Annotated in this window: 107 protein-coding genes, 1 tRNA gene, 1 rRNA gene and 2 pseudogenes (1 of these 111 only partly in view); 34 read left to right on the top strand and 77 right to left on the bottom strand. The window is 73.8% G+C overall.

Annotated features, from left to right (window positions below):
* Both HDG68_RS03485 and HDG68_RS03480 read right to left on the bottom strand, forming a co-directional pair.
* Positions 1–21 carry the beginning of a class I SAM-dependent methyltransferase gene (locus tag HDG68_RS03485; protein ID WP_172149353.1) on the bottom strand. The gene continues 960 nt to the left of window position 1, outside the view, so only the first 21 of its 981 coding nucleotides appear in the window; its start codon is at positions 19–21; its stop codon lies beyond the left edge, outside the window.
* A gap of 11 nt (positions 22–32) precedes the next feature.
* Positions 33–1175 carry a site-2 protease family protein gene (locus HDG68_RS03480; protein ID WP_172149351.1) on the bottom strand — a complete coding sequence of 381 codons (1143 nt, stop codon included), beginning with the start codon at positions 1173–1175 and terminating at the stop codon, positions 33–35.
* Positions 1176–1309: 134 nt separating this feature from the next.
* Here HDG68_RS03480 and HDG68_RS03475 point away from each other — a divergent pair, with 134 nt between their 5' ends.
* Positions 1310–2200, top strand: coding sequence for a RecB family exonuclease (locus HDG68_RS03475; RefSeq protein WP_172149349.1), 891 nt, complete (start codon positions 1310–1312; stop codon positions 2198–2200).
* Positions 2201–2216: 16 nt separating this feature from the next.
* Here HDG68_RS03475 and HDG68_RS03470 read toward each other — a convergent pair whose 3' ends face one another.
* Positions 2217–2906, bottom strand: a complete 690-nt coding sequence (locus tag HDG68_RS03470; protein WP_343037410.1) for an HAD family hydrolase — start codon at positions 2904–2906, stop codon at positions 2217–2219.
* Between the two features lie 89 nt (positions 2907–2995).
* Between HDG68_RS03470 and HDG68_RS03465 the strand changes: the two genes are divergently transcribed.
* Positions 2996–3877: a PAC2 family protein gene (locus HDG68_RS03465; RefSeq protein ID WP_172149347.1), complete on the top strand. Its 882-nt coding sequence runs from the start codon at positions 2996–2998 to the stop codon at positions 3875–3877.
* 11 nt (positions 3878–3888) lie between these two features.
* Here HDG68_RS03465 and mshC read toward each other — a convergent pair whose 3' ends face one another.
* Entirely contained in the window at positions 3889–5178 is a 1290-nt protein-coding gene (gene mshC / locus HDG68_RS03460; protein WP_172149345.1) for a cysteine--1-D-myo-inosityl 2-amino-2-deoxy-alpha-D-glucopyranoside ligase, read from the bottom strand.
* Between the two features lie 34 nt (positions 5179–5212).
* Positions 5213–6085: an undecaprenyl-diphosphatase UppP gene (uppP, locus tag HDG68_RS03455; RefSeq protein ID WP_172149343.1), complete on the bottom strand. Its 873-nt coding sequence runs from the start codon at positions 6083–6085 to the stop codon at positions 5213–5215.
* Between the two features lie 79 nt (positions 6086–6164).
* Here uppP and HDG68_RS03450 point away from each other — a divergent pair, with 79 nt between their 5' ends.
* A complete protein-coding gene (locus HDG68_RS03450; RefSeq protein ID WP_172149341.1) occupies positions 6165–7136 on the top strand; it encodes an aldo/keto reductase in 972 nt (323 codons plus the stop codon).
* Positions 7137–7145: 9 nt separating this feature from the next.
* Here the strand turns inward: HDG68_RS03450 and HDG68_RS03445 are convergent, their stop codons facing one another.
* Entirely contained in the window at positions 7146–7409 is a 264-nt protein-coding gene (locus HDG68_RS03445) for a primosomal protein (protein WP_172149329.1), read from the bottom strand.
* 73 nt (positions 7410–7482) lie between these two features.
* On the opposite strand from HDG68_RS03445, the gene HDG68_RS03440 reads away from it, so the two are divergent.
* Together HDG68_RS03440 and HDG68_RS03435 are read left to right on the top strand one after the other, a co-directional pair.
* Positions 7483–7695, top strand: coding sequence for a DUF5703 family protein (locus HDG68_RS03440; protein WP_172149327.1), 213 nt, complete (start codon positions 7483–7485; stop codon positions 7693–7695).
* Positions 7692–8468 (top strand): fructosamine kinase family protein, encoded by a 777-nt coding sequence (locus HDG68_RS03435; protein WP_172149325.1) that lies wholly within the window; start codon positions 7692–7694, stop codon positions 8466–8468. The genes HDG68_RS03440 and HDG68_RS03435 overlap by 4 nt, the downstream gene beginning before the upstream one ends.
* An 18-nt stretch (positions 8469–8486) precedes the next feature.
* Here the strand turns inward: HDG68_RS03435 and HDG68_RS03430 are convergent, their stop codons facing one another.
* From HDG68_RS03430 to HDG68_RS03380, 11 genes are all read right to left on the bottom strand, one after another.
* On the bottom strand, positions 8487–9827 hold the full coding sequence (locus tag HDG68_RS03430; RefSeq protein ID WP_172149323.1) for a M20/M25/M40 family metallo-hydrolase: 1341 nt from the start codon (positions 9825–9827) through the stop codon (positions 8487–8489).
* Positions 9824–11923 (bottom strand): M3 family metallopeptidase, encoded by a 2100-nt coding sequence (locus tag HDG68_RS03425; protein ID WP_172149321.1) that lies wholly within the window; start codon positions 11921–11923, stop codon positions 9824–9826. Before HDG68_RS03425 ends, HDG68_RS03430 begins: the two co-directional genes overlap by 4 nt.
* A gap of 27 nt (positions 11924–11950) precedes the next feature.
* Positions 11951–13552, bottom strand: coding sequence for an ABC-F family ATP-binding cassette domain-containing protein (locus HDG68_RS03420; RefSeq protein ID WP_172149319.1), 1602 nt, complete (start codon positions 13550–13552; stop codon positions 11951–11953).
* Between the two features lie 227 nt (positions 13553–13779).
* Positions 13780–14721, bottom strand: a complete 942-nt coding sequence (locus HDG68_RS03415; protein ID WP_172149317.1) for an SDR family oxidoreductase — start codon at positions 14719–14721, stop codon at positions 13780–13782.
* Positions 14718–15638, bottom strand: coding sequence for a bile acid:sodium symporter family protein (locus tag HDG68_RS03410; protein ID WP_172149315.1), 921 nt, complete (start codon positions 15636–15638; stop codon positions 14718–14720). The genes HDG68_RS03415 and HDG68_RS03410 overlap by 4 nt, the downstream gene beginning before the upstream one ends.
* Entirely contained in the window at positions 15635–17005 is a 1371-nt protein-coding gene (locus HDG68_RS03405; protein WP_172149313.1) for a flavin-containing monooxygenase, read from the bottom strand. The genes HDG68_RS03410 and HDG68_RS03405 overlap by 4 nt, the downstream gene beginning before the upstream one ends.
* A gap of 92 nt (positions 17006–17097) precedes the next feature.
* Complete coding sequence (locus HDG68_RS03400) at positions 17098–17700, bottom strand: GNAT family N-acetyltransferase (protein ID WP_172149311.1); 603 nt, start codon at positions 17698–17700, stop codon at positions 17098–17100.
* Between the two features lie 32 nt (positions 17701–17732).
* On the bottom strand, positions 17733–18953 hold the full coding sequence (locus HDG68_RS03395) for an AI-2E family transporter (protein WP_172149309.1): 1221 nt from the start codon (positions 18951–18953) through the stop codon (positions 17733–17735).
* A 48-nt stretch (positions 18954–19001) separates the two neighbouring features.
* Positions 19002–19772 carry an SDR family oxidoreductase gene (locus HDG68_RS03390; RefSeq protein ID WP_172149307.1) on the bottom strand — a complete coding sequence of 257 codons (771 nt, stop codon included), beginning with the start codon at positions 19770–19772 and terminating at the stop codon, positions 19002–19004.
* On the bottom strand, positions 19769–20614 hold the full coding sequence (locus HDG68_RS03385) for a serine aminopeptidase domain-containing protein (protein WP_172149305.1): 846 nt from the start codon (positions 20612–20614) through the stop codon (positions 19769–19771). The genes HDG68_RS03390 and HDG68_RS03385 overlap by 4 nt, the downstream gene beginning before the upstream one ends.
* 44 nt (positions 20615–20658) lie before the next feature.
* The gene (locus tag HDG68_RS03380; protein WP_172149303.1) at positions 20659–21360 is read right to left on the bottom strand and encodes a nuclear hormone receptor family protein; all 702 of its coding nucleotides are present in this window, start codon (positions 21358–21360) and stop codon (positions 20659–20661) included.
* Between the two features lie 653 nt (positions 21361–22013).
* Between HDG68_RS03380 and HDG68_RS16675 the strand changes: the two are divergent.
* A pseudogene (locus tag HDG68_RS16675) lies at positions 22014–22166 on the top strand (DUF433 domain-containing protein); the annotation flags it as partial.
* Between the two features lie 1742 nt (positions 22167–23908).
* Here the strand turns inward: HDG68_RS16675 and HDG68_RS03370 are convergent.
* Positions 23909–23993 (bottom strand) — tRNA-Leu (locus HDG68_RS03370).
* Positions 23994–24128: 135 nt separating this feature from the next.
* On the opposite strand from HDG68_RS03370, the gene HDG68_RS03365 reads away from it, so the two are divergent.
* The 4 genes from HDG68_RS03365 to HDG68_RS03350 all read left to right on the top strand — a co-directional run bounded on the left by HDG68_RS03365 (position 24129) and on the right by HDG68_RS03350 (position 28450).
* Positions 24129–25982, top strand: a complete 1854-nt coding sequence (locus HDG68_RS03365; RefSeq protein ID WP_172149301.1) for a glycoside hydrolase family 15 protein — start codon at positions 24129–24131, stop codon at positions 25980–25982.
* 10 nt (positions 25983–25992) lie between these two features.
* A complete protein-coding gene (locus tag HDG68_RS03360) occupies positions 25993–27042 on the top strand; it encodes an alcohol dehydrogenase catalytic domain-containing protein (protein WP_172149299.1) in 1050 nt (349 codons plus the stop codon).
* Positions 27043–27052: 10 nt separating this feature from the next.
* Positions 27053–27550 (top strand): pyrophosphohydrolase domain-containing protein, encoded by a 498-nt coding sequence (locus HDG68_RS03355; protein WP_172149297.1) that lies wholly within the window; start codon positions 27053–27055, stop codon positions 27548–27550.
* A 63-nt stretch (positions 27551–27613) separates the two neighbouring features.
* Positions 27614–28450, top strand: a complete 837-nt coding sequence (locus HDG68_RS03350; protein ID WP_172149295.1) for a metal-dependent hydrolase — start codon at positions 27614–27616, stop codon at positions 28448–28450.
* Between the two features lie 4 nt (positions 28451–28454).
* Here the strand turns inward: HDG68_RS03350 and HDG68_RS03345 are convergent, their stop codons facing one another.
* Positions 28455–29276, bottom strand: coding sequence for an MBL fold metallo-hydrolase (locus HDG68_RS03345; RefSeq protein ID WP_172149293.1), 822 nt, complete (start codon positions 29274–29276; stop codon positions 28455–28457).
* A gap of 207 nt (positions 29277–29483) precedes the next feature.
* Here HDG68_RS03345 and HDG68_RS03340 point away from each other — a divergent pair, with 207 nt between their 5' ends.
* A complete protein-coding gene (locus HDG68_RS03340; RefSeq protein WP_172150291.1) occupies positions 29484–30335 on the top strand; it encodes a serine protein kinase RIO in 852 nt (283 codons plus the stop codon).
* 108 nt (positions 30336–30443) lie between these two features.
* On the opposite strand, the gene thpD is transcribed toward HDG68_RS03340, so the two are convergent.
* The 5 genes from thpD to HDG68_RS03315 all read right to left on the bottom strand — a co-directional run bounded on the left by thpD (position 30444) and on the right by HDG68_RS03315 (position 38515).
* Positions 30444–31343 carry an ectoine hydroxylase gene (thpD, locus tag HDG68_RS03335; RefSeq protein ID WP_172149291.1) on the bottom strand — a complete coding sequence of 300 codons (900 nt, stop codon included), beginning with the start codon at positions 31341–31343 and terminating at the stop codon, positions 30444–30446.
* Between the two features lie 153 nt (positions 31344–31496).
* Positions 31497–32228: a hypothetical protein gene (locus HDG68_RS03330; RefSeq protein ID WP_172149289.1), complete on the bottom strand. Its 732-nt coding sequence runs from the start codon at positions 32226–32228 to the stop codon at positions 31497–31499.
* Positions 32229–32287: 59 nt separating this feature from the next.
* Positions 32288–35917 carry an error-prone DNA polymerase gene (locus tag HDG68_RS03325; protein ID WP_172149287.1) on the bottom strand — a complete coding sequence of 1210 codons (3630 nt, stop codon included), beginning with the start codon at positions 35915–35917 and terminating at the stop codon, positions 32288–32290.
* Positions 35910–37637 (bottom strand): Y-family DNA polymerase, encoded by a 1728-nt coding sequence (locus HDG68_RS03320; protein ID WP_172149285.1) that lies wholly within the window; start codon positions 37635–37637, stop codon positions 35910–35912. Before HDG68_RS03320 ends, HDG68_RS03325 begins: the two co-directional genes overlap by 8 nt.
* Entirely contained in the window at positions 37634–38515 is an 882-nt protein-coding gene (locus HDG68_RS03315; RefSeq protein ID WP_343037408.1) for a hypothetical protein, read from the bottom strand. The genes HDG68_RS03320 and HDG68_RS03315 overlap by 4 nt, the downstream gene beginning before the upstream one ends.
* A 202-nt stretch (positions 38516–38717) precedes the next feature.
* On the opposite strand from HDG68_RS03315, the gene HDG68_RS03310 reads away from it, so the two are divergent.
* From HDG68_RS03310 to HDG68_RS03295, 4 genes are read left to right on the top strand one after another with little or no spacing between them, the layout of a single operon-like run.
* Positions 38718–39845: a zinc-binding dehydrogenase gene (locus HDG68_RS03310; protein WP_172149283.1), complete on the top strand. Its 1128-nt coding sequence runs from the start codon at positions 38718–38720 to the stop codon at positions 39843–39845.
* On the top strand, positions 39842–40603 hold the full coding sequence (gene fabG / locus HDG68_RS03305; protein WP_172149281.1) for a 3-oxoacyl-ACP reductase FabG: 762 nt from the start codon (positions 39842–39844) through the stop codon (positions 40601–40603). Before HDG68_RS03310 ends, fabG (HDG68_RS03305) begins: the two co-directional genes overlap by 4 nt.
* On the top strand, positions 40600–41064 hold the full coding sequence (locus HDG68_RS03300) for a MaoC family dehydratase (RefSeq protein ID WP_172149280.1): 465 nt from the start codon (positions 40600–40602) through the stop codon (positions 41062–41064). Before fabG (HDG68_RS03305) ends, HDG68_RS03300 begins: the two co-directional genes overlap by 4 nt.
* Positions 41065–41091: 27 nt before the next feature.
* Complete coding sequence (locus tag HDG68_RS03295) at positions 41092–41526, top strand: pyridoxamine 5'-phosphate oxidase family protein (protein ID WP_172149279.1); 435 nt, start codon at positions 41092–41094, stop codon at positions 41524–41526.
* A gap of 30 nt (positions 41527–41556) precedes the next feature.
* On the opposite strand, the gene HDG68_RS03290 is transcribed toward HDG68_RS03295, so the two are convergent.
* Both HDG68_RS03290 and HDG68_RS03285 read right to left on the bottom strand, forming a co-directional pair.
* Positions 41557–42780 carry an acetyl-CoA C-acetyltransferase gene (locus HDG68_RS03290; RefSeq protein WP_172149278.1) on the bottom strand — a complete coding sequence of 408 codons (1224 nt, stop codon included), beginning with the start codon at positions 42778–42780 and terminating at the stop codon, positions 41557–41559.
* A 16-nt stretch (positions 42781–42796) separates the two neighbouring features.
* The gene (locus HDG68_RS03285) at positions 42797–44011 is read right to left on the bottom strand and encodes an acyl-CoA dehydrogenase family protein (protein WP_172149277.1); all 1215 of its coding nucleotides are present in this window, start codon (positions 44009–44011) and stop codon (positions 42797–42799) included.
* Positions 44012–44104: 93 nt separating this feature from the next.
* Between HDG68_RS03285 and HDG68_RS03280 the strand changes: the two genes are divergently transcribed.
* Together HDG68_RS03280 and HDG68_RS03275 are read left to right on the top strand one after the other, a co-directional pair.
* Complete coding sequence (locus HDG68_RS03280; protein ID WP_172149276.1) at positions 44105–44746, top strand: QsdR family transcriptional regulator; 642 nt, start codon at positions 44105–44107, stop codon at positions 44744–44746.
* A 20-nt stretch (positions 44747–44766) separates the two neighbouring features.
* Positions 44767–45180 carry an acyl-CoA thioesterase gene (locus tag HDG68_RS03275; RefSeq protein WP_172149275.1) on the top strand — a complete coding sequence of 138 codons (414 nt, stop codon included), beginning with the start codon at positions 44767–44769 and terminating at the stop codon, positions 45178–45180.
* Positions 45181–45183: 3 nt separating this feature from the next.
* Here the strand turns inward: HDG68_RS03275 and HDG68_RS03270 are convergent, their stop codons facing one another.
* A complete protein-coding gene (locus tag HDG68_RS03270) occupies positions 45184–46155 on the bottom strand; it encodes a squalene cyclase (RefSeq protein WP_343037407.1) in 972 nt (323 codons plus the stop codon).
* A gap of 162 nt (positions 46156–46317) precedes the next feature.
* On the opposite strand from HDG68_RS03270, the gene HDG68_RS03265 reads away from it, so the two are divergent.
* Complete coding sequence (locus HDG68_RS03265; protein WP_172149274.1) at positions 46318–47379, top strand: phosphotransferase family protein; 1062 nt, start codon at positions 46318–46320, stop codon at positions 47377–47379.
* Position 47380: 1 nt separating this feature from the next.
* Positions 47381–48583 carry an acyl-CoA dehydrogenase family protein gene (locus HDG68_RS03260; protein ID WP_172149272.1) on the top strand — a complete coding sequence of 401 codons (1203 nt, stop codon included), beginning with the start codon at positions 47381–47383 and terminating at the stop codon, positions 48581–48583.
* Between the two features lie 344 nt (positions 48584–48927).
* On the opposite strand, the gene HDG68_RS03255 is transcribed toward HDG68_RS03260, so the two are convergent.
* From HDG68_RS03255 to HDG68_RS03215, 9 genes are all read right to left on the bottom strand, one after another.
* Positions 48928–50208, bottom strand: coding sequence for an ABC transporter substrate-binding protein (locus HDG68_RS03255; RefSeq protein ID WP_172149270.1), 1281 nt, complete (start codon positions 50206–50208; stop codon positions 48928–48930).
* A gap of 5 nt (positions 50209–50213) precedes the next feature.
* Positions 50214–51281: a branched-chain amino acid ABC transporter permease gene (locus HDG68_RS03250; protein ID WP_172149268.1), complete on the bottom strand. Its 1068-nt coding sequence runs from the start codon at positions 51279–51281 to the stop codon at positions 50214–50216.
* Entirely contained in the window at positions 51278–52156 is an 879-nt protein-coding gene (locus tag HDG68_RS03245) for a branched-chain amino acid ABC transporter permease (protein ID WP_172149266.1), read from the bottom strand. Before HDG68_RS03245 ends, HDG68_RS03250 begins: the two co-directional genes overlap by 4 nt.
* A complete protein-coding gene (locus HDG68_RS03240; RefSeq protein ID WP_172149264.1) occupies positions 52156–52938 on the bottom strand; it encodes an ABC transporter ATP-binding protein in 783 nt (260 codons plus the stop codon). The genes HDG68_RS03245 and HDG68_RS03240 overlap by 1 nt, the downstream gene beginning before the upstream one ends.
* Complete coding sequence (locus tag HDG68_RS03235; RefSeq protein ID WP_172149262.1) at positions 52935–53660, bottom strand: ABC transporter ATP-binding protein; 726 nt, start codon at positions 53658–53660, stop codon at positions 52935–52937. Before HDG68_RS03235 ends, HDG68_RS03240 begins: the two co-directional genes overlap by 4 nt.
* A gap of 120 nt (positions 53661–53780) precedes the next feature.
* Positions 53781–54518, bottom strand: coding sequence for an SDR family NAD(P)-dependent oxidoreductase (locus HDG68_RS03230; protein WP_172149260.1), 738 nt, complete (start codon positions 54516–54518; stop codon positions 53781–53783).
* Positions 54515–55516, bottom strand: a complete 1002-nt coding sequence (locus tag HDG68_RS03225) for an NADPH:quinone oxidoreductase family protein (protein WP_246253550.1) — start codon at positions 55514–55516, stop codon at positions 54515–54517. The genes HDG68_RS03230 and HDG68_RS03225 overlap by 4 nt, the downstream gene beginning before the upstream one ends.
* Entirely contained in the window at positions 55513–56097 is a 585-nt protein-coding gene (locus HDG68_RS03220) for a TetR/AcrR family transcriptional regulator (protein ID WP_172149258.1), read from the bottom strand. Before HDG68_RS03220 ends, HDG68_RS03225 begins: the two co-directional genes overlap by 4 nt.
* Before the next feature lie 11 nt (positions 56098–56108).
* Positions 56109–56846 carry a glucose 1-dehydrogenase gene (locus HDG68_RS03215; RefSeq protein ID WP_172149256.1) on the bottom strand — a complete coding sequence of 246 codons (738 nt, stop codon included), beginning with the start codon at positions 56844–56846 and terminating at the stop codon, positions 56109–56111.
* Between the two features lie 184 nt (positions 56847–57030).
* Here HDG68_RS03215 and HDG68_RS03210 point away from each other — a divergent pair, with 184 nt between their 5' ends.
* Together HDG68_RS03210 and HDG68_RS03205 are read left to right on the top strand one after the other, a co-directional pair.
* Positions 57031–57561, top strand: a complete 531-nt coding sequence (locus HDG68_RS03210) for a YbhB/YbcL family Raf kinase inhibitor-like protein (RefSeq protein WP_172149254.1) — start codon at positions 57031–57033, stop codon at positions 57559–57561.
* Positions 57558–58133 (top strand): YbaK/EbsC family protein, encoded by a 576-nt coding sequence (locus HDG68_RS03205; RefSeq protein WP_172149252.1) that lies wholly within the window; start codon positions 57558–57560, stop codon positions 58131–58133. Before HDG68_RS03210 ends, HDG68_RS03205 begins: the two co-directional genes overlap by 4 nt.
* A gap of 36 nt (positions 58134–58169) precedes the next feature.
* Here the strand turns inward: HDG68_RS03205 and HDG68_RS03200 are convergent, their stop codons facing one another.
* Together HDG68_RS03200 and HDG68_RS03195 are read right to left on the bottom strand one after the other, a co-directional pair.
* Positions 58170–59105 carry a siderophore-interacting protein gene (locus HDG68_RS03200; protein WP_172150285.1) on the bottom strand — a complete coding sequence of 312 codons (936 nt, stop codon included), beginning with the start codon at positions 59103–59105 and terminating at the stop codon, positions 58170–58172.
* 160 nt (positions 59106–59265) lie between these two features.
* A complete protein-coding gene (locus HDG68_RS03195) occupies positions 59266–59883 on the bottom strand; it encodes a MerR family transcriptional regulator (protein WP_172149250.1) in 618 nt (205 codons plus the stop codon).
* A gap of 75 nt (positions 59884–59958) precedes the next feature.
* Here HDG68_RS03195 and HDG68_RS03190 point away from each other — a divergent pair, with 75 nt between their 5' ends.
* Positions 59959–60441, top strand: a complete 483-nt coding sequence (locus HDG68_RS03190) for a DUF4188 domain-containing protein (protein ID WP_172149248.1) — start codon at positions 59959–59961, stop codon at positions 60439–60441.
* Positions 60442–60489: 48 nt separating this feature from the next.
* Here HDG68_RS03190 and HDG68_RS03185 read toward each other — a convergent pair whose 3' ends face one another.
* From HDG68_RS03185 to HDG68_RS03150, 8 genes are all read right to left on the bottom strand, one after another.
* A complete protein-coding gene (locus HDG68_RS03185; protein WP_172149246.1) occupies positions 60490–61332 on the bottom strand; it encodes an RNA methyltransferase in 843 nt (280 codons plus the stop codon).
* Positions 61333–61373: 41 nt separating this feature from the next.
* Positions 61374–62588, bottom strand: coding sequence for an alpha/beta hydrolase fold domain-containing protein (locus HDG68_RS17520; RefSeq protein WP_172149244.1), 1215 nt, complete (start codon positions 62586–62588; stop codon positions 61374–61376).
* Positions 62589–62631: 43 nt separating this feature from the next.
* Complete coding sequence (locus HDG68_RS03175; protein WP_172149242.1) at positions 62632–65676, bottom strand: hypothetical protein; 3045 nt, start codon at positions 65674–65676, stop codon at positions 62632–62634.
* A gap of 97 nt (positions 65677–65773) precedes the next feature.
* The gene (locus HDG68_RS03170) at positions 65774–67768 is read right to left on the bottom strand and encodes an ABC transporter ATP-binding protein (RefSeq protein WP_172149240.1); all 1995 of its coding nucleotides are present in this window, start codon (positions 67766–67768) and stop codon (positions 65774–65776) included.
* A complete protein-coding gene (locus HDG68_RS03165; RefSeq protein ID WP_172149238.1) occupies positions 67765–69516 on the bottom strand; it encodes an ABC transporter ATP-binding protein in 1752 nt (583 codons plus the stop codon). Before HDG68_RS03165 ends, HDG68_RS03170 begins: the two co-directional genes overlap by 4 nt.
* A 91-nt stretch (positions 69517–69607) precedes the next feature.
* Positions 69608–70792 (bottom strand): SPFH domain-containing protein, encoded by a 1185-nt coding sequence (locus HDG68_RS03160; RefSeq protein WP_172149236.1) that lies wholly within the window; start codon positions 70790–70792, stop codon positions 69608–69610.
* Positions 70793–70833: 41 nt separating this feature from the next.
* Positions 70834–71343, bottom strand: coding sequence for an NfeD family protein (locus HDG68_RS03155; protein ID WP_425483721.1), 510 nt, complete (start codon positions 71341–71343; stop codon positions 70834–70836).
* Positions 71344–71403: 60 nt separating this feature from the next.
* Positions 71404–72210 (bottom strand): ABC transporter ATP-binding protein, encoded by an 807-nt coding sequence (locus HDG68_RS03150; protein ID WP_172149232.1) that lies wholly within the window; start codon positions 72208–72210, stop codon positions 71404–71406.
* Between the two features lie 99 nt (positions 72211–72309).
* Between HDG68_RS03150 and HDG68_RS03145 the strand changes: the two genes are divergently transcribed.
* On the top strand, positions 72310–73074 hold the full coding sequence (locus tag HDG68_RS03145; RefSeq protein ID WP_172149230.1) for a hypothetical protein: 765 nt from the start codon (positions 72310–72312) through the stop codon (positions 73072–73074).
* Between the two features lie 39 nt (positions 73075–73113).
* Here HDG68_RS03145 and HDG68_RS03140 read toward each other — a convergent pair whose 3' ends face one another.
* From HDG68_RS03140 to glgA, 5 genes are all read right to left on the bottom strand, one after another.
* Entirely contained in the window at positions 73114–74385 is a 1272-nt protein-coding gene (locus HDG68_RS03140) for a fibronectin type III domain-containing protein (RefSeq protein ID WP_216647990.1), read from the bottom strand.
* A gap of 95 nt (positions 74386–74480) precedes the next feature.
* Positions 74481–75065 (bottom strand): TSUP family transporter, encoded by a 585-nt coding sequence (locus HDG68_RS03135; RefSeq protein ID WP_172149228.1) that lies wholly within the window; start codon positions 75063–75065, stop codon positions 74481–74483.
* A 1-nt stretch (position 75066) separates the two neighbouring features.
* Positions 75067–75822 carry an SDR family NAD(P)-dependent oxidoreductase gene (locus HDG68_RS03130; RefSeq protein ID WP_172149226.1) on the bottom strand — a complete coding sequence of 252 codons (756 nt, stop codon included), beginning with the start codon at positions 75820–75822 and terminating at the stop codon, positions 75067–75069.
* Positions 75823–75892: 70 nt separating this feature from the next.
* Positions 75893–76504, bottom strand: a complete 612-nt coding sequence (locus HDG68_RS03125) for a hypothetical protein (protein WP_172149224.1) — start codon at positions 76502–76504, stop codon at positions 75893–75895.
* The gene (glgA, locus tag HDG68_RS03120; RefSeq protein ID WP_343037406.1) at positions 76501–77724 is read right to left on the bottom strand and encodes a glycogen synthase; all 1224 of its coding nucleotides are present in this window, start codon (positions 77722–77724) and stop codon (positions 76501–76503) included. Before glgA ends, HDG68_RS03125 begins: the two co-directional genes overlap by 4 nt.
* Positions 77725–77792: 68 nt before the next feature.
* Here glgA and glgC point away from each other — a divergent pair, with 68 nt between their 5' ends.
* Together glgC and serB are read left to right on the top strand one after the other, a co-directional pair.
* Positions 77793–79037 carry a glucose-1-phosphate adenylyltransferase gene (glgC, locus tag HDG68_RS03115; RefSeq protein ID WP_172149221.1) on the top strand — a complete coding sequence of 415 codons (1245 nt, stop codon included), beginning with the start codon at positions 77793–77795 and terminating at the stop codon, positions 79035–79037.
* Between the two features lie 16 nt (positions 79038–79053).
* Positions 79054–79731 (top strand): phosphoserine phosphatase SerB, encoded by a 678-nt coding sequence (gene serB, locus HDG68_RS03110; RefSeq protein WP_172150281.1) that lies wholly within the window; start codon positions 79054–79056, stop codon positions 79729–79731.
* A gap of 28 nt (positions 79732–79759) precedes the next feature.
* Here the strand turns inward: serB and HDG68_RS03105 are convergent, their stop codons facing one another.
* The 3 genes from HDG68_RS03105 to fabG (HDG68_RS03095) are packed head-to-tail and all read right to left on the bottom strand — an operon-like array spanning position 79760 to position 81880.
* Positions 79760–80317 (bottom strand): SixA phosphatase family protein, encoded by a 558-nt coding sequence (locus HDG68_RS03105; RefSeq protein ID WP_172149220.1) that lies wholly within the window; start codon positions 80315–80317, stop codon positions 79760–79762.
* Between the two features lie 10 nt (positions 80318–80327).
* Entirely contained in the window at positions 80328–81095 is a 768-nt protein-coding gene (gene fabI / locus HDG68_RS03100) for an enoyl-ACP reductase FabI (protein WP_172149219.1), read from the bottom strand.
* Between the two features lie 59 nt (positions 81096–81154).
* A complete protein-coding gene (gene fabG / locus HDG68_RS03095; RefSeq protein WP_172149218.1) occupies positions 81155–81880 on the bottom strand; it encodes a 3-oxoacyl-ACP reductase FabG in 726 nt (241 codons plus the stop codon).
* Between the two features lie 194 nt (positions 81881–82074).
* Between fabG (HDG68_RS03095) and HDG68_RS03090 the strand changes: the two genes are divergently transcribed.
* From HDG68_RS03090 to HDG68_RS03080, 3 genes are read left to right on the top strand one after another with little or no spacing between them, the layout of a single operon-like run.
* Positions 82075–82476 carry a DUF3099 domain-containing protein gene (locus HDG68_RS03090; RefSeq protein ID WP_172149217.1) on the top strand — a complete coding sequence of 134 codons (402 nt, stop codon included), beginning with the start codon at positions 82075–82077 and terminating at the stop codon, positions 82474–82476.
* Positions 82476–82715 (top strand): hypothetical protein, encoded by a 240-nt coding sequence (locus tag HDG68_RS03085; protein WP_172149216.1) that lies wholly within the window; start codon positions 82476–82478, stop codon positions 82713–82715. Before HDG68_RS03090 ends, HDG68_RS03085 begins: the two co-directional genes overlap by 1 nt.
* Positions 82712–83608, top strand: coding sequence for an SURF1 family cytochrome oxidase biogenesis protein (locus HDG68_RS03080; protein WP_343037405.1), 897 nt, complete (start codon positions 82712–82714; stop codon positions 83606–83608). Before HDG68_RS03085 ends, HDG68_RS03080 begins: the two co-directional genes overlap by 4 nt.
* A gap of 71 nt (positions 83609–83679) precedes the next feature.
* Here HDG68_RS03080 and HDG68_RS03075 read toward each other — a convergent pair whose 3' ends face one another.
* Positions 83680–85278 (bottom strand): ABC-F family ATP-binding cassette domain-containing protein, encoded by a 1599-nt coding sequence (locus HDG68_RS03075; RefSeq protein ID WP_172149215.1) that lies wholly within the window; start codon positions 85276–85278, stop codon positions 83680–83682.
* A 130-nt stretch (positions 85279–85408) separates the two neighbouring features.
* Between HDG68_RS03075 and HDG68_RS03070 the strand changes: the two genes are divergently transcribed.
* The 3 genes and pseudogenes from HDG68_RS03070 (at position 85409) to HDG68_RS16900 (ending at position 87917) form a co-directional block, all read left to right on the top strand.
* A complete protein-coding gene (locus tag HDG68_RS03070) occupies positions 85409–86905 on the top strand; it encodes a DUF2809 domain-containing protein (RefSeq protein ID WP_172149214.1) in 1497 nt (498 codons plus the stop codon).
* 17 nt (positions 86906–86922) lie between these two features.
* Positions 86923–87345 (top strand): annotated as a pseudogene (locus HDG68_RS16905) (universal stress protein); the annotation flags it as partial.
* Between the two features lie 191 nt (positions 87346–87536).
* Positions 87537–87917: a universal stress protein gene (locus tag HDG68_RS16900; protein WP_246253549.1), complete on the top strand. Its 381-nt coding sequence runs from the start codon at positions 87537–87539 to the stop codon at positions 87915–87917.
* Positions 87918–87930: 13 nt separating this feature from the next.
* Here HDG68_RS16900 and HDG68_RS03060 read toward each other — a convergent pair whose 3' ends face one another.
* The 9 genes from HDG68_RS03060 to HDG68_RS03020 all read right to left on the bottom strand — a co-directional run bounded on the left by HDG68_RS03060 (position 87931) and on the right by HDG68_RS03020 (position 95427).
* Entirely contained in the window at positions 87931–88290 is a 360-nt protein-coding gene (locus HDG68_RS03060) for a metal-sulfur cluster assembly factor (protein ID WP_172149212.1), read from the bottom strand.
* Positions 88283–88774 (bottom strand): Fe-S cluster assembly sulfur transfer protein SufU, encoded by a 492-nt coding sequence (gene sufU, locus HDG68_RS03055; RefSeq protein WP_172149211.1) that lies wholly within the window; start codon positions 88772–88774, stop codon positions 88283–88285. The genes HDG68_RS03060 and sufU overlap by 8 nt, the downstream gene beginning before the upstream one ends.
* Positions 88775–88784: 10 nt before the next feature.
* Entirely contained in the window at positions 88785–90080 is a 1296-nt protein-coding gene (locus tag HDG68_RS03050) for a cysteine desulfurase (protein ID WP_172149210.1), read from the bottom strand.
* A gap of 11 nt (positions 90081–90091) precedes the next feature.
* The gene (sufC, locus tag HDG68_RS03045) at positions 90092–90856 is read right to left on the bottom strand and encodes a Fe-S cluster assembly ATPase SufC (RefSeq protein ID WP_172149209.1); all 765 of its coding nucleotides are present in this window, start codon (positions 90854–90856) and stop codon (positions 90092–90094) included.
* Between the two features lie 37 nt (positions 90857–90893).
* Positions 90894–91241, bottom strand: coding sequence for a Rieske 2Fe-2S domain-containing protein (locus tag HDG68_RS03040; RefSeq protein WP_172149208.1), 348 nt, complete (start codon positions 91239–91241; stop codon positions 90894–90896).
* Positions 91242–91245: 4 nt separating this feature from the next.
* Positions 91246–92451 carry a Fe-S cluster assembly protein SufD gene (sufD, locus tag HDG68_RS03035; protein WP_172149207.1) on the bottom strand — a complete coding sequence of 402 codons (1206 nt, stop codon included), beginning with the start codon at positions 92449–92451 and terminating at the stop codon, positions 91246–91248.
* Between the two features lies 1 nt (position 92452).
* Complete coding sequence (gene sufB, locus HDG68_RS03030) at positions 92453–93901, bottom strand: Fe-S cluster assembly protein SufB (protein WP_172149206.1); 1449 nt, start codon at positions 93899–93901, stop codon at positions 92453–92455.
* On the bottom strand, positions 93898–94614 hold the full coding sequence (locus HDG68_RS03025; protein ID WP_172149205.1) for a helix-turn-helix transcriptional regulator: 717 nt from the start codon (positions 94612–94614) through the stop codon (positions 93898–93900). The genes sufB and HDG68_RS03025 overlap by 4 nt, the downstream gene beginning before the upstream one ends.
* A 189-nt stretch (positions 94615–94803) precedes the next feature.
* On the bottom strand, positions 94804–95427 hold the full coding sequence (locus HDG68_RS03020) for an HdeD family acid-resistance protein (RefSeq protein ID WP_172149204.1): 624 nt from the start codon (positions 95425–95427) through the stop codon (positions 94804–94806).
* Positions 95428–95489: 62 nt separating this feature from the next.
* Here HDG68_RS03020 and HDG68_RS03015 point away from each other — a divergent pair, with 62 nt between their 5' ends.
* The 3 genes from HDG68_RS03015 (at position 95490) to HDG68_RS03005 (ending at position 98278) form a co-directional block, all read left to right on the top strand.
* Positions 95490–96452 carry an ATP-binding cassette domain-containing protein gene (locus tag HDG68_RS03015; protein WP_172149202.1) on the top strand — a complete coding sequence of 321 codons (963 nt, stop codon included), beginning with the start codon at positions 95490–95492 and terminating at the stop codon, positions 96450–96452.
* Positions 96449–97216: an ABC transporter permease gene (locus tag HDG68_RS03010; protein WP_425483720.1), complete on the top strand. Its 768-nt coding sequence runs from the start codon at positions 96449–96451 to the stop codon at positions 97214–97216. The genes HDG68_RS03015 and HDG68_RS03010 overlap by 4 nt, the downstream gene beginning before the upstream one ends.
* Positions 97217–97330: 114 nt before the next feature.
* Positions 97331–98278 carry a COX15/CtaA family protein gene (locus tag HDG68_RS03005; protein ID WP_172149200.1) on the top strand — a complete coding sequence of 316 codons (948 nt, stop codon included), beginning with the start codon at positions 97331–97333 and terminating at the stop codon, positions 98276–98278.
* A gap of 34 nt (positions 98279–98312) precedes the next feature.
* Here the strand turns inward: HDG68_RS03005 and HDG68_RS03000 are convergent, their stop codons facing one another.
* The 13 genes from HDG68_RS03000 to rrf all read right to left on the bottom strand — a co-directional run bounded on the left by HDG68_RS03000 (position 98313) and on the right by rrf (position 111847).
* Positions 98313–98972 (bottom strand): NUDIX domain-containing protein, encoded by a 660-nt coding sequence (locus tag HDG68_RS03000; protein WP_172149198.1) that lies wholly within the window; start codon positions 98970–98972, stop codon positions 98313–98315.
* Positions 98969–100654, bottom strand: a complete 1686-nt coding sequence (gene pyrG, locus HDG68_RS02995) for a CTP synthase (protein WP_343037404.1) — start codon at positions 100652–100654, stop codon at positions 98969–98971. The genes HDG68_RS03000 and pyrG overlap by 4 nt, the downstream gene beginning before the upstream one ends.
* 104 nt (positions 100655–100758) lie before the next feature.
* On the bottom strand, positions 100759–102462 hold the full coding sequence (gene murJ, locus HDG68_RS02990; RefSeq protein ID WP_172149196.1) for a lipid II flippase MurJ: 1704 nt from the start codon (positions 102460–102462) through the stop codon (positions 100759–100761).
* A complete protein-coding gene (locus HDG68_RS02985; RefSeq protein WP_172149194.1) occupies positions 102459–103337 on the bottom strand; it encodes a hypothetical protein in 879 nt (292 codons plus the stop codon). The genes murJ and HDG68_RS02985 overlap by 4 nt, the downstream gene beginning before the upstream one ends.
* On the bottom strand, positions 103337–104401 hold the full coding sequence (locus tag HDG68_RS02980) for a copper transporter (protein ID WP_172149192.1): 1065 nt from the start codon (positions 104399–104401) through the stop codon (positions 103337–103339). Before HDG68_RS02980 ends, HDG68_RS02985 begins: the two co-directional genes overlap by 1 nt.
* 47 nt (positions 104402–104448) lie before the next feature.
* Positions 104449–105642, bottom strand: a complete 1194-nt coding sequence (steA, locus tag HDG68_RS02975; RefSeq protein WP_172149190.1) for a putative cytokinetic ring protein SteA — start codon at positions 105640–105642, stop codon at positions 104449–104451.
* 5 nt (positions 105643–105647) lie between these two features.
* Positions 105648–107354 carry a DNA repair protein RecN gene (gene recN, locus HDG68_RS02970; RefSeq protein WP_172150273.1) on the bottom strand — a complete coding sequence of 569 codons (1707 nt, stop codon included), beginning with the start codon at positions 107352–107354 and terminating at the stop codon, positions 105648–105650.
* A 2-nt stretch (positions 107355–107356) separates the two neighbouring features.
* Positions 107357–108313, bottom strand: coding sequence for an NAD kinase (locus HDG68_RS02965; RefSeq protein ID WP_172149188.1), 957 nt, complete (start codon positions 108311–108313; stop codon positions 107357–107359).
* The gene (locus tag HDG68_RS02960; protein ID WP_172149186.1) at positions 108310–109233 is read right to left on the bottom strand and encodes a TlyA family RNA methyltransferase; all 924 of its coding nucleotides are present in this window, start codon (positions 109231–109233) and stop codon (positions 108310–108312) included. Before HDG68_RS02960 ends, HDG68_RS02965 begins: the two co-directional genes overlap by 4 nt.
* Positions 109233–109439 (bottom strand): hypothetical protein, encoded by a 207-nt coding sequence (locus tag HDG68_RS02955; RefSeq protein ID WP_172149184.1) that lies wholly within the window; start codon positions 109437–109439, stop codon positions 109233–109235. Before HDG68_RS02955 ends, HDG68_RS02960 begins: the two co-directional genes overlap by 1 nt.
* Before the next feature lie 84 nt (positions 109440–109523).
* Positions 109524–110534, bottom strand: coding sequence for an HAD-IIA family hydrolase (locus HDG68_RS02950; protein WP_172149182.1), 1011 nt, complete (start codon positions 110532–110534; stop codon positions 109524–109526).
* Positions 110531–111301, bottom strand: a complete 771-nt coding sequence (locus tag HDG68_RS02945; protein WP_343037403.1) for a tetratricopeptide repeat protein — start codon at positions 111299–111301, stop codon at positions 110531–110533. The genes HDG68_RS02950 and HDG68_RS02945 overlap by 4 nt, the downstream gene beginning before the upstream one ends.
* 429 nt (positions 111302–111730) lie before the next feature.
* Positions 111731–111847: ribosomal RNA gene (rrf, locus tag HDG68_RS02940) — 5S ribosomal RNA — on the bottom strand.
* Positions 111848–112074 lie beyond the last annotated feature (227 nt).

Here is a 112074-nt window from a genome sequence, read left to right as displayed (position 1 = left end):
CGTGGCGGAGGAGGAAGTCACGACGGACGAGTCTACCGGCGCCGCCCGGAGGTCCCCGAGGGCCGCACCGCCGCGGCCACGCGGGCGACGTCGAGCACGCCGGTCACGCGCCCGTCGCTGAGCACGGGCACCACTCGCGCGCCGCCGGACGCGCCGGCCAGGTGCTCCAGCAGCTCGGGGCCGGACTCGTCGGCACGGACCGCGGACCCCGGCGGGAACGGCACCAGCGCGGCCTCGACCGGGGTCGCGGCGGCCTGCTCGGCCGGGATCCGCGCCACCGCGGCGGGATCCACCCAGCCCAGCGGGTCGCCGTCGGGACCGACCACGACGACGGCGACCTCACCGTGGCCGCGCGCCGCGCGTCCGGCGTCGGCCGCGGGGCTGCCCGCCGGGACGACGACGGCGGTGATCGCCAGGGAACGGACGTCGAGGCGGGACAACGACTCGCGCCGCCGTCCGGCCCGGATCGCCTCGGAGGCTCCTGACCAGAGGAAGGCTCCGATGAGGGCGGCCCACATGACCACGATCAGGTCTGGCTGCCGGCCCTGGGTCAGCGGCCACAGCAGCGCACCGGCGACCACTGCGGCGCCGACCGCGCGGCCGACCCACCCGGCGGCGACGGTGCCCGTGGTCCGCGAGCCGGTGGCGGCCCAGACGACCGACTCCAGCACCTGGCCGCCGTCGAGCGGGAGCCCGGGCAGCAAGTTGAAGGCACCGACGAACGCGTTGGAGAACGCGCCGGCGTAGAGCAGCAGGGCCGGGACGGAGGCCACCGTCTGGGCCTGGAACGCGATCCAGAACGCCGCGGCGAGCGCCAGGTTGGTCAGCGGGCCGACCACGGCGACCAGGGCGCTGTCCAGGGGTCGGCGGACGGCACCGGAGTAGGCGGTGTGCCCGCCCCACAGCGTCAGGGCGAGCTCGTCGACGCGGTGCCCGCGCGAGCGGGCCACGAGGGCGTGCGCGACCTCGTGGCAGAACACCGAGGCGAACAGCAGCAGCACGAACGCGAACGACACCACCACGACGCCCACCAGGTCCATCTGCGGGGCGAAGGCCCTCACGGTCGGCGCGAACAGCACGGTCAGGACGACGGCGGCGAGGAACCATGAGGGGGTCACCAGCACGGGCGCCCCGGCGACGCGTCCGATGGTCCAGCCGGAGGAGCGTTGGGTCACGCGCCCAGGCTATCCCGCGCCGCCACGCCGCCCATGCTGTCCCTCGACGCCCCGGGGTCACCGGGTGCGCGCCGGGTGGGCCGGGACCGGCGGGCCGTGGCGTCCGTGTCGGCGCCGGTGCGTAGGGTGGCGCCATGACGACGACGGCGGACCTGACCACGGGCTCTCCCGACCCCGCGGGGCCGGCCGTCCCCCGCCGCCCGGCGCTGTCGCCGTCGCGCGCGAACGACTTCCTGCAGTGCCCGCTGCTGTTCCGCTTCCGCACGGTGGACCGGCTGCCGGAGCCGCCGTCGTCGGCCGCCGCCCGCGGCACGCTGGTGCACGCGGTGCTGGAGCGGCTCTACGACGCCCCGCTCGGCGAGCGCACCCCGGAGGCCGCCCGCGCCCTGCTGCCGGGCGAGTGGGACCGCCTGGTGGAGGTGGAGCCGCGGTACGCCGAGCTGTTCGCCACCGGCGGCGACGCCGAGGGCACGGCGGTGGCGGACTGGCTCGACGGCGCGGGCAGGCTGCTGGGCACCTACTTCTCGCTGGAGGACCCGAACCGCCTGCAGCCGGAGGCGCGCGAGCTGCGCGTGGAGAGCCAGCTCGACGACGGCCCGCTGCTGCGCGGCATCGTCGACCGGCTCGACGTGGCCCCCGACGGCGCGGTGCGGGTCGTGGACTACAAGACGGGGCGGTCGCCGCGGCCCGGGTTCGAGGCCTCCGCGCTGTTCCAGATGCGCTTCTACGGGCTCGTGGTGTGGCGCGAGCGCGGCGTGCTGCCCGCGATGCTGCAGCTCGTGTACCTGGGTGACGGGCAGGTGCTGCGGGCCGCGCCGCGGGAGCGCGAGCTCGAGGTCACCGAGACCAAGGTGCGGGGCATCTGGGACGCCGTGGAGACGGCGGCGCGGCGTGGTGAGTTCGTCCCGAAGCGTTCGAAGCTGTGCGGGTGGTGCGCACACCAGGCGGTGTGCCCGGAATTCGGGGGCACCCCGCCGACGGTGTCCGCGGAGGACCTGCGCGTCCGGCTGGGCGTGCAGGTCTGAGTCCGCCTCGTGCGGTTCAGGCCACCGGGTCGAGCACCTCGCCGGCGGCGATGCGCCGCAGCGCGTCCAGGTCGACGTGCTCGAGGGAGCCCGCGCGGCTGAGGCCGTCGCGCGGCGGGACCGGCAGCACGGCCTCGACCCCGAGGGTGCGCGCCCCGGCGGCCAGCGCCGAGGAGATCCCGGCCGGCGAGTCCTCGATCGCGACGCAGTCCGCGATCTCGACGTCCAGGCGCTCGGCGGCCACGAGGTAGGGCTCCGGGTCCGGCTTGCCCCGGGTGACCTGGTCCCCGGTGACGAGCGTCGCGAAGGCGCCGGGGGCGTGCGCCACGACGGCGTCGGCCAGCACGGAGTAGCTCATCGTGACCAGCGCGCAGGGCACGCCGGCGTCGCCGAGCTCGCCCAGCAGCTCGCGGGCCCCCGGCCGCCAGGGCACCGACTCGGCCACCTGGGCGCGCACCGTGCCCAGCAGCCGCTCCACGATCTCGGGCACGGGCAGGTCCACCCCGGCGTCCTGCAGGATCTTCGCGGACACGGTCAGCGGGTTGCCCACGAGCTGCAGCGCCTGCTCGTGGGACCAGCTGCCCCCGTGGGCGGCGACGAGCTCGTGCTCGGCGCGGATCCAGTACGGCTCGGTGTCGACGAGGGTGCCGTCCATGTCCCACAGGACGGCGGCGGGCAGCGCGGAGGAGGGGCTCGGGTGGGGCACCGGACCATCGTAGGCAGCCGCCGCGGGCGACGACGGGTCGCGGCGCGGGCAGCCCGAGCGGTGCGGGCGGTCCTGTATAGGGTTGCCAGATGAGCACCGAGCAGCCGGTCGGCCGTCACGCCGCACGTCAGACCGTCATGATCGCTGCGTTCGAGGGCTGGAACGACGCCGGCAGCGCGGCGACGGACGCCCTGGAGCACCTGACCGAGGTGTGGGACGCCTCACTGCTGCGCGAGATGGACCCCGAGGACTACCACGACTTTCAGGTCAACCGGCCGATGATCGGCGCCGGACCGGAGGGCCGGCGTCTCATCGCCTGGCCCACGACGACGATCTCCGTCGCCGACCTGCCGGACCGGCGCGTCGTCCTGGTGCACGGCATCGAGCCCTCGTTCCGCTGGAAGGCGTTCTGCCGCGAGCTGCTCGACGTCGCCGAGGAGCTCGACGTGCGCACCGTGGTCACCCTGGGCGCGCTGCTCGCCGACGTGCCCCACACGCGCCCCATCCCGATGTCGGCGACGACCGAGAGCGAGGGCCTGCAGGCCGTGCTCGACGTCGAGCCCAGCACCTACGAGGGCCCGACGGGCATCGTCGGGGTGCTCCAGCACGAGGCGGCGGCCCGGGACTTCCAGTCGGTGTCCCTGTGGGCCGCCGTGCCGCACTACGTCGCGAACCCGCCGTCGCCCAAGGCGACGCTGGCGATCCTGACCCGGATCGAGGAGCTGGTGGCGGCCGCGATCCCTCTGCGCGACCTGCCGGAGGACGCCGAGGCCTGGCAGCAGGGCGTCGACGAGCTGGCGGGCGAGGACGCGGAGATCTCCGAGTACGTCGCCCAGCTCGAGGAGGCAAAGGACACCGCGGAGCTGCCGGAGGCCTCCGGCGAGGCCATCGCCCGCGAGTTCGAACGATTCCTGCGCCGCCGCGACCTCGGCCCCGGCCGCGGAGGTCCCGGCAGTCCCGAGAAGGGCTGACGGCCCGGGGGTCAGAGCCGGACGCCGAGCAGCGCGTCGACGGTGCGCGCGACGACACCGGGTGCACCCTCGACGTCGCCGGAGGTGTCCCGTCCGGGTGCCAGCGCCGTGCGTGCCCACGCGTCCACGGCGTCCAGGGCGCGCGGCGCGTCGAGGTCCTCGGCGAGCGCCGCCCGCACGGTGGCGAGCATCGCCGTCGCGTCCGGGCCGCCGTCGCCGGACACGGCCCGGCGCCACCGCTCGAGCCGGTCGACGCCCGCGGCGAGCACCGCGTCGGTCCACTCCCACTCGCTGCGGTAGTGGTGGGCGAGGACCCCGAGGCGCACGGCCATCGGGTCGACGCCGTCTCGGCGCAGCGCGGAGACGAGCACGAGGTTGCCGCGCGACTTGCTCATCTTGTGCCCCTCGAGCCCGACGAGCCCGGCGTGCGCGTGCACCCGCGGTGCGGACCCGGGCCCGTCGAGCATCCGCCCGTGGGAGACGGACATCTCGTGGTGCGGGAACGCCAGGTCCGCCCCGCCGCCCTGGACGTCGAACGACGCACCGATGCCGTCGCGGGCGATGACGGAGCACTCCACGTGCCAGCCGGGACGGCCGCTGCCGAGGGTGCCGCCGTCCCAGGTGGGCTCGCCGGGGCGCTCGCGGCGCCAGAGCAGCGGGTCCAGCGGGTTCTTCTTGCCGTCGCGGTCCGGGTCGCCGCCACGCTCGGCGAAGAGCTCGGCCATCGTGGCGCCGTCGTACCCGGACACCGTGCCGAAGGCGGGGTCCGCGCTCAGGTCGGCGTACACGTCGCCCAGGTCGGGGTCGACCCCGCCGGCGCCCGGCTCGACGGGCACGCGGTACGCGGTGCCGTCGGCGAGCATCCGCTCGACGGCCGCGACGATCGGCGCCATGTGCTCCACGACCCCGGTCCACGGCTGCGGCGGCACGACGGCGAGCGCGGTCATGTCCTCGCGGAAGAGGGCCACCTGGTCGCGGGCGAGGTCGCGCCAGTCGACGCCGGTGGCGTCGGCGCGCTCGAGCAGCGGGTCGTCGATGTCGGTGACGTTCGAGCAGTGCTCGACGCTCTTGCCGGCGTCGGTCCAGGCGCGGTGCAGCAGGTCGAACGCGATGTAGGTCGCGGCGTGGCCCAGGTGCGTGGCGTCGTACGGGGTGATCCCGCACACGTAGCTGCGCGCCGTGGGCCCCGGGGCGGCCTCGACGAGGGTGCCGGTGGTGGTGTCGTGGATCCGCACGGGTGGACGGTGTCCGTCCGCGGGTGCCGGGAGCTGCGGGATCTGCGGGGTGGGCCAGGAACGCACGGGTTCAGGGTACCGGTGCCGGGAGACGGTTCGGTCAGGCACCCACCCCGGGGTCGGCCTCCAGCACCCCGGTGAGCAGCAGCACGACGACGAGGGCGGCCAGGCCGTAGCGGTAGTAGACGAACGGCTTGTAGGAGTACGTCGAGACGATCTTCAGGAACCCGATCAGCACCACGTAGCCCAGGGCGAACGCCACGAGCGTGGCGATCAGCGTCGCACCCCAGCCCGCCGACCCGGGTGCGGGGTCTCCCCCGGCGGCCTTGGCGAGCTCGTAGAACCCGGAGCCGAGCACCGCGGGGATCGCGAGCAGGAACGAGTAGTCGGCGGCGGCCTTGCGCGTGAACCCCATCGCCAGGCCGGCGGTGATCGTGCCGCCGGACCGCGAGACTCCCGGGATGAGCGCCATCGCCTGCGCGAGCCCGTAGCCGATGGCCCGCTTGGCGGTCATGTCCTCGACCTCCCGGGTGCGCTGCCCGTACCGGTCCGCGAGGTCGAGCAGCACGCCGAAGATCACCAGGGTCGCGACCGTGATCCACAGGTTGCGCAGCGTGGTCTCGATCGCCTCGTCGAAGGCCACGCCCAGCACCACGATCGGCACGGAGCCGAGCGCGATGAACCAGGCCATGCGCGCGTCGATGTCGTGCGCGCCGAACCGGTCGCGCCAGGTGGTGCCGTGATCGCCGCGCAGCGAGGTCCACCAGGCGACGCAGATGTCGCGGATCTTGCGGCGGTAGTAGAGCAGCACCGCGACCTCGGTACCGATCTGGGTCACGGCGGTGAACAACGCACCGGGGTCGGCACCGCCGATCAGCTCGCCGACGATCCGCAGCTGTGCGCTGGAGGACACCGGCAGGAATTCGGTGAAGCCCTGGACCAGGCCGAGGACGATCGCTTCCCACGCACTCACGGGCGGTCACACTACCGGTCCTCGGACCCCGCCGGTGCGTCCGCCCCGGCGCGGCGTGCGCCGCTGTTAGGTTGCGCGCATGGATCGACGGCAGGTGGGCGCCTCCGGGCTGCAGGTGTCGGCGCTCGGGCTGGGCACCATGACGTGGGGTCGCGACACCGACGCGGTCGACGCCGGGGAGTGCCTGCGCACGTTCGTCGAGGCCGGGGGCACGCTCGTCGACACCGCCGCCGCGTACGCCGACGGCGACGCCGAGCGCATCCTCGGGGCGCTGCTGTCCGACGAGGTCGCCCGCGACGACGTCGTGCTGTGCACCAAGGCCGGCGTGCGCCAGGGCCCCGGCGGCACCCGGCGCGACGCCTCCCGGGGCGGGCTGCTGGCCGAGCTGGACGCCTCGTTGGCGAGACTCGGCACCGACCACGTGGACCTGTTCCTGGTGGCGTGCCCGGACCCGGTGACCCCGCTGGAGGAGACCGTGTCGGCGCTCCGGCTCGCGGTGACCTCCGGGCGCACCCGCTACGTGGGCCTGGCCAACTACCCGGCCTGGTCCGCCGCCCGCGCGGCGACGCTGCTGGAGGCCGCGGACGGGATCGGGCTGGCGGCCCTGCAGCTGGAGTACTCGCTGCTGGAGCGCGGCGTCGAGCGTGAGGTGGTCCCGGCCGCGCAGTCGCTCGGTCCGGGCCTGCTGGCCTGGTCACCGCTCGGCCGCGGGGTGCTCACCGGCAAGTACCGCCGTGCCGTGCCGGCCGGGTCGCGTGCGGCGTCGGACCACCTGTCCGGGTTCGTGGCGCCGTACCTCGACGACGACGGCGCCACCGCGGTCGTGGAGGCGGTCGCGACGGCCGCCGATGGACTGGGTCGCGCCCCGCTCGACGTCGCCCTCGCCTGGCTTCTGGCCCGCCCGACCCTGGCGTCCGCCGTCGTCGGGGCCCGCACCCCCGCCCAGCTGCGCGGCACGCTCGGCGCCACCGACCTGGAGCTGCCCGCCGAGGTGCACGCGGCGCTCGACGACGTCTCGGCGCCGGCCCTGGGCTACCCCGAGCGCTGGTAGGACCGCGGGTCAGCTCGCGCTGGCCTCCTCGTAGTCGTCGTCCTCGTCCTCGTAGTCGTCGTCCTCGTCGTCGCCGTCGTCCAGGTAGAAGGGCGTCACCTCGGTGTACACCTGGGCGAGCGAGTCCTCGTACACCTCGAAGGCGTCGGCGAGCACCTCGTAGGCGTCGTCGACGGCGGGGTCGTCGTCGCCCCGACGAGCGGCCACGGCGTGGTAGTGGCCCTCGAGTGCGGCGACGAAGCGGTCCAACGCGGCGCGCGGGTCAGCGGTCATGCTCCGACCGTAGCGCCAAGCGAGGCAGAATGGGCACACGAAATCGGTGGGCGAGCCCTCGGGAGGCGGACGGATGGCATCCAGCTGGCGCAAGCACGGGCAGTACGAGTACCGCGTGGTGACGATCGATCGGGGCACGTCAGTGCCGGACGCACGCAGGATGCTCACCGAGGAGGCGGAGTACGGGCGGTGGGAGCTGGCCCGCACCCGTCTCTACCTCGGCGGGGAGCGCCGGGTGTGGCTGCGGCGCAAGATCATCAAGGCGACCTCGACGCTGTCGGTATGACGACGTTCCGCAAGTCCCGGACGGGGGCGCCGGCGGGGTTCTTCGCCACCGAGGCCGCCGGGCTGCGGTGGCTCACCGTCGACGACGGTCCGCGCGTGGCCCGGGTGGTCGACGTCGGCGACGGGCACCTCGACCTCGAACGGCTGGCACCGGCGTCGCCCACCGTGGGCGCCGCACGGACGTTCGGCACGGCGCTGGCGCGGCTGCACGACGCCGGCGCCCCGACTTTCGGGGCCCTGCCGCCCGGCGCCGAGCGCGGGTTCTTCGGCCCGCTCGACGACCCGCTGGACATGCCGTCCGGACACTTCGTCGACTGGCCGTCGTTCCACGCCGACGCGCGGTTGCGTCCGGTGGTGGCGCAGGGGCGTGAGCGCGGGGTGCTCGACGACCGGGACGCCGCCGCCATGGAGGCCGTGTGCGACGCGCTGCCGGACCTCGCCGGCCCCGCCGAGCCGCCCGCCCGCCTGCACGGCGACCTCTGGTCGGGCAACGTGCTGTGGACCCGCTCGCACGACGGCGGCAGCGAGGCGGCGCTCATCGACCCCGCCGCGCACGGCGGGCACCGCGAGACCGACCTGGCGATGCTCGATCTGTTCGGTGCGCCGCACCTGGACGAGATCCTGGCGGCGTACGACGCCGAGCACCCGCTCTCCGACGGCAGGCAGGACCGCGTGGGGCTCCACCAGCTCTACCCGCTGGCCGTGCACGCGGTGCTGTTCGGCGGCGGGTACGTGGACCGCACCCGCCACCTGATGGCACGCCTGGGCGCCTGAACGCGGCCACGGGCCCGGTCAGCAGGTGGCCAGCAGCCGGTCGAGCACCCGGGTGCCGAACTTCAGCGCGTCGACGGGGACCCGCTCGTCGACGCCGTGGAACATGCCCGCGAAGTCGAGGTCGCCGGGCAGCTGCAGCGGCGCGAACCCGTAGCCGGTGATGCCCAGGCGGGCCAGCGACTTGTTGTCGGTGCCGCCCGAGAGCGTGTACGGCAGCACCGCGGCACCGGGATCCTCGGCGTGCAGGGCGTCGACCATCGCGTCCACCAGTCCCCCGCTGAACGGCACCTCCAGGGACCGGTCGGCGTGGATCGTCTCCACCCGCACGCGCGGACCGGCGAGCTCGTGCAGGACGCCGCGCGCCTCGGCGTCGTGCCCCGGCACCGTGCGCATGTCCAGCGCGGCGGTGGCCGTGCCGGGGATGACGTTCGCCTTGTAGCCCGCGTCCAGCTGGGTGGGGTTCGTGGTGTGCCGCACCGTGGCGCCGACGAACTTCGCCGCCGGGCCCAGCGCGGCCACGAGGGCGTCGACCTGCTGCGGGTCCGCGCCGCCGGACGGGTCGAACGGCAGCCCGGTCAGGTCAGCGACGCCCTGCAGCAGCCGCTCGACCGTCGGGGTGAGCGTGTACGGCCAGGCGTGGGTGCCGATCCGCGCGACGGCGGCGGCCAGCTCGGTCACGGCGTTGTCGTGGTTGACCTGCGAACCGTGCCCGGCGCGCCCGTCGGCGACGAGGCGCAGCCACGACAGCCCCTTCTCCGCGGTCTGGACCAGGTAGGCGCGGCGCCCGCCGACGTCGACGGAGAAGCCGCCCACCTCGCTGATCGCCTCGGTGGCGCCCTCGAACAGCTCGGGGTGGTGGTCGACCAGCCAGCGCGCGCCGAGCACGCCGCCGGCCTCCTCGTCGGCGAACATGCCGATCACGACGTCGCGCGCCGGACGGCGGCCCTCGCGGACCATCTGGCGCACCACCGCGAGGATCATGGCGTCCATGTCCTTCATGTCGACGGCGCCCCGTCCCCACAGCAGGCCGTCGATCTCCTCGCCGGCGAACGGGTCCACCGACCAGTCCGCGGCCTCGGCCGGGACGACGTCGGTGTGCCCGTGCAGCACGAGGGCGTCGCGGCTGGGGTCGGTGCCCTCGAACCGGGCCACCACCGAGGTGCGCCCCGGCCGCGACTCGAAGAGCTGCGGCTCCAGACCCACCTCGGCCAGCAGCCCGGCGACGTGCTCGGCGGCCTTGCGCTCCCCCGGACCCTCGCCCTCGCCGTAGTTCGAGGTGTCGATGCGCAGCAGGTCACGGCAGATGCCGACGACCTCGTCCTCGGCGCTCGGGTGCGGGGCAGGGTTCGTCGGGTTCACGAGGACACCGTACCCAGGCCCCGACGCGCCAGGAGCGGACCGATCTCGGCGTCCCGTCCCCGCAGGTCGCGGAACGAGGCCAGCGGGTCCTGCGACCCGCCCCGGGCCAGCAGCCGACGGCGGAACTCCTCGCCGTTCTCCCGCGTCAGGCCGCCGCGCTCGCGGTACCAGCGCACGGTGTCGGCGTCGAGGACCTCGGACCAGATGTAGCTGTAGTAGGCGGCGGCGTAGCCCGATCCCCACACGTGGTTGAAGTAGGTGGAGCGGTAGCGCGGCGGGACCGGCACGTCGTCGAGGCCGGCGGCCGCGAGCGCCGCGGCCTCGAACGTCGCGACGTCCTCGACGTCGGTGGGCACCTCGTGCGGGGCGAGACGGTGCCAGGCCTGGTCGAGCAGGGCGGCGCCGAGATACTCGGTGGTGGCGAAACCCTCGCCGTCCTGACGTTCGGCGGTGAGGTGGTCGATCCATTCGGGCGGGAGCGGTTCGCCGGTGACGTGGTGCACGGCGTAGGAGCGCAGGATCTGCGGGTCCCACGCCCACATCTCGTTGACCTGGGAGGGGAACTCGACGAAGTCGCGCGGCACGCTGGTGCCGGACTGGGAGGGGTAGCGCACGTCGCTGAGCAGCCCGTGCAGGGCGTGGCCGAACTCGTGGAAGAGGGTGCGCACCTGGTCGCGGCCGAGGAGGGTGGGTCGCCCCGGTGCGGGCTTGACGATGTTGAGGTTGTTGACCACCACGGGGCGTTCGCCGAGCAGGCGGTTCTGGTCGACGAGGGTGTTCATCCAGGCACCGCCGCGCTTAACGGGGCGCGTGTACCAGTCGGCGACGAAGAGGCCGAGGCCGTGGTCGGGCCGGCCGGGCTCGGGGGCGTCGAAGACCTCGAAGATCCGGGTGTCGGGGTGGTAGCCCGTCAGGTCGTGCCGTTCGACGAACGACAGCCCGTACAGCCGGTGGGCGGCCTCGAGGACACCGTGCTGCACGACGCGTTCGAGCTCCAGGTAGGGGCGCAGCGCGGCGTCGTCGGGCGCGTGCTCGTCGCCGCGGACCCGTCCGGCGAGGTAGGCCCAGTCGGCGGCGCACAGCTCGGCCCCGGGGTCGGTGCGGTGCAGCACCTCGCGGAGCGCGGCTCCTTCGGTGCGGGCGTTGGCGACGGCGGCCGGGGCGAGGCGACCGAGCATTCCGGCGACGGCCTCGGCCGAGCCCGCGGTGGCGTCCTCGGCGACGTAGGCGGCGTGGTGCGGGTAGCCGAGCAGCCGGGCGCGCTCGGCGCGCAGCCGGGCGATCTCGAGGAGCACGCCGCGCGTGTCGTGGTCGTCGCCGTGGCTGCCGCGCGTCTCGCTCGCCTGCTGGACGCGCCGGCGCGTCGCCCGGTGGTCCAGCGAGCCGACGACATCCTGGCGGGTGGGCAGCTGCAGTCCGACGAGCCAGGCGCCCTCGTGCCCTGCCTCGGTGGCGGCCTGCGCGGCGCCCGCGAGCTCGTCGTCGGTCAGCCCGGCCAGCTCGTCGGGGTCGGTGGCGAGGACGGCCGAGGCCTTCTCCCCCGCGAGCAGGCGGCGGGAGAACGCCGCCGACAGCTCGGTCAGGCGGGCGTTGAGGTCGCGCAGCGCCTCCTGGTCGGACGTCGACAGGTCGATCCCGGCGCGACGGAAGTCCTTGAGCCAGGTGCGCAGCAGCCACGCCTGGTCCGGCTCGAGCGTCACCTCGCCGGCCTCGGCGCGGTCGCGCAGCCCGACGAGGCGCGCGCGCAGCCGCGCGTCCTGGTAGATCGCGTCACGGTGGGCGGCGAGGTCGGCGGCGAGCCGTTCGTGCAGGTCCTCCAGCGCGTCGTTCGCGTCGGCGGAGAGCTGGTTGAAGAACGGCAGCGCGGCGCGGCGCAGCAGCCGGCCCGAGCGCTCGAGCGCGTCGAGGGTGTTCGCCACCGTGGGCGGGTCCGTCTCGCCCGCGATCGCGTCGAGCTCGGCGCGCTGCTCGGCGAGCCCCGCCCGCAGCGCGGGCTCGTAGTGCTCGACGCGGACGGCGTCGTAGTCGGGCAGGCCGTACGGCAGGTCGGACGGGCGGGCGAACGGGTTGTCCGGAGCAAGCGTCATGGGGACCATCCAACAGCACGGCACCCGCCCGGTCGATCACCGCTCGTGCAGCACGCCGCGGCCGTCCAGCTCCAGGTGCCGGTCCACGCCCAGCCGTTCCAGGAACGCCTCGTCGTGGCTCACCACCAGCAGCGCGCCCCGGAACGAGCGCAGCGCCTCGACGAGGCGGTCCGCGCTGGCCAGGTCCAGGTTGTTCGTCGGCTCGTCCAGCATCAGCACCTGCGGCGGCGGGTCCGCCAGCAGCAGCCGGGCCAGGTGGACCCGGAACCGCTCCCCGCCCGAGAGCGTCGCCACCGGGCGGTCCACCTGGTCGCCCCGCACCAGGAACCGGGCGAGCCGGTTCCGCAGCGCCCCGGGCGTCACGTCCGGTGCCGCGGCGCGCACGGCGTCGAGCACCGCCACCTCGTCGTCCAGGCCGTCCAGCCGCTGCGGCAGGTAGCCGACCCGTTCGGTGCACAGCTCGCCCGCCGACGACGGGCCCGCGAGCAGCCGTTCCAGCAGCGTCGTCTTGCCGACGCCGTTGGGGCCGACGAGGGCCACCCGCTCCGGACCCGCGACGACGACGTCCCGGCCGTCCGCGGACGTCAGCACCGCGACGCGCCGCGAGGCGGGGACGTCGGGGTCGGGAAGGTCGATCACGATCCGGTCGTCGTCCCGCACGGCCCGCTGCGCGGACTCGACGGCGGCCCGGGCGGCGTTCTCGGCAGCGGCCGCGGCCCCGCGCCGCGCCCCCTGGGACTTCTCCGCGGAGTTGCGCCGGTCGTGGATCGCCGCCGGGACGTACCTGCGGTTCACGGCGTCCTTGCGGCCCTGCCGCTGCGAGTGCGCCACGCGCTCGGCGAGGTCGATCCGTTCGCGCCGTTCGCGCCGCCACGTCTGCTCGGCGTCACGCACCGCACGCGCGGCAGCCTCTCGCTCGACGGCGAGGTGCGCCTCGTAGGCGCTGAACGGACCGCCGAACGTCGCCAGCGACCCGGTGCGCAGCTCCGCGGTGTGCTCCGTCAGCTCCAGGAGCGTGCGGTCGTGGGAGACGACGACCAGCGCACCCGACCAGGTGCGCACCGCCTCGGCGAGGCGCTCGCGGGAGGCGCCGTCGAGGTTGTTCGTCGGCTCGTCCAGCAGCGTGACGTCCGGCGCAAGCAGCCGCAGGCCGGTCAGCGCCGTCAGGACGGCCTCGCCACCCGACAGCGTGCCGACGCGACGGTCCAGGATCCCGTCGCCGCAGGGCAGCCCGGCGCTCGCGAGCGCGGCGACCGAGCGTTCCTCGAGATCCCACCCGTCGACGCCGACGACGTCGAAGAGCTCGGGGCGGACGTCGCCGTCAGCGATGGCGCGCACCGCGTCGACGACGTCGCGCACGTCGAGGAGGTCGGCGACGGTCGCGGACGTGTCCAGGGCGAGCCGCTGGGGAAGGTAGCCGACGGTGCCGACGACGGCGACGCTCCCCGACGCGGGTGTCAGCTCGCCGGCGACGAGCCGCAGCAGCGTGGACTTGCCGGTGCCGTTGTCCCCGACCAAGCCGGTGCGCCAGGTCGGGAAGACGCCGGAGACGCCGGCGATCGGGGTGGCGCCGTCGGGCCAGGAGAAGGTGAGGTCCTGCAGCACGACGGCGGGACGGGCGGTGGTGATGGCGGGCATGAGTGCTCCCGGGGACGCGTCGGTCGTGCGCCGACGGCGGCCGTCCACCGGGTGCAGCACCGGTCCGGGTGCGGGTGGGCAGGCGTCAGCGCGGGGTCGTCGGACCGTGCGCCGTGTCGGTCACCTGCTCGCCTTCCGTCCGTCCCCTCTCACACGCGGCCTGCCCGCGGGGACTCACCAGTAGGCTGGCACGGGGCTCAGGTGGGCCGCAACGGATATGAGGCACGTCACGTCCGCACCCGCAGCCACTGCTCGAACGCCTCGCGGCTGGTGTACCGCGGGGTGTAGCCGAGCTCGGTGCGCAGGCGAGTGTTGTCGAGGACCGGCCGGTAACGCAGGAACCCGACCCGTTCGGGCCCGTGCACGGTCAGCCGCAGCGCGCGGCCGACCCGCAGCGCCGCGGCAAGCACCCCGGCGGGCAGGTCGAGCGTCTTCTTGCCGAGCCGGTCGCCGATGTCGGCGACGGTCATGCGCCCGTCCCCGCAGACGTTGAACGCACCCGTGGCGGTCCCGGTGGCGCCGGCGACGATCGCGCCGGTGACGTCGTCGACCCACGCGAACACGAACGGGCTGTCCGCGCCGCGCACGCGGACCAGCCGCGGCGCGTCCCACAGCGCGGTGATCTGGTTGGCCACGCCGGGCCCCAGGATGGTGCCGATCCGCAGGATCACCTGCTCCAGGTCGGGTCGGTCGCGGCGGTAGTCCGCGAGCATCTCCTCCACGAGCCGCTTGTGCCGCGAGTAGGTGAACTCCTCGTTGCCGCGGACCGGGTCGGTCTCGCGCAGCGGCACCGGGTTGTCGGCGTGGTAGCCGTAGGCCGCGCCGGAGGAGGAGATCACCACCCGCCGCACTCCCCCGGCGACGCACGCCTCGAGCACGTTGCGGGTCCCGTCGACGTCGACCCGGCGCTCCGTGTCCTCGTCGAGGGTGCCGGGGTTCACGATGGCCGCGAGGTGCACCACGGTGTCGATCCGGTGGGCGGCGACGACCTCGCGCACGCCCACCGCGTCCGTGACGTCGAGCGTGACGGCGGTGACGTCGTCGGGCGGCGTGGTGGGCGGGCGCAGGTCGCCCGCGACGACGTGCGCGACGTCGTCGCGGGCCGCGAGCGCCGCGACGGTGTGCGACCCGAGGAACCCGGAGCCGCCGGTGACGAGGACCCGTCTCATGCCGTGACCTCCGCGGTCTGACGGGCGCGGGTGCGTCGCGCCCAGACGGTCGCCAGGGCCAGCCCGGCGATGATGTCCCACACGCCCCACCAGCCGGCGACGACGGCCATGCCGCCGATGCCGCCGAAGAACGTCATGACGAGACCGAGGCCGAGGGCGGCGTTGCGGATGCCGACCTCGAAGGTCACGGCCTTGACCTCGCGCGTCCCGAGTCGTCCGGCGCGGCCGGCGGCGTACCCGAGCGCGAGCGCCACGGCGTCGTGCAGGAACACCGCGACGAGCACGACGCCCACCCAGGCGACGAAGACGGAGAAGTTGCCGGCCAGCGCGGCCACGACGAACCCGACGAGCGCGAGGATGCTGATGACGTGGACGGGGCGGTGGACGCGTGCGGCGACGGCGGGCCAGCGGGTGCGCACCAGCAGCCCGGCGGCGAAGGGCACGCCGATGATGAGCACGATGTCGAGCATCATCTCGAGCGGGTCGAGGCTGACCTCGGCGAGGATGTCGCGACCGGTGGGGTGCAGGCTGCCCCACAGGGCGATGTTCAGCGGCATCGCCACCAGGTAGAGGGCGTTGCCGACGGCGGTCAGCGACACCGACAGCGCCACGTTGCCGCCGGACCGGTAGGTGAGGATCTGCGAGACGTTCCCGGGCGGGCAGCAGGCCACGAGGATCATGCCGAGGGCGATCGAGGCCTGCACGTCCAGGACCAGGGCGAGGGCGAAGGTGACGGCGGGCAGCAGCACCACCTGGGCCAGCAGGGCGAGCACGGCGGCGCGCGGCGCTCGGCGCAGCACGCGGAAGTCGGCAGGCGAGGTGTCCAGCGCGATGCCGAGCATGATGAGGGCGAGCACGATGTTGAGCGCCACCATCGAGCCCGGGGAGAAGTTGACCACGACGTCATCGATGTTCATCGCGTGCCCCCGGTGGCTGCGGGTGCGGCGAGCTCGTCGGCGTACCGGCGCACGGTGCGGCGGTAGGCGTCCTTGTTGACGTAGTAGCTCATGCGTTCCAGCCCCAGGTAGCGGTAGCCGCCGGTGAGGTCGGGCCAGGGCTGCGCGGCACGACGGCGGAACCTCAGGGCGCGCTCGGCGGCGGCGGTGTCGCCGTCGGACCCGGCGGCGTCGGCGGCGAGGTAGCGCGCCACGAGCTCGGCCTGCTCCGCCCGGCCCTGCCAGCCGATGCCGGAGGCCTCCAGCATGCCGACCACGAACAGGCCGTTGAAGGAGGCGGGCACGATGTTGCAGAACAGCTCGGGCGCTCCCCCGGAGCCGGGGCCGTCCCAGGCGAGGTGCTTCGGGTCGACGAACGGGTAGTCGAGGCGGTACCCGGTGGCGAGCAGCACCAGGTCGTACCGCCCGGCGGTGCCGTCCACGAAGTGCACGGTGTCGCCGTCGAAGGAGCGGATGTCGCGGCGCACGCGCAGGTCACCCTGCCCGGCGTGCTGCAGCACCAGCGAGTTGACCACGGGGTGGGACTCGTAGATCTTGTGGTCGGGCGCCGGGAAGCCGAAGCGCTGCGGGTCGCCGTTCAGCAGGGTCAGGACGCGCGAGTCGACGGCCTGCTTGATCCGCGCCGGCAGCGGCCGGCCCTGGTTGAGCGTGTCGGTGGGCCGTCCGAGCAGGTAGCGCGGCACGAACCAGTAGCCGCGCCGCACCGACAGGTCCACGGACGCGGCCCGGTGCACGGCGTCGACGGCGATGTCGCAGCCGGAGTTGCCGCCTCCGACCACCAGCACGCGCATGCCGGCGAACACGTCGGCGCTGCGGTACTCGCTGGAGTGCAGCAGCTCACCGGTGAACTCGCCGTCGAACGTGGGCACGTTCGGTTCCGCCAGGGTGCCGTTGGCGATGACGACGTGGTCGACGCGCTCGGTGCCGGTCGCACCGTCGGGTCCGGTCGAGCGCACCTCCCAGCCGTCGCGTCCGCCGGGGTCGGCGCCGACGGGTTCGACGGCGGTCACGCGGGTGCCGAACCGGTAGTGCCGGCGCAGGTCGAACGTGTCGGCGTAGGTGCGGAAGTAGCGCAGCAGCTCACGATGGTTCGGGTAGTCCACCCGCGAGTCCATCGGCAGCTCGGTGAACTCGGTCGTGGTGCGCGAGGAGATGAGGTGCGCCGACTCGTAGACCGTGGAGCGCGGGTTGTCGATGTCCCACAGGCCACCCACGTCGTCGTGCGCCTCGTAGCCCACGACCTCCAGGCCGACCCTGTCCAGTGCTCGTGCGGTGGCCAGGCCGGACGGTCCGGCCCCGATCACGGCCACGCGTCGTTGCGGCGTCATCGCTCTCCTGCTCCTGCGTCATCCACCGCACGGTCGCTGTGCGGGCCGCACGAGTGTACGGCCCGCACCAGGAGGCGGCGTCCAGCAGGTTCTCAGACGGCCGGCGCCTCGGCGGGCCACGGCTCGACGGGCTCGCGGACGTCGTCGGGCAGGACGGCGCCGATCCAGTCGTCCAGCAGGCGGCCCCGCTGCAGGCCGTGCCGGCGCATGGTGCCCTCGAAGCGGAAGCCGAGCTTCCACGCGACCCGGCGAGAGGGCCAGTTGCCCACGAACGCCAGCCACTGCAGGCGCTGCAGGCCCAGACCGTCGGGGTCGAGCGCCCAGTCCACGACCAGGCGGCCCGCGGCCGTGGTCAGGCCCCGGCCGCGGGCGTCCGGCGCGGTCCAGTACCCGATCTCCCCGGACAGCGGGCTGCCCGGCTCGCCGGCCCGGATCGACACGCCCATCATGCCGAGCACCGGACCGTCGACGGTGCCCGGGGCGCGCACCGCCCACGTGAAGTCCCGTTCCTGCTGCCACCCCTGGACCACGAACTGCGTGATGAAACCCTCGGCGTCGGCGCGGGTGTAGGGCGAGGGCACGGTGGTCCACCGCGCGATGTCGGGGTCGGTGCAGACCTCGGCGACGCGGTCGACGTCGGCGGCGGTCGGGACGGAGAGGGTGACCTCGGGGCTGCGCAGGACGAACGGTTCCATGGCCGGATCCTGCCACCGGCCGCACCGTGGTGTCAGCGGCTTTCCGGCGCGGGCGCCGGCTCGTCGGTGTCGCGTACGTCGGTGCCCTCGTCCTGCGCGCCCCGGTCCGCTGCGCCCCGGTCCGCGGCACCGTGGTCTGCGGCACCGTGGTCCTCGTCGTCGGACGGGTCCGGGCTGTCCGTGGCACCGCGCGGCAGCGGGACGGGTCGGTCGCCGCGCAGGGTGGAGAACACCGTCCAGACCACGGCCACGAGGGGGACGGCGACGACCGCACCGAGGATCCCCGCGAGCACCGTTCCCGAGAACACTGCGATCGCGACCACGACGGGATGCAGGGAGACCTGCTTGCCCATGATGAGCGGTTGCAGCACGTGGCCCTCGAGCTGGCCGATCAGCGCGATGCCCACCGTCACGATCAGCGCGGTGACGAACCCCTCGGCCGCCAGCGCCACCACCGCCGCGATAATCATCGCCAGCGGCGCGCCGATGATGGGGATGAACGCACCGATGAGCACCAGCACGGCGAGCGGCGCCGCCAGCGGGACACCGAGGATGCTCAGCAGGACGAACGCGAGGATCCCGTCGATGAAGGCGATGATGACGGTGCCGCGCGCGAACCCGGAGAACGTGTACCAGCCGGCGCCGGCCGCCTCGCGGAGCCGGTCGCGGTTGCGCTCCGGCAACTGGTGGGTGAACCAGCGCCACATCCGGTCGCCGGAGTTGACGAAGAACACGGTGCAGAAGATGGCCAGCGCGAGCACGATGAACGCCTCGACGACGGAGCCGGCGCGTTCGACGGCCTGCCCGGCGAGACTCTCCGCGTTGTCGGCGAGCCACTGCCCGCCGGTGTCGAGCCACTCGTCGATCTGGTCGCCCGTGACGGACAGCCCGAAAGGCAGGTCGCGCAGGAACGCGAGGATCTGCTGGATGCCGGTGTCGAACTGTCCGGCCAGCTCGGTCCACTGGCCCGCCACGGACGCGACGACGAAGGTCAGCAGCCCGCCGAAGACGATCACGCCGGTGAGCAGCGACAGGACCGTGGCGAGCGCGCGCGGCATGACCCGGTCGTAGACGTCCGCCAGCGGCCGGAACACCGAGGTGAGCACCAGGGCGAGGAACACGGCGACGAAGACGAGCTGGACCTGGGCCGTGGCGTACACGACCAGCGCGACGACGATCACGAGGGCGATCAGGCGCCACGACCAGCCGCCGACGGTACGCAGCCACTGCGGGACGTTCTCGGCCTCGGCCACCGCGGCTCCCTCCGTGTCGGTAGCAGCCAGTGTGCTGCCGCCGGGGTCTCAGTGCACGGAGAACCCGCCGTCGACGTGGATCGACTGCCCGGTGACGTACCCCGACGCGGCGCTCGCGAGGAAGACCGCGGCGCCGGCGAAGTCGTCCGGGACGCTGTTGCGACCCACGAGGGTGCGGTCCGCGAGCGCCCGGACCCGGTCCGGGTCGTCCTGCAGGCGGCGGTTGAGCGGGGTGAGCACGAACCCGGGCACGAGGGTGTTGGCGGTGACGCCGCGCGGTGACCAGGCCTCGGCCTGGGAGCGTGCCAGCGACTCGAGCCCGCCCTTGGACACGCCGTAGACGCCGCTGGTGACGAACGCGCGGTGGGCCTGCTGGGAGCTGACGTGGATCAGGCGTCCGTAGCCGCGTTCGGCCATGCCTGGACCGAAGCGCTGGCCCAGCCAGAACGGCGCCTCGAGGTTGACGGCCATGGTGGCGTCCCAGGTGGCCTCGTCGGTCTCGCCCAGGGGCGGGCGCAGGTTGATCCCTGCGCTGGAGACCACGACGTCGGGTTCGCCGAACGGTTCGACGGCGGCCTCGGCCACCTCGCGCACGCCTGCCCGGCTGGACAGGTCGCCCGGCACGACGGCGACCGTGCCACCGGCCGCCGTGATCTGCGCGGCGGTGTCGTCCAGGGCCTTCTGTCCCCGGGCGACGAGCACGACGGCGGCACCGGCGCGGGCCAGCGCGGTGGCGATCCCCCGGCCGATGCCGGAGCTGCCACCGGTGACGACGGCCGTGCGACCGGCCAGGGAGAAGAGGTCCTCGAGGTAGGTCACGCCCGCAGCGTAGCCGCGAGGAAGTCGCGGGACGCCGCCACGACGTCGGACTTCGCGGCCGGGTCGTCCTGCTCCGGGAGCACGAACCCGTAGTGCCCGGCTCGCGGCCCGCCGACCGTGCCGCCGTCGGCCCCGGGGATCAGTGCGGCGTAGCGTGCGCCGTTCTCGGACGGGGGCGTGATCTCGTCCGCTGCGGTCCACCGCACGGCGACGGGTACGGTCACGGCGGCCAGGCTGCCCTCGGTGAGGAGCGGCCCCAGAGAGGGGCACAGCAGGAAGGCGGCCGTGACGCGCGTGTCGCGCAGGTCCGCCGCCGCCCGTCCCGGCCACGACGCGAGCTCGGAAGCCGACCGGCGCGCACGCAGGGCGGACAGCAGGTGTGGGTACTCCGGCGTCGGCGGCGCCTCGACACGACCGGTGAGCAGCGCCTCGTAGGCCGCGGCGGACACGCGCGCGCCGCACAGCGCCGCCGCCGTGTAGCCGCCGAGCGAGAAGCCGCACACCGCGACCGGCCCACGGGCCTCCACCTGGTCCAGCACGAACGACACGTCCAGGGGCCGGTCCCACCACCGGGCGAACCCCTCGGGGAGGTATCCGTCCACGTGGTTGTTGCCGTGGTGGTCGAGCGCCGCGACGTCGAACCCTGCGGCGCGCAGACCGGCGACCCACCACGACAGTCCCTGGGCGGACCCACCCGTGCCGTGCGAGAGCACCACCAGCGGCGCGTCGGAGTCGTCGGCACGCCACAGGTGCACCCGCACGGGTCTCGCGCCGTCGCCGTCCAGCGCACGGCGGGTCGGGTCGGTGAACAGCGTCGTCTCGGGCAGCGTCTCCAGCGGCACGCCGCCGATCCTGCCAGCCGACCGCACCTGGGCGACCTCCCGTGTCAGGGCTGCAGGGCGCTCATCAGGTCAGCCGCGCGGTGCGGCGCCGTGCTGAAGACGACGAGATGGGTCGTGCTACCGGAGGCGAGCACGGAGCGCACCTCGGTCAGGTCAGCGTGGTCGGCCGACACCGGCAGGCTGCTCGCAGCAGGAAGTGCGCTCGCTTCGATCAGCTCGGCAGCGCCCATGCCGCGCCAGACCGAACCCAGTCCCACCCGCGGGGACAGCGCGTCGGTGACCGTGATGTCCTCCGGCTCGGCGCCAGGCTCCAGGCGACGCAGGATCCCGGGCAGCCCGGACTCCAGCCCCCAGGTGACGTACTCGGAAAGAAACTCCACGGCCTCTGCACCAGCCTGCCGCACGGCTTGCGTCGCCAGCAGCCGGCGCGCGCCGGACACCGCCTCCGCCTCAGCCAGCGCCTCGGGCACCTCGTCGGCGAGCTGCCGCACCGCCTCTTGGTCTTCCGCCTCGATCGGCGCGAGCGTCACGGCACGCGACACGGCGCGCAGGGCCCAGACGTCGCTCGCGCCGAGGGGTAGCACGCGCCACCCGACCTCACCCCCGAGGCTCGCGGGAACAAGGTTCGCCTTCAGTGTGTCGAGTGCGCGCTCGGCGTCGAGGCGCACCTCGGTGCGGCGCGCCTCGACCAGCGAGTAGCTGATGGCCCAGTGCCGAGCGGTCGCGATGACCTTCCCAGTATCCACGGGGAAACTCTCCCACCTTGTCCAGCGGCAGCGAAAACGCCTCGGTGGGGGTACTGCTGGGGGCCTCCGTCGCTGCCGTCAGGCGGTCCTGCACGGCACCTGGGAGACGATGGGCCGCGTGTCGCGGCCGGTCCGTCACGCACGGCCCGCAAGGACGCCGCCCGCCGGGGGCACCGCGAACGCCCAAGGGAACTCCCGCGGGAACGGGCAACACCCGCACGGGAACAGCCTCAGGACATCTCCAACCTGGTGGAGCACCAGCCAGCACGTCGAAGGCCCCCGGTCGTGGAACCGGGGGCCTTCGACGTCGCTGTCTCAAACGAGTGTCCGGAGGGGGACTTGAAACCCGCCCCTGCCTCCCCTTGACCAGCAGGAACAGTCGCTGACCTGCACCGATCCGGTCGCCGACGGCTCTCACTGGGTTGTCAGTGCCGCTTCACTGTTCCCGACGGGAACGTCCTCCGCTGCACCGGCGTCGCCCACAGTACGAGCAGCTTCCCCCTTCTGATGCATGACCTCATGACTTGGCGGGTCCCCGCGATTCCGATGACGGTCAGGGACACACCCCAGTAGGCTACGAGCATGTCGTGGCTGGAGCGCATCGTCGTTGACCCAGACGTCGTCCACGGGCGCCCGCGCGTGCGGGTACCCGCGTACGCGTGACCGACGTGCTCTCACTGCTCGCCTCCGGCGCAGCCGAAGCCGAGATCCTTGAGGACTACCCCTACCTGACGGCGGACGACATCAGGGCGTGCTTGCAGTACGCCGCCGCCCAGGCCGACCACGCCGTCCTGATCGCCTCGTAGCACCGTGCGATTCCTCGTCGACGCGCAATTGCCGGGCTAAGGCTACTGGTAATGATTCGCAGCAAGGGCGGCTCCGATCGCCAGGCCGGCAATTCCCAACCTCCCACCAATCGATTCCAGTATCGCTAGATCAAGCAAAACCCGACCTTCACGCGCTGCGCGCGCCCTTCGAGAGAGCACGAAGGATCCAATCCCACACAAGGTCATAACGAAGGCTAGAACATAAGCCACACGCGGAGGGAAGATTCCCTTAGAAGCCTGCTCAAGAACGATGAGGATCCCGAAGAAGAACCCGAGATTTGCCAGCATCGACAAGACAAGTACGACAGCCCCTCCAAAGATGGGACTGATTACGTAGAACCCTTGGAGATGCGCAAATCTCAACCCAGCCCATGCGGCCCGAAATGAAAGCACTACAGCGGCCACCCCGAGCACGAGACCTAACAGCGAAATAAACCCATCCACTACTCAATCCAATCGTGACCCGTAGTAGATTTGAACCCAACCATGGTATGGGGGGCGAACCTTGCTGCGGCAGTGCCTGGCCTGTGCCGGGTGGCGTCACGAGCCGAGAGCGTGATCTCCGTCCTACTAGTACCCGGCCTCCGCGCATACTCCGACAAGGGCGAATGTCGCCCCATCTTCAGGACTTGCGAGTTCCTTACTACCCGCGCACCCGGAACAAACGACAGCGCTGCATCAATTCCGAAAATTACTGGACGCAGCCATCAAGTCTTCCACCAAAGAAGCCGCCGCCAGCAGCGGCACCCCCACCCGGAACTTCCTTGACCGGACAAGCCGCATGCTTCAGACCTTTCGCCCTCATCGCCTTCACGTCGAGGACCACGCTTGACCAAACCATCGCCAAAGGCAACTACAAGCAAGTCGTCGTTATTTGATCGTGACCTGAAAGCCAACTGGACGCGCTCCGTTCACCGTCTGGTCATGTCATGGATCCTCCTGGTGCTGCAGCACAGTGGTACGGGACCGAATTGCGTCGCCGGATCCGGCTTGGTCGAGCCAGCCCCATCTGCAAGATCACCCGGCTGGGCGGGCGTACTGGAACGCCGCCTCAAAGGGGCCACGGCCCGCCGTGACCCCATCACGCCGTCCACGGCACCTGAGGCCACACAACCTGACGACGGCGTGAACCGACCGCGCTCATCGCCGGCACGGAAGCGGGGTCGGGGGCCCTCGTCGTCATGCTCGCAGTGGTGCTGAACGGCGCGGAGTTCTCGACAGGGCCTGCCGCCTCGTAGCCGTTGCCCACCAGCATTCGACTCAGCCGCCCTCCCGGATCCTGGTACCGCCCGTCGACAGGAACGAGTTCGTCAGGCTTCGTCGCCGCTCCCAGGCGTTGTAGATGGTCGCGGCGCATCGGGCTGCAGAAGTCTGCTCCTCAATGACCGTGCAGAGCACATGAGGGCGTCCCGAAGACCGCGTGCTCACCGATGCTGAAGCCGACTGCGAACATCAGCTCCAACGAGCTCCGCCCCTCCGGGCACCACACCCCCTCCGGACAGCACTCCAACCAGCAGGAACGCCAACCGCAGGGTGCACCGCGAACACCCACGGGAACGAGCAACACACCCCGCGGGAACACCTCGGGACATCTCCGACCCGGTGTGCGAACGGCCAAGCGGTCAGAACGTGTGTCCGCTGGAGGGTCTCTTCGCAGGCCAGAACGACGAAGGCCCCCGGTCGTGGAACCGGGGGCCTTCGTCGTCGCTGTCTCAAACGAGTGTCCGGAGGGGGACTTGAACCCCCACGCCCTATAACGGGCACTAGCACCTCAAGCTAGCGCGTCTGCCATTCCGCCACCCGGACGAGTGGACCACCCGGGATTGCGTGCCGAAGCGCGCTCCCCGTGCGGTGCGGTGAAAAACATAGCACGCCGGGGCCCCTGACCAGCAAGCCGCGGCGCCGTGGCGCAGGTCACGTGGCTGGCCTAGCGTGTGGGCGATGGCACTGCGCATCGAGGACTACGGCATCGTCGGCGACCTGCAGACGGTCGCTCTGGTGGGCGTCGACGGCTCGGTCGACTGGCTCTGCCTGCCGGACGTCGACGACCCGGCCTGCTTCGCCGCGCTCCTCGGTGACGAGCGTCACGGGTTCTGGCGCGTCGCGCCGGCGTCGGGCGGTCGGTGCACCCGGCGGCAGTACCGCGGTGAGTCGCTGGTGCTGGAGACGGAGTGGGAGACGCCCGACGGCCACGTCCGCGTCACCGACTTCATGCCGCCGCGCGACGGGACGGCAGACCTGATCCGCATCGTCGACGGCTTGAGCGGACGGGTGGCGGTGGAGTCGGTGCTGGTGCCCCGGTTCGACTACGGGCGGGTCCGGCCGTGGCTGACGCGCTCGGACTCCGTGCTGGGTCCGCGCCGCGGCGGCGCCGTCGGCGCGATCGCGGGCCCGGACGCGCTCCACCTCACCGCCTCGGTCCCGCAGGACGTCTCTGTCGACGACGGCGTGGTGACGTCGCGCTTCGAGGTCTCTGCAGGCGACCGGGTGACCTTCTCGCTCGACCACCACCGCTCCCACGAGCCGGAACCCGAACCGGTCGACGCGCTCGAGGCGCTGGCCACCACGCTCTCCTTCTGGGAGGGCTGGAACGGCCGGACGCGGTACACCGGCGAGTGGCCGGACGCGGTGCGGCGCTCGCTGGTCACGTTGAAGTCGCTCACCTACGCCCCGACCGGCGGTATCGCGGCGGCCGCGACGACGTCGCTGCCCGAGCAGATCGGCGGGGTGCGCAACTGGGACTACCGCTACTGCTGGCTGCGGGACGCCTCCTTCACGCTGCAGGCTCTGCTCAGCACGGGCCACACCGACGAGGCGCGGGCGTGGCGCGAGTGGCTCCTGCGCGCGGTCGCCGGGGACCCCGCCGACCTGCGCATCATGTACGGGCTGGACGGCCGCCGTCGTCTGCCCGAGACGACTCTCGACTGGCTGCCGGGCTACGAGGGCAGCGCACCGGTCCGCATCGGCAACGGTGCGGCCGACCAGCTCCAGCTCGACGTCTGGGGCGAGACGCTCGTGACGCTGCACCTGGCACGCTGCAGCGGCGTCGCCGACGACGTCGACACCTGGAACCTGCAACGGTCCCTGCTGGACTTCCTCGAGAGCGACTGGGACGACGTCGACAACGGGCTGTGGGAGGTGCGGGGGCCGCGTCAGGCGTTCGTGCACTCACGGGTGATGGCGTGGGCGGGCGTCGCGGTCATGGTCCGCGCCGCCGAACGATACGGCTTCGAGGGTCCCGTCGACCGCTGGCGGGCGCTGCGCGAAACCATCCGCACCGACGTCCTGACCCACGGCTACGACGCCGAGCGCAACACGTTCACGCAGTTCTACGGCTCCGAGGGGCTGGACGCCTCGTTGCTGCTCATCCCCCGTGTCGGCTTCCTGCCCTGGAACGACCGTCGTGTGGTCGGCACCGTCGAGGCGGTCCAGCGCGAGCTGAGCCAGGACGGCCTGCTGCTGCGGTACCACACGCACGCCGACGACCGGGTGGACGGCCTGCCCGGCGGCGAGGGCACGTTCCTCATCGCCAGCTTCTGGCTGGTGAACGCCCTGCACGGCATCGGCCGGCGCGCCGAGGCGCGCGCGCTGTTCGAGCGGCTGCTCGGGCTGCGCAACGACCTCGGCCTGCTCGCCGAGGAGTTCGACGTCGCCTCCGGTCGCCAGCTCGGCAACGTGCCGCAGGCCTTCAGCCACGTCGGGCTGGTCAACTCCGCGCGCATCCTGTCCGGCATCCCCGGCCCGGGCGCCGACGCCGACGGCCTGACCGAGCAGCCCGAACCCACCGAGCACTGAGGAGGAGCCCGTGCGAGCCCTCACCGTCGTCCCCGGCCGTCCCGGCACCCTCGCCGTCACCGACGTCGCCGACCGTGACCGCGCACCCGACGAGCTGCTGGTCGACGGCGTGGCCGTCGGCATCTGCGGCACGGACCACGAGATCGCCGACGGCGAGCACGGGGCCGCGCCTCCGGGCCACGAGCGGCTGATCGTCGGGCACGAGTCCCTCGGCCGGGTCCGCGAGGCACCGGACGGTTCGGGATTCGCCGTCGGCGACCTGGTGGTCGGCGTGGTGCGTCGCCCCGACCCGGTGCCCTGCGGAGCCTGCGCCCACGGCGAGTGGGACATGTGCCGCAACGGGCTGTTCACCGAGCACGGCATCAAGGAGCTCGACGGGTTCGCCGCCGAGCAGTGGACCATCGCCCCGGACCACGCGGTGCGGCTCGAGCCGTCCCTCGCCGACGTCGGTGTGCTCCTGGAACCGACGACCGTCGTCGCGAAGGCCTGGGACCAGGTCGACAAGATCGGCAACCGCGGCTGGTTCGACCCGCGCACCGTCGTGGTCACCGGCGCTGGTCCCATCGGCCTGCTCGCCGCGCTCATCGGCGTGCAGCGCGGCCTGGACGTGCACGTCCTCGACCAGGTCACCGACGGCCCCAAGCCGGACCTCGTGCGGTCCCTGGGGGCCACGTACCACCACGAGGACCTGCCGACCGTGGCCGACGCCGTCGACCCGGGCATCATCATCGAGTGCACCGGGGCGCCGGCCGTCGTGGTCGACACGTTCACCTCGACCAAGCCGTACGGCATCACCGTGCTCACCGGGGTGTCGTCGTCGGGTCGGCACGTCCCCGTCGACGCCGGCGCCGCCAACCGCTCCGTGGTGCTGGAGAACGACGTGATCGTCGGCTCCGTCAACGCCAACATGAGCCACTACCGCACGGGCGCCGAGGTCCTGGCGCGTGCGGACGCCGACTGGCTCGCCCGGCTCATCACCCGGCGCGTCCCGCTGGAGCGCGCCACCGAGGCGTTCGACCGGCACGACGACGACGTCAAGGTCGTCGTGGACATCGGCTAGCGTCCCGATCATGTCGACCGACCACCCGAACGACGAGCCCACGGAGCGCGAGATGGTCCGCGCGTTCCACGAGGCCTTCGACGTGCCCGTGCGCGACGCCGTGGACCTGGCCCTGCCGGACGACCGGCTGCGGATGCGCTACCGCCTCGTGGCCGAGGAGTTCGCCGAGCTCACCGGCGCGATCCTCGGTCCGGACGCCCGCGCCGTCGTCGAACGGGCCGTCACCGCCGTGATCGACTCCCCCACCGACGCCGCCGACCCCGTCGGGACCGCCGACGCCACCGGCGACCTGCGCTACGTGCTGCACGGCCTCGAGCTGGAGTGCGGCATCCCCGGCGACGAGGTGTTCGCCGCGATCCACGCCTCGAACATGGCCAAGCTCGGCCCGGACGGCGTGGCGCTGCGCCGTGCGGACGGCAAGGTGCTCAAGCCCGCGGGATGGTCCCCGCCGGACGTGGCGGGCGTGCTGGCCAGAGCCGGTTTCCGGGGTGTCGGGGGCGACGTGTAGCGTCCGCCTCGGCGCGGACCAAACGGTCATCGCGCCCAGACCGGACGAAGGAGCACACGCGCCATGATGGGTGGGCACCACGCCGCCTCCGGGGCGGCCGCCTGGGTGGCCGTCACCGCGACGACGCCGATCGCGTTCGGCTGGTACCCGGTGTCCGACGTCGGCATCATGACGGGCGCCCTCGTCTGCGCGGGTGCCGCCCTGCTGCCCGACGCCGACCACCACAACGGCACCATCTCGCACTCCCTGCCCCCGGTCTCCGAGGGCCTGACCAAGTTCGTGTCCACGGTCTCCGGCGGGCACCGCAACGGCACGCACTCGCTGGTCGGGATCGCGGTGTTCACGGCGATCGCGTGGCTCATGGGTCAGCTGACGGTGCGCACGGAGCGCTTCGGCGAGGTGCTGATCGGTCCGGGGATCATGGCCGTGGTCCTGATCGCGTTCGCCGTCCGTGCCCTGAAGCTCACCGGGCAGCGGCGCTGGTGGACGTGGAGCCTGTCGGTCTCGCTGGCGGCGTTCGTGGCCGTCTTCGCACCCGAGGAGTGGTACTGGATGCCGTTCTGCGTCGGTCTCGGCTGCGCGGTGCACATCCTGGGCGACTTCCTGACCACGCGCGGTGTCCCGCTGCTGTGGCCGCTGCGGTTCCGCTCCCCGCGGTGGGTGCGCCGCCACCGCTGGCTGCCCTTCGACGACATGTGGAGCCCTCGCGGCAACCTCTCGCTGCCGCTGCTCGGCGACGCCGGCTCCTGGCGCGAGTGGGTCGTCATGACCCCGGTCAGCATCTACGCCCTGGTCGGCGTCGCGTGGGCGATGCTGGACCAGATGGGGTTCGACACCGCCGGCGCCTGGGCGTCGGCCACGGACCTGGCGGCGGCGGCGACACGGTCCGTGCTGGGCTGACGCCTCACCCTCCGCGCAGGGCGCTGCAGAGCTCCTCGTACGCCGCCCGGCCGTCGGGCGTGCCGAGCCGCACGTCGTCGGGTTCCCTGCCCGCTGCGACGGCGTCGAGATAGCGCCGGTCGGCGTCCAACCGCTCGGCGCCCCTCGCCGTCGGTGTCCCGTGACCCGGCACGACGACGGACGCCCGCGCCGCGTACGGCGCCAGCGTCTCCAGCCCGGCCCGGTAACCCCCGAGCCCGCCCGTGCCGGTGATCTCGTCCAGCACCAGCGGCGGCTCGACGTCGCTGAGCATGTCCCCGGCGAGCAGCACGTGCGGACCGGGCAACCACAGCGCCGCATGACCGGGCGCGTGCGCGTCGTGCTCGACGACCTCCACACGTGGGAGCAGGCCGAGCGGGTCCGGCACCGCCGTGGCCCCCGCCGGCAGCGCGTCGACCCGGCCGAGCAGATCGAGCATCTCCGGCGTCGGCGGCCGGCCGCCGTACCGTGCCGCATCCTGGCCGGCCTCGGCCAGCAGTCGGGCGCGCTCGCGCCGCGCGATCCGCGCCGTCGTCGCCGTGGCCCACCGCGGCACCGGCCCGGCGAGCCCCGGAGGCCACAGCAGGTGGTCATGGTGGGCGTGCGTCGCGAACCCCGCCAGCACCCCCACCTCGCGCTCGCGGGCCTCGGCGGCGACGGCGGCGAGCTCGTCCGGCTCCCAGGCCGGGTCGACGAGGACCGCACCCCGCCCGTGCGGACCGCTCCCGCCCAGCAGGAGCGACGTCGTCGTGCACAGCCTCCGGCTCGTGCGGACCAGCACACCGTCCGCCACGACCTCGAATCCCATCCGGTCACGATAATTCGCTGGACCGGCCCGCCGCCGTTGCGCCACGATCGGGGCACGACGCACGACCGGTGCGTCCACGAGCAGAAGGAGGACGAAGCGATGGACGACGTCGTCACGCGCGCCCTCCCGGCCACGACGGGACGGGCGGACACCACCCGCACCTGAGGGGCCCGGCCCCTCACCCTCCCGAGGAGCCCACCCGTGCCTCTGCACTCCCCCGAACCCGTCCGCCTCACGCTCGAGTCCGGCGACGCCGCCGTCGGACCCGGCCCCGACCAACGCTGGTCCACCTGGACCTCCGTGGCCAAGGGCCAGCGCGGCCCGCAGCCACGACCCGACTGGCTCGTGACCGCCGACGCCGCCCTCGACACCGAGCTCGGCGTCCTCAAGACCGGCAAGGAGGCGGACGTCTTCCTGGTCGAGCGCGCCGTCCCCGACGACCCGGACCGCACCTGCCTGCTCGCGGCCAAGCGGTACCGCGACCCCGACCACCGCCAGTTCCACCGCGACAGCACCTACACCGACGGCCGGCGCGTGCGCCGCACCCGCGACCAGCGGGCGATCGAGGACCGCAGGTCGTCCTGGGGACGCGCCGTGCGCGCCACCCAGTGGGCCGACGCCGAGTTCACCACCCTGTGCGCCCTGTGGGACGCCGGCGCCGCCGTGCCCTATCCCGTCCAGGTCGACGGCACCGAGCTCCTCATGGAGTTCGTCGGGACCGTGGACGACGACGGCACGCCGGTGGCCGCACCCCGGCTCGCCCGCGAGCGCCCCGGGGCGTCGCTGCTGGCCGACTGGTTCGACGAGCTGCGCACCGCGATGGGCATGCTGGCACGGCTCGGCTGGGTGCACGGCGACCTGTCGCCGTACAACGTGCTGGTCCACGACGAGCGGCTGGTGGTGATCGACCTGCCCCAGGTGGTCGACCTGGTGGCCAACCCGTTCGGTGCGGACCTGCTGCACCGGGACTGCCGCACGATGTGCGACTGGTTCGCGGCGCGCGGCCTGGCGGTGGACGCCGACGAGCTGTTCGCGGACGTGTTCGCCCAGGCATGGTGAGACACGACGACGCCGGGACGCCCTGCTGGACGTCCCGGCGTCGTGGGGTGAGACCGGCGGCCGACCTGAGCCGGGCACGGTGTGCCCGGACCAGCCCCGCTCCCGGACCTACCGCAGCGGCGTGAAGTCGCGGCTGCCGATGTGCTCGGGCCGCGGCGCGGGCGCGCTGTACGGCTCGGTGAGCGTGTTCTCGACGCTGTTGAACACCAGGAAGATGTTCGAGCGCGGGAACGGCGTGATGTTGTTGCCGGACCCGTGCATAATGTTGCAGTCGAACCACAGGGCCGATCCGGCGGGCCCGGTGAACTGGTCGACGCCGTACTTCCACGCGAGCTCGGTGATGGCCTCCTCGGTGGGGACGCCGATCTTCTGCTCCTTGAGCGAGTCCTTGTGGTAGTCGGCCGGGGTCTCGCCCACGCACGGCACGTAGCTGCGGTGGGATCCCGGCATGACCATCAGGCCGCCGTTGTAGGGGTAGTTCGGCGTGAGCGCGATGGAGCAGCTCACGGCCCGCGGGGCGGGCATGCCGTCCTCGGCGTGCCAGGTCTCGAAGTCGGAGTGCCAGTAGAACCCGGCACCCTTGTAGCCCGGCATGTAGTTCACGCGCGTCTGGTGCAGGTACACGTCCGAGCCGAGCAGCTGGCGGGCACGGTCGAGCAGCCGCGGGTCACGGCTGAGGGCCTCGATCTGCTCGCTGAGCTGCGTGACCTCGAAGATCGAGCGGACCTCGCCGGAGGTCTTCTCCGTGACGACGCGGTGGTCGCCCTGGATGCTCTCGTCCGTGGACAGGCGGTTCAGCTCCGCGCTGTACTGCCGCACCTCGTCGGGGGTGATGAAGTCGTTGAGGATCGAGAAGCCGCGCTCGGCGTGGGCGTCCAGGGCCTCGGCGTCGAACGGGCCGTCCTCGGGCCGGCCCCACACGGTGGGGTGCTCCCGCTCGACGACCTCTCCCGGCTCGGCGAGCCGCGTCGGGTACAGGTCGGTGGTGACGTCCGTCGTGGCGGTCATGGTTCTCCCTTCTCCCGGATCGTCCCGGGATCGTGGCGTCTCATGCTCGCGGCGTGCTCGTGACGCTCACCCTCGGGTGGGACCGAGCACGCGCACGTCCCACATCGGAACGCGGAACGGTGGTCGGGTGCAAGTCGGGGCGCTTGCGGCGTGTCAGCCGCCGAGGCCGACGCTGTTGTCGGGGGCGCCGTCTCCCGGTGGCAGGTCGCCGCGCTCGACGGGCCCGGGGCTCGGCGTCGAGGTCGAGGTGGGTGTCGGCGTCGTCCCGTCCGACGCGGTCGGCGACGGCGGTGCGGGCGGTGGCGGCAGGATCACGTCGAGCTCGCCGACGGTCGGCACGCGCAGCGAGTCCAGCGCGTCGCGCAGCGCACCGGCCTCCACGTCCTCGCCGTCCAGCCGGACCACCGCCGCGTCGCGCTGCACGGCGTACCCGCGCCACGTCCCGGCCGTGCGGGCGAACATGTCACCGTCCGCCGCGCACTCGACCATGCCGTCCGCCGCGGCACCGGTCGGCGTCAGCACGGGGATCGCGGGGCACGTGGCCAGGTCGATGGGCCCCGGCTCCGCCGCGAGGAGGACGACGTCGGTGTCCTCGTCCGGGCGCTCGCCCTCCGGCAGCACCGCGACCAGCACGGCCGCGTAGCCGTCGGCGCCGTAGGCTCCCCCACCGCCGGGGGCAGGCCGGTAGCCGTCCACCATCAGCACGAGCTCGGGGCGGATCCCGTGATAGGCGGCCCGGTCGGCCAGCAGCTCTGGTCCGGCCGGTGCGTCGGCCTGCGGGTCGGGCGTCGCCGTCCCGTCGGCTCCCGCCGTCCCGACCGCCTCGGCACACCCCGTCGTCGCCATCGCCACCGCGAGCACCACGCCCCATCGCCACTGTCGCATGCGCGCATCGTGCCAGACCCTGCCCGGGTCGTGGCCGTCGTCGTCCCGCTCGCGCGCCGCTACCGGAAGTCCCGCGACCGGGTCGCCACCGGCAGGGGCAGCGCGGCGAGGTGCTCGGCGAGCAGGTTGACCGCGCCGTCGGCCTGCTCCACCTGACCGCGCACCACCAGGGCGGGTGCGCCGCGGGCCACCGTCCGGAACCGGCGCCACAGCCCGGGCGTGCAGATCACGTTGAGCAGCCCGGTCTCGTCCTCCAGGGACAGGAACGTCACCCCGCCGGCGGTCCCCGGACGCTGCCGGTGGGTGACCACCCCGCCGACGGCGATGCGGCGGCCCGGCTCGGTCGTCGTCACCGCGGCCACCGTGAGGACCCCCTGGCGGTCCAGCGCCGCGCGGACGTGCTCCAGGGGTGAGGTGGAGTCCGGGGTGATGCCGGTCGCCCAGGTGTCGGCGACGTCGATCTCCAGGCGGTCCATGCCCGGCAGCGCGGGAGCCGTCACGCCCACGCTGACCCCCTCGAGCGTGCCGGGGCCCTCCTGGCCCAGCGCCCCGGCCGCCCACAACCCCTCGCGACGGGTGACGCCCAAAGGTTCCAGCGCCCCGGCCGTGGCCAGCGCCTCGAGCCGTGCGGTGGACAGCTCGACGCGACGCACCAGGTCGCGCAGGTCGGTGAACGGCCCGCGCACCGCCCGCTCGGCGACCATCCGCTCGGCGACGTCGTCGCCCAGCCCGCGCACCGCCCCGAGCCCGAGCCGCACCGCGAGCCCGGCGTCGACGTCGAGCGGAACATAGCCGCTGCCGACACCCGCTCCCACCGGCGGGCCGGTCGCGTCCTCGGGCGGGCTCCCGTCCGGGACCGCCTCGACCCCGGCGAGCGCCGCCGAGGCGTTGACGTCCGGGCGCAGCACCCGCACGCCGTGCCGGCGGGCGTCCGCCACGAGCGAGGCCGGGGAGTAGAACCCCATGGGCTGCGCGGCGAGCAGCCCCGCGTAGAACGCCTCGGGCGCGTGCACCTTGAGCCACGAGCTGGCGTAGACGAGGAACGCGAACGAGTAGGCGTGCGACTCGGGGAACCCGAAGTCGGCGAACGCCTTGAGCTTGTCGTAGATCTCCTCCTGCACGTCCGCCGGCACCCCGCGCTCGGTCATCCCCGCGAACAGGCGGCCGCGCAGCGCCTCCATGCGTTCCACCGACCGCTTGGAGCCCATGGCCCGGCGCAGCCGGTCGGACTCGGCCGGGGTGAACCCGGCGACGTCGATCGCCATCTGCATGAGCTGCTCCTGGAACAGCGGCACCCCGAGGGTGCGCCGCAGGGACGGCTCCAGCAGCGGGTGCAGGTAGGTGACCTCCTCGCGGCCCCGGGACCGCTCGATGTACGGGTGCACCGACCGCCCCTGGATCGGGCCGGGACGGATGAGGGCGACCTCGACGACGATGTCGTAGAACGTCCGGGGCTGCAGCCGCGGCAGGGTCGCCATCTGGGCGCGGGACTCGACCTGGAACACCCCGACGGTGTCGGCGGCGCACAGCAGGTCGTAGACCCGCGGGTCGTCCTCCGGGAGGGTGTGCAGGGCCGGCCGCTCCCCCGTGCGCTCCTCGACCGCCTCGAAGGCGTACCGGATCGCGGTGAGCATCCCGAGGCCCAGCAGGTCGAACTTCACCAGCCCCGCGTCCGCGCAGTCCTCCTTGTCCCACTGCAGCACCGTGCGGCCCTCCATCCGCGCCCACTCGACCGGGCAGACCTCGATGACGGGCCGGTCGCACATCACCATCCCCCCGGAGTGGATGCCCAGGTGCCGGGGCAGGCGCAGGAACCGTTCGGCCAGGTCCAGCACGGCGGCCGGGATGTGACCTTCCTGCTCGGCCGACGGCGGCTGGTGCGCGGGCACCACGTCGTGCGGGTCGTCGGCACGCCGCAACCCGCCGTCGACGGCGAGCGGGTCCACGACGCGGCCGTCCGGCCTGTCCGGGGCACCGTGCTGCCACCGAGCGGCGACCTGCTCCTTGCGCCGGTCACGGTCTGTGACGGGTGTCCCGCCGGACGCCCGCGCAGCCCCGGCGGCACGGTCGGCGGCCGGGCTGGTCGGGTCGGGACCGCGCAACGACCCCCAGCGTTCGATCGACTTGGACCAGGCGTCCTGCTGCCCGACGTCGTACCCGAGCGCCCGGGCGGCGTCGCGCACCGCCGAGCGCGGCCGGTAGGAGATGACGTTGGCGACCTGGGCGGCGTGGGTGCGCCCGAACCGGGTGTAGACGTGCTGGATGACCTCCTCGCGCCGCCCCGACTCGATGTCGATGTCGATGTCCGGCGGGCCGTCGCGCTCGGGGGCGAGGAACCGTTCGAACAGCAGCCCGTGGTGCACGGCGTCGACGGCGGTGATCCCGAGGGCGTAGCAGACCGCGGAGTTGGCGGCGCTCCCCCGCCCCTGGCACAGGATGCCCTCGCGGCGGCAGAACTCGACCAGGTCGTAGACGACCAGGAAGTACCCGGGGAAGTTCAGGTCGGTGATGACGCGCAGCTCGTGGTCGATCTGCGCCCACGCCCGCGGGTCGCCGTCGCGGCCGGCCGGGTCACGGCCCGGACCGCCGTCGTCCGTGCCGGGTCGCGGCCCGTAGCGGTCGGTGGCGCCGCGGCGCACGAGCTCGCCCAGCCAGCTCGCCTCGTCGTGGCTGTCCGGCACCGGGTAGGGCGGCAGGTCGGGGGCCACCAGGTGCAGGTCGAACGCGCACTCGGCGGCCAGCTCGGCGGCCGTCGGGACCGCCTGCGGGTGGCGGTGGTGCAGCCGGGCCATCTCGGCGGCCGAGCGCAGGTGGGCCGTCGGGGCGCCGGGCAGCCAGCCGTCCTGGTCGTCGAGGGAGGAGCGGGCGCGCACGGCTGCGAGCGCCCCGGCCAGGTCGGCGTCGCGGGGTCGGGCGTAGTGGGCGGCGGTGGTGGCCACCAGGGGCAGGCCGGCGTCGTGGGCCAGCGCCGCGAGCGCGTCGTGCCGGTCGGCGTCGCGGGGGTCTCCGGTGGCGGTGATCTCGACGGCGACGTTGTCGGGGCCGAAGACGGCGGTGAGCCGGTCGAGCTCGCGGCGGGCCGCGCGCAGGCGGTCCGGTCCGTCGGCTGCGGCACCTCCTTCCAGTGCCCGCCGCACGGCGCCCTTGCGGCAGCCGGTGAGCACCAGCCACTGCCCGTCGGCCTCGGCGCCGAGCCGCTCGAGGTCGTAGCGGGCCTTGCCCTTGACGCCGGCCTCGAGGTGGGCGGTGGCGATCGCGCGCGACAGGTTCCGGTAGCCGTCCGGGCCGCGCGCGAGCACGAGCAGGTGGGTGGCGCGCGGGTCGGGGACGCCGGTGGGTTCGTCGAGCACCGGCGCTGCTCCCGGCACGGGGGCGGGCAGGTGCAGCTCGGCGCCGAACACCGTGGGCAGCCCGACGGCGCGCGCGGCCTCGGCGAACCGGACCACGCCGTACAGCCCGTCGTGGTCCGTCAGGGCCAGGGCCTCGAGGCCGAGACGGTCGGCCTCGGCGGCGAGCTCGGCGGGGTGGCTGGCGCCGTCGAGGAAGCTGAAGGCCGAGTGGGCGTGCAGCTCGGCGTACCTGTTCCGCGGCTCAGTCGGGGCTGATCGATGACTGAGCCTGCGGTTCCGTTCCACGCGCGCGCCTCGTTCCTCGGCCCCCACGCTCCGCTGCACCTCCGGCTCAGTCATAGAGCGCCTCCATCTGCCAGGCGCCGGCGACCTGGGCGAGCAGCAGCCCGCGCCCGTCCTCGAGCACCGCCTGCAGGTGCACCCGCCGGGTCCCGCCGTCGGGCGCCCACCAGCGTTCGGCGAGCGGCCACGGCCCGGCCCAGCCGACGATCCTCTCCTCCCCCGAGATACCGCCCGGTCGCCGAGATACCGGGTCGTCGCAGCCGTGGAGAGGGCTGCCAGTCGACGAGCCGGTATCTCGGTGCCGGCGGACCAGAGCTGGCCGGCCGCTCATCGCCAGTCGCGCGTCGACGACGACGTCGGCCCCGGCGGCGTCGAGGAGGCGCACGGGCGCGGGCTCGGGCAGCACGGTGGCCGGTGCCGGGCTGGGCAGGGCGCCGGGCCACGGCCGGTCCGGCGACCGGTCGACGACGGCCTCCTCGCCGTAGGGCACGAGCCGGACGCGATGACGCGGGTGGCGCCCCCCGGCCCGCCGGACGGTGAGCACGGCGTCCCCGCCGAGCAGCCCTTGCACCCGGTCCAGGGCCTGGCGGGCCCGTTCGTCCTGCCCGGCGTCGGCACCCCACAGGCTGGGCTGGTGGGTGCCCGCGGGGGCGACGTCCTCGGCGGCGAGCGCGAGGTGGACCACCGGGGCGACCTCGGGCGCGGCCCCGGGGCCGGACGCCGGCCCGGTCCGCCGGCGGGCGGCGTCGGTGAGCCAGCCCTCGAGCTGCCAGCGCACCCGGTCGGTGATCCGCGCGGCCGACAGCCCGCCGGCGGCGGTGTCCGTGCGCCAGAGCCGTTCCAGCTCGCCCTCGGTGGTCCGGGCGGTGATGCGCAGGCGTCCGCACGCCGCGCCGTGGGTCACGAGCAGGGCGTGCAGCTCCTCGGCGAGGCGGCGGGCGGCGAACGCGGCGGCGTCGACCCGGTCGGCGGGCGGGTCCAGGTCGGTGCCGACCGCCAGGTCGGCCTCGGGACGACGCCGGGCGGGCGGGCGCTCGTCCTCGCCGCGGGCCAGGCGGTGCGCCCAGGTGCCGAGGTCCCCGAACCGGGCGGACACGCTCGCGGCGGGCAGCGCGGCCAGGTCCCCGAGGGTGTGCAGACCGAGCCGCCGCCACAGCCCGACGGCGTCACGCACGGCGGCCACGACGCCCGGGTCGCACACGGCGTGCACGAGCTCGCCGACCGGCCGCCCGGCGAGCGCGGCCGGCGACCCGCCGGGTGGCACGACGGCGTCGGAGCGGGCGGCGAGCACCGCGGCCAGCAGCCCGTCGGCCACCCCGACCTGGCACTCGTGCCCGGCCTCGGCCACCGCGGCGACGAGGGCCTCGGCCAGCGCCCGCTCCGAGCCGTGGTAACGCGCGGCACCGTCGGCGGGGAGCAGCAGGAGCCCGGGCCGGGCGATCTCGAGACCGGCCACGACCGTCTCGGCCGCCGCGGCGACCGGCTCGAAGGCGCGGGCATCGCGCTCGTCGTGGACCTCCAGCAGCACCAGGTCGGGGCACGCCTCCTGCGCCTGGCGGCGTCGCATGCCGCGACGGACCCCCGCGGTGCGCGCGACGGCGGAGGTCGCCACCACGCTGCGTCCCGCCGTCGTCCCGCCGCCCGAGGGCGCTCCGAGGACGGCGGCCGGCACGTGCGCGTCCAGGTCGGCGGCGGTCAGGGCGGCCACCACCGGCCAGTCGGGGACCCAGAGCACCGCCGTGCGGGTGGTGACGGCGTGGGGGCTGCTCGTGCTCATGCGACCTGCAGGTGCCGGTCGTCGGGAGCGTCGTCGACGGCGTCCGGCCGCGGCGACCCGGCCGGAGCTGCGCCGTCGGACCGGCCCGCCGCGGGCACCAGGACGGGTTCCTCGCCACCGAGCGGGACCTCGACGTCGATCTCCACCGGACGCGCCGCCGCCCCGCGCCCGGTGCGCAGCACCCGCAGGGTGCGGCGACGCAACCATCCGGCGCCCGCGTCCACGCCGGTCCAGGCGCCGCCGCGGGCGTCGAGCGTGACGTGCGCGCCGGGCCAGCGGTCGGTGGCGAGCAGGACGGCGTCGCGCTGACGCGTGCGGGCGGCGAGCCGTCGGCGGTCGGTGTCGGTCAGGGCGGCGCGCGGCCCGACGACGACCAGGTCCATGCCGTCCAGCAGCGCGGCCAGCACCGCGGGCGCGTCCGGGCCGGGGGCGGGCACGACGACGGTGCGCGCCAGGTCGATCCCGGCGTCGGCGGCCGCCAGCAGCCCGACGGAGGGGGCCCCGACCAGCGCCGTCCAGGCGCCCTCGCGGGAGGGTGCGGCGAGCAGGCCGAGCAGCAGGCTGGTCGACCCCTGCACGGCGAGCACGCCCCCGACCGGCAGGACGCCGCCGGGCAGGAGCGCCGCGAGGTCCGGGTGGACGGCGCGCCCGGCACCCGAGCGGTGGACCGCACCGGCAGGATCGGCCCGGTACGCGGCGGGCTCCGACCGTCGCTCGGCTGCGGCGGGGGCGTCGACGAGGCGTGCGACGGGGCCGTCGGTCGGTGCCCGGAGAGGGCGGCGCCCACCGGCTGTCCGGTGCTCAGCGGCCCGCAGGGCGGCGAGAGCCCGGGAGTGCCGGGACGCGTGCTCGGTCGGGGCCTCGGGAGCGACGGTCACGACAGCCTCCCCCTGGCGATGGTGCACGAACCGACCACGGCCGGCTCGTGTTCGAACGTGCGTTCGAACACTCCTAGTACACGCTCCGTACGGGCGGGTGTCAACCGAGCCGCTCCCGCGTGCGACGGCGTCCGACTTCCTCACATACCGCGTGGTCGGTATGCTGCTGGCACACTGGAGTCGACGACGAGGAGGTCGTGCCGTGCAGATCACCGGTGCCGTGCTGGAACGCTGCGGCGCACCCGCGCCCTGGAGCGAGTCCCGGCCGCTCACCCTGAGCACCCTGGAGCTCGACCCGCCCGGCCCGGGCGAGATCGCCGTGCGCATCGAGGCCGCCGGCCTGTGCCACTCCGACCTGTCCGTCGTCGACGGCAACCGCGTCCGCCCCACCCCGATGCTGCTCGGCCACGAGGCGGCCGGCATCGTGGAGGCCGTCGGCGACGGCGTCCCCGATGACGCAGACCTCTCCCCCGGCACCAGGGTGGTCATGACCTTCCTGCCGCGCTGCGGGCAGTGCGCGGCCTGCGCCACCGACGGCCGGCTGCCCTGCAGCGTCGGGTCCGCGGCCAACGCGGCCGGGGAGCTCGTCGGCGGCGCCCGCCGCCTGCACCGCGACGGCACCGACGTCCACCACCACCTGGGCGTCAGCGCGTTCGCCACCCACGCCGTCGTCGCCGCGGCCTCCGTGGTACCCGTGCCCGACGACGTCCCCGCCGACGTCGCCGCCCTGCTCGGTTGCGCCGTGCTCACCGGCGGCGGGGCCGTGCTCAACGCCGGACGGCCCGCCCCGGGCGACGCCGTCGCCGTCGTCGGGCTCGGCGGCGTCGGGATGGCGGCGCTCCTCGTGGCCCACGCGCTCGGTCACGAGGTGATCGGCGTCGACACCGTCCCGGCCAAGCTCGAGCTCGCCCGCGAGCTCGGCGCCACCCGGGTCCTGACCCCCGCCCAGGTGGCCGACGGCAGCCTCCGGGCCCCCGTCGTCGTCGAGGCCGCCGGCAACGCCCGCGCCTTCGAGACCGCCTACGCCCTGACCGCCCCCGGCGGCACCACCGTCACCGTCGGGCTCCCCGGCCCGGACGCCCGCGCGAGCATCGCACCCCTGAGCCTGACCGCCGAGGCGCGCACCGTCATCGGCTCCTACCTCGGCTCGGCCGTGCCGAGCCGCGACATCCCCCGCTACGTGGAACTCTGGCGAGCAGGACGACTGCCGCTGGAACGACTCGTCTCGGCCCGCATCGGCCTCGACGAGCTGCCCCGCGCGCTGGACCGCCTCGCCGCCGGCGAGGAGCTGCGCCAGCTGATCACCTTCGACGAGAGGAACACCGCATGACCTCCCCCACCGCACGCGTCGCGATCGTCACCGGAGGCGCCCGCGGCATCGGTGCCGCCGTCGCCGGGCGCCTCGCCGCGGACGGCTACGCCGTCGCCGTGCTCGACCTGCTCGAGGACGTCGCCGCCGAGACCGCCGCGAAGCTCACCGCCGACGGCCACCGGGCCCTCGGCGTCGGCGTGGACGTCGCCGACGAGGACTCCGTGGCCGCCGCCGTCGACCGCGTCGTCGCGGAGCTCGGGGCACCGACCGTCCTGGTCAACAACGCCGGGATCCTGCGCGACAACCTGCTGTTCAAGATGTCCGCCGACGACTGGGACTCGGTGCTCGGCGTGCACCTGCGCGGCGCGTTCCTCATGACCAAGGCCGTGCAGCAGCACATGGTCTCCGCGAAGTGGGGCCGCATCGTCAACCTGTCGAGCACCTCCGCGCTCGGCAACCGCGGGCAGGCCAACTACTCCGCGGCCAAGGCCGGCATGCAGGGGTTCACCAAGACCCTCGCCATCGAGCTCGGCAAGTTCGGCGTCACCGCCAACGCGATCGCCCCCGGGGTGATCGCCACCGATATGATCGCCGAGACCGCCCAGCGTGTCGGCGTGCCCCTGGAGGACTTCCTGGCGCACATGGCCTCCGAGGTGCCGGTGGGGCGCGTCGGGCAGCCGGAGGACATCGCCGCCGCGGCGTCCTTCTTCTGCTCCGAGGAGGCCTCCTTCACCAGCGGCCAGGTGCTGTACGTGGCAGGGGGTCCGCGGGCATGAGCGACGTCATCCGTATCGAGAGCCCCGCCGCGCTGGGCGACGCCGTCGGCCAGCAGGCCACCGGGGAGTGGTTCGCCGTCGAGCAGCCGCGCATCACCGCGTTCGCCGACGCCACCGAGGACCACCAGTGGATCCACCTCGATGCCGAGCGAGCCGCCCACGGGCCGTTCGGCGGCACCATCGCGCACGGCTACCTCACCCTGTCGCTGCTGCCTCGGTTGACGGGTGAGCTCGTGGAGGTCGGCCGCACGGCCATGGCCGTGAACTACGGGCTCGACAAGGTCCGGTTCCTCACCCCGGTGCCCGCCGGCGGCCGGGTGCGCGCGGTCGTCGAGATCACCGGCGCCGAGCCGACGGGGCAAGGCGTCCGGCTGGCGTCCACCGTCACGGTCGAGCTGGAGGGTGCCGACAAGCCGGCGCTCGTCGCCCAGACGCTGGCGCTGTACGTCCCGGCGGCGTAGCCCGACCCTCACCGTCGGGTCGGCACTGTGGCCCCGGATCGGCAGTACGACCTGCCGATCCGGGGCCACAGTGCCGATCCGACCGGTCAGGACGACAGCGGCGCGGCGCAGCCGTACCTGATCCCCCTGTCGCTGGTCTGGCTCAACGAGAGGATCCTGCTCGCACTGTCCGCGGCGTCCCGCACCGCACGCAGCATCACCACGACGTCGACGACGCGGCTCGCGCTGGGCCACACCCGGGACGTCGTGCTCGTGGACGCCGTGCTGGAACACACCGTGCCCGTGTTCCAGGCCCCCGCGGACCTCGCCGAGGGGTACGCCGCCCAGGCGGACTGGGATCCACGTGACGCCCCGGACGGCTACGTCTACCTGGTCCTGCGGCCGGAGCGCATCCAGGCGTGGCGTGAGGTGGACGAGATGCCCGGCAGGGTCCTCCTGCGCGACGGGGAGTGGGTCACCTGACCCACTCCCCGTCGCGCGCCGTGCCCTGCGTCAGAGGCGCTCGAGCACCATCGCCATGCCCTGGCCGCCGCCGACGCACATGGTCTCCAGGCCGTAGCGACCGCCGGTCGACTCCAGCCCGTTGAGCAGCGTCGTCGTGATCCGGGCGCCGGTCATGCCGAACGGGTGCCCGACGGCGATGGCCCCGCCGTGCACGTTGAGCTTCTCCTCGTCGATGCCCAGCTCGCGGGCCGACGGGATCACCTGGGCGGCGAACGCCTCGTTGATCTCGACCAGGTCGATGTCGTCGATCGTCAGGCCGGCCCGGCCGAGCGCCTGCCGGCTCGCCTCCACCGGGCCGAGTCCCATGATCTCCGGGGACAGGCCGGTGACCCCGGTGGAGACGATCCGGGCGACCGGCTGCAGGCCCAGCTCGTCCACGACGCGACCCGAGACGATCACCAGCGCTGCCGCGCCGTCGTTCAGCGGGCAGGCGTTGCCGGCCGTCACCGTGCCGTCGGGCCGGAACACCGGGTCGAGCGTCGCGAGCTTCTCCACGGTGGTACCCGCCCGCGGGCCGTCGTCGGCGGACACCACCGTGCCGTCGTCGAGCGTCACCGGCGTGATCTCCCGTGACCAGAAGCCGTCCGCGATCGCCTTCTCGGCACGCTGCTGGGAGCGGGCGGCGAACGCGTCCTGCTCGTCCCGGGTGATCCCGTGCAGCGACGCCACGTTCTCGGCCGTCTGCCCCATGGCGATGTACGGGTCGGGGACCAGCCCGTCGGCGCGGGGGTCGGTCCAGACGCCCGCGCCGCCGACAGCTCGCTTGGCCGTGCGTTCGGTGGCCTCGGCGAACCGGGGGTTCTCCAGGTCCTGTCCCTCGATGTAGTCCGAGGAGCCCTTGACCATGCGGCTCACCGACTCGGCGCCGGCGGAGACGAACACGTCGCCCTCCCCGGCCTTGATCGCGTGGAACGCCATGCGCGTCGACTGCACGCTGGAGGAGCAGTATCGGGTCACAGTGGTGCCGGGGACGCCGTCGAGGCCGTTGAGCACGGCGACGATGCGCCCCATGTTCATCCCCTGCTCGCCACCGGGCAGACCGCACCCGAGGATCAGGTCGTCGATCCGTTGCGGGTCCAGCGACGGCACCTTGTCGAGCGCCGCCCGGACCATCCGGGCGGCGAGGTCGTCGGCGCGCAGCTCGCGCAGCGACCCCTTGTACGCGCGCCCGATAGGCGAGCGCGCCATGGCCACGATGTAGGCCTCGGTCATGATGGGAGTTCCTTTCTCAGACGAACGCGGCGTGGCCGGTGATCGACCGGCCGACGATGAGCTGGTTCATGTCCCGGGTGCCCTCGAAGGTGTAGACCGCCTCGGCGTCGGCGAAGTAGCGCGCCACACCGGTGTCGAGGGTGATGCCGTTGCCGCCGCAGACCTCGCGCGCCAGGGCGACGGTCTCGCGCATGCGGGTGGTGACGAACGCCTTGGCCAGGGCGGCGTGCTCGTCACGCTGGGTGCCGTCGTCCTGCATCTGCGCGACGCGCACGCACACGCCGAGGCTCGCGGTGATGTTGCCGAGCGCGGTGGCGAGCTTGTCCTGGACGAGCTGGTAGGAGGCGATCGGGTTACCGAACTGCTCGCGCTCGGCCGTGTACCGCACGGCGGCCTCGTAGGCACCGATCATGGTGCCCAGCGACTGCCACGCCACGCCGTCACGCGTCACCCGCAGCACGTTGGCCAGGTCCTTGAAGCCGTCGACGCCCTGCAGGCGGTCGGCCTCGGCGATCTCGACGCCGTCGAGCGTGATGTCGGCGTTCTGCACGATGCGCAGCGACTGCTTGCGCTCGATCTTCGTGGCGGAGAAGCCCGGTGTGCCCTTGCGGACGAGGAAGCCCTTGACCTGGTCGTCAGCGGTGTCCTTGGCCCAGATGACGACGACGTCGGCGAAGGTGGCGTTGCCGATCCAGCGCTTGGCGCCGTTCAGGACCCAGGTGTCGCCGTGGCGGGTGGCGGTGGTGCGCAGGCCGCGGGCCGTGTCCGAACCCGACAGCGGCTCGGTGAGGCCGAAGGCGCCGATGAGATCGCCTCGGGCCATGGGCGGCAGCCACTGCGCCCGCTGCTCGGCGGAGCCGCCCAGGCCGATCGAGCTCATCGCGAGACCGCTGGAGACGCCGATGAAGGTGCAGAACGACGAGTCGACGCGTGCGAGCTCCATCCCGACCCAGCCGCGGAAGACGGCGCTGTTCTCGAACTGGGCGGTCTCGGCCCAGGCGGCGCCGACCGAACCGAGCTCGGCGAACGGCTTGAACAGGTGGACCGGGCACTCGGCGCGGTCCCAGTAGTCGTCCGCGACGGGTCGCACCTCGCGCTCCATGAAGTCGCGCACGCGTCCGACGGCGGCCTGTTCCGTCGCGGTGAGCTGGTGCTGGAAGCCGTAGAAGTCGGCGTCCAGCAGCTCGGCGGCTGCAGGGGCGGCGGGTGCCGCCGGGGTGGTGAGAGTCATGGTCGCTCCGATCGTCGTCGATCCCGTGCCGTCAGTGTGCATCATTCTCCCAGATGTTGCACCCATCGGGGGTGTCCGGGCTAGGCTGCCGACATGCTGTCCCCGTCGAGCGACATCGCCACCGTGGGCCTGCGAGCCGCGCCGACCCGCCTGTCCGCACGGCTCGCTCCCGGCGTCCACCCCGATGCGCTGCGCGCCTTCGACCGCGCACGTGAGACCTTCGTCTCAGGTCGACGCATCGACATGGGCGGCCTGGCCGCCGAGCTCTCCGTCGACCGCACGTCGGTGTTCCGCTGGGTCGGCAACCGCGACGCGCTCCTGTGCGAGGTGCTGTGGTCGCTGGCGGTCCCCACGCTCGTCCAGGCGGAGCACGCCGCCGACGACGTCGCCCCCGACGGGGGACCCGCCCACGTCGCGACGCTGCTCACGCACTTCGCCACCGACCTGATCGAGGCCGAGTACTTCCGCACCTTCCTCGACCGCGAGCCCACCCGAGCGCTACGCCTCATGACGACGACGGCCGCACCCATCCAGCGCCGCTACGTCGCGACCGTCGAGCACCTGGTGCAGGTCCACCTCGGCCCCACCCCGTTCGACGGCGCCATCGACGCCCACGCGCTGGCCTACCTGCTGGTGCGCGTGTCGGAGTCCTTCACCTACGCCGACCTCATCGCCGGCGAACCCCCGAGCCCCGACGCCGCCGGCTCGGCGTTCCGCCACCTGCTGCGCGTCTGACCCCGCCCGAGAGGACCCTCATGCCCGTCCGCCACCCGTTCGCCCTGCGCTGGAACGACAACGACCAGTACGGCCACGTCAACAACACCGTCTACTACCAGGCCATGGACACCGCGGTGAACACCTGGATGATCCGCGAGGCAGGGCTCGATCCCAGCGGCGAGGTACGCGGCTACTGCGTGGCCTCGTCGTGCGAGTTCCGCTCCCCCGTCTCCTACCCGGACGACGACCTCGAAGTGGTCATCGGGGTCGAACGCCTCGGCACCACGAGCATCACCTGGGACCTGCCGATCGTGCGCGCCGGAACCGATGGCCCCGTCGCCACCGGCCGGTTCACCCACGTGTTCGTCGACGCGACCACGCAGCGCCCGGTGCCGGTGCCGACGTCGATCCGCGCCGCCGTCGAGCAGCAGCTGGCACCCAGCGCCGCCTGAGCCTCAGCGCCCGTCCCACCAGCGCAGCAGGAGCTCGGCCGTCAGGGTCAGCCACGGCGACGGCTCCCCGACGGCGACGTCCTCCTCGAACCACACCCGACCCGGGTGACGGTGGTCGCGAACCCACGTGCCGTCGTCGCGCCGCGCGGCCCGGACCACCTCGACGGCCTCCGACAGCCGCTCGTCCGGGGCGACGCCGTCGTGCCGCGCGGCCCGCCGGAAATAGTCGGCGGCGTTCAGCACGCTGTAGTGCCCGCGGAACGGGTACTCGAACCGGTGCACCCACGGAGCCAGCTGCTCGCCGGTCGAGAGCCGACGCGTCAACCGCCGCTCCAGCAGGTACTCCTCCCCCGTCCGGCGCGCCGCCCGCACGCGTGCGTCACCGCCGACGAGCTGCTCGTGGGCCAGCAGCCCCTTGAGCACGTTCAGGGTGGAGACGAACGAGGACACCGTGGCGCCCTCGACCCACTCGCAGTTCCAGCCGCCGTCGGGCATGCGCCCGGTCACGAGGCGGTCCCGGATCCCGGCGACGTCGACCCCGAGCCAGGTGCCGTTGGCGAGCGTGAAGGCGTTGATGCAGCAGTCGACCTCGCCGTCCCAGTAGGGCAGGTCGTCGTACTCCCACCGGCAGTGCCGGGCCAGGAGCTCGGGCGTGCCGTTCGACCGCAGCACCTCGGCGTCCAGCCCCCACTCGCGCAGCGAGGTCAACGCCCAGGTCGTCGCGGTCCACGGCTGGGGCGCACCCGCACCCTGCTGCGCGAACCACGCCTGCCCGCCCGGGAAGAAGGCGCCGCCCGCCCACCGGCCGTCGTCGTCCTGCCGGGCCAGCAGACGGGCACCCATCCCCTCGGTCGCCACGCGCTCCCGCGTGGCGCGCCAGACGGCGTCGTCGACGCCGAGCAGGTCGCGCTCGACCTGCCACCGTAGGGCGGGGTCGGAGTCCAGCAGCCAGCGCTCCACGGGCGTGGTGGTCACCCGCCGAGCGTAGTGCGCGGCCGGCTCGGACACACCGGGAGCAGCGTCGGCGGGCCGTCGGGCAGGACGGCGTCTCGGCCCGTTCGACCACATACCGACCGCGCGGTATGCTGGCACGGCTCGGCACCGCCGCCGGGCCCGAGCAGAGAGGTGAGGTCATCGATGACCGACGTCCCCGGCCTGGACCGCGCCGGCCTGACCGCCTGGCTGGCACGACAGCACCCGGAGCTGGTGCCGTCACCCGACGTGACGCTCACCGTCGAGGTCATCGCCGGCGGCCGCAGCAACCTGACCTACCGCGTCGACGGCGCCGCGCTACCCCTGGTGCTGCGGCGCCCCCCGCTCGGTCACGTGCTCACCAGCGCGCACGACATGCGCCGCGAGCACCGGGTCATCTCGGCGCTCGAGGCCGGTGACGTGCCCGTGCCCGCAACCGTCGACGTCGTCGACGACACCACCACGAACGAGGTCACCGGGACCACGTTCTTCGTGATGGAACGCGTCGAGGGTGTCGTGCTGTCCCGCCCCGAGCAGAACGCCGACTACACCCCCGCCGGGCTGCACCGGTTGGGCATCGGGCTCGCCCGCACGCTCGCCGACCTGCACCGCGTCGAACCCTCCGACGTCGGCCTGGCCGACTTCGGGCGCCCCGACGGGTATCTCGAACGCCAGCTCGCGACGTGGCGCCGCCAGTACGACGCGTCGCGCTCCCGCGAGCTGCCCGACCTCGACGCGCTGCAGGACCGGCTGGCGTCCGGGATCCCCGTGGCGCGCCGGACCGGGATCGTGCACGGCGACTACCGCCTCGACAACGCCATCGTCACCGGCCCCGCCGACCGGCCCGCCATCGCAGCCATCCTCGACTGGGAGATGGCGACCCTCGGCGACCCGCTCGTGGATCTCGGGCTCCTCGGCCTCTACTGGGACATCCGCGCCCTGAGCGACGACGGCGTCGCAGCCAGCGCCGTCGTCCCCGGTGTCGGCTACCCCACCTTCGACGAGCTCGTCGAGGCCTACGCGAACCGGGTCGACGTCGACCCCCCGGACCTGTGGTGGTACCGCGCGTTCGCCGCGTACAAGCTCGCCGTCATCCTCGAGGGGATCCACTACCGCTACCGCGCCGGCGAGACCGTCGGTGCCGGCTTCGACACGATCGGCGACCTCGTCGCCCCGCTCGCGGCCGACGGCCTCGCCCGTGCGACCGCCCGACCCAGGAGCAGCTGAGATGGACTTCGCCCCCGACGCCCGCACCACCGAGCTCGCCGAGACGGTGCACCGGTTCCTGTACGACCAGGTCCTGCCGGCCGAGCCCACCCTCGACCGCCAGCTCGCCGACGCCCCCGACGACTGGACGTTCCGGCCGATCGTCGACGAGCTGCGCGCCAAGGCCCGCGCGGAGGGCCTGTGGAACCTGTTCCTGCCGTCCGAACGCGGCGCCGGACTGACCAACCTGCAGTACGCACCGCTGGCCGAGCTCACCGGGTGGAGCCAGCGTCTGGCCCCGGTCGCGATGAACTGCGCCGCCCCGGACACCGGCAACATGGAGCTGCTGGCCGAGTTCGGCACTCCCGCGCAGCAGGAAAGCTGGCTGGAGCCGCTGCTGGAGGCGCGCATCCGCTCGGCGTTCAGCATGACCGAACCGGACGTCGCGTCCTCGGACGCGTCCCAGATCGGCACCCGGATCCGCCGCGACGGCGACGAGTACGTCGTGACGGGGCGCAAGTGGTGGTCGACCGGGGCCATGAGCCCGGACTGCCGGTTGCTCATCGTCATGGGCAAGACCGACCCGGACGCTGCGCGCCACCAGCAGCAGTCGATGGTCCTGGTCCCCCGCGACACCCCGGGGGTGCGGATCGTGCGCCCGCTGACCGTGTTCGGCTACGACGATCGCGACCACGGCGGGCACGCCGAGATCGTGTTCGACGACGTGCGGGTCCCGGTCGAGAACCTCCTCGGCACGGAGGGCGGCGGGTTCGCGATGGCCCAGGCCCGGCTCGGTCCGGGACGCATCCACCACTGCATGCGTGCGCTCGGCACGGCGGAGCGCGCGCTGGCGCTGGCCACCGAGCGCGCCCGGGAGCGGTCCACGTTCGGGGTGCCGCTGTCCGAGCAGGGGGTCATCCGTGAGTGGGTGGCCGAGTCGCGCGTCGAGATCGAGGCGCTGCGGCTGCTCGTGCTCAAGACCGCCTGGCTCATGGACACCGTGGGCAACCGCAAGGCGATGACGGAGATCCAGTCGATCAAGATCGCCGTGCCCCGTGCGGTGCAGCGGATCCTGGACCGCGTCATCCAGGTCTTCGGCGCTGCCGGGGTGTCGTCGGACCAGCCGCTGGCGGAGATGTTCGCCGGCAACCGGTCGCTGCGCATCGCCGACGGGCCCGACGAGGTCCACCTCGCCTCGCTGGGCCGCGCCCAGCTGCGCCGCTGAGCACCGACGCGCATCGCCGAGGTAGGCAGACGTCCCGCGAGGTAGGCGGGTTCCGGCCCAGGTAGGCAACCTCTCGACGAGGTAGGCAAGTCCGGCCGCGGTAGGCACGTTGGGTGCCTACCTCGGCCGGGCTTTGCCTACGCCGCGGGACGTTTGCCTACCTCGCGCAAGAGTTGCCTACGCCGCGGGGACGTTGCCTACGTCGCGAATGAGTTGCCTACCTCGGCGAGGAGTTGCCTACCTGGCGAGGGGCGGGCGCGGACGCACGACGACGGGTCCCGGCACCGGGGGGAGTGGTGCCGGGACCCGTCGGATCAGGGGGTCGCCGCCGTCGCGGCGTCAGCTCACTCGGCGGCCGGGATCCCGTTGCCGTCCAGGGGCAGCTGCTCCGGCTCGATCGCCGTCACCGACTCCCCCTCCAGGCGGTAGGTGGACCCGACGAAGTCCTGCACGCCGCCGTCGACCATGGTGATCCCCACGGCGTCGTACCCGGAGTGGTTCTCCGCGCTGTAGGCCAGGGGCACGATGCCGTTGCCCACGACCTCGCCGGACTCGAGCGCCTCCACGAGGGACTCGCGGGTCGGGTCCTCGCCGGCGGCCTCCAGCGCCTCGACGAATGCGTACCCGACGCCCATGCCGAACACGGTGTTGCCGTCGAAGGCGGCGCTGCCGTTGTACTCGTCGTTGATCTCGGTGAAGAGCTCGACCCACTCCCCGTCCGGGCTGAACGGCAGGTAGTTCACCGAGGTGAAGCCCTGCAGCACCTGCGCGGCCACGTCCTCGCCGAGGAACTCCACGAGTGTCGGGTAGTCGCCACCCGCGGACGCCGCCATCCAGGTCGGCATGAAGCCCATCTGCGCGGCGGTGCCCACGGCGAGCGCCGTGAAGCCGTTGACGGTCGCGAGCATGACGACCTCGCACCCCGCGGACTGCATGGCGCCGATCTGAGCGGTGACGTCCTGGTTGGAGGTCTCGTAGGTCTCGTAGGTGGTGACGCCGTCCTCCCCGAGGGCGATCTGGACGCCCTCCAGGAAGGTCTCGCCGTAGTCGTCGTCCTGTCCGAGCACGCACACGCTCTTGCCGGCGTGCTCGTCGGCGGCGTACTGGCCGAGCGCGGAGCCCTCGACGTGGTAGTCGGCGTTGTACCCGAAGGTGTACGGGTACTCCTCCGGGTCGTTCCACGCCGTCGACCCCGAGGAGACGAACAGGTCGGGCACCTCGTTCTGGTTGAGGAAGTCCAGCACGGAGGAGTGCGTCGGTGTACCGAGGCCGTTGACGACGGCGAAGACGTCGTCCTGCTGGACGAGCTCGCGCACCACCGTCTGGGTGTTCGCCGGGTTGTAGGCGTCGTCCTTGACGATGTACTCGATCTGGCGTCCGTGGACGCCGCCGTTCGCGTTGACGTAGTCGAAGTAGGCGCTGGTGGCGGCCGAGATCGACGAGTAGCCGGCGGCGGCCGGACCGGTGAGCGGCTGGTGGGTACCGATCGTGATGGTGTCCTCCGAGACGCCGGGTACGGCCTCGTCGGCGCCGCCGCAGGCGGCCAGGGACAGCAGGAGCGCTCCGGCGCCGGTGGCGGCGACGAAGGTCCGTGCCGGGGCACGGGTGATGGTGGGGGTCCGCATGAGGGTCACCTCTCTGTGAGCTGTTGCGGGACGGTCCGGGAGGGCCGGAACCTGGTGGTGAGGGAACGGATGCGGTCCCCGAGGGCGTGGGACAGCCCTCCGGGCCACACGACGGTGACCGCGATCAGCAGTGCACCGAAGACGAGGACGGCGACGTTGCCGGACAGCCGCTGCTCGAGCTCGGACGGCAGGCCGACGGCGGCGACGCCGGTGTCGATCAGCCAGGGCAGCAGCACGACGAGGACGGCGCCGACGGCGGCCCCGCCGATGCTGCCGAGTCCGCCGACGACGACGGCCACGAGCAGCAGGAGGGAGAAGGCCAGGTCGTAGGCGCCCGGGCTGACGTTCTGGGTGACGACGGCGAGGACTCCGCCGCCGAGCCCTGCGGCGAGGGCTACGGCGACGAACGCGCCGGTCTTGACGCGGGCCGGCGAGATACCCGCGAGGCGGGCGGCCGTCTCGTCGTCGTGGACGGCGCGCATGCGCAGCCCGCTGCGTCCCGACCGCACCAGCGCCAGCGGTGTGACGGCGAGGGCCGCCGCGAGCACGGCCATCCAGGCGTGCCACTGCTCGATGCTCACGACACCGCCGAGCGCGTCGGGGACGCCCTCGAAGGGGACGCCCACGCCCTGGGCGCCGCCGAGTGCGGGCACCTGGGTGCTGATGGCGGGCAGTGCGATGACCAGGGCCAGCGTGAGTCCGGCCAGGTAGGGGCCGCGCAGCCGGGCGCCGGCCAGCCCGAGGAGGCCGCCGACGGCGCCGGCGAGCACCAGCGCACCGAGCAGACCTCCGAGGATGCGCAGCACGCCCTCGACCCCGGCGTCGGCCAGCGGGGCGGCAGTGAGCGCGTACCCGTACCCCCCGGCGGCCATCAGGACGGCGTGCCCCAGGGAGAGCTGGCCGGTGAGGCCGACGAGCAGGGTGAGTCCGGCGGTCGCGCAGAAGATCGCGGCGATGGTGGCCAGCTGGTAGTTGGCGTAGGAGTCGAGGACGAAGGTCGCGCCGACGGCGAGCAGGGTGCAGACGGCGGAGCGCACCAGGACGGCCCGGCGGCGTTGTGCTGGAGTGGTCATGCGGTGCGTGCCTCCTTGACCGCGAAGATGCCGCCCGGGCGGACGAGCAGGACGAGGGTGAGCAGGGCCAGGACGGCGATCGGTGCGAGCCCGGCGCCCAGGAACCCGGTGACGAGGCTGATCAGGACGCCGACGACGATCCCGCCGACGAGGGCCCCGACCGGGGAGTCGAGACCGCCGAGCACGGCCACGGTGAAGGCGTGCACGAACAGCACGTCGCCGCTGTGGGCGTTGAGCCCCAGCTCGGTCGGGACCAGGAGCAGCACCGCGAGCGACGCGACGGCGGCCGAGAGCATCCAGCCCAGCGTGACCATCCGCGGTACCCGGACGCCCAGCAGGCGGGAGACCTCGGGCGCCATGGCGGAGGCCCGCATCTGCAGGCCGAGGGTGGTGCCGTTGAACAGCAGCGCCAGCCCGCCGACGACGCCGAGCGCCACGAGCAGGACGAACAGGTCGTACGGCGAGAGCACGGGCACCCCGCCCACGGTGAACGGCTGCTCGGAGAAGGGTGCCGCCATCGGACGGTGCTGCGGGCCGAACGCGATGCCGATGCCGGCCTGGAGCACCATCACGAGCCCGATGGCCACGATCATCCCCGGCAGGGGCGTCCTGGCGGGCACGAGGCGGATGAGCCAGCGCTCGACGGCGTAGCCGACGACGGCGCCGGCGACGAGCGCGGCGACGAGCCCGAGCCAGAACGAGTCGGTCAGCGCCGTGACCGCGAAGGCGACGAACACGGCCACGACGGCCATGGCGGCCTGCGCGAAGTTCACGATGCGCGCGGCACGCCAGATGATGACGAGGGACAGGGCGAACAGCGCGATCACGAGGCCGCGCGCGAGCCCGGTGGCGAGGAGAAAGGCGATGCGATCCATCAGAACCCCAGGTAGGCGTGGCGGAGGGCCGGGTCGGCGGCGATGTCGGCCGCCGGGGCGTCGGCGACGATCTCGCCGAGCCCGAGGACGACGCCCCGGTCGGCGACGGACAGCGCGCTGGTGACGTTCTGCTCGGCGAGCAGCACGGTCAGCCCGGTCCGGCGGGCGGTGTCGCGCAGCGTGTCCAGGAGCTGGGCGACCACGCGGGGCGCCAGCCCCAGGGAGGGCTCGTCGAGCAGCAGCACGCGGGGCTCCGCGATGAGCGCGCGGGCCAGGGAGAGCATCTGGCGCTCGCCCCCGGAAAGCTGGTGTCCCAGCGACCTGCGCCGTCGGGACAGCGGCTCGAACGCGTCGTACATCGCTTCCACGGCGTCCCGGCGGGCACGTCGTGCCGGGATCTTCCAGAGGGCCCCGAGGTGCAGGTTCTCCTCGACGCTGAGCTCGGCGACGACGCTGCGCCCCTCGGGAACCTGCGCGAGGCCGCGGCGGACGCGGTCCTCGACGGACACCGCGGACAGGTCCTCCCCGTCGAGCACCACGCGCCCCGACCGCGGGGTCAGCAGGCCGGAGACCGTCCGGAGCAGGGTCGTCTTGCCCGCGCCGTTCGCGCCCAGCAGGGCGACGATCTGGCCGGCCGGGACCTCGAGGGTCAGGTCGGCCATGACGGGGGCGCCGGCGTACCCGACGGTGAGTCCCTCCACCCCCAGGGCGGCGGGGGCTGCTGGAGAGGCCCCGGCAGGTGCGGCGGCCGCGGTGGTGGGCCGGGGGGTCGCGGGGCTCATGCGGCGGCCTCCAGCCCGAGGTAGGCGGCCTCGACGGCGGGGTCGGCCCGGACCTCGTCCGGGGTCCCGCACGCCACGACCCGCCCGAAGTCGAGGACCACGATGCGGTCGGCGACGTCCATGACGAAGTCGACGTGGTGCTCGACGAGCAGCACGGAGCACCCCTGCGCGGACAGGGTCCGCACGACGTCGGCGAGCTCGGCGATGTCGTCGGGCCCGAGCCCGCCGGCCGGCTCGTCCAGGAGGAGCAGCTGCGGCCGGGTGGCCAGGGCACGGGCGAGGGCGACCCGCTTGCGGGCGGGGTAGGACAGCGCGGCGACGGGCGTGGCGGCGTCGGCGGCGAGGTCGAGCCGTTGCAGGGTCTCGAGCGCGGCGTCGCGGCCGGACCCGTCGCGCCGTCCCGAGAGCGGGACGAGGACGTTCTCGAGCACGCTGAGCGACTCGAACAGCCCGAGTCCCTGCAGCGTGCGCGCGACGCCTCGTTCCAGCAGTCCGGTCGGCGTGGCGGGCGCGCGACGCCCGCCGATCCGGATGCTTCCGGACGCGGGCCGGACCAGGGAGCAGACGGCGTTGAACACGGTCGTCTTGCCGGCGCCGTTGGGGCCGATCAGGGCGACCGTCTCGCCGTCGCCGACCGTGAAGCCGACGTCGTCGAGCGCGGTCAGGCCGGAGAAGGTGACGGTCAGACCGTCGACCTCGAGTCGTGGGGTTGAGCTGGACATCGGCACCTCTTCGTGTCGGATGTGTCACACCCTAGCGCATAAACCGACTGGCCGGTATGTCATCTGCGCAGATGTTGCACGGCTGTGACGTGCGGGTGCGTGGGGAGAGAAGAGCGCAGGTCAGAGGTGTCCCACGCCGTTGATCATGCCGCCGTCGACGACGATCTCGGCGCCGGTGACGTAGGCGGAGTCGTCACCGGCGAGGTAGAGCACCGTCCCGGTGAGGTCGTCGGGACGCCCGCCGCGCCGCATCGGGATCGGGAGCCCGGACGGGTCGATGCGGGCGGTCATGTCCGTGTCGATCCACCCGGGGTGGATCGAGTTGACCCGGATGCCGTCGCCGCCGAGCTCGACGGCCAGCGACTTCGTCAGCCCCCGCACCCCGAACTTCGCGGCGACGTAGCCGTGCAGGCCACGGCTCCCCCGCATCCCCTCGACCGAGGAGATGTTGACGATCGACCCGTGGCCGGCCGCCTTCATCGTCGGGACCACGGCCCGGCACCCGAGGTAGGTTCCGGTGAGGTTGACGGCGATCACGGCGTCCCACTTGGCCCGCGGGTAGTGCTCGATCGGGCCGGCGTTGGCGATGCCGGCGTTGTTGACCAGCACGTCGACCCCGCCCCAGGCGGCCACGACCTCGTCGACGACGGCCGTCCAGGCGCCCTCGTCCGTGACGTCCAGCACGGCGAACCGCGCCCGCTCGCCGAGGTCGGCGACGAGGGCGGCGCCCTCCGCCTCGAGCAGGTCGGCGACGACCACCCGGGCGCCGGCGTCGTGCAGGGCCCGCACGTAGGCGGCGCCGATGCCGCGGGCCCCGCCGGTGACGAAGGCGACCCGGCCGTCCAGGCCCCGCGTCATGCCGCACCTGCCGTCGCGACCTCGACGACGAGACGACCCGTCGTCGTCCCGGTGGCGAGCAGCTCGATCGCCTCGGGAGCCTTGGTCAGGTCGACCACGTCGGCGACCACGGGTCGCACGGCGCCGGCGTCGGCGAGCCGGACCAGGTCGGCGTGGGCGGCGTCGACGAGCGCCGGGTCGCGCTGGGCATACAGCCCCCAGTGCAGGCCGAGCACCCCGTAGTTCTTGACGAGCGCATGGTTGGCGCGCACCGGCGGGATCTCGCCGCTGGCGAAGCCGACCACCACGATCCGCCCCTCGAAGGCGATGCACTTGGTCGACGCGGCGAACGACGGCCCCCCGACCGGGTCGAAGACCACGTCCGCGCCGGCGCCGCCGGTGAGCTCCTTGACGCGGGCGGCCACGTCGTCGGACCGCAGCAGGATGTGCTCCGCCCCGGCGGCACGGGCGACGGCGGCCTTGGCCTCGCTGCCGACCACGCCGATCACCCGGGCTCCGGCGGCCGCGCCGAGCTGGCACGCGGCGGTGCCCACTCCCCCGGCGGCGGCGTGCACGAGCAGCGTCTCGCCCTCGCGGAGCCCCGCGCGGCGGTGCAGTCCGAACCAGGCCGTCTGGTACGCGACGGTCAGGGCGGCGGCCTGGGCGTCGTCCAGCGCGGCGGGCGCCCGGTGCAGCAGCCCCTGGTCGAGCACCGCGTACTCGCTCAGCACGCCGATGTGCGAGCCCACCACGCGGTCGCCCACGGCGACCCGGTCCACGTCCGCGCCGACCTCGACGACCTCGGCGCACATCTCGATGCCGGGCACGAACGGCGGCTCGGGCCGGACCTGGTACTCACCGCGCGCCAGGAGCACGTCGGGGAAGTTCACCGCGACCGCCAGGACGCGGACCAGCGCCTGGCCGGGGCCCGGCGCGGGGCGCTCGACCTCGTCGAGGCTCATCACCTCGCGGGGCTCGCCGTTGCGGTGGACACGCCAGGCGCGCATCGTCTCGGTCATCCGTCCTCCACGGTGATGCTTCGCAGGAACAGGTCGGCCAGCTGCTGGGCGACCTCGGTCTTGGTCTCGGGACCCGACGGCGAGTACCAGTAGGACAGGTAGTGCACGTCGGAGTAGAAGTGGGCGATCAGCACGGAGCGGGGCACGTCGGTGCGCACGACGCCCTCGGCCTGACCCTTCTCGACCAGGGCGGCGAAGGCGTCGTGGTAGTCACGACGACGCCGGGTGACCTCCTGGTGGCGGGCCGGGGACAGCATGTGCATGCTCCGGAAGAAGACCGTGCCCTCGGGCAGCAGGTCGATGGAGGTCTCGACGACGTCGACGCACGCCGCGCGGATCACCTCGAGAGGCGGCCCGCCCGCGGCGACGATGTCGTCGAGGTGGCGGCGCTGCAGGGTGAGCATCCGGTCGTAGATGGCGAAGAGCAGGTCGTCCTTGGACTGGAAGTAGTGGTACATCGCGCCCTTGGTGACGCCCGCCGCCTCGACGATCTGCTGGACGCTGGTGGTGGCGTAACCCTGGGTGGCGAACAGGTCCAGGGCGGCCTTGAGCACGGAGTCGGCGACGTTGGTGGTCCTCATGAGTCCATCCTTCACCCGACCGAGACGATCGAGGCGCCACCGTCGATCCGGAGTGTCTGCCCGGTGATCCAGGCGGCGTCGTCCGACAGCAGGAACGCCACGGGGCCGGCGACGTCGTCCGGCTCCCCCAGGCGCTGCAGCGGGTAGGCGGCGGCGACCTCCTCCTCCCGGTCCGCGAAAAGGGCCTCGGCGAGCCGCGTGCGGACGACGGCGGGGGCGACGGCGTTGACGCGCAGCCGTGGTGCCAGCTCGTGCGCGAGCTGGGCGGTCAGGTTGATCAGCGCGGCCTTGGAGACGCCGTAGAAGGCGATGTTCGGGCTGGCGCCCGTCCCGGCGAGCGAGGCCGTGTTGACCACGGACCCGCGCAGTCCGGCTGCGACGGCGTCGCGCGTCCACTCCAGCGCGGCGACCACGTTGACGTCGATGATCTTGCGCACCACGGAGGCCTCGACCTCGAGCGCGGGTCCCCAGGCGGGGTTGATGCCGGCGTTGTTGACGAGATGGTCGAGCCGGCCGAACCGGTCGACGGCGTGCGCGATCGCCTCGCCGCGGTGGTCGGCGTCGTCGGCCTTGCCCGCCACGAACGAGGCGCGCGCGCCGAGTCCGGCGACGGCCTCCTCGAGCGAGTCGGGCTTGCGGCCGGTGATCACCACGCTGCCGCCCTCCGCCACGATCCGCCGGGCGACCGCGAGGCCGATGCCCCGGCTGCCACCCGTGACGATCGCGACCTTGTCCGCGAACCTCTGCACTGAGTCACCTCGATAGACGTCGTCGTCCCGGCACGGGCCCTCGATGGCCGTTGCGTACCGTCTGGTCGGTTTGCCGTGCCCACCCTAGCACCGCCGACCCGCCCGTCTCGCCCCCTCGGCGTCCCGGCGACGTCGTCTCAGTCCGCCGTTGCGTCCTGCCGTCCGGCACGCCACGGTGGGAGGCATGGACTTCACCCGGCCCCTACCCCCGGACCCCTACTCGCTGCTCCCCGTCCCGGCGACCTTCACCCTGACCAGCCCGGACATCACCGAGGGCGACCCGCTGCCCGCGGACCACGCCGTCGACGGCGGCAACACCTCGCCCGCGCTGGCCTGGTCCGGCCACCCCGAGCAGACGAGGTCGTTCGTGCTGAGCTGCTTCGACCCCGACGCGCCGACGCCGTCGGGCTACTGGCACTGGCACGTCCTCGACCTCCCCGCCACGACGACCTCGCTGCCCCGCGGTGCGGGTGCCGCCGAGGGCACCGACCTGCCGCGCGGCGCGTTCCAGCTCACCTCCGACGGCGGTCGGGTCGGGTTCGAGGGTGCCGGCCCGCCGCCCGGGGACCACGCGCACCGGTACGTGTTCGCGGTGCACGCGCTCGACGTCGAGTCCCTCGACCTGACCACCGAGAACACCAACGTCCACGCGGCGTTCAACGTCTACTTCCACACGCTGGCCCGCGCCACCCTCACCGGGACGTACCGCCGATGAGCACGGGGCTGCCGACGCTGGGCGACCTCGACTGGCGTCCCGCCGTCGAGCACCGCGACCTGCTCGCCGACCCGGTCGCCGCCGCCCTGGTCGCCTGGGCCGGCGCCGACGCACGAGTCGCGACGCAGGTCGCGGTCGCCCCCATCGACCCCGAGCACGCGGACACCGCCACGCTCAACGAGGTGCACGGGCTGCCGCCCGAGGCCTCCGCGAACTGCGTGGTGGTGGCCGGACGGCGCGGCGAGGCCGAACGCGTCGCCGCCTGCGTCGTGCCGGCCACGACGTCTGCCGACGTCAACACGCGGGTGCGCAAGCTGCTGGACGCCCGCAAGGCGTCGTTCCTGCCCCAGGACCGCGCGACGGCGGAGTCCGGCATGGCCTACGGCGGCATCACACCGCTGGGCGTGCCCGAGTCCTGGCGGGTGCTGGTGGACGACCGCTTCGCCGCCCCCGGCACGCTCGCGCTCATGGGCTCGGGCGTGCGGCACTCCAAGGTGCTCATGCCCGGACCCCTGCTGTGCGAGGCACCGGGCGTCGAGGTCATCGACTCGCTCGGCGTCGAGCGCGGCTGAGCCGCGGCCCGCGCCACGGGCGCTGCCGCACCGTGCTCAGAGCTCGGCGCGCCCCTGCCGCCAGTAGCCCATGAACGCGACCGCCTTGCGGTCGACGCCCTTGGTGCTCACCAGGTAGCGCCGCAGCGTCTTGATGACGCCGGCCTCGCCGGCCAGCCAGGCGTACAGGACGGTGTCCTGCGCCAGCGGCCTGCCCGTGGCGTCGACCGGCACCTCCCAGAGGATGTCGGCGTCGACGTCGACGTCGGCGAACTCCCCCGCCAGGTCGACGCCCGCGGCGGTGACCGCCGGTGCGTCGTCGACGGACGCGCGCACGCCCATGGCGAGCAGCCGGTCGGCGGCCTCCTGGACGGCGGGCACCAGCAGGTCGCCGTGCGAGCGGTCGTCACGCCCGAGCCAGGTGACCCGCACACCCGCCGGAGCGGCGAGGGTCCAGCGGTCCTCGGGGTGCGGGACCTCGAGGAACACCTCGCCGACGGCGTCGGCGGGCAGCGACTCGCAGATCGCGGCGATGGCGGGGACCGCCGTCTCGTCACCGGCGAGCAGCAGGGCGTGGCTGGTCGCGGGCGGCGCGAACTCCAGGCCGCCGTGGGGTCCGTCGTGGGCGTCGTTGGGGCCGAGCAGCACCAGGGGCGAACCCGGCCGGGCACCGTTGGCCCAGCGCGAGGCCGGACCGGTGTCCCCGTGCAGGACGATGTCGACGTCGACCTCGCGCAGGTCCTGCCGGACGGCTCGCACGGTGTACGTGCGCAGCGGGTTGCGGCGCTCCTCGGGCAGCGCGCGCCAGGAGGTGAACCAGTCCGGGTTCTGCCGGTCCAGGTACTCCCAGCCGCCGCACGGTGCGGGCAGGAGGAACTTGATGCGCTGGTCGCAGCCGTTGTCGGCGAACTCGTGCAGGTCGTCGCCGGTGAACGTGATCCGCACGAAGGACGGGCAGAGCCGCGTGACGCGCTTGACCTCGACGTCGAACATGCGCCACGGGCGGGGGGCGACGGCGGTCTCGGTCGTCTCGGTCCGGGCGTCGGTCGCGGAGGAAGTCACGCAGGACAGCCTAACCTCATCCCGGTACCGCGAAGCAACGACCGTGACCGGTGCCACACCTGGCTCGAGACCGGGTCGCCGGGCAGCGCGGTCAGCGCACCTCGCCCGCGCCGCCGCTGGCCCACTGCTGCGCGAGCCGACGCAGCGTCAGCAGCACCGGATCGGTCAGGAGGGTGCCGGCGACGACCTGGCGCATCGCGTCGGCCGGCACCTCGGGCACCGTCGCGAGGTCGCCGCGCGCGACCTGCTCGGCGGCCTGCGCCAGGACCGTCAGGTGCTCCGGCGACACCGGGACCCCGGCCTTCTCGGCGTCGTCCAGCTGAGCGGCCAGGCGGTCGGTCAGCACCGGGTCGTCGCACCATCCGCGGGCCGCGACGAGCTCGTCCACCCGGCGGCGCGCCGCGACACCGGCGGGCGGCTCCTGCTGCGCCTCGTCGGCGACCAGGGCTCGTTGCGCCGCGCCGAGCAGGCCGTGCCGGGACGACGGCGGGTCGTCGAGCGCCGCCAGCACCTCGTGGACCGCCGCCAGCGACAGCCCTGCCGAGCCGGTCAGCGCCCGGACCAGCCGCACGCGCTCGACGTGCGACTCGTCGTAGACGGCCTGGGTGCGCGACGTCGGCACCCCCGGGGGCAGCAGGCCCTCGCGCAGGTAGTACTTGATCGTCGCGACCGGCACGCCGGTGCGCTCGGCCAACGCGGAGACGCGCATCGCCTCCTCCCTTCCTCTTGACATTGGACAGTAGCACTCTCCAATAATGGATAGCCCTACTATCCAAGGAGCATCATGACCACTCTGACGACGCACGACCACCACGGAGAGCTCGCGGTCTTCCTCATCGGTGCGAGGGTCGAGCGGCTCTGGCGCCCCGACGCGTGGTGGCCCGCGATGGCCGCGATGCGGCCGATGCTCGCCGAGCTCACCGCCGATGCCGACTCCGGCTTCCTCGGCGGCACCACCCTGCTCGGAAGCCGGGGCCCGACGATGGTGCAGTACTGGCGCAGCGTCGAGCACGTCTACGCCTACGCGAACGACGACGCCCGCCGGCACCGTCCCGCCTGGGCGGAGTTCTACCGGCGTGCCCGCCGCGTGCCCGGTGCGGTCACGGTCTGGCACGAGACCTTTCGGGTGCCCGCCGACGGGCACGAGAGCCTGTACGTCGGCGCGCCGGCACGGTTCGGGCTCGCCGCCGCCACCGGCGCGGTCCCCGCCGCGCGGCGGGGACGCACGGCCCGCGAGCGCCTGGCCCACGCGTCCGAGGAGGCCTGATCGTCCGCTCGTCGCCGGTCCGGGCCGGGGTCCACCGGTCCGGACGGGTCACCCCGCCTCGGGAAGCCGCGTCGCCCAGAAGGCGACCGCCGACGCCGCTGCGACGTTGAGCGAGTCGACCTGCCCTGCCATGGGGATCCGCACGACGTGGTCCGACGCCGCGACCGCGCCCCGCGACAGGCCGTCGCCCTCGGTGCCGAGCACCAGGGCGAGCCGTTCCGGCGGGTCCGCGGCCAGGTCGTCCAGCGTCACCGCGTCCTCGCCGAGCGCCAGGGCCGCGACGTCGAACCCGGCGTCGTGCAGGTCGTCGATCCCCGTGGGCCAGGCCGCGAGCCGCGTCCACGGCACCTGGAAGACGGTCCCCATCGACACCCGCACGCTGCGCCGGTACAGCGGGTCGGCGCAGCGGGGGGTGACCAGCACCGCGTCGACGCCGAGCCCGGCGGCCGAGCGGAAGATCGCGCCGACGTTGGTGTGGTCGACGATGTCCTCGAGCACCGCGACGCGCCGGGCCCCCTGCCCGTCGCGGGCTCCGGCCAGCAGCGTGGCGACGTCCGGGAGGACGGGCCGGTGCATCGCGGCGAGCGCCCCGCGGTGCAGGTGGAACCCGGTGATGTCGCGCAGCACGGCCTCGTCGGCGACGAACACGGGGACGTCGGGGTGCGCGACGAGCACGTCCGCCATGGACTCGAGCCACTTGTCGGCCATGAGGAACGACCGCGGCCGGTGCCCGGCACGCAGGGCGCGGCGGATGACGTTGGAGGACTCGGCCATGAACAGCCCTTCGGCCGGTTCCCGCGCGGTGCGCAGCCTGACGTCGGTCAGGTCGGTGTAGTCGTGCAGGCGCGGGTCGGAGGGGTCGGTCACCCGGACCAGGTTCGGCAAGTCCACGCCAGGGATTGTCTCAGCCCCGACAGGGGGACCTGGACGGCTCACGACGTCGCGAAGAGTCGCAGGGTGAGCTCGCGCCACACCTGCGTCCCCACCCCTCCCGGCGCGGCGTCGACGACGTGCCCCGCGGCGGGGATCTCCACGTGCTGGTGGTCCACGTCGTGGGCGGCCAGGGTCGCCGCCAGGTCGGCGGCACCCTGCGGTGGGACGAGGTGGTCGGCGGCGCCGGTCACCGTCACCGTGGGCGGGGACGACGGCGTCACGTGCGTGGCCGGGGTGACGGCGTCGTACCGCTGCGGGACCTCGGCCGGACTGCCGCCGGTGTAGCGCTCGGCCATCGTCCGGGCGTCGGCGCCGACCAGCGGGTCCGGGTTGTCGTGGAGACCGGCCGGGTCGGCGACGGGGTACAGGGTGCTCACGGCGGCGACCTCGGGCACGTCGCCGTCGCAGGCGGGCTCGAGCGTGCCGGCGCGGGCGCGGTAGGCGACGTCGAGCGCCACGTTGCCGCCCGCGGAGTCGCCGACCAGGAAGACCCGGCCGGGTTCTCCCCCGTGCTCGGCCGCGTGCCGCGCCACCCAGACCAGCGCGCACGCCACCTGCGGCTCGACGACGTCCCAGCGGTGCTCGTCGTCGCCGGACAGCGGGTAGTCGACGCTGACCGCCACGTACCCCTGGTCGGCGAACCAGCCGGCGTGCGCGGCGGTGCCCGGCCGGCGCCGGTCGCCGGTGACCCAGCCGCCGCCGTGCACCAGGACGACCACCGGGGCGCCGGAGCCGCCCGACGCCGGTTCCCACACCGACAGGTCCAGGGGCCGGCCATCGAACCGGGCGTACACGGCGTCGCGGTCCGGCGGGCGCACGGGCCGCTCGACGGCGAACAGCTCGCCGATACGGACGGCGACGCCGTGCTCCTGCGCGACCAGCAGCTGCTGCGTGAGCACCGTCAGCGCGCACACGACGGTGGCGGCCCCGGCGAGCACCACCCCGAGACGGGTGGCGCTCGCCCGGCGCAGCAGCGCGGCCGTCCCCGCCAGCAGGACGGCGAGCCCGCCGACCGCCAGCCACACCGCCCGCGACGAGGCGGCCGCCCCGAGATGGCCCCATCCGGGCACCTGGGGCACGAGGGCACCGGAGGCGGGCACCAGCAGCACCAGCGCGACGACGGCCAGGACGGCGACGACGAGGCTGCGACGCGGCGGTTCGGCAGCGGGCGGCGCGGGTGCGGTCCGCGCGCCCCGTCCGGTGGGCGGGTTCACCGGCCCCACTGTGCCCTGCGCCGCACGTCGGCACCAGCGTTCGTCAGAACGAGGCCAGGAGCTCGTCGAGGGCCTTCCGGTAGGCGGGCGCCGCCGGGTAGTGCGAGTGGTGCCACACGGTGACGGTGTAGGCCCTCGGGTCCAGCTCCTCGGCACCCCGGTCCACGGGGTTCGGTTCGTAGGCGCAGACGGGGAAGCCGATGAAGTCGGTGCGCCGCCACAGGTTGCGCCAGCGGGGCCCCCGACCCACACCCGCGCGCAGCTGGTGGGCGAGCGAGCCACGTCGCGGCTCGTCCTGGCTCGGCCGCGGCCACGTGCGTGACGACTGCGCCACGACGCTCCCCGCGCGCGGCACCTCGTTGCGCCACGGGTCGGCACCGCGGAAGCGCGGCCGGCACAGCGGCGGCGTGCCCAGCGCGGCGGGCCCGAACAGCTCGGGGAACAGCCGCCCGAAGAGGCCGCGGAGCTGGGTGCCGTACGTGAGCAGCGCGACGTCGCGCTGGGGCGTCTGGTCCTCGTCGCTGCGGGCGAGCACGACCGCCGCCGCGAGCATCCCGCCGTTGCTGTGCCCGGACAGCACGACCCGGCGCCGCGGCGCGGCCGCCGCCCGGCGGGCCGGGGGCAGGTCCAGGGCGTCCAGCCACGCGTCCAGGCGTCCCCGGACCTCGGGGACGACCCGTTCGGCGTAGCACGGGGGGCCGAAGGGGTGCGCGGCACGGGGCAGGAAGCACATCAGATCCCACAGCACGCCGGCGGGCCGCCCGGCGCCGTCACGGCCCGCGGCGGCGACGCTGACCGCCAGGAGCGTCGCGGCCGTGCCGAGCGCGGGCGCAGCGAGACGGGCGACGTCGTGACCCGGCTCGAGGGAGGACAGGACCGGCAGGTCGGCGAGCGCCAGCGTCAGGCTGAGGAGCAGGGCCAGCAGGAAGAACGCCGCGAGCACCCCGACCACCAGCTCGGCGCGCTGCCCCGCCGCGGCGTGCCGGCGCATGCGCAGCACCCGCAGCACCCGGACGGGCAGGGCCGAGGAGTCGACGGTCCGGGGATCGTCGTCGCCGTAGCAGTCGCTGTCGGGGGTGGTGACGCTCCAGGTCCCCGGGGCGCGGGCGATCCACCGGAGCCTGCGCAGCACCGTCGCCAGCGCCGCGACAGCGACCGCCAGGAGGGCCAACCCGACGATCAGCCCGAACACGACGTACACCTCGGGCACGGTCAGGGCCCCGGAACCGTTCGCCACGGCCGCCGAGGGCTCCCGGCCGTCGACACGGACCACCTCGAACGTTGCGGTACCGGCCGGCCGCTGCAGGACCGAATGCGCGCCCAGGACGACGAGCGCCGACAGCAGGACGGCGAAACCGGCCGCCAGCAGCAGGAACACCGCCGGTCCCGTGCCCCACCAGGCCTCGTCGCCGTGGTGCGAGCGCCCGCGCGCCCACGTGGCGAGCACCAGGCCGACCAGCAGGACCGCGGCCGCCCCGGCCGTCCAGCACGCCGCGTCGATCCCCGTCAGCAGCGCCCACGCCCCCAGACCGAGCACGACTGCCAGGTACAGCAGGTGGGCCTGCGGCCGCAGGAACCACGAGCCCGACCGGGCTCCCGAGCGCCACGCCACGGCGCACACGCACAGCCCCACCAGGACGGCGACGAGCAGGGACGGCGCCGCGCCCAGTCCCACGACCGATCCCGCGGCGACGGTGACGCCGTCGCCCGACGGCGCGGGCGGCGCGGGCGGCGCGGGCGGTGGGGCGAGGCTCGCGACGTCGTGCGCGGCGAGCGACACGAGGCTCCCGGCCCAGGCAGCCACCGAGCCCGCCACGAGCACGTTCGCCCACACCGCGGGCCCGTGCCGCGCCCCGAGCCCGCGGCGGGCACCCACGTCGGCGCCCGCCGCGGAGTCCTGCACGGTGCGCCACACCGCGGCGACGACGACGAGCGCGCCCACCAGACCGGCCACCACGAGCCCCGGCGCGGTCGCCAGGGCGTCCTGCGGATCGCACTCGCGCAGGAAGTCCCGCATCCGTCGGCAGCCGGACGCCTCGGAACCGCGGACGGCTGCCGACACCGCGCCCGACCACCCGATCACGGCCGCCACGAACCCGATCCCGGCCGCCAGGTGCACGCGCTCGCCGGTGAGCGTCAGCACGCGGTGCGTCCAGAACCCCGGCGTGCTCAGCAGCGGGAACCGCGGCGCCGACTGCTCGGCCGTGGCCCCCGCAGCACCGGGGTACCCGCGGCCCTCGCCGCCCTTGCGGGCCGAGGTCAGCTCCTCGTAGCGCACCCGGGTGCGCTGTCCCAGCGCCCACAGCGCGACCAGCAGCGCCACGGGCACCGCCGACGACCAGGCGGCGCGGACCGCCGTCGGAGCGAACGCCAGGGCCTGGACGGCGTCCGGCAGCGCCGTGCACACGACGCGCTCGAGCTCCGGGTCGAGGCCCCGGGCGGACTCGGCCAAGCACTTGGTGGCCACCAGGTCGAGGGTGACCGTCAGCGTGGACGCCGTCAGGAGCAGCGTCAGCACCAGCGCGAACAGCCGCACCGCCGCCGCACCGCCGTGCTGGTAGGAGCGCACCCGGCGGCCGTTGCCCGCACCGTGCGCGCTCGTCGGGATGCGCCGCGCCCAGTAGGCGACGTTCGCCATGCCGAACGGGAGCACGAGCACCCACAGCAGCCGCACCACCCCCGACACCACCGCCCCGAACGACCACCCGCCGGGCGCCGCCCACGACAGCCGCGCCATCGCGCCCCAGGAGTAGGCCTCGCGGCGCACGCCCGGCGGGATCCGGCGCGGGTCGCAGCACTCCTCGCACCCGTCCGCGCCGTCCCCCTCGCAGCAGGTCCGCACCGGTTCCTGCGCCGGGGGCTCCTGGTCCCGGCGCCGGGCGTCGGGACCGGGCCACCAGAACGACCCCAGCGCGTCGCCGTGCACGCCGCGCAGGTCGACGGCCGCCGGTTCGACCTCGTGGGCCGCCAGCCCGAGCGCACCCGCCGGCGGCGTGTTGCTCACGCCGTGGATGCGCAGCTCGAGCACGTCGGCCTCGCTCTCGTGCGCTGCGCCCGCGGCCTGCGGCACGGTCGTCGACCCGCTCATGGCAGCCTCCCCCGACGGCGGGACCTACCGTGGTGGAGGCAGCGCGGCCGCTCGACGTGACACCCTCGGGACGGCTTTCACCCGCGCCGCGACGGACTCACTCCGGCACGGCGTCGGTGGCGGTGAGCGGCGCCGCGAACTGGCTCGCGTACAGCCGGGCGTACGCCCCGCCGGCCTCCAGCAGACGCGCGTGGTCGCCCTGCTCGACGATCCGGCCGTGCTCCATCACGACGATGAGGTCGGCGTCGCGGATCGTGGAGAGCCGGTGGGCGATGACGAACGAGGTGCGCCCGGACCGCAGGGCGTTCATCGCCTCCTGGACGAGGACCTCGGTGCGGGTGTCCACCGAGCTGGTCGCCTCGTCGAGCACGAGGATGTCCGGGTCCGCCAGGAACGCGCGCGCGATCGTCAGCAGCTGGCGCTCGCCGGCGGACAGCGCACCGCCGTCGCCGTCCAGGACCGTGTCGTAGCCGTCGGGCAGCGTCCGCACGAACGGGTCCACCGACGTCGCCCGCGTCGCGGCGAGGAACGCCTCCTCGTCGACGTCGTCGCCGTCGCGCACGCCGTAGCGCAGGTTCTCCTCGATGGTGCCCTCGAAGAGCCACGTGTCCTGCAGCACCATGCCGATGCGGGAGCGCAGCGCGTCGCGGGTCAGCTCCCGGGTGTCGACACCGTCGAGCGTGATCCGTCCGGCGTCGACCTCGTAGAAGCGCATCAGCAGGTTCACCAGCGTCGTCTTGCCTGCCCCGGTCGGGCCCACGATCGCGATCGTCCGCCCCGGCTCGGCCACGAGGTCGAGGTCCTCGATCAACGGCTCGTCGGGGTCGTAGGAGAACGCGACGCCCTCGAACGCCACCCGGCCGCCGGTGCGCTCCGGGACCCGGGCCGGATCCGGGTCGGGCCGCTGCTCGGGCGCGTCCAGCAGCTCGAAGACCCGCTCGGCGGACGCCACGCCTGACTGCAGCAGGTTCATCATCGAGGCGACCTGCGTCAACGGCTGGGTGAACTGGCGCGAGTACTGGATGAACGCCTGCACGTCACCGATCGAGAGCTGGCCGGACGCCACCCGCAGCCCGCCGATGACGGCCACCAGCACGTAGTTGAGGTTCGCCAGGAACCCCATCGACGGCTGGATGGTGCCGCTGATGAACTGCGAGCGTCGGGTCGCGTCGTAGACCGCCTCGTTCTCCCGGGCGAACGTCGCCGCGGCGTCGGCCTGCCGGCCGTACACCTTGACCAGCGCGTGCCCGGTGAACATCTCCTCGACGTGCGCGTTGAGCCGTCCCGTGGCCGCCCACTGGGCGACGAACTGCGGCTGCGACCGCTTGGCGATCGCCATGGTCAGCAGCACCGACAGCGGGACGGTCACCAGGGCGACGAGCGCGAGCACCCAGGAGATCCAGAACATCATCGCCAGCACGCCCACCACGGTGAGCACCGCGGTGACGAGCTGGGCGAGCGTCTGGGTCGTCGTCTGCGCGACGTTGTCGATGTCGTTGGTGACGCGCGAGAGGATGTCGCCCTTGGCCTGCTTGTCGACGTAGCTCAGGGGGATGCGGTGGAGCTTGGCCTCGACGTCGTCCCGCAGCCGGCGCACCGTGTGCTGCACGGCGACCGTCATGAGCCGCGACTGCAGCCAGCCGAACACGAACGCGCCGAGGTAGACGAGCACCGCGGTGCCGAGGACCTGGGCCAGCTGTTCGGTGTCGACGCCCTGGCCGGGCACGACGTCGCCCATCGAGGCGAGCATGTCGGCCTGGGTGTCGTCCCCGGCGGCCCGCAGCGCGGCGACCGCCTCGTCGGTGGTGGTGCCCGCCGGCAGGGTGCGACCGAGCATCTGGCCGACGACACCCGCGAAGATCACGTTCGTTGCGTCACCGAGGATCTTGGGGCCCAGGACGGTCAGGGCGACCGAGGCGACGCCGCACGCGGTCAGCACGGCGACGCGAGCCCGCTCGGGCCGCATCGTGCCGGCGAAGCGGCGCAACGACCCGGCGAAGTCCATCGCCCTGGCCGTCGGCATCCCGGCCCCGCCGCCCATCGGCCCGCCTCCGGGACGCGGCGGCGCCGAGCGGCCGGCCGGGGCGCTCATGCGGCCTCCTCCAGCGACATCTGGGACGTCACGATCTCCGCGTACGTCTCGTTCGTCGCGAGCAGCTCGGTGTGCGTCCCCCGTCCGACGACGCGCCCCTGGTCGAGCACGAGGATCTGGTCGGCGTCACGGATCGTGGCGACCCGTTGCGCGACGACGAGCACGGTCGCGTCCCGGGTCCGTGGGCGCAGTGCCGCGCGCAGCCGGGCGTCGGTCGCGTAGTCGAGCGCGGAGAACGAGTCGTCGAACAGGTACACCCGAGGTGCGCGGATCACGGCCCGAGCGATGGCGAGACGTTGCCGCTGGCCGCCGGAGAAGGTCGTCCCGCCCTGGGCCACCGGTGCCTCGAGCCCGTCCGGCAGCGCGGCCACGAACTCCCGGGCCTGGGCGACCTCGAGCGCGGCCCACATCTCGTCCTCGGTGGCGTCGGCCTTGCCGTACCGGAGGTTGTCGGCGACCGTGCCCGAGAAGAGGAACGCCTTCTGCGGGACCAGACCGAGCAGGCCGCCCAGGTCGCCGAGCGCGAGGTCGCGCACGTCGACACCGTCGATGCTCACCCGGCCACCCGTGACGTCGAAGAGCCGCGGCACCAGGTTCAGCAGGGTGGTCTTGCCCGCACCGGTGGACCCGATGATCGCGGTCGTCCGCCCGGGCTCGGCGGTGAACGTGATGTCGTGCAGGACCGGCTCGTCGGCCCCGGGGTACCCGAACTGCACGGACTCGAACCGCAGCCGCCCGCGCGGCCCTCCGCCGTCGGACAGCGACTCCAGCGCGACCGGGGCGTCGGGCTCGACCACCGACGTCTCGGTGCCGAGCACCTCGCTGATCCGCCCCGCCGCCACGGACGCGCGCGGGATCATCATGACCATCATCGTCGACATCATCACGGCCATCAGGATGAACATGATGTAGGACAGGAACGCCATCAGGGAGCCGACCTGCAGGTCGCCGTCGGAGACCTCGCCGGCACCGAACCACAGGACCGCCACCTGGGACAGGCTCATGATGAGCATCACCAGCGGGAACGCGAGCGCCATGAGCTTGCCGGCGGCCAGCGACACGTCGTAGAGCCGCTCGTTGGCGGCACCGAAACGTTCGACCTCGCGGCGTTCGCGCACGAACGCACGGACCACGCGCAGGCCCGTGATCTGCTCGCGCAGCACGGCGTTGATGGTGTCGATGCGCGCCTGCATGCCGCGGAAGTAGGGCACCATCCGCCACAGGAGCAGCCCGACCGCGACGCCGAGCACGGGCACGATCACCACGAGCAGGAGCGAGAGCGAGGGGTCCTCACGCAGCGCCATGACGATGCCGCCGACCATCATGATCGGCGCCATGACCATCACCGTGAAGGTCATCAGGACGACCATCATGACCTGCTGGACGTCGTTGGTGGTGCGGGTGATCAGCGACGGCGCCCCGAACCGGCCGAGCTCGCGCGCGGAGAAGCCCTGCACGGCGTCGAACAGGTCGCGACGCAGGTCACGGCCGAACGCGGTCGCGGCCCGCGCCCCGAGGAACACGGCGCCGACGGCGCAGACGACCTGGCCGAGACTGACCAGCAGCATCCATCCGCCGACCCGCATGATGTAGCCGGTGTCACCGGTCGTCACCCCGTCGTCGACGATGTCGGCGTTCAGCGACGGCAGGTACAGCGACCCGAGCGTCTGGCCGACCTGCAGCAGAAGCAGCACCACGACGGCGGCGTAGTAGGGCCGCAGGTAGCGGCGAGCCAGCGGGACGAGCATCCGACCTCCGGGGCGGGACGGGGCCGCACGCGCGCGACCCCCCGTCACCCTATGCCGGGCACGGGGGGTCGCGCGGGCGCCGCACGGTGCACTACTGCTGCGGAGGCTGCTCCTCGTCACCGAGCGTGCGCGGCTGCGGCGAGGCCGGCGGCGCCGGCGGCTGCTCGCCGGCCGGACGCTGCCCGCGCTCGACCGACGGGTCGAACGGCGAACCCGACCGGGTGCCCGAGCTCGTGGCGTCGGCGGTCGCGGCCTCGGCCTGGCGGCGGGCCTCGGCGAGCGCCTCGCCCGGGTCCTGCAGCCCGGACTGGCCCAGCGCGGAGGACAGCGCGGCGCCGACGCCGCCGTCGCCCTCGTCGTCGTCCCCCGGCTCGGTGGGGATGCCCGGGGTCCCCGGCGTGCCGCCGAAGCCCTTCGCGATGGAGCCCAGCGCGGCGGTGAACTCGGTGGGGACCACCCACAGCTTGGACGACGAGCCGTTGGCGATCTCCGGCAGCATCTGCAGGTACTGGTAGGCCAGCAGCTTCGGGTCCGGGTTGCCCTGGTGGATCGCCTCGAAGACCTGCAGGATCGCGCGGGCCTCGCCCTCGGCCTGCAGGATCGCCGACTGTGCGTCACCCTCGGCCTTGAGGATCTGGGACTGCTTCTCACCCTCGGCGGTGAGGATCTGCGACTGCTTGACGCCCTCGGCGGTGAGGATCGCGGCACGACGGTCGCGCTCGGCACGCATCTGCTGCTCCATCGCGCCCTGCACGGAGGCGGGCGGTTCGATGGACTTCAGCTCGACGCGGTTGACGCGCACGCCCCAGCGTCCGGTCGCCTCGTCGAGGACGCCGCGCAGCTGGCCGTTGATCTGGTCACGGCTGGTCAGCGTCTGCTCGAGGTCCATGGAGCCGACGACGTTGCGCAGCGTGGTGACGGTGAGCTGCTCGATACCGGTGATGTAGTTCGAGATCTCGTAGACGGCCGACTTGGGCTCGGTCACCTGGAAGTAGATGACGGTGTCGATCTCGACGACGAGGTTGTCGGACGTGATGACCGGCTGCGGCGGGAACGAGACGACCTGCTCACGCAGGTCGACGCCGGCACGCACCTTGTCGATGAAGGGCACCAGCCAGTGCAGGCCCGGGTCGAAGGTCTTCTGGTAGCGGCCGAGGCGCTCGATGATCAGCGCGGTGGCCTGCGGCACGACACGGACCATCTTGAACAGCGCCGTGACCACGAAGACCACGAAGGCGAGCAGGACGATCCAGAGGATGATGGTTCCTGGTTCCACGGAGGGACTCTTTCCGTTGTCGGTTCGGCCCGGCGGGCCGCTCAGGCGATCCGGCCGCCGTCGTCGGTGGGGGTCGTGTCCGGCGCGGCGGCGGGCTGGACGACGGCGGTCGCGCCGTCGATGGCCACGACCCGCACCTCGACCCCCTCGGGCACGCGGCCGCTGCTGTTGGCGATGCCGTCGTCGGGAAGGCGGGCCGACCAGACCTCGCCCGAGAGCTTGACCCGCCCGCCGGTCTCCGTCACCTCGGCGATGACCACGGCGAGCCGACCCACCTGGGCGGCGGTGTTGGTCTCCTGCAGCGGTTCACGCTGCCGGAGGTTGGTCAGCAACCAGGGTCGCAGCACGCCGAGCAGCAGCACCGCCACCACGCAGGCCACGACGATCTGGAGCCACAGCGGCCCGCCGGCGCCCGCGGTGATGCCGCCCGCCACCGCTCCACCGGCGAGCATGATGAACACCAGGTCGAGGGTCAGCATCTCCACCACGGCCAGGACGAACGCCCCGGCGACCCACCACAACCAGCCGTCCATGATCTCCTCCGACCGCACCGTCTGCTTTGGTCAAAAAATACCAAAGATCGCTGGTCGCCGAGGAGGGACGCGGCCGCGTCAGTGCGAGGAGGTCCGCGTGGACCGTGCCGCGCGCGCCAGCCACCGCCCGCCGCCGTGGGCCACGAGCAGGTCCATCCCGAACGCCTTCGAGAGGTTCTCGGCCGTGAGGACCTCCTCGATCGGCCCGGCCGCCTCGACCGTGCCGTCGCCGAGCAGCAGCAGGTGGGTGAACCCCGGCGGGATCTCCTCCACGTGGTGCGTGACGAGCACCAGCACCGGGGACGCAGGATCCGCGGCCAGCTCGCTCAGGGCACCGACCAGCTCCTCGCGCCCCGCCAGGTCCAGGCCGGCAGCGGGCTCGTCCAGGAGCAGCACCTCGGGGTCCGTCATGAGCGCCCGCGCGATCTGGACGCGCTTGCGCTCCCCCTCCGAGAGGGTGCCGTAGCGCCGGTCGACGAGATCGGCGACGTCGAACGCGGCCAGCAGCGCGGCGGCCTGGTCCTCGTCGAGCTGCTCGTACTCCTCGCGCCACCGGCCGGTGACGCCGTAGGCGGCGGTCAGCACGACGTCGCGCACGGTCTCCCCGCCGGGGATGCGGTCGGCGAGCGCCGCGGAGGAGAACCCGATGCGCGGTCGCAGCTCGAAGACGTTCGTGGTGCCCAGCCGCTCGCCCAGCAGGTCCACCGTGCCGGCCGTCGGGTGCGACCTGGCGGCGAGGATCTGCAACAGAGTGGTCTTGCCCGCCCCGTTCGGGCCGAGCACGATCCAGCGCTCCCCCTCCGAGACGGTCCAGTCGATCTTGTCGACGATGGTGTTGGTGCCTCGTCGGACGGTGACACCCTGCAGGTCGAGTACCGCGCTCATGGTGCCCGACCCTACCGGAGCGGCAGGGTCCGACCGGACCCGGTCCGCCCGTGTCGAGACGGTGCCGCGGACGAAACATCCGGCGTCTATGGTTCTCGGATGAGCGAGTCCACCGCCCTGCCCCGCAGCGTCGTGCTCGCCCTGTGGCTGCAGGCCACCGGCGCTTCGCACGGGCTCGCCGTCCGGTCGGTCACCGACGACGACGAGCCGCACACCGTCGTCGGGCTGCCGGGCGCCGCGGGCGAGGGCACCCTCGCGGACCTGGTCGCCGCGTTCTCCGCCGGCCCGCGCGAGGTCTGCGCCGCGCTGCCCGCACCCGGGGACCCCTGCGGGGTGCCGGCGGCGGCGGGTGCGCAGGCCACCGACGCCGGCGAGTGCGTGCTGCTCGCCACCCCGGCGGGCTCGTGGGCCGCCGTGCCCGAGGTGACGTTCTTCGGCAGCGAGCTCGAACCGGGTCATCTCGTCACGTGGCGGCTCCTCGAGGTGCCGGCGTGGTCCACGCTGGTGGCCGGGACGGTCGGCTCGCTGGCCGACGCCGAACGCGAGCTGCGCAGCAGCCTCGTCGTGGCCACCGAGGCTCTCGACTCCCTCGACGTCGCCCGGTGGCGGGACGACGCCGCCGACGCCATCGAGCGCGTGCGCAGCTCGACCACCGCCGGCTGGCCCGTCCCCGAGCTCGAGGGACGCCGGGCCCGGGTGCTCCAGCTGGCCTGGAAGCTCCTCGCCATCGTGGACCTCGCGGGCGCCGACGACGGCGGGGCCGTCAACCTGTGGCAGGCCGACCAGCGCTCGACGGCGCTGCGCGAGGTGGAGCGCACGGCCCGCCGGGCCCTCGGGGCGGCCACCTACGCGGCGGTCCGCTGACCCCTCGAGCCCTGGCGGGCCGTGCGCCGTGACTCGGCCTCAGCGGTCGCGCACGACCTTCGCGTCGCCCGACCTGTCGATCTCGAAGGCGTCGACCACGGTGCCGTCGAGGGTGCGCGCCTCGTAGCCAAGAGTGTCGCCGTCCACGGAGATCACCTGGTACGTCTGCGTGTCTCCGAGCTGGGTCCGCACCCGGGCACGGCCCAGGTTCCAGTCGAACCGTGAGGGCTCGTACATCTTCGGTCCGGTCACCGAGACGACGTACACGGGGCCCGTGGTCACGCCCGCCCGGTCGGTCTCGTTCGCCCGCAGACCGCCGCGACCGTACGAGTGGTCGTGGCCCTGCAGCACGAGGTCGACGTCGTGCTCCTCGATCACGTCCAGCCAGTAGTGCCGCGGGATCACGCCGGACCGCCCCTCGGAGCTGCCGAACATCGGCTGGTGATAGGTGACCACGGTCCACTCGTTCGGGTTGTCGCTCAGGACGCGGTCGAGCCACGCCGCCTGGTCCTCCATCCAGTCCTGCACGTCGAACCACGGCGCCGCCTGGAAGTTGCCGTTCAGCGTCACGAACCGCACGCCCTGGTAGTCCGTAAACCAGACCGTGTCGTCCAGGTCGTCGTCGCCCGGGCCGTTCCCCGTGCCCGGGAACTGGTGGTTCCAGACCGAGGCGAGGTCCCAGTCCTCGTACTCGTGGTTGCCCACCGTCGTCACGTGGTTCATCGAGGCCGTCGCGTCGCCCTGGGCGGCGTACCACTCGTCCCACTGGCTCTGCGACTCGGCGTCGTTGACCAGGTCCCCGGCGTGGACCGCGAGCGCCGCGTCCGGGACGGCGTCGTACGCCGCCCGCACGACCGGAGCGGCCCCGGCGGTGATGTCGTTCTGCACGTCGCCGAAGTAGAGGAGCTCGAACGGCTCGTCGGTGGCGCTCGCCGTGGTGAACTCGGCCCAGCCGCTCCAGGCCTCGCCGTCGCCGACGCGGTAGCGGTAGGTGGTGCCCGGCGCCAGGCCGGTGAGCTCGGCACGGTGGTAGAAGCCTCCGCCCGCCTGTCCGGTCCGCGCGGCCGGCGACGTCGTGGTCGCCCCGCCGCCGGCCGGTCCGTGCTCGACGACGGATCCCGTCCGCACCGCCGTGCGCCAGGTGATCGTCTGCGACGTGTCCGGTGCGGTCGTCGGGTTGAGCGTGACGCGCCGGGGCGTCTCCGGCGTCTCGGCGCCGGCGGCCTGCGTCGCGCCGAGGGCGAGCACGGCCGCCAGCGTGGCGGTCAGGGCGGTCCGCGCGCTGCGGGACGGACGGTGGGTGGTGTTCACGGGCTCCTCCTCGGTCGGTCCCCTGCCCGACCAGGCTCGCCATCTGCGGCGACGCCCACGTGAACCCGGGAGGAACTCGCGCCGAACCCTCCGCGTCAGCCCGCGAGGGCCCCGCCGAGCAGCCCCACCGCGGACACCAGGCACAACCAGAGCGCGGCGGGCCGGATCGCGCCGGCCGGGATGCGGCGCACCAGGACCCGCGCGACGAGCGCTCCGAGGCCCACGCCGAGCACGAGCCAGGACGCGACCTCCAGGTCCCCGCGGCCGAGGTCGCCGGAGACGGCGTAGACCGCCAGGGACACAAGGGTCGTGGTCAGGAAGAACAGCGACAGGTTGGCCCGGTGTCGCGACGGGTCGTCGGCGCGGTAGACCACGACCACCGGGGGCCCGGGGGTCGCGGCGATCGTCGACAGGGCGCCGCCGAGGACGCCGGCGGCCGCCAGCGTCCCCCGGTTCTGGCGCACGCGCCATCCCGCCAGGCTCGCGATCGTGCCCAGGGCGATGGCCGCCATGACCACCAGCGTGAGCAGCAGGAGCGGCCCGGGCACCAGCCGGGGGTCGACGATCATCAGCAGCGGTCCGCCGAGCACCCCGAACCCTGACCCGGTGGCGAACTGCACGAACGTCGACAGCGTGACGGCCGCCAGGGCCAGCAGCACGATCTCGACCGGGACGCTCACGTCAAGCTTCGCGGCGGTGGACCACCTGGGCGGAGGTCTGGTCGCGAGCGAGCATGAGGATCTGGTCGATGTTGACGTGCGGCGGTCGGGTGGCCACCCAGCTCACGGTGTCCGCGACGTCCTCGGCCGTCAGCGGCTCGACGCCCTCGTACACGGCGTCGGCCTTGGCCTGGTCGCCCTTGAACCGCACGAGCGAGAAGTCGGTGTGCACCATGCCCGGGTCGATCTCGCAGACGCGGACGGGCTGACCGAGCAGCTCCAGGCGCAGGACCCGGGTCAGGGCGGCCACGGCATGCTTCGCGGCGTTGTAGCCCGCCCCGCCCTTGTAGGGCTCGCGCGCGGCGATGGAACCGATCGTGATGACCTGACCGTCCCCCGAGTCGACCAGCTTGCTCAGCAGCGCCTGAGTGACACGCAACGTGCCCAGCACGTTGACGTCGTACATCCACTGCCAGTCGTCCAGATCGGCCTCGGCCACCGAGTCGGTACCGAGCGCTCCACCCGCGTTGTTGACCAGGACGTCGCAGCGCTCGACCTGCGCGGCGAACGCGGCCACCGAGTCGTCGTCGGTGACGTCCAGCGGGATCGCCCGGCCGCCGCACTCGGCGGCGATCCTCTCGAGCTTGTCCACCCGGCGCGCCCCGAGCACGACGTCGTAGCCCACCGCCGCGAGCGCCCTGGCGGTGGCTGCGCCGATGCCGGAGCTCGCGCCGGTGACGACGGCGACGGGGGTGCTGGCGGAGATGGTGTGCGACATGAGGGGTCCTTCCTTTCCTGGGCGCCGGAGCCGGCGACGTCGCTGGTCGGGTCGTGGGAGCTGTGGCGCCTCAGCCCGCCGACGTCCCGGTCGGCAGCTGGTACCAGACGGCCCAGACGAACACCGCGATCGCGACGGGCAGCGCGATCCTGCCGAGCGTCTCCACCCACGCGAGCTGGCGTCCGAGCATCCCGCAGCGGCGCACGGCCTCGCGCTGGACGGCGTACGACCACCGCACCGACCGGTAGCCCGCGGAGAGGTAGGCGAGGTCGATCAGCCGCCGGCCGCGGGACGTCGCCTCGGTGCCCTTGACCCAGGCGGCCTGGGCGAGGGGCGCCGCCAGGAGGAGCCCGGCCAGGTTGACGACGATCCGCAGCGCCCAGCCCGCCGCCAGGATGACCAGCGGCGACAGGATGACGGCGAAGAACTGCCCGGGGTTGGTGATGCGGGAGATCGCCTCGGCGGTGAACTCACCGTTCAGCACCGCCACGGCGGCGCCGACGGTGATGATCGGCCAGACCGCGCGGCGCACGGCGCGCAGGACCAGCAGGGTGGCGGCGTCGCCGCGGCCCGCCCGCAGGAACGCGGCCGGGCGGACCTGCTCCTCGGGGCTGAAGGTGGCGCCGCGCCCTCGCACGTCCTCCCAGAGGGAACCGTGCCGACGGGGCGCGCGGTTGCTCACGGGGCCAGCACGGCGCGGTAGACGTCCATCGTCCGCTCGGCGACCGCGGTCCAGGCGAAGCTCTCCTCGGCGCGACGGCGGCCGGCCGCGCCCATCGCGGCGGCCCGTGCCGGGTCGGCGACGACGTCGGCGAGCGCCGCGGCGAGGTCCGTCTCGAACCGCTCCGGGTCGACCGGGGTGCCGGTGCCGTCGTCGACCTGGTCGATCGGCACCAGGACCCCCGTGACGCCGTCGTCGACGACCTCGGGGATCCCGCCGGTGGCGGTGCCGACCACGGGCAGCCCGATCGCCATCGCCTCGAGGTTGACGATGCCGAGCGGCTCGTACACCGACGGGCACACGAACGCCGTGGATGCCGCGAGCACCGCGCTGAGCTCGGGGCGGGGCAGCATCTGCTCGATCCAGACCACGCCGGCGGCGTCTCCCCCGCCGCGGGCGGTGCGCAGGTCGTCGACCAGCCCGCGCACCTCGGCCATGATCTCCGGGGTGTCGGGCGCTCCGGCGCACAGCACGACCTGGACCTCGCGGGGCAGACGTGCGGCCGCACGCAGGAAGTGGGGCAGGCCCTTCTGCCGCGTGATGCGGCCGACGAACACGACGGCCGGACGCTGCGGGTCGATGCCGTGCGACGCCGCCACGCGCGCGGTCTCGTCGGGTCCGGGACGCACCCAGCCGTCCAGGTCGATGCCGTTGTGCACCACGTGCACGCGGTCGGGGTCCAGGTCGGGGTAGCAGCGCAGGATGTCGGCGCGCATGCCGGCCGAGACGGCGATGATGCCGGCCGCCCCCAGGTAGGCGGTGCGCTCGGCCCAGCTCGAGACGGCGTAGCCGCCGCCGAGCTGCTCGGCCTTCCACGGCCGCAGGGGTTCGAGCGAGTGCGCGGTGATCACGTGCGGCACGCCGTGCAGCAGGGACCCGAGGTGCCCGGCGAGGTTGGCGTACCACGTGTGGGAGTGCACCAGGTCGGCGCCGGCGACGTCGTCGGCCATCGCCAGGTCCACACCGAGCGTGCGCAGCGCAGCGTTGGCGCCGGCGAGCGTGTCCGGGACGTCGTAGCCGGTGACGTCGGGGTCCGGGCGGGGACCGTCGAAGCAGCGCACGCGGACGTCGGCGTGCGGGCGCAGGACGGCGGACAGCTCGGCGACGTGGACGCCGGCTCCGCCGTAGACGTGCGGCGGGAACTCGCGGGTCAGCAGGTCGACCCTCGGTACGGTGCTCACGCAGGCCAAGGTATCGTCTGCGGCCGCGTCGCGCGGCATGCGGGCCCCCGAGGTCCTAGGGTCGACCCATGGCGTCGTCACATCCCCGGGTCCTGGCCATCGTCCTCGCCGGCGGCGAGGGGAAGCGGCTCATGCCGCTCACCTCCCAGCGGGCCAAGCCGGCGGTGCCGTTCGGCGGGATCTACCGGCTGGTCGACTTCGCCCTGTCGAACATCATCAACTCCCACTACCTGCACGTCATCGTGCTGACGCAGTACAAGTCGCACTCGCTGGACCGCCACATCTCCAAGACGTGGCGCATGTCCGCGCTGCTCGGCAACTTCGTGTCCTCCGTGCCGGCGCAGCAGCGCGTCGGCAAGCACTGGTACCTGGGCTCGGCCGACGCCATCTACCAGTGCCTCAACATCATCGACGACGAACGTCCCGACATCGTGGTGGTGGTCGGCGCCGACCACGTCTACCGCATGGACTTCTCCCAGATGGTCGAGGCGCACGTGGAGTCGGGGGCGCGTGCCACCGTCGCCGCGATCCGGCAGCCGATCTCGCTGGCGGACCAGTTCGGCGTCATCGACGTGGACCCGGCCGACCCGACGCGCATCCGCGAGTTCCTGGAGAAGCCGGTGAACCCGGTCGGGCTGCCGGACTCCCCCACCGAGATCCTCGCCTCGATGGGCAACTACGTGTTCGACGCCGACGCGCTGGTCGAGGCGGTCACCAAGGACTCGACGAACCCGGACTCCCGGCACGACATGGGCGGCGACATCGTCCCCGCGTTCGTGGCCGACGGCACCGCGGGCGTGTACGACATGGTGCGCAACGAGGTCCCGGGTGCCACCGACCGCGACCGCTACTACTGGCGCGACGTCGGCACGATCGACGCCTACTTCGAGGCGAACAAGGACCTCATCGCCGTCCAGCCGGTCTTCAACCTCTACAACGAGGACTGGCCCCTGTTCACGGGCTACACGGGACTGCCCCCGGCGAAGTTCGTGCACGCCGGGCCCGGCCGGCTCGGGCACGCCGCGGACTCGATCGTCTCACCAGGTGTCCTCGTCTCCGGCGCGACCGTCGCGGGGTCCATCCTGTCCCCAGGAGTGCACCTGCACTCCTGGGCGACCGTCACCGACTCCGTCCTCATGGACGGTGTCCAGGTGAACCGGCACGCCCAGGTCCACCGCGCCATCCTCGACAAGAACGTGGTGGTGGACGAGCGTGCCCGGATCGGCGTCGACCACGAGGAGGACCGGGCCCGCGGGTTCACCGTCACCGACTCGGGGATCACCGTCGTCCCGAAGGGTTCCCACGTTGCCTGACCGCGCCACCGCGCCCCTGCCCGACCCGACCGATCTCGCCGGCACTGGCGGCCGCCGTCGCCTCGTCGTCACCGACGTCGACTCGACGTTCCTGACCGGCGAGGTCATCGAGCTGATCGCCGACCACGCGGGCGCGCGCGAGGCGGTCGCGGCCGTGACCGAGCGGGCCATGCGCGGCGAGCTCGACTTCGCCGAGTCGCTGCGCGAGCGCGTCGCGACGCTGGCGGGCGTCCCGGTCACCGCCCTGGACGCCGTGCGGGACGCCGTCGTGCTCACGCCGGGCGCCGCCGAGCTGGTGGCCGAGGTCCGTCGTCGGGGATGGGAGTTCGGGCTGGTCTCCGGCGGGTTCGCGGAGGTCCTGGAGCCGCTCGCCGCCTCGCTCGGCATCACGCGCTGGCGGGCGAACCGCCTGGAGGCCGTCGACGGCGTCCTGACGGGCCGGACCGTCGGTCCCGTCGTGGACCGGGCCGTCAAGGAGGCCACCCTGCGCGGGTGGGCGGCCGACCTGGGGCTGTCGATGGCCGACACCGTCGCGGTCGGCGACGGCGCCAACGACCTCGACATGATCGGCGCGGCCGGGGTGGGCATCGCCTTCGCCGCCAAGCCGCTGGTGCGCGCCCAGGCTCCCTACAGCGTCGACGGGCCACGCCTCGACGAGGTGCTGCGGGTCGTCGACGAGGTCGACGCGGGCTGACGAAGCCGCCCGGCGGCCGCGGCGGGCGTCAGGACGGGCGGCCGACCCGCGCCAGGGTCGCGGACTTCTTGCCCCACCGGTCCCAGGGCAGCTTGGTCGCGTGCAGCACCGAGAATGTGGCGGTGGGCACGCCGACCCGCACCTGGGCCAGGGCTGCGTCGTCGGAGCTCTTGTCGGCCAGGTGCGCGGCCGTGGCGGCCATCGTCGGCTCGTGGCCGATGACGAGCAGCGTGCGCACGTCCGGGTCGACGCCGCGCACGAGCTCCAGGACGTCCGAGACGCTAGCGGAGTACAGCTCCCGGCGCACCTCGAACGGCAGGTCCGCCTGGTGGTGCCCGAGGTGGTGGCGGGCCAGGTCCCAGGTCTGGCGGGTCCGCAGCGCCGAGGACACGAGCGTGAGCTCGGGCACGAGCCCCGCTGCCGTCAGCGCCATCCCGACGCGTCCGGCCTGCTTGCGACCCTGGGTCGCCAGCGGCCGCTCGACGTCGGTCGCCGAGCTCTTCGCCGGTTCCGCCTTGGCGTGGCGGAGCAGGACGAGACGACGCCCCGGCAGCGGGGCGTCGTCCGACGGCCTGGGATGCTTCATGACGGGGAGTTCACTGCCCCATCGCGTGGACGCCGCCGTCCACGTGCACGATCTCGCCCGTCGTCGCGGGGAACCAGTCCGACAGGAGGGCGACGACGGCACGCGCCGCCGGCTCCGCCGTCGTCTGGTCCCACCCGAGGGGGGCACGCCGGGGCCAGTTGTCCTCCATCGTCTCGAAGCCGGGGATCGACTTGGCCGCCGTGGTGCGGATCGGGCCCGCCGAGACCAGGTTCGCCCGGATGCCGGCCGGGCCGAGGTCGCGGGCGAGGTAGCGGTTCGCCGACTCCAGACCGGCCTTGGCCACGCCCATCCAGTCGTAGACCGGCCAGGCGAACTCGGCGTCGAACGTCAGGCCGACGTAAGCACCGCCGTCGGCCATCAGCGGCTGGGCCGCCGTGATCAGGGACTTGTACGAGTAGGTCGAGATCTGCAGCGCGGTGGCGACGTCGTCCCACTCGGCGGACAGGAAGTTGCCGCCCATGACGGACTGCGGGGCGAAACCGATGGAGTGCACGACGCCGTCGAGCCGGTCGGTGTGCTCACGCACCTGGTCGGCGAGCGAGGCGAGGTCCTCGGGGCTGGTCACGTCGAGCTGGACGACGGGCGCCGGGGACGGCAGGCGCTTGGCGAAGGCCTGGGTGAGCTTCATCTGACGCCCGAACGACGTCAGGACGACCTCGGCCCCCTCGGACTGGGCGAGCCGGGCGGCGTGGAAGGCGATGGAGCTGTCCGTGAGGACGCCGGTGATGAGCAGCTTCTTGCCGGCGAGCAGAGGCATGATGACCTTTCGGTGAAGTTCTGGGAGGAGGGTATCTGGCACGGCGTCCGTTTGGACAGTCAGTGCCCCATGCCGAGGCCGCCGTCGACGGGCACGACCGCGCCGGAGACGTAGCCGGCGGCGTCCGAGGCGAGGAACTCGACCACCCCGGCCACCTCCTCGGTGGCGGCGAAGCGGCCGGCGGGGATCGAGGCCTTGTACTTCTTCTGGGTGTCCTCGGGCAGCGCGGCCGTCATGTCGGTCTCGACGAAGCCGGGGGCGACGACGTTCGCGGTGATGCCCCGCCCGCCCAGCTCGCGGGTGATCGACCGCGCCATGCCCACCAGGGCGGCCTTGGTCGAGGAGTAGTTGACCTGTCCCGGACCGCCGTACAGCCCGACGACCGACCCGATGAGCACGATGCGGCCGGTCCGCGCCCGGATCATCCCCTTGGACGCCCGGCGCACGCAGCGGAACGTCCCGGTGAGGTTGACGTCGACCACCTGGTCGAACTCGTCGTCGCTCATGCGCATCAGCAGCTGGTCGCGGGTGACCCCGGCGTTGGCGACGAGCACCGTCGGCGCGCCGAGCTGCTGCTCGATCTCGCCGAACGCCGCGTCGACGGCGGCGCTGTCGGTGACGTCGGCCACGAACCCGTGGACGCCGTCGGGCAGCTCGCCGCCCCGGTAGAGGGTGGCGACGGTGTCCCCCGCGGCCACGAACCGCTCGGCGATGGCGCGCCCGATCCCCCGGGCGGCACCGGTCACCACGACGACCCGGCCCGTGTGCTCTGCTGGCTGTGCCACGAGTGCTCCTTCCGACGACGGGCGCGACGGCCCGGGCGCACCTGGCGTGCACCGGTGCGACCGTACCCCGACCCGCACCGCCGACCGCGCTGCCGACGCGGCAGACGTGCTCACGCGCGTTTGTCGGATTCCTCCAAACGCGCGCTCGTCACGGCGCCGCCGGAAGTTCACCCGCACGGCCGTAGACTGGGCGGGTGAGCACGCCCCGCCACCCCGAGGTCACCTCGATCACGGCGGTCCCGACCTCCATGGCCGAGGACCAGGGCCGACGCCTGCGCCAGTACATGGCGCAGATGGGCCTGCGGATCGTGCTCATCATGCTCGCCGCGTTCTTCGTGGACGGCTGGCTGCTGTGGGTGTGCATCGCCGGGGCGATCGTCCTGCCGTACACCGCGGTGATCTTCGCCAACGCCGGGCGCGACCGCACGACCCACGAGGTCGCCGCCGTCCCGCCGGTCCCCCCCGCCGAGCTGCCCGCCACGCCCACGGCGCCGCCGGCCGAGCAGCACCGGGTCGTGGAGCACCGCGTGGTGGACCACCAGGAGGGCGACCAGTCCGCGGGCACAGACGACACCGACCGGAAGGACGACGACTGATGGACGTGCTCGGGCTCGGCGCCGACCCCGTCGCCACCGACGCGCTGGTCTGCTCGGCCAAGGGTTGCCGCTCGGACGCCCGCTGGGGCCTGCTGTGGAACAACCCGAAGCTGCACGCTCCCGCACGCCGCAAGGTGTGGCTCGCGTGCGACGACCACCGTGAGCACCTCGAACAGTTCCTCGGCGCGCGCGGCTTCTGGAAGCAGACCGTCGGCGTCGACGACCTGGAGCACGTGTGAGGCGGACCCGCCGGCAGTGGGTCACGCTCGGCCTCGCCGCCGTCCTGCTCGCCGCGCTGTGCGTCCTGGCGGCGTTCTGGCAGTGGCACCGCTACACCGACCGCCAGGCCCAGATCGCGCTCGTGGAGTCCAACTACACCTCGCAGCCGGTCCCCCTGGCCGACGTGCTTTCAGGGCCGGGCGACGCGCTGGACGGCGACGACGAGTGGCGGCCCGCCGTCGTCGTCGGCGAGTACGCGACCGAGGACACCGTGCTGCTGCGCAACCGGCCGGTGAACGGCACGCCGGGCTTCCACGTGCTGGTGCCGCTGCGCACCGAGCTGGACGGCACCGCGACCGTGCTCGTGGTGGACCGGGGATTCGTGCCGCTCGGCGCGGACGCCAGCGGACCGGCCGCCGTCCCCGACCCGCCGGCGGGCGAGGTCACCGTGACCGTCACGCTGCGACCCGACGAGCCGGCGTCCGACCGCGGCGCGCCCGCCGGGCAGGTCCAGCGCATCAACACCGAGCAGGTGCTGGCCGAGGGCCGCGACGGCGGCGCCTGGGCCGACGGCGCGACCGTCGGGGCGTACGGGCAGCTGCGTGCCGAGGACCCGGCCGCCGCCGTGGCGCTGGTCCCGGCCCCCCGGCCCGACACGGATCCCGGGTCCCACCTGAGCTACACGTTCCAGTGGGTCATCTTCGCCCTCGGTGCCGTGGGCGGGTTCGTGCTGCTGTGGCGCCGCGAGACGCGCGCGGCGACGGTCACCGCCGGGGAGCTTCTCGCCGCCGAGGACCCCGACGGCACGTCACGGCCGCCGCGGCAGCGGCGCCGGCGGGTCGACGAGGAGTACGAGGACGCGCTGGTCGACGCCGCCCACCAGGTCCCCGCGAGATCGACGCACCCGGACTGAGATCGACCCACGGTGCGTCGATCTCGCGACGGGTGGGTCGATCTCGCCGCCGGCGGGTCTCGCGACCGGCGTCACGCCAGGGACACGAGCTCCGCGTAGTCGTCCGACCACAGGTCCTCGTCGCCGTCAGGGAGCAGCAGCACCCGTTCCGGGTTGAGGGCGTCGACGGCACCGTCGTCGTGCGTGACCATGATGACCGCACCCTCGTAGGTGTTCAGCGCGCCCAGGATCTCGCGGCGCGAGGCCGGGTCGAGGTTGTTCGTCGGCTCGTCGAGCAGCAGGACGTTCGCGCTCGAGACCACGAGGGTGGCCAGCGCGAGGCGCGTCTTCTCCCCGCCGGAGAGCACGTGCGCCGGCTTGTCGGCGTCCTCGCCGCTGAAGAGGAACGACCCGAGGGTGGTGCGCACCTGGGTGTCGGTGAGGTCCGGGGCGGCGTGCCGCAGGTTCTCCACGACCGTGGCGTCCATGTCGAGCATGTCGTGCTCCTGGGCGTAGTAGCCCATCTTGAGCCCGTGCCCGGGCAGCACCTCGCCGGTGTCGGGTGTCTCGACGCCGGCCAGCAGCCGCAGCATCGTCGTCTTGCCCGCACCGTTGAGCCCCAGGATCACGACGCGCGAGCCGCGGTCGATCGCCAGGTCCACGCCGGTGAAGACCTCCAGCGACCCGTAGCTCTTGGACAGCTCGCGCGCCGTCAGGGGCGTCTTGCCGCACGGTGCCGGCTTCGGGAAGCGCAGCGCGGCCACCTTGTCGGTCTGCCGCTCGGTCTCGGTGTCCGCGAGCATCCGCTCGGCCCGCTTGATCATGTTCTGCGCGGCGGTCGCCTTGGTCGCCTTGGCCCGCATCTTGTTGGCCTGGGCCAGCAGCGTGCCGGCCTTCTTCTCGGCGTTGGCGCGCTCGCGCCGACGCCGACGCTCGTCCTGCTCCCGCTGCTCGAGGTACTTGTCCCAGCCCAGGTTGTACTGGTCGAGCTCGCCCCGGTTGGCGTCCAGGTGGAAGACCCTGTTCACCGTCGCCCGCAGCAGCTCGACGTCGTGGGAGATCACGACGAACCCGCCGGAGTAGGACCGCAGGTACTCGCGCAGCCACACGATCGAGTCGGCGTCGAGGTGGTTGGTGGGCTCGTCGAGCAGCAGCGTGTCGACGCCGGAGAACAGGATCCTCGCCAACTCGACCCGGCGCCGCTGGCCACCGGAGAGCGTGTGCAGCGGCTGGGCCAGGATGCGGTCGTCCAGCGCGAGGTTGCTCGTGATGCGGTGGGCCTCGGACTCCGCGGAGTAGCCACCCGCGGCAAGGAACCGCGTCTCCAGCCTCGGGTACCGCTCCAGCGCCTTCGCCTGGACGTCCGGGTCCTCGCTGGCCATGTCCTTCTCGGCCTGGCGCATCTTCGTCACGATCGTGTCCAGGCCGCGAGCGCTGAGCACGCGGTCCATGGCGACGACGTCGAGGTCGCCGGTGCGCGGGTCCTGCGGCAGGTAGCCGATCTCGTTCCCGCGCGAGATCGTCCCGCCGGCCGGCAGGGTCTCGCCCGCCAGGGTCTTGGTGAGCGTGGTCTTGCCGGCGCCGTTACGGCCGACCAGGCCGACGCGGTCGCCCGGGGCCACCCGGAAGGTGGCCTCGTGCAGCAGGACGCGGGCGCCGAAGCGCAGCTCGACGCCGTGGGCGGTGATCAAGGCAGGGGTGTCCTTCGAAAGAGTGCGGGGGCCGGATCGATTCTAGTGGTCCGTGCCGTGCCGGACGAGGACATACGTCACAGGGCGGTCCGGCCGACGACGGCGGCGCGCTCCTCGGTAGGGTGCGCCCGTGGCCCCACCCGACGTCCGTGTCCCCCGCGCTCTCCCGACGGTCCTCGCGGTCTCGACCGTCCTCGCGGGTCTCGGTGCGCGGCCGTTCCTGCCCGACGACGTCGCCGGCCCGGTCGGCGACGCCCTCTACGCCGTCCTGCTCGTGTGGCTCGTCGCGCTGGTCGCCCCCGCCGTCCGGCCGGCCACGGCCGCGGCGCTCGCGCTGCTGGTCGCCACCGCGGTCGAGCTGTCCCACCTCACGGACGTCCCGGCCACGGTCCTCGACCGGTTCCCTCTCGCCCGGTACGCGCTGGGCACGACGTTCAGCGCCGCGGACGTCCTCTGGTACGCGCTCGGTGCGGCGCTGGCGGGCGCGGTGCTGGCGCTCGTGCGACCGCGCGCCGCCGTCGTCGACGAGGCCCTGCGGCACGTGCGCGAACGCCGCCGTCCACGGGCCCGGTGGGTCGCGGCCGTCCTCGTCCCCCTGGCCGTGCTGGGCGCCGTCGGTGCCGCAGGCGTGGGGGTCGAGCGCGCGCTGCGGCTCGAGGCGGACGACCTCAGCGCACAGGTCGTGGCCGCCGGGTCCGAGCTGGCCGACGCCGAGGACAAGGTCGCCGACCCCGCGACGCGCACGGCGCTGAGCGACGCCCTCGACGCCGCCACGGCGCTGCTCGCGGGCCGGCCCGTGCTCGACCGCGGGCCGGGCGACGCCGCCGCGGCCGGCGATCGCCTGGAGCAGGCTGCCGCGACCGTCCACGCGTCCCGCCGCACGTTCGCGACCGAGCAGATCGGTGCCCAGCGCGAGACCGTCGCCCCCGTGCGTCGCCGTGCCGAGCACATCCTGGCCGCGACGGACCGGCTGGCCGACGCCGGGACCGCGGCGGGCGACGCGGCTCGCACCGCGCTGCGCGACGCCGTGGGCACGGCGGACGAGGCCGTGTCGGCCACCGCTGCGGACCGGCTGGACGCGATGGCGCTCGACGAGCTGGAGGACGCCGCCCCGGACCTCTCCGCACGGCGCGACGACGTCGACCGGGCGACCACCGCACTGATGGTCGCCCAGGACGCGGTCTCCTGCCCGGAGGACGACCAGCGCTGGTGGCCCCGGGGTGGCCGCCTCGACGACGACGAGCTCGCGCCGATCCCCTGGGCCCCGGAGCACGAGATCCGCGCTGACCTCGTCGACGGCCTCGTCGCCCTCGACGAGGCCTACCGGGCGGAGTTCGGCGTGCACCTGACGGTGAACTCCGCGTACCGCTCCTACGACCAGCAGCTCGCGGTCCACGACCCGCGGGACCCGAACCCGCTGGCCGCTCCCCCGGGCTGCTCGAACCACGGGCTGGGCACCGCCGTCGACCTCAGCATGGGGCCGGGGAGCTTCGACGGGGCGCCGTACCTCTGGCTGCAGGAGCACGCCGGCGAGTTCGGCTGGCAGCACCCCGGGTGGGCGGGCCCGGCCGGACGTCTCCCCGAACCGTGGCACTGGGAGTCCGTGGAGACACCCACGGAGTACTGACCGGCGACGTCGTCCCGATGCCGACCGGGGCCGGCTGTGGTCTGGTGGTGCCCTCGATCGGAAGGAGATGCTCGATGACCGAGTCGACAATCCTGGTCGGAGTCGACGACTCCGCCGAGGCCGCCCACGCGCTGGACTGGGCCGTCGCTTACGCCGGGCGCACCGGCGCCGCCCTGCACGTCGTGAGCAGCTACGCCCTGCCCGGGTTCTTCCTACCCTTCGACGAGGACGGCAAGCGCATCGTCCCCGACGACGTCCGGGTCCGCACCGCCGTGGAGCGCACGCTCGCCCACGCCGCCGCGCGCGCCGAGCGGGCCGGGGCCACGGTCACCACCGAGGTCGCGACGGGCGACCCCACCGGCGTGCTCGTCGAGCGGTCGGGCGACCACGCGCTCGCGGTCGTGGGGTCGCGCGGGCACGGCGGGTTCGCCGAACGGCTGCTCGGCACGGTCTCCGCCACGCTGCCGGCCTACTCCCGCTGCCCCACCGTCGTGGTGCCGTTCCGCCAGGAGTCCGAGCCGCTCGTGCCGGACGACGACGCGTCCACCGACGAGGTGCGCCGGTACGGCCGCGTCGTCGTCGGCGTGGACGGGTCGTCGGCGTGGACGGGTCGTCGGGCTCGGACACCGCGATGCGGTTCGCGGCCACGGTCGCCCGTGCCCTGGACGCCGAGCTGCTCGTCGTGCACGCGGTACCCGCGGACCGCTGGGGTCAGCTGCCGTGGACGCCCTCCCGTCCGGACCGCGACACCGTGCTCTCGTCCGCCACGGACGAGCTGGCGGCGGCCGTCGAGGCGTTGCGCGCGGACGCCCCCGACGTGACCGTCACGCCCCGGGTGGTCGACGGCGGCGCGGGTCCGGCGCTGGCCCAGCTGTCCGAGACCGCCGACGTCGTCGTGGTCGGGTGCCGAGGACGCGGCGGGTTCCAGGGGCTGCTTCTCGGCTCCACCAGCCAGTCGGCGCTGCGCGGCGCCCAGTGCCCGGTGCTCGTCGTGCGCGGCGCGGAAGCCTGAGAGCTCCGGACGGTCAGACGTTGAAACCGAGCATCCGCAGCTGCTCGCGGCCCTCGTCGGTGATCTTCTCCGGGCCCCACGGCGGCATCCAGACCCAGTTGATGCGCTGACCGGTCACGATGCCCTCGAGCGCCTGGCCGGCCTGGTCCTCGATGACGTCGGTCAGCGGGCAGGCCGCCGAGGTGAGCGTCATGTCGATGGTGGCGTGGTTGTTCTGGTCCACCTCGACGCCGTAGACGAGTCCGAGGTCGACCACGTTGATGCCGAGCTCGGGGTCGATGACGTCGCGCAGCGCCTCCTCGACGTCGGCCGCGGTGGTCGCGCCGGGTGCCGTCGCCTGCTCGGGCGCGGTCTCGGTCGGGTTGTCAGTCATCCGATCCTCCGGGTCGGTCGGCCAGCGCGCCGCTGCGCGCCAGCGAGTCCTTCAGCGCCGCCCAGCCGAGCAGCGCGCACTTGATGCGGGCGGGGTACTGCGAGACGCCGGTGAACGCCTCGGCGTCCCCGAGCGCGTCGAGCGCGGCGTCGTCGTCCAGCCCCTTGCCCCGCGAGGCCATCAGCGCGTGGAACGCGGCGTCCAGGTCCGCGACCTCGGCGAGCGGGCGCCCGGTGACGAGCTCGGTCATCACCGAGGTCGAGGCCTGCGAGATCGAGCAGCCCTGACCCTCCCAGGACACGGTCTCTACCGTGCCGTCCGCATCGACGTCCACACGCAGCGTCACCTCGTCGCCGCACGTCGGGTTCACCTGGTGCGACTCGGCGGCCAGGTGCCCGACGACGGGGTCGACCAGGCCGCGCCCGTGCGGGTGCTTGGCGTGGTCCAGGATCACCTGCTGGTACATCTGCTCCAGCGAGCTCATGCCGGCCTCCTCACTCCGCCCCGAAGAACGCGCGGACCCCCGCCAACGCTTCCCGGAACGCGACGACGTCCTCCACCCCGGTGTACACCGAGGCGGACGCCCTCGCCGTGGCGGCGACCCCGAATCGCCGGTGCAGCGGCTGGGCGCAGTGGTGCCCGACCCGGACGGCGATGCCACGGTCGTCGAGCACCTGGGAGACGTCGTGGGCGTGCACGCCATCGACGACGAACGACACGACGCCGATCCGGTCACGGTCGTCGCTCGGCCCGATGACACGGATCCCGGGGATCTCGGTGATCTTCAGCAGCTCGGCGGCGATCTCGCGCTCGTGGGCGGCGACCCGGCCCATGCCGAGCTCGTCGAGCCACTGCGCGGCGACCCCCATGCCGACGGCCTGGGCGACCATCTGGGTGCCGGCCTCGAACCGCTGCGGCGGCGGCATGTACGTGGTCTCGGTCATCGTGACGACCTCGACCATGGAGCCGCCGGTGGTCACCGGTGGCAGCGCCTCGAGCAGCTCGCGCCGCCCGTACAGCGCACCGACGCCGGTGGGGCCGAGCATCTTGTGGGCGCTGAACGCCGCGAAGTCCACGCCGAGGGCGTGCAGGTCCACGGGCAGGTGGGGCACGGACTGGCAGGCGTCCAGCACGGTGTACGCACCGACCTCGCGGGCCGCGGCGACGAGCGTCTCGACGGGTGCGACGGCGCCGGTCACGTTCGAGACGTGCCCGAAGGCCACGACGCGGGTGCGCTCGGTGATCACCGAGCCGACGTCGGACAGGTCGAGCCGTCCGTCGTCGTCGACGCCGAACCACCGCAGCACGGCGCCCGTGCGGGCGCACAGCTCCTGCCACGGCACGAGGTTCGCGTGGTGCTCGGCCTCGGTGACGACGATCTCGTCGCCGGGAGCGAGGCGGAACCTCTCGGCGTCCGCTCCTCCGCGGCCGGCCGTGGCGTTGCCGAGGGCGTAGGCGACGAGGTTGATCGCGGCCGTGGCACCGGGGGTCCACACGATCTCGTCGTCGGCGGCGCCCACGAACGACGCGACGGCGGACCGTGCGTCCTCGAAGGCGGCGGTGGCCTCCTCGGCGACCTGGTGGGCGCCGCGGTGCACGGCGGCGTTGCGCTGCTCGTAGAAGTCGACCTCGGCCTCGAGGACCACGTTCGGCTTCTGCGAGGTGGCCGCCGAGTCGAGGTAGACCAGCGGCCTGCCGCCCCGCACCGTGCGCCCGAGCAGCGGGAAGTCGGCGCGCACGGCGGCGAGCTCGGCCGCGGTCAGCGGGCGCACGGTGTCGGTGGCGGTCATGACGTCCCTGCTCAGGCGGTGGCGCCGGCGGTCAGGAAGCGGTCGTAGCCCTCGTCCTCGAGCCGCTCGGCGAGCTCGGGTCCGCCCTCCTCGGCGATCTTGCCGTCGACGAAGACGTGCACGAAGTCGGGCTTGATGTAGCGCAGGATGCGCGTGTAGTGCGTGATGAGCAGCACGCCGACGTCGGTGGTCTCCTTGGCGCGGTTGACGCCCTCGGACACGACGCGCAGGGCGTCGACGTCCAGACCGGAGTCGGTCTCGTCGAGGATCGCGAAGCGGGGCTTGAACAGCTCCATCTGCAGGATCTCGTGGCGCTTCTTCTCACCGCCGGAGAAGCCCTCGTTGACGGAGCGCTCGGCGAAGGAGGAGTCGATGCGCAGGTTCTCCATCGCGCCCTTGACCTCCTTGCCCCAGTGGCGCAGGGCGGGGGCCTCGCCGTCGATGGCGGTCTTGGCGGTGCGCAGGAAGTTGGCCACGGACACGCCGGGCACCTCGACGGGGTACTGCATGGCCAGGAAGAGGCCGGCCCGGGCGCGCTCGTCGACGCTCATCTCGAGGACGTCCTCGCCGTCGAGCGTGACGGTGCCCGAGGTGACCTCGTACTTGGGGTGGCCGGCCAGGGCGGAGGCCAGGGTGGACTTGCCGGAGCCGTTGGGGCCCATGATGGCGTGCGTCTCGCCGGACTTGATGGTCAGGTCGACACCGCGCAGGATCGGCTTGGCGCCTTCCTTGGTCTCGACGCTGACGTGCAGGTCGCGGATCTCCAGGGTGGACATCAGGTGGTTCTCCAGGTCTGTTCTCGAAAGGCGGGGGTCAGGAGGCGGCGGCGAGCGGTGCGTCGATGTCGACGAGCACCTTGTCGCCGTCCACCGTCACCGGGTAGACGGGCACGGGCTGGATCGCGGGCAGCTGGAGCGGCCGGCCGGTGCGCAGGTCGAACTGCGACCCGTGCAGCCAGCACTCGACCAGGCAGCCCTCGACCTCGCCGTCGGACAGCGAGACGGCCCCGTGGGAGCACACGTCGCTGATGGCGTGGTAGTCGCCGTCCTCGTCACGGACGACGGCGACGGGCACGGCGGCACCGTCGGCGGACGTCAGCTCGACGAGCAGGGCCTCCTCGGGGGCCAGGTCGTCGGTGGCGCAGGCGATCTGGTTGCTCACGTCGTCACTCCGCGTCGGGGGCGACGCCCGTGATGACGCTCATCGACTTCTCCAGCTCCGCCTCGATCGAGGCCAGCAGCCGGTCCTGGACGGACGCGACGCCGATGTCCTGGATGAGCTCGGCGAAGAAGCCGCGCACCACGAGACGGCGGGCGTCGATCTCGGGGATGCCGCGGGCCATGAGGTAGAAGAGCTGCTCGTCGTCGAACCGGCCGGTCGCCGACGCGTGACCCGCGCCGTCGATCTCGCCGGTCTCGATCTCGAGGTTCGGCACCGAGTCGGCGCGCGCCCCGTCCGTCAGGACGAGGTTGCGGTTGAGCTCGTAGGTGTCGGTGCCCTCGGCCTCGGCCTGGATGAGCACGTCGCCGACCCACACGGTGTGGGCCGAGGCGCCCTGCAGCGCGCCCTTGTAGGTGACGCGGGACTTGCAGCGCGGCACGGCGTGGTCCACGAAGAGCCGGTGCTCCTGGTGCTGGTCGGCGTCGGCGAAGTACAGCCCGACCATCTCGACCTCGCCGCCCTCGGCGGTGAAGGTCGCGTCCGGCGTGACCCGCACGACGTCGCCGCCGAACGTCACCACGACGTGCTTGAGCTTGGCGTCCCGGCCGATGGCGGCGCGGTGGCTGGAGGCGTGCACCGCACCGTCGGCCCAGTCCTGGACGGACACGACCGTCAGGTGCGCGCCGTCCTCGACGACGAGCTCGACGGTCTGGTTGAGCAGCGCCTCGCCGCGGTGGTCGATGACGACGACGGCCTCGGAGTGCCGCTCGGCGGTGACGACGAGGTGCGCGGCGGTGGCGTCCTTCGAGACGCCGTCGATGCGCACGGAGGTGACGTCGGACGCCACGGCCTCGGCCGGGATCGTCACGGCGGTGGCCTCGGCCACAGCGTTCCAGGCGGCGACGGCGGTCCGGTCTCCCGGCTTGCCGGCACGCCCCAGGCGCTCGTCACCGCGGGCGAGGGTCTCGACCTTGACCTCCGGGGCCGCCTCGACGGTCACGGCGACGCCGTCGCTGCCGAGCTGCTCGGAGAACAGCGGCTGGATCCGCGCCACGGGCGAGAACCGCCACTCCTCCTCGCGCCCGGACGGCACGGGGATGTCCGCCAGGTCGAAGGAGGTCTTGCGCTCGGCGCGGGAGCCGGCGGGGACGACACCGTGGGAGTGGGTGCCGTCGGCCGTCGCGCGGGTGTGATCGGTAGTGAGAGTCATTTCAGCCGACGGACCCTTCCATCTGCAGCTCGATGAGGCGGTTGAGCTCGAGCGCGTACTCCATGGGCAGCTCGCGCGCGATGGGCTCGACGAACCCGCGCACGATCATGGCCATGGCCTCGGTCTCGTCCAGGCCTCGGGACATGAGGTAGAACAGCTGGTCCTCGCTCACCTTGGACACCGTCGCCTCGTGCCCCATGGACACGTCGTCCTCGCGGACGTCGACGTACGGGTAGGTGTCGGACCGGGAGATCTGGTCGACGAGCAGCGCGTCGCAGAGCACGTTGGAGGCGGACGCCTCGGCGCCCTCGAGCACCTGGACCAGACCGCGGTAGGACGTGCGTCCGCCGCCACGGGCGACCGACTTGGACACGATGGAGCTCGACGTGCGCGGCGCGGCGTGCACCATCTTGGCGCCGGCGTCCTGGTGCTGGCCCTCGCCGGCGAAGGCGATGGACAGCGTCTCGCCGCGGGCGTGCTCGCCCAGCAGGTAGATCGCCGGGTACTTCATGGTGACCTTGGAGCCGATGTTGCCGTCGACCCACTCCATGGTGGCGCCTGCCTCGGCCGTGGCGCGCTTGGTCACCAGGTTGTAGACGTTGTTCGACCAGTTCTGGATGGTCGTGTAGCGCACGCGGGCGTTCTTCTTGACGACGATCTCCACGACAGCGCTGTGCAGCGAGTCGGTGGAGTAGATCGGCGCCGTGCAGCCCTCGACGTAGTGCACGTAGGAGCCCTCGTCGGCGATGATCAGCGTCCGCTCGAACTGGCCCATGTTCTCGGTGTTGATCCGGAAGTAGGCCTGCAGCGGGATCTCGACGTGCACGCCCGGCGGGACGTACACGAACGAGCCGCCGGACCAGACGGCCGAGTTCAGCGCGGAGAACTTGTTGTCGCCGGCCGGGATGACCGTGCCGAAGTACTCCTCGAACAGCTCGGGGTAATCGCGCAGCCCGGTGTCGGTGTCGACGAAGATGACGCCCTGGGCCTCCAGGTCCTCGCGGATCTGGTGGTAGACGACCTCGGACTCGTACTGCGCCGCGACGCCGGCCACGAGGCGCTGCTTCTCCGCCTCGGGGATGCCGAGCTTGTCGTAGGTCGCCTTGATGTCCTCGGGCAGGTCCTCCCAGCTGGTGGCCTGCTTCTCGGTGGACCGCACGAAGTACTTGATGCGGTCGAAGTCGATCCCGGTGAGGTCGGCGCCCCAGCTCGGCATCGGCTTCTTGTCGAAGAGGCGCAGGGCCTTGAGCCGCTGCTTGCGCATCCACTCCGGCTCGTCCTTGCGGTCGGAGATGTTGCGCACGACCGCCTCGTTCAGGCCGCGCTCGGCGGCCTCACCGGCGGCGTCGCTGTCACGCCAGCCGTACTCGTAGGCACCGATCGAGGCGATGATCTCCTCGTCGCTGCGCTGCTCCGGTGCCGGCTGGGCGTCCTGGGTGGGAGCGCTCATCGTGTTCCTTCCTGCGTGCCGCGGGGGCGGTTGGGGGGAGACAGGGGGATGTTGGTGACGCAGGCGTGCGCGCCGCCCGCGAGGGTCGCGAGTCGTTGGACGTGGGTGCCGAGCAGCTCGGAGAAGCCGCGCGCCTCGGCCTCGCAGAGCTCGGAGAACTCCTCGGCGGCGTGCTGCACCGGGCAGTGTCCCTGGCACAGCTGGACGGTGGGCACCTGCGGCCCGTCGACGGGCCGTACGGACGCGGCGTAGCCGTCGGCGGACAGCAGCGCCGCGAGCTGCTCGGCCCGCTCGTGCGGGTCCGTCGCGGTGAGCCGGCCGGCGTAGCGCTGCACGACGGCGGCGTTGCGCTCGGCGGCGAACCCGGCCACGGCGTCGTCCCCGGCCGTGCGGCGCAGGTAGCGCATCGCCTGCGTCGCCAGCTCGGTGTAGCCGCCGCCGAGCTCGCCCTGCCCGCTGGTGCTGACCACGTAGCGGCGTGCGGGACGTCCGCGACGGGCGTGACCGGCGGGACCGGCGTCGTGCACGGCGATGGTGCCGTCCTGCTCGAGACATCCGAGGTGGCGCCGGACGGCGGCGGCCGTCAGGCCCAGGGTGCGGGCGAGCTCGGCCGCGCTGACCGGGCCGCGCTCGGCGACGAGCTCGAGGACGCGGCGGCGGGTGCCGTCACCGTCGCCGGCGACGTGCTGCGGGGCGACCTGTGCCTGCGTCATGCACCCTCCTCCCGTGCTCGGTGCCGGGCCGGCCTGCTGCCGACCTATTACAGAACATCCTTGTTGCGTAATGGCGGATGTCAAGCAAGGCAAGCCTCACCGACACCACGGAACCGCAGGTGGCAGGCTCGGGTGCGACGCACGTCACACAGGTTTCACCACGACGTCACCCGACGTCGAGCCCCGACGTCACCCGTCGACGACCTCGCCCTCGATGACGTCGTGCCCGCCGCCCGGCCCGCCCTGCCGGCCCAGGCCGCGCAGCTTGACACCGAGCGCGATCAGCGCGGCGCCGATGACCACCGCGAACACGCCCACCACGAACGCCATCGCCGTCAGGGCCGTCGTCGGGTTCGCGAAGCACACCACCGCCAGCGCGACGAACAGCACGCCGGAGAGCAGGCTCAGGAGCCAGGAGGCGCCACCCTTGCCCCGCACCGCGAACGCCGCGAACACCTGCAGCAGGCCGAAGATCATCGCCCAGATCCCGATGAGCACCACCGCGATCGTCAGGAACACCTCCGGCAGGAACAGCAGCGCCGCGCCGAACGCGACCGCCACCACCCCGATGCCGACGTTGACCGACCCCGCCTGCGTCCCGCGGCGCCGCAGCCCGTCCACCAGCGAGACCACGCCGTCGACCAGCACGAAGACCCCGAAGACCTGCACCAGAAGCCCCGGCACGTCCCGCGGCAGGAACATCACCAGCAGCCCGAACAGGACGGCCAGCACCCCGCGGATCACCGGCCAGTACCAGATCCGACGCGCCAGCTGTGCGACGTCCTCGGGCCGGGCGAACGTGTAGAAGGTCATCGTCTCTCCTGGTCTCGGTACCGCGTTCTCGGTCCTGCTCGGCGACTCCGTAGAATCCTCGGGTGCCCACCATCGAAGCGCCACCCGGCGCCGCCGTCGTCGTGCGCGGCCTGCGCAAGACCTACGGCGGACGCGACGTCGTCGACGGGCTCGATCTTCAGGCTACCGAAGGCGCCGTCACCGCGGTGCTCGGGCCCAACGGCGCCGGCAAGACCACGACGGTCGAGTGCTGCGAGGGCCTGCGCTCCCCCGACGGCGGCGAGGTCCGGGTGCTCGGCCTCGACCCCGTCGACGACGCGCACCGGCTCCGCGCCCGTGTCGGGGTCATGCTGCAGGACGGCGGGCTGCCCACCGGGGTGCGCGCCCTGGAGATGCTGCGGCACGTCGCCACCATGTACGCCGCCCCCCGCGACGTCGGCGAGCTCGCCGACCGCCTCGGCCTGACCTCGTTCGCCCGCACCACCGTGCGCCGTCTCTCCGGCGGGCAGCGCCAGCGCCTCGCCCTCGCCACCGCCGTCGTCGGACGCCCCGCCGTCGTGTTCCTCGACGAACCCAGTGCCGGCATGGACCCCCAGTCGCGCCACGCCGTGTGGGACCTGGTGCGCGAGCTGCGGTCCGAGGGCGTCGCCGTCGTCCTGACCACCCACCTCATGGACGAGGCCGAGGACCTCGCCGACGTCGTGCACGTCGTCGACCACGGCCGGGTCATCGCCTCCGGCACCGTCCCCGAGCTGCTCACGGCCGGCTCCGGCACCGCGGCACCCACCATCCGCCTCGACGCGCGCCCCGGTCTGGACACCGCCACGCTGCGGGCGCACCTCGAGCGGACGCGGCACGACGGCGGCTGGCACGTCGAGGAGTCCGCACCCGGCGAGTACGTGGTCACCGGCGCGACCGGGCCCTCGGCGCTCGCCGCCGTCACGGACTGGCTCGCCGGCGAGGGCGTGCTCGCGCGCCGCGTGACCACCGGGCGCCGGACGCTCGAGGACGTCTTCCTCGACCTGACGGGACGGCACCTGCGATGACCATGACGTCGGCGCCCACCGGGGCCGCCCCCGCCCGCCGGCGGATCGCCACCCAGGCCGCGTTCGAGACGCGCGCGATCCTGCGCAACGGCGAACAGCTGCTGGTCACCGTGGCACTCCCCGTGCTCCTCCTGGTCGGGCTCGTGCAGACGTCCGTCGTCGAGCTCGACACGGGCACGTCGACGCGCGTCGACTTCGTCACCCCCGGCGTCCTCGCCCTGGCGTGCGTCACCACGGCGTTCACGTCCCAGTCCATCGCGACGGCCTTCGACCGCCGCAACGGCGTCCTGCGGCTGCTCGCCACCACGCCGCTCGGCCGGGGCGGGCTGCTCGCCGGCAAGATCCTCGGCGTGCTCGCCGTCGAGGCGGTGCAGGTCGTCGTCATCGGCGGCGTCGCGCTCGCGCTGGGGTGGCAGCCGGTGCCGTCCGGCCTGCTGCCCGCGGCAGGGCTGGTGCTGCTCGGCACCGCGGCGTTCACCGCGCTGGCGCTGCTGCTCGCCGGCACGCTGCGGGCCGAGGGCGTCCTCGCCGTCGCCAACCTCGTGCTGGTGCTGCTGGTCGTCGGCGGCGGGCTCGTCGTGCCGCCGTCCGAGCTCCCCGGGGCGCTCGCCCACCTGGCCGCCTTCCTGCCGTCGGGTGCGCTCGGCGAGGGCCTGCGCGGCGCGCTGCTGGGTACCGGCGTCCCGCCGCTGTCCGTCGTGGTGCTGCTCGGCTGGACGGCGGTGCTCGGCGCCGGGGCCGGGCGACTCTTCCGCTGGCACTGAGGCCGTCCGCAACGGCCCGCAGCGCCCGACCGGACCGTCCGACGGGCCGATCTCACACCGGCACCGACGACCTGGCGTCCGGGCCGCCCCGCCGTTCGGGCTACGGTGGACCGCGTGAGCACGCCCGCACCCGTCGACGCCTCGAGCACCCCTGCCCGCCGCGACCGGCTCGCCCGGTTCCGCGGCTGGACGCGCGGCGTGCTCGTCGCGAACGTCGTCGCCCAGATCGGCATCATCGTCACCGGCGGGGCGGTCCGGCTCACCGGGTCGGGCCTCGGCTGCTCGACCTGGCCGCAGTGCGAGCCCGGGAGCTTCACGCCGGTCTTCCATGAGGCGGCCGGCATCCACCCGTACGTCGAGTTCGGCAACCGGCTCATGACGTTCGTCCTGGCGGCGATCGCGATCGCCGTCCTGCTGCTGGTGACGACGGACCGCACGCGGTCGCCGCGCTACCGCGTCCTCGGCGTGGTGCCGCTGGCCGGCGTCGTGGCCCAGGCGCTCATCGGGGGCGTCGTCGTCCTGCTCGACCTGCACCCCGCCTGGGTGTCCCTGCACTTCGTCGTCTCGGCGGCCCTGGTGTGGCTCTCCACGTACCTGCTGCACCGGCACGGCGAGGGCGACGGCGCACCCGCGCCCGTGGGCGGACGGGCCACCAGCCTGACCGGGTGGGCCCTCGGCCTCCTCGTCGTGCCCGTCATCTGCCTCGGCGTGGTCGTCACCGGTGCCGGCCCGCACTCCGGGGACGCCGAGGTCGGGTACCGCCTCGCCGTCGACCCCCTGACCATGACGCGCGCGCACTCGGCCTCGGTGTGGCTGTTCGTCGGCGTGCTCGCGCTGCTGCTGGTCCTGCTGCACCGCGCCGCGGACGGGGGCGACCTCGTGCGCCGCGCCCGCCGCGGGGCCTGGCTCCTGCTGGTCGTCACCCTCGCCCAGGGCGGGATCGGCTACGCCCAGTACTTCACGGGCCTGCCCGTACTGCTGGTCGGGCTGCACATGCTCGGCGCCGGAGTGCTGACCTGGGCGACGGCGCGCGCCGTGCTGCGGCTGCGCACCCGCGCCTGACCCGCTCGGGCGCGGCGCGGCGCGCGCCTCGCCGTCAGTCGGGCAGGACGCCCCGCCGGTAGGGCCACTCCACGTCCACCGGACGCAGCGAGGACCAGCCGTCGGCGCGGCTCGCCGCCGCCGCCAGGATCCCCACCACGGCCGACGGGTTGTGCAGGTCGCCGGACAGCACCCGGTCGACGGCGTCCGCCAGCGGCACCCACCGGGTGGCGATCTCCGCCTCCTCCCCGGTGCGCTCGTGCCGCTCGGCCGCCGGGACCTGCGCGACGTCACGCGCCAGGAAGATGCGCACGGACTCGTTGCTCGCACCGGGCGTCGTCGCGTAGTCGACCAGCACGTCCCAGCGCCGCGCCCGCAGGTCGGCCTCCTCGGCCAGCTCGCGTGCCGCGGCGTCCACCGCCGGCTCGTCGGGCACGTCCAGCAGGCCGGCCGGCACCTCCCACATCATCGCCCGCACGGGGTGCCGGTACTGGCGCAGCAGCAGCACCCGGTCCTGGTCGTCCAGCACGACGACGGCGACGGCCCCGGGGTGGTCCAGGTACTCGCGCGTGACGACGCCGGCGTCGCCGAGGTCGACGTCGTCACGCACGACGTCGAAGATCCGGCCCGCGTGCACCGCGGTGCGGGAGACGACGGGCCGCGGCGCGACGGCGTCCCTGCCGGGCTCGAGCCCGGCCCCGGTCCCGCGGCTCACGCCGTCGCGCCCTGCCGCACGAGCGCGGCGGCGACCAGGCCGGAGAACAGCGGGTGCGAACGGGTCGGACGCGACTTGAACTCCGGGTGGGCCTGGGTGCTGACGTAGTACGGGTGGGTGTCCGCCGGGAGCTCGACGAACTCCACGAGGTCGCCGTCGGGCGAGGTGCCGCTGATGCGCAGCCCGGCCTCCTCCAGGCGGGACCGGTACAGGTTGTTGACCTCGTAGCGGTGCCGGTGCCGCTCGGAGACCTCCGTGGCGCCGTACGCCCCAGCGACCACCGACCCCTCCGCCAGGCGGGCGGGGTAGGCGCCGAGACGCATCGTGCCACCCAGGTCCCCGTCGCCGCCGACGATCGCGAGCTGCTCCGCCATCGTCGCGATCACCGGGTTCGCCGAGTCCGGGTCGAACTCGGTCGACGAGGCGTCGGACAGGCCGAGGACGTTGCGCGCGTACTCGATGACCATCGACTGCAGGCCCAGGCAGATGCCGAGGGTCGGCACGAGGTTCTCGCGGGCCCACCGCAGGGCGCCGACCTTGCCGTCGATGCCCCGCACGCCGAAGCCGCCCGGCACGAGGATCGCGTCCACGCCCGCCAGCGCCTCCTCGGCGCCGGCCGGGGTGCGGCAGTCGTCGGCCGCCACCCAGCGGATCGCGACGCGGGCGTCGTTGTCGAACCCGCCGGCGCGCAGCGCCTCGGTCACCGACAGGTACGCGTCGGGCAGGTCGATGTACTTGCCGACCAGAGCGATCTCGACGTGGTGGTCCGGCTCGTGGACCCGCTCCAGGACACGGTTCCAGCCGCCCCACTCCACGTCGTGGAACGGCAGGTCCAGACGGCGCACCACGTAGGCGTCCAGGCCCTCGCCGTGCACGACGCGCGGGATGTCGTAGATGCTCGGGGCGTCGGCCGCGTTGACCACGGCGTCGTCGTCCACGTCGCAGGCCATCGCGATCTTGTGCTTGATCGACGTCGGCACGGTGCGGTCCGAGCGCAGCACGATCGCGTCCGGCTGGATGCCGATGCTTCGCAGCGCCGCCACGGAGTGCTGGGTCGGCTTGGTCTTGAGCTCGCCGGACGGCCCGATGTAGGGCACCAGCGAGACGTGCAGGAAGAAGCAGTCGTCGCGGCCGAGCTCGTGCCGCACCTGCCGGGCCGCCTCGAGGAAGGGCTGGGACTCGATGTCGCCGACGGTGCCGCCGATCTCGGTGATGATCACGTCGACGTCGGGGCCCGCCTGGTCCCGCATCCGCAGCTTGATCTCGTCGGTGATGTGCGGGATGACCTGCACCGTGTCGCCGAGGTACTCGCCGCGACGCTCCTTGGCGATCACGCGGGAGTAGACCTGGCCGGTGGTGACGTTGGACGACGCCGGCAGCTCCACGTCGAGGAACCGCTCGTAGTGTCCGATGTCGAGGTCGGTCTCGGCGCCGTCCTCGGTGACGAACACCTCGCCGTGCTGGAACGGGTTCATGGTGCCCGGGTCCACGTTGAGGTACGGGTCGAGCTTCTGCATCGTGACCCGCAGGCCCCGCGAGCGCAGCAGGCGCCCGAGCGACGAGGCGGTCAGCCCCTTGCCGAGGGAGGAGGCGACACCACCCGTCACGAAGATGTGGCGCGTCAGGTGCGAGGCACCGGCGCGGCTGGAGGAACGGGACGAGGTTCGGTTGGTGTCAGCCACGGAACTCCATGCTAAACGACGCCGGGCCGCTCGGCGTGCGGGACGCGCCGGGTCCGTGGTGCCGTTCGGCACACCGGCGCGCCGGGAGCCGGGAGGTGCGGCGACTACCGCCGCAGCAGGCGGCGCCCGACGGCGGAGATCCGGGACCGTACCGCGGCGTCGGTCACGCCGGCCACGACCACCACGACCCCCATGGCGACGAGACCGGCGACGAGCCCCAGACCGATGTCCGTGACGATCGCCTCCGTGCTGAACGGTGTCGTCACGGGCGTGCCGTCCGCACCGTTCGGCCCGGTAGCGACGCTGCGGTCCGCCACCGGCACGCTCCAGCGGCCGAGCACGGCACCGAACCCGCCGGCGAGCAGGGCCACGAGCAGCGTGCGCGGCACCGTCCGCAGGGCTGCCGGGCCGACCCGGCGTCGGACGGCGGTCAGCAGGGCCAGACCGGCCACGCTCATCCCGACGGTCGTCGCCGCGCCGAGGGCGCCCAGCACCCACTCGCGCGAACCCGTCCCGTCGTCGCCCGCCGTGAGGACCACCGGCACCAGCGTGCCCGCCGCCACCACCAGCCAGCCGGAGGCCGTCGCGACGACCGCCGCCCGGGCCGCCCCGACCGCGTACAGCAGCCGGGACAGCTGCAGGATGAGCGCGTAGCCGAGCAGGCCGGGCGCCATCCAGGTCAGCGCGACGGCCATCCCGCCGGCGTCGGACCCCTCCGCCATGATCAGGTCGAAGACGTTCTCCACCAGCGGCGCGGCGGCCACGAGCGCCGCGGCACCGGCCACCGACACCACGACCAGCACCCGCGTCGTCGAGGACACCAGCCGCGCGAGGTCGTCGCTCCGGCCCTCCGCGGCCAGCGCCGAGAACTGCGGGAAGGCGCTGGTGGCGATCGGGAACGCCAGCACGGCGTAGGGCAGGAAGTAGACGTTCTGCGCGTACAGGAAGATCGTCCAGGTCCCGTCGCCGCCGGCCTCGTTGGCCGACGCCATGGTCGCCAGCAGAGCGAGCTGCTGGGCGACGAGCGCTCCGACGCCCGCCGAGGCGAGCCGTGCCGCACGCCGGCCCTCCCCCGCCGGGAAGCGCAGGGTCGGGCGCAGGCGCAGCCCGGTGCGCAGCACCGGGACGACGAGCGGCAGGGCGAGGAAGGCGACGCCGGCCGTCATGCCCCACGCCAGCCAGCCGAGCGCCTCGGACGTCAGGGCGGCCACGTCCTGCTGGTTGCCGTCGGCCAGCGCGCCGAACCGGGCGTAGACCCCGATCACCACGACGCTGGACACGAGCGGGCTGAACGCCGGCCAGAAGAACCGGCGGTGCGCCTGCAGGACGCCGCCGAGCACGACGGCGAGGCCGTAGAGCGGGATCTGGACGGCGAACACCCGCAGGAAGTCCGCGGCGACCGCGATGTTGACCGGGTCGTGCAGTCGCAGCACGTACTCGGCCAGCGGGTCCGCCAGCAGCGCCATCAGCGCACCGACCGGCACCAGCACGACGACGGTCCAGCCGAGCAGGGCGGACGCCGTGCGCGAGGCGTTCGCCCGGTCTCCCCGCACCAGGAACCCGGACAGCAGGGGGACGACCGCGCCGGTCAGCGCGCCGCCCGCGGCGATCTCGAACAGGACGTTGGGCAGCAGGTTGGCGGCGTTGAGCGGCGCGTCGACGCCGTCGGTGCCGACGTAGTGCGCCTGGGCGAGCCACCGCCCGAAGCCGACGACCCGGCTCGCCAGGGTCACGACGGTGATGAGCACCGCGGCCCCGGCGATCGTCGTCGCGGCGCGGCGCCCGGCCGTCCCGTCCGGCCCGCTCACGCCGCGGAGCCCTCGCCCTGCTCCCCCGGCGGCACGGTGGCGGGCGCCGGCGCGGGCCGCCGTCCGACCTGGTCGATCCGGTGCAGCCACGGGGTGCGGTCGATCACGGCCGAGAAGCTCACGCGTTCCGAGACCAGCGTCAGCCCGACGACGGCGGCGAGCGCGGCGAGACGCACGGGCCGCGGTGCGGCGACGACCCAGCGGGCCCCCACGTAGGCGCCGAGCGCGTTCGCCCCACCGTCACCGAGCATGTCCGACTCGGCGAGGTCCCGGGACGCGGCGGCCGCGCCGGCGCCCAGCAGCGCGCCGCCGCCGGGTGCGACGCCCGCGGGCGCCGCCAGCGCCAGCGAGGCCTTCAGGGCACGGCCCGGGCGCAGGTCCAGCAGGTTGACGAGGTTCGCCGTGCCCGCGATCAGCGCGCCGTCGACCAGGACGTCGGCCGCGCGCCGGACCCCGGCCCTCCCCCGGGGCGGCGCGACCGCGGCGGCGGCGAGCGAGGTCGCCGTGATGCCCAGGACCTTGAGCCCTCCGGTCGTCACCCGCCCCCGGGCCAGAGCGCCCAGGTGGCCGCGCAGCCCCTTGGTCCGCACGGCGGTGTCCTCCGCCAGGTCGTCGACGACGCCGAACGCGCCGCCGCCCGCCGTGGCCAGGGCGACCGCGACCCGCGACCGCGCCTCGCCCGACGCCGCGAGGGCGCCGCCGACGAGACCGACGGCGACGGCGGGGCCCTCCAGCATCGAGACCGTCTCGCCGCGATGGTTGGTCCGTTCCCAGCGCGTCGCACCCCCGGGGGGCGCGGCCGCCAGGAGGCGTCGGCTCACGGCCGTGGCGGCCGCCGCGGCACCGGCGGCCAGCAGGACCCGGCCCAGCCCCATCAGGAGCTCTCCTCCGTCTCGTCACCGGTGGCGTCCTGCGCCCCGGAGCCGTCGGTCCCGGAGTCGTCCCCGCTGTCGTCGGCGCCGTCGGAGGTGTCGTCCCCGGCGCTCAGGTCCACGGCGGGCGGCACCGGCGTGGCGCCCTCCTCGAAGCCGTAGTGCCCCACCTGTCCCGCGTGCTGCGCGGCGAGGGCCAGGGGCACGTCCATGCGCAGGATCTCCTGCTCGATCCCGCTGACGGTGCTCACGGACTCCGCCACCTGCTCGTCGCCGCGGACGTCGGCCACCAGGTCGCCCTCGAGGAGCGTCGGTCCGGCCACGACCGTCGTCCCGGCGATCTCCTCGAGAGCGGAGACCGTGCTGACCATGTCGACGTCCTCCGCGGGCGCCTCGTCGTCGGGCGAGGCGGTCGCCGCGGCGTCCTCACCACCCGGGGCCAGGAGGAGCACGGCGTCGGCGGGGGCGGACGGCGCGAACCGCGACTCCAGCAGGCCCACGGACGCCAGCAGCTGGTAGAGCTCGACCGCGCGTTCCGCGCGAGCGCCGGAGCCCTGCGCGTCGGCCTCGGTCAGCGACAGCCCCAGGACGGTGCCGAGCACCTCGGACGTGGTGGCGTCCTGCGGCACCAGGTCGCCCAGCTGCGAGCGCTGCCCGTCCGCCACCGTGCCCCGCAGCACCTCGTCCTCGAGCGACGACCACGCCGGGGTCAGGGAGGTCTGGGCGACGACACGGGCACCGGCCGCCTCCAGCTGGTTGACGACCTCGATCTCCAGGGTGTCGGGCACCGCGTCCGCGTCGACCACCGCGACGGCCACGCCGTCCAGCGATCCGTCGACCAACTCGGCACCCGCCGCCAGGGCGAACGCGTTCTGGTCGGACAGCTCCGCCTCGGTCTCGGCGAGACTGTCGCGCAGGGCCGTGCGCTCGTCGCGCAGCGCCTCCACCTGGTCGGTCAGCTGGTCGCCGATGGCGTTCTGCAGCGGCCCGGCGCCGAGGATGATGCCGACCGCGAGCGCGAGGAAGACGCTGATCAGCGAGACGAGGTGGTATCGGAAGTCGATCACGGGGTTCTGCGGGCTCCTTGATGAGGGGTGGGTCGTGCCGGCGGCGCTCAGCCGCCGAAGAGGCTACCGACCCACGACACGATGTCGTCGAACTGCGCGCCGACGAGTCCGAACGCCGTCTGCCCGGCGGCCGTGGACCAGAGCGCGGCGAGGACGGCGGCGACGCCGGCAAGCGACAGCAGCGTCAGCTGGAGGTTGGAGATCCGGGTCCGGTACAGGCGCGAGACGCCCTTGGCGTCGACGAGCTTGCCACCCACCCGTAGGCGCGTCAGGAACGTGCTGGCCATGCCGGCACGCCCCTTGTCGAGGAACTCCACCAGGGTGGCGTGGGTCCCGACGGCGACGATCAGCTCGGCGTCCTTGTCGTCGGCGAGCAGCATCGCGATGTCCTCGCTGGTCCCGGTCGCCGGGAACGGGACCGGGTCGACCCCGAGCGCCCGCACCCGGTCCATGCCCGGGGCGTTGCCGTCGCGGTAGGCGTGGACGACGATCTCGGCGCCGCTGGTCAACGCCTTGTCCGAGACCGAGTCCATGTCGCCGACGATCATGTCGGGCTGCATCCCGGCGTCCAGGATCGCGTCGGCCCCGCCGTCCACGCCGACGAGCACGGGCCGGTTCTCGGCGATGTAGGACCGCAGCATCGCGAGGTCCTCGCGGTAGTGGTAGCCGCGCACCACGATCAGCACGTGGCGCCCCTCGAAGCGGGTGCGCACGTCGGGCACGCCGACGCCGTCGAGCAGCAGGTCCCGCTCCCGGCGCAGGTAGGTGAGGGTGTTCTCCGCGAAGCTCTCGATCTCGTCGGACAGCCCCTCGCGTGCCGCGGCCAGGTCCCGCTCGATCGTCTCGGGGGTCTGGCGGGTGCCCGTGGCGTACTCGGTGCCGTCGACCAGCACCGTGCCGCCGTCGAACGTCACGCGGGCGCCCTCGGCGACGTCCATGATCTGCGGTCCGAGGGCGTCGATGAGCACGATGCCCGCACGCACGAGGATGTCCGGACCGGCGTTGGGGTAGCGGCCGGTGGTCGACGCCGCGGCGTTGAGCACCGCGCACGGGCCGGCGGCGACGAGGGCGTCGGCGGCGACCCGGTCGACGTCGGCGTGGTCGATGATCGCCACGTCACCGGCCCGGAGCCGCTTGGTCAGGTCCTTCGTCCGCGCACCGACGCGCGCCGGGCCACCCGGCTCGGCGGTGTCGTCGCTGGTCTCGGGGGCCCGGTCGGCCCGGCGCAGGATCGGTCTCATCGGGCTCATCGTCCCACGGCGGAGGACTCCAGCAGTTCCACCGCGTGCTGACGAGCCGTCTCGGAACCGTCCTGCCCGGAGAGCATCCGCGCCAGCTCGCGCACCCGGTCGTCGTCGACGACGGGGCGCACGCCCGTGACGGTGTCGACGTCGTCGGTGGACTTGGTCACCACCAGGTGGGTGTCCGCGAACGCCGCGACCTGCGCCAGGTGCGTGACCACCACCACCTGCGTGCGCCGGGCGAGCGCGGCCAGACGGCGGCCCACCTCGACGGCGGCCCGGCCACCGACGCCGGCGTCCACCTCGTCGAAGACGAACGTGGGCAGCACCGTGCCCGCGGCGTCGTCCGCGGCCGTGGCCAACGCCACCTCGACGGCGAGCATCACGCGGGACAGCTCACCGCCCGAGGCGCCCTTGCCCAGGGGCCGCGCCGGAGCCCCGGGGTGGGCCACCAGCTCGAAGGACACCTGGTCGGCGCCCTGCGGGCCGGGCTCGGCCGGCAGCACGCTCACCTGCAGGCTGGCGCCGCCCATCGCGAGCCCGCCGAGCTCGGCGGTGACGGCCTCGGCGAGGCGTCCGGCCGCTGTCGACCGGCCCCGGGTGACCTGCTCGGCCAGCTCCGCGAGCCGCTCGTCCAGCTCCGCGACCCGCCCGCGCATCGCCTCGACGCGCTCGCCGCCGTCGTCCAGGTCCAGCAGCCGCAGCCCCGCCTCGGAGGACCAGCGCAGGACGTCGTCGACGGTGTCCCCGTAGCTGCGCGTCAACGTCCCGAGCTCGGCCAGGCGGGCGTGCGCGGTCTCCAGGGCGGCGGGGTCGGCCTGCAGGTCCGCGACGTACGAGGAGAGCTCGGTGGCGACGTCCGCCAGCACGTACCCCGCCTCGGTGAGGCGGCCGACCTGCTCGGCCAGCGCGGGGTCGTCGCCGGCCACGGCGTCCAGCGCCCGCCGCGCCCGCTCGACCGCGTGCACGGCCGACCCCTCGGTCTCCATGTCCTCGCCGGCGACGGCGTCGTGCGCGAGCTGGGCGCCCTGGCGCAGCTGCTCGGCGTTGCCGAGCCGACCGACGAGCGTCGTCAGCTCGACGTCCTCACCCGGTTGGGGGTCGATGCGCTCGACCTCGGCCAGCCCGAGGCGCAACAGCTCGGCCTCCCGCGCCCGCTCCGCCGCGCGAGCCGTGAGGTTCTCGATCTCGGACTGCAGACCGGCCCGCTCGGACCAGGCCGCCCGGTAGTCCGCCAGCACCTGGGCGTGTGCCCGCCCCGCGAAGCGGTCGAGCGCCTCGCGCTGCTTGCCGGGCGTGCGCAGCCGCAGCTGGTCTGCCTGGCCGTGGACCGTCACGAGCTCGTCGGCGATCTCGGCGAGCACCCCCTGCGGCACGCCCCGACCGCCCAGGTGGGCGCGGGAACGACCGCCCGCCACCGTGCGCAGCACGACGACGCTGCCGTCGTCGTCGACCGTGCCGCCGGCGTCGTCCACCCGGGCGGCGACGGACGGGAAACGGCTCAGGTCGAGCCGCCCCTCCACGACGGCGCGCTCCGCACCCGGCCGGACGCCGCCCGGGTCGGCCTTGCCGCCCATCAGCAGCCCCAGACCGGTCAGGACCATCGTCTTGCCGGCACCGGTCTCACCCGTGATGACCGTCAGCCCGGCGGACAGCGGGACCCGCGCCGCGCGGATCACCCCGAGGTCCTCGATCGCGATCTCCTCGAGCACCCTCACGCCTCCTTCTCGTGGTGGTCGGTCGCGGCCTCGCCGCGGGCCCGCGCCGGCCGCCGCGCACCGTCCGCGGCCGCCTCGCGCCAGCCGATCACCGGCAGGTTGAACTTCGAGACGAGCCGGTCCGTGAACGGCGCGTGCGCCAGCCGCGCGAACCGCAGCGGCACGGCACCCCGGCGCACGTGCACCCGGGACCCGACGGGCAGCTCGATGGTGCGCCGGCCGTCGCAGGCGAGCACACCCGGCACCGGGCTGCGGTCGAGGATCTTCACCGTGTAGGACGATCCCGGACCGATCACCAGCGGTCGGGCGAACAGCGCGTGCGCCGCCAGCGGGACCAGCAGCACGGCGTCCACGTCGGGCCACATGACCGGCCCGCCCGCCGAGAAGGCGTGCGCCGTCGACCCGGTGGCCGTCGAGACGACCACGCCGTCGCACCCGAACGAGCTGAGCGGACGTCCGTCGACGCCGATACCCACCTCCATCACCCGTTCGCGGGAGGCCTTCTCCACCGTGGCCTCGTTCAGTGCCCAGCCGGTGACGGGTTCGGACTCGCCGGGGCGTTCGACGACGACGTCGACGACGCACCGCTCCTCGACGACGTAGTCGCGAGCGGCGACGCGGCGCACGGCGTCGTGCAGGTTCTCCCGCTCCGACTCGGCGAGGAAGCCGACGTGGCCCAGGTTCACGCCGAGGAGCGGGACCCGGCTGCCGTGCGTCAGCTCGGCGGCCCGCAGGATCGTGCCGTCCCCGCCGAGCACCATGACGACCTCGGACTCCGCGACCCCCTCGCTCAGACGCGCGGCGGACATCTGGTCGCCGAACGACTCGGCGAGGTCGTCGTCGTGCAGCGCCACCTCGAACCCGGCGCGCTCAAGCTCCTCGACGGCCTCGGACATGGCGGCCACCGCCTCCGGCCGACCGCCGTGCGTGACGATGAGCACCCGCCGGGTCATGACGCTCCTCCCGCGACGGTGCCGCACAGCTCGACCGGCGGCAGCCCGTCACCCGGCTGCCACGCGACGGCCCGCTCGGCCGCAGCGACCACGGCGTCGTCCGGTCCGGCGCCGGGTGGCACCGGTCCCGTCGGCGGGGCCTCCACGCTCGGGTCGTCGGCCCGGACGAACCACACGAAGTACTCCCGGTTGCCGCTCGGGCCGGGCAGCGGGGACGGCACGACTCCGCGCGGCACCAGGCCGACGTGCCGGGCGGCCGCCGCGACATCGACGACGCTGCGGACGTGCAGCGCCGGGTCGCGCACCACGCCGCCGTGCCCGAGTCGTTCGCGTCCCACCTCGAACTGCGGCTTGACGAGCAGCACCGCCGGGACGCCGGCGCCGACGGACCGGGCGACGGCAGGCACCACGAGGCGCAGCGAGATGAACGACAGGTCCCCCACCACCAGGTCCGGCGGGGACTGCAGGTCGTCGGCCGTCAGGTCGCGGACGTTGAAGCCCTCGACGACGGCGACGCGCGGGTCGGCGCGCAGCTCGGGCACGAGCTGGCCGTGCCCCACGTCGAGGGCGACGACGCCGGCGGCACCGCGGCGCAGCAGGACGTCGGTGAACCCGCCCGTCGAGGCCCCCAGGTCGAGGCACACGCCGTCCTGCACCCGGTCGGTGACGCCGCTGCCCCGCGGGTGCGCGGCCAGCGCGTCCAGGGCGCCGGCCAGCTTGCCGCCCGCGCGCGAGACGTGCCCGGCGTCGTCGGCGTCCGGGACCACGGCCAGCACGGTGTCCGGTCCGGTCGGGGCGGCGGGCTTGGCGACCGGTCGGCCGTCGGACAGCACCCTGCCCGAGCTCACGAGAGCGGCGGCCTGCGCCCGGGACCGGGCGAGGCCGCGCCGCACGAGCTCGACGTCCACGCGGCCGGGCATCAGCGCCCCGTCCTGTCGGCGTCGCCCGCCTCCGGGCTCGTGGTCTCGTCGTCCTGGTCGAGCCGGGCGCGCAGACGGTCGTGCACGGCGTCGAAGCGTGCCGCGTGCTCGGCCACGGGGAGGTCGGCGAGGTCACGGAGGTCCGAGACGACCTCGGACTCGCGGCCGGACGGCGCAGGCCTGGTCCCGGTCGGATCCTGGGTCATGTCCCCCTCCTCTCGCTCCCGGACGGTCCGGGTCAAACGCTACCTGCTGGTGGGCGCAGGACCCGGACGGCGCACGGCCCGGGGTCAGCCCTGCAGGTCCGGGACGGATTCCGCGTCCAGCCGGGTCCCGGCGTCGACGGCGTCCCAGGCTGCGGCGCAGGCGGCCCGCACCAGGTCGATGCCCGCGGGTCCCTCACGGTCCAGCTCGAGGCGGTCGTCCACGACACGGGCCGCTCGACCGCCGCAGCGCCACCAGCCGTCCTCCTGCTCGGGCGCGGGGTGCGGCTCGAGCAGCGAGCGCAGGTCGGCTCCGACGAAGTCGGGGCGCAGACCCGGGGACGCCAGGACGGCGTCGCGCGCCGAGGAGACCCCCGTGAGCACGTGCAGCCCCGGGTAGCCGGCCGACCGCGCCCCGGCCAGGTCCGTGTCGAGACGGTCGCCGATCACCAGCGGGCGCTCGGCCCCGTGCTCGTCGACGGCCAACCGGTACATCGTCGGGGCGGGCTTGCCGGCGCTGTCGGGCTCCACCCCCGTGGCCGCCACCACGGCGGCGACGAGCGCACCGTTGCCGGGTGCGAACCCCCGGGCGGTGGGCAGCGACATGTCCCGGTTGCTCGCCACGTGCCAGGCGCCGGCGGCCACCGCGTAGGCGGCCTCGGCCAGGTCGTGCCAGCCGAGCTCGGCGGCGTAGCCCTGGGCGACCGCCGCGGGATCGTCCTGCGCGGAGCGCACGACGTCGAAACCGGCCTTGCGCACGGCGGTGACCAGCCCGGCGCCCCCGACCACGAGCACGCGGGCACCCGGTTCGAGGCGGGTGCGCAGCAGGGCCGCGCACGCCTGCGCCGCCGTCATGACGTCGTCCGGGCGGGTCGGGATGTCCAGCTCGGACAGCTGCCCGGCCACGTCCTCGGGCTCCCGCGAGGCGTTGTTCGTCACGAACACCTGCGCCAGGCCGCGCTCGCGGGCAGCCACGAGGCTCGCAGCAGCGTGCTCGATGGGCAGGTGCCCGGCGTAGGCGACGCCGTCGAGGTCGACCAGAGCCAGGTCGTACGCCTCGGCGAGCGGCGTCCCGCACGCGCGCAGCGTGGCGGTCACCGGTCGTCCTCGGCGCCACCCGGCCGCGTCCCGGCCGCGTCGCCCGAGCCCGCGTCCTGCGCCGGGTCGTCGTCGGCGTCCGCGGGCGCGGGCGCGGACTCCTCGTCGAACGTGTCGAACACCACGACGTCGGCGTCCGGCGCGTCGTCCACCCCGAGCGCCCGGTCCAGGGCGGCACGGTCCACGCCGGCCAACAGCTCGGCGGCCTCGTCGGTCCGGCCGGCGGTCTCGAGCGCCACCGCACGGGCCTGCAGCACGCGCAGCCCCAGGTCACCCTGCCGTTCGGCGACCGGGATGCGGTCGAGCACGGCGAGCGCTGCATCGTGCTCACCGAGGTCGCTGCGGGCCCCGCTGACGACGATCGCGAGCTCGGTCCGCGCGTCGGCGTCGAGCGTGCTCGCCTCCTCGGAGCGTGCGAGCGCGATGGCGCGCTCCGGGCGGCCGAGACCGCGTTCGGCGTCGGCCATCAACGGCAGGTGCTCGGACGACCCGTTCAGGCGCCGGACGGTGCGCAGCTCGCGCAGCGCCTCGGCGTAGCGTCCCGACGCGTACGCCGCCAGTCCGGCGGCCTCGCGCACGACGTCGATACGTCCGGCGCGGCGCACGGCGGCCTGGGCGTGCTGGTAGGCGCGCTCGGGGTCGACGTCCAGCAGACGACCCGTCATCACCAGGTGGGCGCCGACGCCTTCGGCGTTCTCCTTGCTCAGACCCCGCAGCCGCGAACGGGTCTCGCGGGAGAGCTGGCCGATGTGGGCGTCCTCCGCCACCTCCGGCTCCGTGGGCCGATCGGGGCGGGCGGGTCGCTGCGCCGGTCCGCCACGTGCGCCCGAGTGCCGGTCATCACGCCGGCCACGGTCACCACCGTGCTGACGGCCCTGCTCACGGCGGCCGCCGCCCGACTCGCCGCGCCGAGCCCCGTCCCGACCTCCGGTGGAGCGCCCGCGCCGGTCGGCCTGGCGCCCGCGACCCTCCCCCCGGTCGTCCGGGCCTCCGCGACGGGGGCTGCTGCGGCGAGGCCGCTCCTCTCCCCCACGGCGGTCATCACGCGGCGTGTCGTTCACTGTTGTCCTCTCGCTCCGGATCGACCACCGATTGTCCCACGGCGGATGCCGCTGCCGCGAACGAACGGAGGGATCTGTGGGGGTAGCAGTCAGGCCCCCCGCACCTGGTGGTGTGGGGGGCCTGCTGTGAAGGGTGTCCGGCGGCGTCCTACTCTCCCACCCCGTTTCCAGGGCAGTACCATCGGCGCTGAAGGGCTGAGCTTCCGGGTTCGGTATGGGACCGGGCGTTTCCCCTTCGCTGTGACCGCCGTAACTGTATCGAGTTGTCGGGTTCCCCTTCGCCGGCCGCTGGTGGCTGGCTGGTCCCCGGGTCACCGTGGTGGTGGTGGTGGGGGGTGGGGGTGGTGCCCGTTTCTCGGGAACCGCACAGTGGACGCGTAGCAAAGTGTGTTGGTGTGTGAAGTTGTCGGCTGATTAGTACCGGTCAGCTGCGACAGTCGTTGGTCCTGTCTTCCACTTCCGGCCTATCTACCCAGTGG

This window comes from Isoptericola chiayiensis (genome assembly GCF_013149805.1).
Lineage (GTDB): Bacteria > Actinomycetota > Actinomycetes > Actinomycetales > Cellulomonadaceae > Isoptericola > Isoptericola chiayiensis.
Note: the sequence above shows the minus strand (reverse complement) of the source record. Positions and strands in the feature narration are given on the sequence as shown.

Excerpts from the sequence above, each read along its gene's own strand:
- HDG68_RS03475 (WP_172149349.1), top strand. The coding sequence starts at position 1,310 with ATGACGACGACGGCGGACCTGACCACGGGCTCTCCCGACCCCGCGGGG.
- HDG68_RS03465 (WP_172149347.1), top strand. The coding sequence starts at position 2,996 with ATGAGCACCGAGCAGCCGGTCGGCCGTCACGCCGCACGTCAGACCGTC.
- HDG68_RS03450 (WP_172149341.1), top strand. The coding sequence starts at position 6,165 with ATGGATCGACGGCAGGTGGGCGCCTCCGGGCTGCAGGTGTCGGCGCTC.
- HDG68_RS03445 (WP_172149329.1), bottom strand. The coding sequence starts at position 7,409 with ATGACCGCTGACCCGCGCGCCGCGTTGGACCGCTTCGTCGCCGCACTC.
- HDG68_RS03440 (WP_172149327.1), top strand. The coding sequence starts at position 7,483 with ATGGCATCCAGCTGGCGCAAGCACGGGCAGTACGAGTACCGCGTGGTG.
- HDG68_RS03435 (WP_172149325.1), top strand. The coding sequence starts at position 7,692 with ATGACGACGTTCCGCAAGTCCCGGACGGGGGCGCCGGCGGGGTTCTTC.
- HDG68_RS03425 (WP_172149321.1), bottom strand. The coding sequence starts at position 11,923 with ATGGTCCCCATGACGCTTGCTCCGGACAACCCGTTCGCCCGCCCGTCC.
- HDG68_RS03420 (WP_172149319.1), bottom strand. The coding sequence starts at position 13,552 with ATGCCCGCCATCACCACCGCCCGTCCCGCCGTCGTGCTGCAGGACCTC.
- HDG68_RS03415 (WP_172149317.1), bottom strand. The coding sequence starts at position 14,721 with ATGAGACGGGTCCTCGTCACCGGCGGCTCCGGGTTCCTCGGGTCGCAC.
- HDG68_RS03410 (WP_172149315.1), bottom strand. The coding sequence starts at position 15,638 with ATGAACATCGATGACGTCGTGGTCAACTTCTCCCCGGGCTCGATGGTG.
- HDG68_RS03405 (WP_172149313.1), bottom strand. The coding sequence starts at position 17,005 with ATGACGCCGCAACGACGCGTGGCCGTGATCGGGGCCGGACCGTCCGGC.
- HDG68_RS03400 (WP_172149311.1), bottom strand. The coding sequence starts at position 17,700 with ATGGAACCGTTCGTCCTGCGCAGCCCCGAGGTCACCCTCTCCGTCCCG.
- HDG68_RS03365 (WP_172149301.1), top strand. The coding sequence starts at position 24,129 with ATGGCACTGCGCATCGAGGACTACGGCATCGTCGGCGACCTGCAGACG.
- HDG68_RS03355 (WP_172149297.1), top strand. The coding sequence starts at position 27,053 with ATGTCGACCGACCACCCGAACGACGAGCCCACGGAGCGCGAGATGGTC.
- HDG68_RS03350 (WP_172149295.1), top strand. The coding sequence starts at position 27,614 with ATGATGGGTGGGCACCACGCCGCCTCCGGGGCGGCCGCCTGGGTGGCC.
- HDG68_RS03345 (WP_172149293.1), bottom strand. The coding sequence starts at position 29,276 with ATGGGATTCGAGGTCGTGGCGGACGGTGTGCTGGTCCGCACGAGCCGG.
- thpD (WP_172149291.1), bottom strand. The coding sequence starts at position 31,343 with ATGACCGCCACGACGGACGTCACCACCGACCTGTACCCGACGCGGCTC.
- HDG68_RS03330 (WP_172149289.1), bottom strand. The coding sequence starts at position 32,228 with ATGCGACAGTGGCGATGGGGCGTGGTGCTCGCGGTGGCGATGGCGACG.
- HDG68_RS03325 (WP_172149287.1), bottom strand. The coding sequence starts at position 35,917 with ATGACTGAGCCGGAGGTGCAGCGGAGCGTGGGGGCCGAGGAACGAGGC.
- HDG68_RS03320 (WP_172149285.1), bottom strand. The coding sequence starts at position 37,637 with ATGAGCACGAGCAGCCCCCACGCCGTCACCACCCGCACGGCGGTGCTC.
- fabG (WP_172149281.1), top strand. The coding sequence starts at position 39,842 with ATGACCTCCCCCACCGCACGCGTCGCGATCGTCACCGGAGGCGCCCGC.
- HDG68_RS03300 (WP_172149280.1), top strand. The coding sequence starts at position 40,600 with ATGAGCGACGTCATCCGTATCGAGAGCCCCGCCGCGCTGGGCGACGCC.
- HDG68_RS03290 (WP_172149278.1), bottom strand. The coding sequence starts at position 42,780 with ATGACCGAGGCCTACATCGTGGCCATGGCGCGCTCGCCTATCGGGCGC.
- HDG68_RS03285 (WP_172149277.1), bottom strand. The coding sequence starts at position 44,011 with ATGACTCTCACCACCCCGGCGGCACCCGCCGCCCCTGCAGCCGCCGAG.
- HDG68_RS03280 (WP_172149276.1), top strand. The coding sequence starts at position 44,105 with ATGCTGTCCCCGTCGAGCGACATCGCCACCGTGGGCCTGCGAGCCGCG.
- HDG68_RS03275 (WP_172149275.1), top strand. The coding sequence starts at position 44,767 with ATGCCCGTCCGCCACCCGTTCGCCCTGCGCTGGAACGACAACGACCAG.
- HDG68_RS03265 (WP_172149274.1), top strand. The coding sequence starts at position 46,318 with ATGACCGACGTCCCCGGCCTGGACCGCGCCGGCCTGACCGCCTGGCTG.
- HDG68_RS03260 (WP_172149272.1), top strand. The coding sequence starts at position 47,381 with ATGGACTTCGCCCCCGACGCCCGCACCACCGAGCTCGCCGAGACGGTG.
- HDG68_RS03255 (WP_172149270.1), bottom strand. The coding sequence starts at position 50,208 with ATGCGGACCCCCACCATCACCCGTGCCCCGGCACGGACCTTCGTCGCC.
- HDG68_RS03250 (WP_172149268.1), bottom strand. The coding sequence starts at position 51,281 with ATGACCACTCCAGCACAACGCCGCCGGGCCGTCCTGGTGCGCTCCGCC.
- HDG68_RS03245 (WP_172149266.1), bottom strand. The coding sequence starts at position 52,156 with ATGGATCGCATCGCCTTTCTCCTCGCCACCGGGCTCGCGCGCGGCCTC.
- HDG68_RS03240 (WP_172149264.1), bottom strand. The coding sequence starts at position 52,938 with ATGAGCCCCGCGACCCCCCGGCCCACCACCGCGGCCGCCGCACCTGCC.
- HDG68_RS03235 (WP_172149262.1), bottom strand. The coding sequence starts at position 53,660 with ATGTCCAGCTCAACCCCACGACTCGAGGTCGACGGTCTGACCGTCACC.
- HDG68_RS03230 (WP_172149260.1), bottom strand. The coding sequence starts at position 54,518 with ATGACGCGGGGCCTGGACGGCCGGGTCGCCTTCGTCACCGGCGGGGCC.
- HDG68_RS03225 (WP_246253550.1), bottom strand. The coding sequence starts at position 55,516 with ATGACCGAGACGATGCGCGCCTGGCGTGTCCACCGCAACGGCGAGCCC.
- HDG68_RS03220 (WP_172149258.1), bottom strand. The coding sequence starts at position 56,097 with ATGAGGACCACCAACGTCGCCGACTCCGTGCTCAAGGCCGCCCTGGAC.
- HDG68_RS03210 (WP_172149254.1), top strand. The coding sequence starts at position 57,031 with ATGGACTTCACCCGGCCCCTACCCCCGGACCCCTACTCGCTGCTCCCC.
- HDG68_RS03205 (WP_172149252.1), top strand. The coding sequence starts at position 57,558 with ATGAGCACGGGGCTGCCGACGCTGGGCGACCTCGACTGGCGTCCCGCC.
- HDG68_RS03200 (WP_172150285.1), bottom strand. The coding sequence starts at position 59,105 with ATGTTCGACGTCGAGGTCAAGCGCGTCACGCGGCTCTGCCCGTCCTTC.
- HDG68_RS03195 (WP_172149250.1), bottom strand. The coding sequence starts at position 59,883 with ATGCGCGTCTCCGCGTTGGCCGAGCGCACCGGCGTGCCGGTCGCGACG.
- HDG68_RS03190 (WP_172149248.1), top strand. The coding sequence starts at position 59,959 with ATGACCACTCTGACGACGCACGACCACCACGGAGAGCTCGCGGTCTTC.
- HDG68_RS03175 (WP_172149242.1), bottom strand. The coding sequence starts at position 65,676 with ATGAGCGGGTCGACGACCGTGCCGCAGGCCGCGGGCGCAGCGCACGAG.
- HDG68_RS03170 (WP_172149240.1), bottom strand. The coding sequence starts at position 67,768 with ATGAGCGCCCCGGCCGGCCGCTCGGCGCCGCCGCGTCCCGGAGGCGGG.
- HDG68_RS03165 (WP_172149238.1), bottom strand. The coding sequence starts at position 69,516 with ATGCTCGTCCCGCTGGCTCGCCGCTACCTGCGGCCCTACTACGCCGCC.
- HDG68_RS03150 (WP_172149232.1), bottom strand. The coding sequence starts at position 72,210 with ATGAGCGCGGTACTCGACCTGCAGGGTGTCACCGTCCGACGAGGCACC.
- HDG68_RS03145 (WP_172149230.1), top strand. The coding sequence starts at position 72,310 with ATGAGCGAGTCCACCGCCCTGCCCCGCAGCGTCGTGCTCGCCCTGTGG.
- HDG68_RS03130 (WP_172149226.1), bottom strand. The coding sequence starts at position 75,822 with ATGTCGCACACCATCTCCGCCAGCACCCCCGTCGCCGTCGTCACCGGC.
- glgC (WP_172149221.1), top strand. The coding sequence starts at position 77,793 with ATGGCGTCGTCACATCCCCGGGTCCTGGCCATCGTCCTCGCCGGCGGC.
- HDG68_RS03105 (WP_172149220.1), bottom strand. The coding sequence starts at position 80,317 with ATGAAGCATCCCAGGCCGTCGGACGACGCCCCGCTGCCGGGGCGTCGT.
- fabI (WP_172149219.1), bottom strand. The coding sequence starts at position 81,095 with ATGCCTCTGCTCGCCGGCAAGAAGCTGCTCATCACCGGCGTCCTCACG.
- HDG68_RS03085 (WP_172149216.1), top strand. The coding sequence starts at position 82,476 with ATGGACGTGCTCGGGCTCGGCGCCGACCCCGTCGCCACCGACGCGCTG.
- HDG68_RS16900 (WP_246253549.1), top strand. The coding sequence starts at position 87,537 with ATGCGGTTCGCGGCCACGGTCGCCCGTGCCCTGGACGCCGAGCTGCTC.
- HDG68_RS03060 (WP_172149212.1), bottom strand. The coding sequence starts at position 88,290 with ATGACTGACAACCCGACCGAGACCGCGCCCGAGCAGGCGACGGCACCC.
- sufU (WP_172149211.1), bottom strand. The coding sequence starts at position 88,774 with ATGAGCTCGCTGGAGCAGATGTACCAGCAGGTGATCCTGGACCACGCC.
- HDG68_RS03050 (WP_172149210.1), bottom strand. The coding sequence starts at position 90,080 with ATGACCGCCACCGACACCGTGCGCCCGCTGACCGCGGCCGAGCTCGCC.
- sufC (WP_172149209.1), bottom strand. The coding sequence starts at position 90,856 with ATGTCCACCCTGGAGATCCGCGACCTGCACGTCAGCGTCGAGACCAAG.
- sufD (WP_172149207.1), bottom strand. The coding sequence starts at position 92,451 with ATGACTCTCACTACCGATCACACCCGCGCGACGGCCGACGGCACCCAC.
- sufB (WP_172149206.1), bottom strand. The coding sequence starts at position 93,901 with ATGAGCGCTCCCACCCAGGACGCCCAGCCGGCACCGGAGCAGCGCAGC.
- HDG68_RS03025 (WP_172149205.1), bottom strand. The coding sequence starts at position 94,614 with ATGACGCAGGCACAGGTCGCCCCGCAGCACGTCGCCGGCGACGGTGAC.
- HDG68_RS03020 (WP_172149204.1), bottom strand. The coding sequence starts at position 95,427 with ATGACCTTCTACACGTTCGCCCGGCCCGAGGACGTCGCACAGCTGGCG.
- HDG68_RS03010 (WP_425483720.1), top strand. The coding sequence starts at position 96,449 with ATGACCATGACGTCGGCGCCCACCGGGGCCGCCCCCGCCCGCCGGCGG.
- HDG68_RS02985 (WP_172149194.1), bottom strand. The coding sequence starts at position 103,337 with ATGGGGCTGGGCCGGGTCCTGCTGGCCGCCGGTGCCGCGGCGGCCGCC.
- steA (WP_172149190.1), bottom strand. The coding sequence starts at position 105,642 with ATGAGACCGATCCTGCGCCGGGCCGACCGGGCCCCCGAGACCAGCGAC.
- HDG68_RS02965 (WP_172149188.1), bottom strand. The coding sequence starts at position 108,313 with ATGACCCGGCGGGTGCTCATCGTCACGCACGGCGGTCGGCCGGAGGCG.
- HDG68_RS02960 (WP_172149186.1), bottom strand. The coding sequence starts at position 109,233 with ATGCCCGGCCGCGTGGACGTCGAGCTCGTGCGGCGCGGCCTCGCCCGG.
- HDG68_RS02955 (WP_172149184.1), bottom strand. The coding sequence starts at position 109,439 with ATGACCCAGGATCCGACCGGGACCAGGCCTGCGCCGTCCGGCCGCGAG.